General features: G+C 45.7%; 98 protein-coding genes, 2 tRNA genes and 1 pseudogene (2 of these 101 running past the window's edge). 52 read left to right on the top strand and 49 right to left on the bottom strand.

What is annotated here, in order from left to right; all coding sequences use genetic code 11:
• A protein-coding gene (locus IEV16_RS06755) for a Kelch repeat-containing protein (protein ID WP_188364912.1) crosses the window boundary here: on the top strand, positions 1-3,639 show its 3' portion. 777 nt of this gene lie to the left of the window's left edge; the window shows 3,639 of its 4,416 coding nt (coding positions 778-4,416); its start codon lies beyond the left edge, outside the window; its stop codon occupies positions 3,637-3,639.
• Between the two features lie 103 nt (positions 3,640-3,742).
• Positions 3,743-4,582, top strand: a complete 840-nt coding sequence (locus IEV16_RS06750; RefSeq protein WP_188364911.1) for a hypothetical protein — start codon at positions 3,743-3,745, stop codon at positions 4,580-4,582.
• A 208-nt stretch (positions 4,583-4,790) separates the two neighbouring features.
• Here the strand turns inward: IEV16_RS06750 and mtgA are convergent, their stop codons facing one another.
• The 3 genes from mtgA to IEV16_RS06735 form a co-directional block, all read right to left on the bottom strand.
• The gene (gene mtgA, locus IEV16_RS06745; RefSeq protein WP_188364910.1) at positions 4,791-5,501 is read right to left on the bottom strand and encodes a monofunctional biosynthetic peptidoglycan transglycosylase; all 711 of its coding nucleotides are present in this window, start codon (positions 5,499-5,501) and stop codon (positions 4,791-4,793) included.
• Between the two features lie 139 nt (positions 5,502-5,640).
• Positions 5,641-6,153 (bottom strand): type II secretion system protein GspG, encoded by a 513-nt coding sequence (locus tag IEV16_RS06740; protein WP_188364909.1) that lies wholly within the window; start codon positions 6,151-6,153, stop codon positions 5,641-5,643.
• Positions 6,154-6,256: 103 nt separating this feature from the next.
• Positions 6,257-8,110 carry a PLP-dependent aminotransferase family protein gene (locus tag IEV16_RS06735; protein WP_188364908.1) on the bottom strand — a complete coding sequence of 618 codons (1,854 nt, stop codon included), beginning with the start codon at positions 8,108-8,110 and terminating at the stop codon, positions 6,257-6,259.
• A 220-nt stretch (positions 8,111-8,330) separates the two neighbouring features.
• Here IEV16_RS06735 and IEV16_RS06730 point away from each other — a divergent pair, with 220 nt between their 5' ends.
• Complete coding sequence (locus tag IEV16_RS06730) at positions 8,331-8,738, top strand: hypothetical protein (protein WP_188364907.1); 408 nt, start codon at positions 8,331-8,333, stop codon at positions 8,736-8,738.
• A gap of 76 nt (positions 8,739-8,814) precedes the next feature.
• Here the strand turns inward: IEV16_RS06730 and IEV16_RS06725 are convergent, their stop codons facing one another.
• From IEV16_RS06725 to IEV16_RS06715, 3 genes are all read right to left on the bottom strand, one after another.
• Positions 8,815-9,447: an NYN domain-containing protein gene (locus tag IEV16_RS06725; protein ID WP_229728279.1), complete on the bottom strand. Its 633-nt coding sequence runs from the start codon at positions 9,445-9,447 to the stop codon at positions 8,815-8,817.
• A 261-nt stretch (positions 9,448-9,708) separates the two neighbouring features.
• On the bottom strand, positions 9,709-10,923 hold the full coding sequence (locus IEV16_RS06720; RefSeq protein ID WP_188364906.1) for a dihydrolipoamide acetyltransferase family protein: 1,215 nt from the start codon (positions 10,921-10,923) through the stop codon (positions 9,709-9,711).
• On the bottom strand, positions 10,920-13,007 hold the full coding sequence (locus IEV16_RS06715; protein ID WP_188364905.1) for an alpha-ketoacid dehydrogenase subunit alpha/beta: 2,088 nt from the start codon (positions 13,005-13,007) through the stop codon (positions 10,920-10,922). The genes IEV16_RS06720 and IEV16_RS06715 overlap by 4 nt, the downstream gene beginning before the upstream one ends.
• Before the next feature lie 150 nt (positions 13,008-13,157).
• Between IEV16_RS06715 and IEV16_RS06710 the strand changes: the two genes are divergently transcribed.
• Positions 13,158-13,628: an Lrp/AsnC family transcriptional regulator gene (locus IEV16_RS06710; protein ID WP_188364904.1), complete on the top strand. Its 471-nt coding sequence runs from the start codon at positions 13,158-13,160 to the stop codon at positions 13,626-13,628.
• 94 nt (positions 13,629-13,722) lie between these two features.
• Here the strand turns inward: IEV16_RS06710 and IEV16_RS13405 are convergent, their stop codons facing one another.
• A complete protein-coding gene (locus IEV16_RS13405; protein WP_188364903.1) occupies positions 13,723-14,655 on the bottom strand; it encodes a peptidoglycan DD-metalloendopeptidase family protein in 933 nt (310 codons plus the stop codon).
• A 78-nt stretch (positions 14,656-14,733) separates the two neighbouring features.
• Between IEV16_RS13405 and IEV16_RS06700 the strand changes: the two genes are divergently transcribed.
• Genes IEV16_RS06700 through IEV16_RS06690 form a run of 3 tightly spaced genes read left to right on the top strand, consistent with a single transcriptional unit; the run spans position 14,734 to position 17,602 of the window.
• On the top strand, positions 14,734-15,867 hold the full coding sequence (locus IEV16_RS06700) for an NAD(P) transhydrogenase subunit alpha (RefSeq protein WP_188364902.1): 1,134 nt from the start codon (positions 14,734-14,736) through the stop codon (positions 15,865-15,867).
• Positions 15,864-16,181 (top strand): NAD(P) transhydrogenase subunit alpha part 2, encoded by a 318-nt coding sequence (locus tag IEV16_RS06695; RefSeq protein ID WP_188364901.1) that lies wholly within the window; start codon positions 15,864-15,866, stop codon positions 16,179-16,181. The genes IEV16_RS06700 and IEV16_RS06695 overlap by 4 nt, the downstream gene beginning before the upstream one ends.
• Positions 16,178-17,602: an NAD(P)(+) transhydrogenase (Re/Si-specific) subunit beta gene (locus IEV16_RS06690; RefSeq protein WP_229728278.1), complete on the top strand. Its 1,425-nt coding sequence runs from the start codon at positions 16,178-16,180 to the stop codon at positions 17,600-17,602. Before IEV16_RS06695 ends, IEV16_RS06690 begins: the two co-directional genes overlap by 4 nt.
• A gap of 56 nt (positions 17,603-17,658) precedes the next feature.
• Here IEV16_RS06690 and IEV16_RS06685 read toward each other — a convergent pair whose 3' ends face one another.
• Positions 17,659-17,979 carry a hypothetical protein gene (locus IEV16_RS06685; RefSeq protein WP_188364900.1) on the bottom strand — a complete coding sequence of 107 codons (321 nt, stop codon included), beginning with the start codon at positions 17,977-17,979 and terminating at the stop codon, positions 17,659-17,661.
• A 300-nt stretch (positions 17,980-18,279) separates the two neighbouring features.
• On the opposite strand from IEV16_RS06685, the gene IEV16_RS06680 reads away from it, so the two are divergent.
• Positions 18,280-18,714 carry a hypothetical protein gene (locus IEV16_RS06680; protein ID WP_188364899.1) on the top strand — a complete coding sequence of 145 codons (435 nt, stop codon included), beginning with the start codon at positions 18,280-18,282 and terminating at the stop codon, positions 18,712-18,714.
• Between the two features lie 46 nt (positions 18,715-18,760).
• Positions 18,761-21,934, top strand: coding sequence for a CHAT domain-containing protein (locus IEV16_RS06675; protein WP_188364898.1), 3,174 nt, complete (start codon positions 18,761-18,763; stop codon positions 21,932-21,934).
• Positions 21,935-22,089: 155 nt separating this feature from the next.
• Here IEV16_RS06675 and IEV16_RS06670 read toward each other — a convergent pair whose 3' ends face one another.
• Both IEV16_RS06670 and IEV16_RS06665 read right to left on the bottom strand, forming a co-directional pair.
• Positions 22,090-22,701, bottom strand: coding sequence for an anti-sigma factor (locus IEV16_RS06670; RefSeq protein ID WP_188364897.1), 612 nt, complete (start codon positions 22,699-22,701; stop codon positions 22,090-22,092).
• On the bottom strand, positions 22,698-23,453 hold the full coding sequence (locus IEV16_RS06665; RefSeq protein ID WP_188364896.1) for an RNA polymerase sigma factor: 756 nt from the start codon (positions 23,451-23,453) through the stop codon (positions 22,698-22,700). The genes IEV16_RS06670 and IEV16_RS06665 overlap by 4 nt, the downstream gene beginning before the upstream one ends.
• Before the next feature lie 161 nt (positions 23,454-23,614).
• On the opposite strand from IEV16_RS06665, the gene IEV16_RS06660 reads away from it, so the two are divergent.
• The 4 genes from IEV16_RS06660 (at position 23,615) to IEV16_RS06645 (ending at position 34,205) form a co-directional block, all read left to right on the top strand.
• Positions 23,615-25,870 (top strand): carboxypeptidase-like regulatory domain-containing protein, encoded by a 2,256-nt coding sequence (locus IEV16_RS06660; protein WP_188364895.1) that lies wholly within the window; start codon positions 23,615-23,617, stop codon positions 25,868-25,870.
• Between the two features lie 47 nt (positions 25,871-25,917).
• Positions 25,918-31,293 (top strand): Kelch repeat-containing protein, encoded by a 5,376-nt coding sequence (locus tag IEV16_RS06655; protein ID WP_188364894.1) that lies wholly within the window; start codon positions 25,918-25,920, stop codon positions 31,291-31,293.
• Between the two features lie 39 nt (positions 31,294-31,332).
• A complete protein-coding gene (locus tag IEV16_RS06650) occupies positions 31,333-33,789 on the top strand; it encodes a leucine-rich repeat domain-containing protein (RefSeq protein ID WP_188364893.1) in 2,457 nt (818 codons plus the stop codon).
• A 227-nt stretch (positions 33,790-34,016) separates the two neighbouring features.
• Positions 34,017-34,205 carry a hypothetical protein gene (locus IEV16_RS06645; RefSeq protein ID WP_188364892.1) on the top strand — a complete coding sequence of 63 codons (189 nt, stop codon included), beginning with the start codon at positions 34,017-34,019 and terminating at the stop codon, positions 34,203-34,205.
• Between the two features lie 4 nt (positions 34,206-34,209).
• Here IEV16_RS06645 and IEV16_RS06640 read toward each other — a convergent pair whose 3' ends face one another.
• Positions 34,210-35,742, bottom strand: coding sequence for a histidine kinase dimerization/phospho-acceptor domain-containing protein (locus IEV16_RS06640; RefSeq protein WP_188364891.1), 1,533 nt, complete (start codon positions 35,740-35,742; stop codon positions 34,210-34,212).
• Positions 35,743-35,757: 15 nt separating this feature from the next.
• Positions 35,758-37,092 carry an alkaline phosphatase D family protein gene (locus IEV16_RS06635; protein WP_188364890.1) on the bottom strand — a complete coding sequence of 445 codons (1,335 nt, stop codon included), beginning with the start codon at positions 37,090-37,092 and terminating at the stop codon, positions 35,758-35,760.
• 191 nt (positions 37,093-37,283) lie between these two features.
• Here IEV16_RS06635 and IEV16_RS06630 point away from each other — a divergent pair, with 191 nt between their 5' ends.
• From IEV16_RS06630 to IEV16_RS06585, 10 genes are all read left to right on the top strand, one after another.
• A complete protein-coding gene (locus tag IEV16_RS06630; protein WP_188364889.1) occupies positions 37,284-40,379 on the top strand; it encodes a TonB-dependent receptor in 3,096 nt (1,031 codons plus the stop codon).
• A gap of 130 nt (positions 40,380-40,509) precedes the next feature.
• Positions 40,510-40,586, top strand: a tRNA-Met gene (locus tag IEV16_RS06625).
• Between the two features lie 223 nt (positions 40,587-40,809).
• Positions 40,810-41,277, top strand: coding sequence for a ribosome maturation factor RimP (gene rimP, locus IEV16_RS06620; RefSeq protein WP_188364888.1), 468 nt, complete (start codon positions 40,810-40,812; stop codon positions 41,275-41,277).
• Positions 41,270-42,751 carry a transcription termination factor NusA gene (gene nusA, locus IEV16_RS06615; RefSeq protein ID WP_188364887.1) on the top strand — a complete coding sequence of 494 codons (1,482 nt, stop codon included), beginning with the start codon at positions 41,270-41,272 and terminating at the stop codon, positions 42,749-42,751. Before rimP ends, nusA begins: the two co-directional genes overlap by 8 nt.
• Before the next feature lie 82 nt (positions 42,752-42,833).
• Positions 42,834-45,521 carry a translation initiation factor IF-2 gene (gene infB / locus IEV16_RS06610; protein ID WP_188364886.1) on the top strand — a complete coding sequence of 896 codons (2,688 nt, stop codon included), beginning with the start codon at positions 42,834-42,836 and terminating at the stop codon, positions 45,519-45,521.
• Positions 45,522-45,527: 6 nt separating this feature from the next.
• On the top strand, positions 45,528-45,896 hold the full coding sequence (gene rbfA, locus IEV16_RS06605; RefSeq protein WP_188364885.1) for a 30S ribosome-binding factor RbfA: 369 nt from the start codon (positions 45,528-45,530) through the stop codon (positions 45,894-45,896).
• Between the two features lie 13 nt (positions 45,897-45,909).
• Positions 45,910-46,860 carry a tRNA pseudouridine(55) synthase TruB gene (truB, locus tag IEV16_RS06600; protein WP_188364884.1) on the top strand — a complete coding sequence of 317 codons (951 nt, stop codon included), beginning with the start codon at positions 45,910-45,912 and terminating at the stop codon, positions 46,858-46,860.
• A gap of 157 nt (positions 46,861-47,017) precedes the next feature.
• On the top strand, positions 47,018-47,284 hold the full coding sequence (rpsO, locus tag IEV16_RS06595; RefSeq protein ID WP_188364883.1) for a 30S ribosomal protein S15: 267 nt from the start codon (positions 47,018-47,020) through the stop codon (positions 47,282-47,284).
• 113 nt (positions 47,285-47,397) lie between these two features.
• Positions 47,398-49,497 (top strand): polyribonucleotide nucleotidyltransferase, encoded by a 2,100-nt coding sequence (pnp, locus tag IEV16_RS06590; protein ID WP_188364882.1) that lies wholly within the window; start codon positions 47,398-47,400, stop codon positions 49,495-49,497.
• Positions 49,498-50,196: 699 nt separating this feature from the next.
• The gene (locus tag IEV16_RS06585; protein ID WP_188364881.1) at positions 50,197-51,090 is read left to right on the top strand and encodes a hypothetical protein; all 894 of its coding nucleotides are present in this window, start codon (positions 50,197-50,199) and stop codon (positions 51,088-51,090) included.
• Positions 51,091-51,223: 133 nt separating this feature from the next.
• On the opposite strand, the gene IEV16_RS06580 is transcribed toward IEV16_RS06585, so the two are convergent.
• The 4 genes from IEV16_RS06580 to IEV16_RS06565 form a co-directional block, all read right to left on the bottom strand.
• Positions 51,224-52,561, bottom strand: a complete 1,338-nt coding sequence (locus tag IEV16_RS06580; RefSeq protein WP_188364880.1) for a TonB family protein — start codon at positions 52,559-52,561, stop codon at positions 51,224-51,226.
• Positions 52,562-52,648: 87 nt separating this feature from the next.
• Positions 52,649-53,317, bottom strand: coding sequence for a CAP domain-containing protein (locus IEV16_RS06575; protein WP_188364879.1), 669 nt, complete (start codon positions 53,315-53,317; stop codon positions 52,649-52,651).
• Between the two features lie 2 nt (positions 53,318-53,319).
• Entirely contained in the window at positions 53,320-54,075 is a 756-nt protein-coding gene (locus tag IEV16_RS06570; RefSeq protein ID WP_188364878.1) for a slipin family protein, read from the bottom strand.
• The gene (locus IEV16_RS06565) at positions 54,072-55,496 is read right to left on the bottom strand and encodes an NfeD family protein (RefSeq protein ID WP_229728277.1); all 1,425 of its coding nucleotides are present in this window, start codon (positions 55,494-55,496) and stop codon (positions 54,072-54,074) included. The genes IEV16_RS06570 and IEV16_RS06565 overlap by 4 nt, the downstream gene beginning before the upstream one ends.
• A gap of 163 nt (positions 55,497-55,659) precedes the next feature.
• Here IEV16_RS06565 and IEV16_RS06560 point away from each other — a divergent pair, with 163 nt between their 5' ends.
• Positions 55,660-55,968 (top strand): hypothetical protein, encoded by a 309-nt coding sequence (locus IEV16_RS06560; protein WP_188364877.1) that lies wholly within the window; start codon positions 55,660-55,662, stop codon positions 55,966-55,968.
• Positions 55,969-56,001: 33 nt separating this feature from the next.
• Positions 56,002-56,802 (top strand): M48 family metallopeptidase, encoded by an 801-nt coding sequence (locus IEV16_RS06555; protein ID WP_188364876.1) that lies wholly within the window; start codon positions 56,002-56,004, stop codon positions 56,800-56,802.
• Here the strand turns inward: IEV16_RS06555 and IEV16_RS06550 are convergent.
• On the bottom strand, positions 56,789-59,407 hold the full coding sequence (locus IEV16_RS06550; RefSeq protein WP_188364875.1) for a hypothetical protein: 2,619 nt from the start codon (positions 59,405-59,407) through the stop codon (positions 56,789-56,791). The genes IEV16_RS06555 and IEV16_RS06550 overlap by 14 nt on opposite strands.
• 196 nt (positions 59,408-59,603) lie before the next feature.
• Here IEV16_RS06550 and IEV16_RS06545 point away from each other — a divergent pair, with 196 nt between their 5' ends.
• The 5 genes and pseudogenes from IEV16_RS06545 (at position 59,604) to IEV16_RS06525 (ending at position 62,912) form a co-directional block, all read left to right on the top strand.
• A complete protein-coding gene (locus IEV16_RS06545; protein WP_188364874.1) occupies positions 59,604-60,089 on the top strand; it encodes an asparaginase domain-containing protein in 486 nt (161 codons plus the stop codon).
• Between the two features lies 1 nt (position 60,090).
• Positions 60,091-60,708, top strand: coding sequence for an L-threonylcarbamoyladenylate synthase (locus IEV16_RS06540; RefSeq protein ID WP_188364873.1), 618 nt, complete (start codon positions 60,091-60,093; stop codon positions 60,706-60,708).
• Positions 60,701-61,507 (top strand): annotated as a pseudogene (locus IEV16_RS06535) (segregation and condensation protein A); the annotation flags it as partial. The gene IEV16_RS06540 and the pseudogene IEV16_RS06535, both read left to right, overlap by 8 nt.
• 12 nt (positions 61,508-61,519) lie before the next feature.
• Complete coding sequence (scpB, locus tag IEV16_RS06530) at positions 61,520-62,086, top strand: SMC-Scp complex subunit ScpB (RefSeq protein ID WP_188364872.1); 567 nt, start codon at positions 61,520-61,522, stop codon at positions 62,084-62,086.
• A complete protein-coding gene (locus tag IEV16_RS06525; RefSeq protein WP_188364871.1) occupies positions 62,070-62,912 on the top strand; it encodes a pseudouridine synthase in 843 nt (280 codons plus the stop codon). The genes scpB and IEV16_RS06525 overlap by 17 nt, the downstream gene beginning before the upstream one ends.
• Positions 62,913-62,947: 35 nt before the next feature.
• Here the strand turns inward: IEV16_RS06525 and IEV16_RS06520 are convergent, their stop codons facing one another.
• The 5 genes from IEV16_RS06520 to IEV16_RS06500 form a co-directional block, all read right to left on the bottom strand.
• A complete protein-coding gene (locus IEV16_RS06520) occupies positions 62,948-63,574 on the bottom strand; it encodes a rhomboid family intramembrane serine protease (protein WP_229728276.1) in 627 nt (208 codons plus the stop codon).
• Positions 63,540-64,010 (bottom strand): SixA phosphatase family protein, encoded by a 471-nt coding sequence (locus IEV16_RS06515; protein ID WP_188364870.1) that lies wholly within the window; start codon positions 64,008-64,010, stop codon positions 63,540-63,542. The genes IEV16_RS06520 and IEV16_RS06515 overlap by 35 nt, the downstream gene beginning before the upstream one ends.
• Positions 64,007-64,984 carry a hypothetical protein gene (locus tag IEV16_RS06510; protein ID WP_188364869.1) on the bottom strand — a complete coding sequence of 326 codons (978 nt, stop codon included), beginning with the start codon at positions 64,982-64,984 and terminating at the stop codon, positions 64,007-64,009. Before IEV16_RS06510 ends, IEV16_RS06515 begins: the two co-directional genes overlap by 4 nt.
• Positions 64,981-65,532 (bottom strand): gamma carbonic anhydrase family protein, encoded by a 552-nt coding sequence (locus IEV16_RS06505; RefSeq protein ID WP_188364962.1) that lies wholly within the window; start codon positions 65,530-65,532, stop codon positions 64,981-64,983. The genes IEV16_RS06510 and IEV16_RS06505 overlap by 4 nt, the downstream gene beginning before the upstream one ends.
• Positions 65,533-65,596: 64 nt before the next feature.
• Entirely contained in the window at positions 65,597-67,354 is a 1,758-nt protein-coding gene (locus IEV16_RS06500; RefSeq protein ID WP_188364868.1) for a flagellin family protein, read from the bottom strand.
• A gap of 213 nt (positions 67,355-67,567) precedes the next feature.
• On the opposite strand from IEV16_RS06500, the gene IEV16_RS06495 reads away from it, so the two are divergent.
• Positions 67,568-68,164: a hypothetical protein gene (locus IEV16_RS06495; protein WP_188364867.1), complete on the top strand. Its 597-nt coding sequence runs from the start codon at positions 67,568-67,570 to the stop codon at positions 68,162-68,164.
• On the opposite strand, the gene IEV16_RS06490 is transcribed toward IEV16_RS06495, so the two are convergent.
• The 6 genes from IEV16_RS06490 to IEV16_RS06465 are packed head-to-tail and all read right to left on the bottom strand — an operon-like array spanning position 68,161 to position 75,021.
• Positions 68,161-69,525 carry a coniferyl aldehyde dehydrogenase gene (locus IEV16_RS06490; RefSeq protein ID WP_188364866.1) on the bottom strand — a complete coding sequence of 455 codons (1,365 nt, stop codon included), beginning with the start codon at positions 69,523-69,525 and terminating at the stop codon, positions 68,161-68,163. The genes IEV16_RS06495 and IEV16_RS06490 overlap by 4 nt on opposite strands.
• A gap of 5 nt (positions 69,526-69,530) precedes the next feature.
• A complete protein-coding gene (locus IEV16_RS06485; RefSeq protein ID WP_188364865.1) occupies positions 69,531-71,687 on the bottom strand; it encodes an ATP-binding protein in 2,157 nt (718 codons plus the stop codon).
• On the bottom strand, positions 71,684-72,235 hold the full coding sequence (locus tag IEV16_RS06480; RefSeq protein ID WP_188364864.1) for a DUF4390 domain-containing protein: 552 nt from the start codon (positions 72,233-72,235) through the stop codon (positions 71,684-71,686). Before IEV16_RS06480 ends, IEV16_RS06485 begins: the two co-directional genes overlap by 4 nt.
• A complete protein-coding gene (gene rsmB, locus IEV16_RS06475) occupies positions 72,232-73,470 on the bottom strand; it encodes a 16S rRNA (cytosine(967)-C(5))-methyltransferase RsmB (RefSeq protein ID WP_188364863.1) in 1,239 nt (412 codons plus the stop codon). The genes IEV16_RS06480 and rsmB overlap by 4 nt, the downstream gene beginning before the upstream one ends.
• Entirely contained in the window at positions 73,467-74,393 is a 927-nt protein-coding gene (gene fmt, locus IEV16_RS06470) for a methionyl-tRNA formyltransferase (protein WP_188364862.1), read from the bottom strand. Before fmt ends, rsmB begins: the two co-directional genes overlap by 4 nt.
• Position 74,394: 1 nt before the next feature.
• Positions 74,395-75,021, bottom strand: a complete 627-nt coding sequence (locus IEV16_RS06465; protein WP_188364861.1) for a thymidine kinase — start codon at positions 75,019-75,021, stop codon at positions 74,395-74,397.
• Between the two features lie 103 nt (positions 75,022-75,124).
• On the opposite strand from IEV16_RS06465, the gene cutA reads away from it, so the two are divergent.
• The 11 genes from cutA to trhA all read left to right on the top strand — a co-directional run bounded on the left by cutA (position 75,125) and on the right by trhA (position 85,714).
• On the top strand, positions 75,125-75,442 hold the full coding sequence (gene cutA / locus IEV16_RS06460) for a divalent-cation tolerance protein CutA (RefSeq protein WP_188364860.1): 318 nt from the start codon (positions 75,125-75,127) through the stop codon (positions 75,440-75,442).
• Entirely contained in the window at positions 75,432-77,660 is a 2,229-nt protein-coding gene (locus IEV16_RS06455; RefSeq protein ID WP_188364859.1) for a protein-disulfide reductase DsbD, read from the top strand. Before cutA ends, IEV16_RS06455 begins: the two co-directional genes overlap by 11 nt.
• A 72-nt stretch (positions 77,661-77,732) precedes the next feature.
• Positions 77,733-78,167, top strand: a complete 435-nt coding sequence (gene aroQ, locus IEV16_RS06450; RefSeq protein ID WP_188364858.1) for a type II 3-dehydroquinate dehydratase — start codon at positions 77,733-77,735, stop codon at positions 78,165-78,167.
• An 8-nt stretch (positions 78,168-78,175) separates the two neighbouring features.
• The gene (gene accB / locus IEV16_RS06445) at positions 78,176-78,646 is read left to right on the top strand and encodes an acetyl-CoA carboxylase biotin carboxyl carrier protein (protein WP_188364857.1); all 471 of its coding nucleotides are present in this window, start codon (positions 78,176-78,178) and stop codon (positions 78,644-78,646) included.
• A gap of 14 nt (positions 78,647-78,660) precedes the next feature.
• Positions 78,661-80,007, top strand: a complete 1,347-nt coding sequence (accC, locus tag IEV16_RS06440) for an acetyl-CoA carboxylase biotin carboxylase subunit (RefSeq protein ID WP_188364856.1) — start codon at positions 78,661-78,663, stop codon at positions 80,005-80,007.
• A 10-nt stretch (positions 80,008-80,017) separates the two neighbouring features.
• Positions 80,018-80,896, top strand: a complete 879-nt coding sequence (gene prmA, locus IEV16_RS06435; protein WP_188364855.1) for a 50S ribosomal protein L11 methyltransferase — start codon at positions 80,018-80,020, stop codon at positions 80,894-80,896.
• A 67-nt stretch (positions 80,897-80,963) separates the two neighbouring features.
• Positions 80,964-81,848, top strand: a complete 885-nt coding sequence (locus IEV16_RS06430; RefSeq protein WP_188364961.1) for a zinc-ribbon and DUF3426 domain-containing protein — start codon at positions 80,964-80,966, stop codon at positions 81,846-81,848.
• Complete coding sequence (locus IEV16_RS06425) at positions 81,845-82,081, top strand: helix-turn-helix domain-containing protein (RefSeq protein WP_188364854.1); 237 nt, start codon at positions 81,845-81,847, stop codon at positions 82,079-82,081. The genes IEV16_RS06430 and IEV16_RS06425 overlap by 4 nt, the downstream gene beginning before the upstream one ends.
• 92 nt (positions 82,082-82,173) lie before the next feature.
• Positions 82,174-83,766 (top strand): bifunctional phosphoribosylaminoimidazolecarboxamide formyltransferase/IMP cyclohydrolase, encoded by a 1,593-nt coding sequence (gene purH / locus IEV16_RS06420; RefSeq protein ID WP_188364853.1) that lies wholly within the window; start codon positions 82,174-82,176, stop codon positions 83,764-83,766.
• Positions 83,767-83,777: 11 nt separating this feature from the next.
• Positions 83,778-85,055 carry a phosphoribosylamine--glycine ligase gene (gene purD / locus IEV16_RS06415; protein ID WP_188364852.1) on the top strand — a complete coding sequence of 426 codons (1,278 nt, stop codon included), beginning with the start codon at positions 83,778-83,780 and terminating at the stop codon, positions 85,053-85,055.
• Complete coding sequence (gene trhA, locus IEV16_RS06410; RefSeq protein ID WP_188364851.1) at positions 85,055-85,714, top strand: PAQR family membrane homeostasis protein TrhA; 660 nt, start codon at positions 85,055-85,057, stop codon at positions 85,712-85,714. The genes purD and trhA overlap by 1 nt, the downstream gene beginning before the upstream one ends.
• A 46-nt stretch (positions 85,715-85,760) precedes the next feature.
• Here trhA and IEV16_RS06405 read toward each other — a convergent pair whose 3' ends face one another.
• From IEV16_RS06405 to IEV16_RS06385, 5 genes are all read right to left on the bottom strand, one after another.
• The gene (locus IEV16_RS06405; RefSeq protein ID WP_229728274.1) at positions 85,761-87,995 is read right to left on the bottom strand and encodes a TonB-dependent receptor domain-containing protein; all 2,235 of its coding nucleotides are present in this window, start codon (positions 87,993-87,995) and stop codon (positions 85,761-85,763) included.
• A 263-nt stretch (positions 87,996-88,258) separates the two neighbouring features.
• Positions 88,259-89,086 carry a DUF4198 domain-containing protein gene (locus IEV16_RS06400; RefSeq protein ID WP_188364849.1) on the bottom strand — a complete coding sequence of 276 codons (828 nt, stop codon included), beginning with the start codon at positions 89,084-89,086 and terminating at the stop codon, positions 88,259-88,261.
• An 18-nt stretch (positions 89,087-89,104) separates the two neighbouring features.
• On the bottom strand, positions 89,105-89,602 hold the full coding sequence (locus IEV16_RS06395; protein WP_229728273.1) for a DUF2271 domain-containing protein: 498 nt from the start codon (positions 89,600-89,602) through the stop codon (positions 89,105-89,107).
• A gap of 8 nt (positions 89,603-89,610) precedes the next feature.
• Complete coding sequence (locus IEV16_RS06390) at positions 89,611-90,219, bottom strand: PepSY-associated TM helix domain-containing protein (protein WP_229728272.1); 609 nt, start codon at positions 90,217-90,219, stop codon at positions 89,611-89,613.
• Positions 90,220-90,292: 73 nt separating this feature from the next.
• On the bottom strand, positions 90,293-91,321 hold the full coding sequence (locus tag IEV16_RS06385; RefSeq protein ID WP_188364848.1) for an FAD:protein FMN transferase: 1,029 nt from the start codon (positions 91,319-91,321) through the stop codon (positions 90,293-90,295).
• A 137-nt stretch (positions 91,322-91,458) separates the two neighbouring features.
• On the opposite strand from IEV16_RS06385, the gene IEV16_RS06380 reads away from it, so the two are divergent.
• The 6 genes from IEV16_RS06380 to IEV16_RS06355 all read left to right on the top strand — a co-directional run bounded on the left by IEV16_RS06380 (position 91,459) and on the right by IEV16_RS06355 (position 97,645).
• Positions 91,459-92,703 (top strand): DUF819 family protein, encoded by a 1,245-nt coding sequence (locus IEV16_RS06380; protein WP_229728271.1) that lies wholly within the window; start codon positions 91,459-91,461, stop codon positions 92,701-92,703.
• A gap of 5 nt (positions 92,704-92,708) precedes the next feature.
• Complete coding sequence (locus IEV16_RS06375; protein WP_188364847.1) at positions 92,709-93,188, top strand: DUF4442 domain-containing protein; 480 nt, start codon at positions 92,709-92,711, stop codon at positions 93,186-93,188.
• Complete coding sequence (locus tag IEV16_RS06370; protein WP_188364846.1) at positions 93,181-93,597, top strand: hypothetical protein; 417 nt, start codon at positions 93,181-93,183, stop codon at positions 93,595-93,597. Before IEV16_RS06375 ends, IEV16_RS06370 begins: the two co-directional genes overlap by 8 nt.
• A gap of 147 nt (positions 93,598-93,744) precedes the next feature.
• Positions 93,745-96,543, top strand: coding sequence for an aconitate hydratase (locus IEV16_RS06365; protein WP_188364845.1), 2,799 nt, complete (start codon positions 93,745-93,747; stop codon positions 96,541-96,543).
• Positions 96,544-96,546: 3 nt separating this feature from the next.
• Complete coding sequence (locus IEV16_RS06360) at positions 96,547-96,906, top strand: DUF488 domain-containing protein (RefSeq protein ID WP_229728270.1); 360 nt, start codon at positions 96,547-96,549, stop codon at positions 96,904-96,906.
• Positions 96,893-97,645, top strand: a complete 753-nt coding sequence (locus IEV16_RS06355; protein ID WP_229728269.1) for a YggS family pyridoxal phosphate-dependent enzyme — start codon at positions 96,893-96,895, stop codon at positions 97,643-97,645. Before IEV16_RS06360 ends, IEV16_RS06355 begins: the two co-directional genes overlap by 14 nt.
• On the opposite strand, the gene IEV16_RS06350 is transcribed toward IEV16_RS06355, so the two are convergent.
• Genes IEV16_RS06350 through IEV16_RS06330 form a run of 5 tightly spaced genes read right to left on the bottom strand, consistent with a single transcriptional unit; the run spans position 97,642 to position 103,071 of the window.
• The gene (locus IEV16_RS06350; protein ID WP_188364844.1) at positions 97,642-98,229 is read right to left on the bottom strand and encodes an LOG family protein; all 588 of its coding nucleotides are present in this window, start codon (positions 98,227-98,229) and stop codon (positions 97,642-97,644) included. The genes IEV16_RS06355 and IEV16_RS06350 overlap by 4 nt on opposite strands.
• 10 nt (positions 98,230-98,239) lie before the next feature.
• Complete coding sequence (locus IEV16_RS06345) at positions 98,240-99,067, bottom strand: purine-nucleoside phosphorylase (RefSeq protein WP_188364843.1); 828 nt, start codon at positions 99,065-99,067, stop codon at positions 98,240-98,242.
• A gap of 10 nt (positions 99,068-99,077) precedes the next feature.
• Entirely contained in the window at positions 99,078-101,432 is a 2,355-nt protein-coding gene (locus IEV16_RS06340) for an aldehyde dehydrogenase family protein (protein ID WP_188364842.1), read from the bottom strand.
• A gap of 15 nt (positions 101,433-101,447) precedes the next feature.
• Positions 101,448-102,410 carry a deoxyribose-phosphate aldolase gene (deoC, locus tag IEV16_RS06335; RefSeq protein ID WP_188364841.1) on the bottom strand — a complete coding sequence of 321 codons (963 nt, stop codon included), beginning with the start codon at positions 102,408-102,410 and terminating at the stop codon, positions 101,448-101,450.
• On the bottom strand, positions 102,403-103,071 hold the full coding sequence (locus tag IEV16_RS06330; protein WP_188364840.1) for a TetR/AcrR family transcriptional regulator: 669 nt from the start codon (positions 103,069-103,071) through the stop codon (positions 102,403-102,405). The genes deoC and IEV16_RS06330 overlap by 8 nt, the downstream gene beginning before the upstream one ends.
• Positions 103,072-103,224: 153 nt before the next feature.
• On the opposite strand from IEV16_RS06330, the gene IEV16_RS06325 reads away from it, so the two are divergent.
• The 3 genes from IEV16_RS06325 (at position 103,225) to IEV16_RS06315 (ending at position 108,327) form a co-directional block, all read left to right on the top strand.
• The gene (locus IEV16_RS06325; RefSeq protein WP_188364839.1) at positions 103,225-105,465 is read left to right on the top strand and encodes a TonB-dependent receptor; all 2,241 of its coding nucleotides are present in this window, start codon (positions 103,225-103,227) and stop codon (positions 105,463-105,465) included.
• Between the two features lie 140 nt (positions 105,466-105,605).
• Positions 105,606-107,564, top strand: a complete 1,959-nt coding sequence (locus IEV16_RS06320) for a 3-hydroxybutyrate oligomer hydrolase family protein (RefSeq protein WP_188364838.1) — start codon at positions 105,606-105,608, stop codon at positions 107,562-107,564.
• The gene (locus IEV16_RS06315) at positions 107,557-108,327 is read left to right on the top strand and encodes a 3-hydroxybutyrate dehydrogenase (RefSeq protein WP_188364837.1); all 771 of its coding nucleotides are present in this window, start codon (positions 107,557-107,559) and stop codon (positions 108,325-108,327) included. The genes IEV16_RS06320 and IEV16_RS06315 overlap by 8 nt, the downstream gene beginning before the upstream one ends.
• A 198-nt stretch (positions 108,328-108,525) precedes the next feature.
• Here IEV16_RS06315 and IEV16_RS06310 read toward each other — a convergent pair whose 3' ends face one another.
• The gene (locus tag IEV16_RS06310; RefSeq protein WP_188364836.1) at positions 108,526-109,692 is read right to left on the bottom strand and encodes a YncE family protein; all 1,167 of its coding nucleotides are present in this window, start codon (positions 109,690-109,692) and stop codon (positions 108,526-108,528) included.
• 330 nt (positions 109,693-110,022) lie between these two features.
• Between IEV16_RS06310 and IEV16_RS06305 the strand changes: the two genes are divergently transcribed.
• The gene (locus tag IEV16_RS06305; protein WP_188364835.1) at positions 110,023-110,316 is read left to right on the top strand and encodes a HigA family addiction module antitoxin; all 294 of its coding nucleotides are present in this window, start codon (positions 110,023-110,025) and stop codon (positions 110,314-110,316) included.
• A gap of 6 nt (positions 110,317-110,322) precedes the next feature.
• On the opposite strand, the gene tsaD is transcribed toward IEV16_RS06305, so the two are convergent.
• The 10 genes from tsaD to IEV16_RS06255 all read right to left on the bottom strand — a co-directional run.
• On the bottom strand, positions 110,323-111,351 hold the full coding sequence (gene tsaD / locus IEV16_RS06300) for a tRNA (adenosine(37)-N6)-threonylcarbamoyltransferase complex transferase subunit TsaD (RefSeq protein ID WP_188364834.1): 1,029 nt from the start codon (positions 111,349-111,351) through the stop codon (positions 110,323-110,325).
• Complete coding sequence (locus IEV16_RS06295; protein WP_188364833.1) at positions 111,351-111,932, bottom strand: nitroreductase family protein; 582 nt, start codon at positions 111,930-111,932, stop codon at positions 111,351-111,353. Before IEV16_RS06295 ends, tsaD begins: the two co-directional genes overlap by 1 nt.
• Position 111,933: 1 nt before the next feature.
• Positions 111,934-112,401 (bottom strand): nucleoside deaminase, encoded by a 468-nt coding sequence (locus tag IEV16_RS06290; RefSeq protein ID WP_188364832.1) that lies wholly within the window; start codon positions 112,399-112,401, stop codon positions 111,934-111,936.
• Positions 112,402-112,472: 71 nt separating this feature from the next.
• Positions 112,473-112,787 (bottom strand): helix-turn-helix domain-containing protein, encoded by a 315-nt coding sequence (locus IEV16_RS06285; RefSeq protein ID WP_188364831.1) that lies wholly within the window; start codon positions 112,785-112,787, stop codon positions 112,473-112,475.
• Positions 112,780-113,091, bottom strand: coding sequence for a DNA-binding protein (locus tag IEV16_RS06280; protein WP_188364830.1), 312 nt, complete (start codon positions 113,089-113,091; stop codon positions 112,780-112,782). The genes IEV16_RS06285 and IEV16_RS06280 overlap by 8 nt, the downstream gene beginning before the upstream one ends.
• Positions 113,092-113,228: 137 nt before the next feature.
• Positions 113,229-113,315: transfer RNA gene (locus tag IEV16_RS06275), tRNA-Leu, on the bottom strand.
• Between the two features lie 112 nt (positions 113,316-113,427).
• Positions 113,428-114,159, bottom strand: coding sequence for a phosphotransferase (locus tag IEV16_RS06270; RefSeq protein WP_188364829.1), 732 nt, complete (start codon positions 114,157-114,159; stop codon positions 113,428-113,430).
• Complete coding sequence (pnuC, locus tag IEV16_RS06265; protein ID WP_229728268.1) at positions 114,125-114,775, bottom strand: nicotinamide riboside transporter PnuC; 651 nt, start codon at positions 114,773-114,775, stop codon at positions 114,125-114,127. Before pnuC ends, IEV16_RS06270 begins: the two co-directional genes overlap by 35 nt.
• Positions 114,735-115,004 (bottom strand): YkoF family thiamine/hydroxymethylpyrimidine-binding protein, encoded by a 270-nt coding sequence (locus IEV16_RS06260; protein ID WP_188364828.1) that lies wholly within the window; start codon positions 115,002-115,004, stop codon positions 114,735-114,737. The genes pnuC and IEV16_RS06260 overlap by 41 nt, the downstream gene beginning before the upstream one ends.
• Positions 115,005-115,016: 12 nt before the next feature.
• Positions 115,017-115,343 carry the final stretch of a TonB-dependent receptor gene (locus IEV16_RS06255; RefSeq protein WP_188364827.1) on the bottom strand. 1,776 nt of this gene lie beyond the right edge of the window, so only the last 327 of its 2,103 coding nucleotides appear in the window; its start codon lies beyond the right edge, outside the window; its stop codon occupies positions 115,017-115,019.

Genomic DNA, 115,343 nt, shown 5'->3' with positions numbered 1-115,343 from the left:
GTTTATACTGAAATAGTTGAAGAAACTCAACAAAGCATAAAAGTAAAGGTGCTGCAGTGGAAAAAGAAAAGTCAAAATGAATGGCTTTCAACGCATTCAGATATTACATACCTTCCAGCATCAAAAACGCATCAATATTCTTTGCCAAAAATCACTAAAAAAGAACAGGGATTGAATAATAAAGCTGCGGTTATAGACAGGTGGGAAAATTATGAGATTGAGATAAAAAGACGAGGTTCCACCGCAATTTGGACTGGTACTGAAATGATTGTCTGGGGAGGCAGTAATACTTATCAAGATAGAGGTGAAAGATATAACCCTGTTAGTGATAGTTGGTCATTTATGAGTACTATAAATGCGCCATTATCAAGAAAAGATCATTCCGCTGTTTGGACAGGAAGTGAGATGATTATATGGGGAGGGGTTGATAGAGAAGATAATAATCAGTTAAATACAGGCGGTAGGTATAACCCTGATACAGATAGTTGGTCTTCTGTTAATTCTAATAATACGCCTTCAAAACGAGTTGGATACACATCTGTTTGGACCGGGACTGAAATGATAATTTGGGGTGGATATGGAGATAGTGGTTACTTAAATACGGGCGGACGCTATAATCCTGATAGTGATAGCTGGTCTTCAATTAGCTTAGGTTCGAACCTACCAACAGAAAGAGCTGGCCATACTGCTGTGTGGACCGGCAGTGAGATGATTATTTGGGGTGGAAACGGAGATAGTGGCTACTTAAATACGGGAGGCCGTTATGATCCCGATAGCGACAGCTGGTCGTCAATCAGTGTAGGCACAAATGTGCCAACAGGAAGATACGACCACACTGCTGTGTGGACTGGAAGTAAGATGATTATATGGGGAGGATATGGAAATGATGGAGCTTTGAACACGGGAGGTCGTTATGACCCTGAGAGGGATAGCTGGTCTTCAACCACAGTTGCAACAAATGTACCAAATGCTAGAAATGGACATTCAGCGATATGGACTGGCAGTGAGATGATTGTTTGGGGTGGAAGAGGAGATAGTGATTACTTAAATACGGGAGGACGTTATGACCCAAGCACAGATAGCTGGCAAGCAACTCAAGTCTCCGGCGCACCCAGCGGAGGATATGAACATAAAGCGCTATGGACCGGCAGTGAGATGATTGTTTGGGATGAATATGGTAATAATTTAAACGCCAGTGGTCGTTATGACCCAGTAACCGATAACTGGATTTCTATGAACACTCAGGATAGATCTATTTCCAGGACTAGTCATACAGCTATATGGACTGGTAATGATATGATTGTATGGGGTGGAATTAATTATGGTTTTTTAAACTCAGGCTTTCGTTATAATCTTATAACTCACACTTGGTTGTCAACCAATATTAATAATGCACCAACTGGTAGAACAAGACACACCGCGGTATGGACTGGCAGTGATATGATTGTTTGGGGTGGTGACGATGGGGGTGATTTTTTAAATACCGGTGGCTATTATAACCCCGGTACGGACAGTTGGCAAGCAACCCCCACCACTGGTGCACCCAGTGGTAGATATGATCACACCGCGGTATGGACCGGTAATGAGATGATTGTTTGGGGTGGATATGGAGATAGTGGTTACTTAAATACAGGAGGCCGTTATGATCCGGATACAGACAGCTGGCAAGCAACACAAGTTACTGGTGCACCTAGTGGTAGATCAGATCACACCGCGGTATGGACCGGTAGCGAGATGATTGTTTGGGGTGGTTATTTTTATAGTTATAGTGCTAATTTTATTAATACCGGTGGTCGTTATAACCCCAGTACTGACAGCTGGCAAGCAACCGAGGTTACTGGCGCACCCGCAGTTAGAAGTCATCACACCGCGGTATGGACCGGCAGTGAAATGATTATTTGGGGTGGGACGTATTTTGGTAATAGATTAAATACCGGTGGTCGTTATAACCCCGGCACGAATAGCTGGCAAGCAATCCCTACCACTGGCGCACCCAGTGTAAGAATGCGTCACACAGCGGTATGGACCGGCAGTAAGATGATTGTTTGGGGTGGAACTGGTGGCGGTTCATTAAATACCGGTGGTCGTTATAATCCCAACACGAATAGCTGGCAAGCAACCAGAGTCTCTAACGCACCCAGTGCAAGTCAGTATCACACCGCAGTATGGACCGGTAGTGAAATGATTGTTTGGGGTACGGGTGAAGATTCTCCAATATGGCTATATTATTTTGATTATTATTATGATATCAGAGGTAGCTTAAGTGGCTTGCAAGGTGACCAAGTCACCCTACAAAATAACGGAGGTGATGATTTAATTTTAACTTCTGATGGGGGCTTTACATTTAACACGCCTATTTTAAAAGGAACTGGTTATGATGTAACAGTCTTAGCCGACCCTCAAAATCCATCACAAACATGTACTGTCACCAATGGTTCTGGAACCAACATATCAGCAGATATAGAAGATGTGTCAATACAATGCTCTGATACTTTTAAAGTTGGGGTAACAGTCACAGGTTTAGCTGCAGGAAATACAGTTAAACTCAATAATAATGGTAGCGATCTATTAGAAGTGAGTGACAACAATGTACTTACATACTTCACCACTCAAATGGCCAATGGAGCCGATTATCTAATTACTGTCGATACTCAGCCATCGGCGCCCAATCAAATTTGTAGCATTACACCGGGTGAAGAATCAGGCACCATAAATTTGGCTGATGTTCATATCGGGGTTTCATGTACAACACTTCAATACAATATTGCCGTGACTGTTTCCGGTTTAGATCCAGATAATTCAATTGAATTAACAACAAATGGCCAAAGTTTGGTTTTTAATAATAATACTACAGCAAACTTTGCTCAGCCTTTAGATGATGGTACTGCTTATGATGTATCGTTAACAGAGCAGCCGACTAGCCCGAATCAGGTTTGTACAATATCAGGGGGCAATGGCGGGAATGATGATGGATCAGGAATCTTAGCGGGCGAAGACGTAACCATTTTAGTAAATTGTCAGACGGTTGAATATACTTTAGGTGGGTTCGTTTCTGGCTTGGCCACTGGCAATGTATTAACTTTATACAACAATACCGCTGATGAATATCTTCTGATAAGCAATAACGGTTCGTATGCTTTCTTTAATAATTTACCAGATGGATCAGGTTTTGACGTATCTGTTGCATCGCATCCAACATCACCCAACCAAACCTGTTCTATTAATAATGCGAGTGGCTCTATTGCGGGTGGAGATTTCACTGATGTCAATTTAAATTGTATAACCAAGCAATACTTAGTGGGTGGCTATGCTTTTGGACTCATACCCAATAATCATATGGTTCTACAAAATAACGCTTCAGATGATTTAATATTGAGACATGAAGGGGCATTTGTATTACCGACACCTTTGGATGATTTAGAAGGTTATGATGTTACAATTCAAAAACAGCCTGATAACCCAATCCAAACCTGTGAACTAGCCAATAACAGCGGCACAATTAATGGGCAAGATGTAGAAAGCATCTTTATGTATTGCGACTTTGGTGATGATTTAATCTTTAGGCATGGTTTTGATGATGTTGAAGCAATAAGTCGAGGGTTATGGGAATTAAAAGATTGGCTTTATTTTCTAAATTGAATCTATATAAGAATTTGAACCAATTTAAGCTTAACAAATACAAGCTATTTAATTGTGTTGCATTTAATTTCTCCCCAATTCAGTTCGGTTTATTGTTCCTAATATGAAAGTTGGTTTTGAAGAAAAAACATATGAAAGTTATTTTAATAATGAATTAGATTCAAAGTCTTCGGTTTATTTTCCTCCAGGGCAGGTTTTGGAAGGTTTTTTTGGATTCGATTCAGCATCATATTCTAAAAACAGTGATCTTTGGGAAAAACTGAATTATCCATTTCTGCCCTTTTCTGGAGTAAATCTCCTGGATATAGCACGAGATTTGGAAGCTGAAATTGGACATTTAATTGATAAAATTCCCAATATAAAATCAAATTTACTAATTCAATATAAACGGCCAGAATATATGGAAAAGCCTAATAGTAAAGAGTGGCAATACTGGCAAAAAGAGTACTATAGATACCAAATATATTTAAAACAGCAAAGCATTCTTTCAAAAATAGATAAGTCATTTGGTAACAGAGCTCTTGTTATTTATGCCTCACCAGCCATAAATAACATAGAAGAACTTGTAAGTCTCAAAATTAAAGGAGAAATCATAGATAATTCAAACTTCAAAAAAGCCTCTGATCTCAATAACCATTCCTTAAACACTTATACATGCGCTGGAAATTACTCTATTGCTTTTAGCGAGCCTGAGAAACTTGAAAATATAGATTTAATATCGGAGCTTCAAAAAATTGAAGATAGTTATTATTTAGATAATAAAAAGTGGATTCTAAATACAAGTGAGGTAATTGCAAAAAATATGAAGAATGTGAAATCATTTAATGATTTAATGGATGAATACATTAAGTTTAAAGAGTTCAGTTTTATTTATTCATTGTTAACCATGAAAGTTTTTCGTGAGATAACGGGCGTGCAATGGGTTTTAAATATTCACACATAATAAATAATTAGACATATCCATCAATTGTAATAGGTCAAATGTTGGACTTCGCTTCGCTCAGCGCCAACCTACCGAACTAATGCAAAATTGAGACTTCAACGGTTGGATTGTTATAAAAAAGCGGTGCTTTTGTTTGCTGCGCAAACTGGGTATCCGAGTCAAGCTCGAATACGTCGCTTGGGCGTTGTATCGGGTTGAATTGCAACTTTCACAAACCATCCAAGTAACCCTCACCACCCAGTTGCTTAACTTGTTGCTCTATCCAGCGGGCGCGCTGGTTCATATAGTCGGAGGGTGGTTGAATGGCGTATCTTCTCGGTGCGGGTAAGCGCGCAGCTAACAGGGCGGATTGGTGGGCGCTCAGTGATTGAGCCGGGACACCAAAAATGGCTTGAGCGGCGGCTTCGGCGCCGTAGATGCCGTCACCGAATTCGGCCACATTTAAATACAATTCAAGTATCCGTCGCTTGGGAATCATGACTTCGATGGCACCCGTGAAATAGACTTCGAGGCCTTTGCGGACCCAGCTACGACCGGGCCATAGAAACAGGTTTTTGGCAAGTTGTTGGCTGATGGTGCTGGCGCCGCGCATTTTTTCGCCGTTTTGACGGTCTTCCAGGACTTGTTCAATGGCGGCCAGGTCAAAGCCCCAATGATCGGCAAACTTTTGATCCTCGGAGGCGATGACGGACATCGCCAATGCGGGTGCAATGTCTGTTATATCGCGCCATTCATGTTGTATTTCGATGCGATCATGTTCTTGGCTGTACATGCGCTGCAACATAAAAGCGGTGGTGGGTGGATTAAACCAGCGCATGGCCAGCACCAATGACAGGGTGATGAAAAACCAAAGCAACACAAGCCGGACAAGCCAGCGCCTGATGGTTGAGAATAAGCTGTGTTTTTTGGTTTTTGTCATTGTACGTTTAATCCTTTTCAGCTGTTTTTAATGATTCGGCTTTTTGGGTCTATTCTGAAAGAAACTGGATGCCGTCCTGCGACGGCAAGTGGAGTTGCAAAATTCTGTTGAACCAGTGTCTGATGGTTAAAGTATGCTACTATTTTTGGTTTTTATCATCGTTTTTAATTGAGTCTTCATACAACTTATTAGGCTTTATCAGCATGAGTGACTTGGCGCTGATTCTGTCTTTTGCTTGGTCATCTCCACCGACTGCATGGTCAGAGCCTAATGTGTAAAGTTGATAACCTTTTCTTTCAGGGAAATATTGGTAATGGTAAATGTGACCCCATGGATCTATATGTCCCTTTGATTTCAGATAAGGACCCATCCACATGGATTTGGATTCATCGTCTTCAATGAGTTCCGATAGTGATGATGGATAGGTGGTTATATCTAACTTATATTCTTCTAAAGCATTATCAATTTTATTGAGTTGCCATATGGCATCGTTTTGTTTGGAATGGCTACCTAACGAGTCGAAATAAGTGATGTAAATAACCAAAGCTATAAAGAAGATACCGAGAAGTGATAAACTTATTACGATTCCAAAGCCAATTATTTTTGGTATTGATCTTAAGGCTCTTTTTGATTTGCTTTCAGCATCTTTCATTATTTTCCATCGTTACTTTAATGTCTTTTGACAATATTAATTGATTTAGTTCTTTGAGCCTGTTCTTAAAGACGCTGGATGCCGTCCTGCGACGGCAAGTGATTTAAAGCAAATCATGTTCCTCACAAAATGCTTTAAAAGATTTGGTTAATTCAGCCACATCCACATCCGGCGAAATCGAGACCCGGACAACGTAGTCTTTGTCGTCTTCTTTGGTGGTGCCCTGGGTTGAGGTGGCGGGGATGGTCCAGTAGCTGCCTTTGAGCTGGCCGTAGCTGACGCAGTTTTTGCAGCTTTTCGGGTGCCGTTGAATCATAAAGGCAATGAGTTTTTTGTTGAGTTCTTTTTGTCGTTCCTGTTGTTCTTGTCGGGTTTTGGCTTCAACCGGTAAATCGAGTGAGAACACCGAAGGTTTAAAGCCACTTTGTGCCATGTCATCGGTGACGTAAAATATTTTGGCTGACGGTAGCAGTGTACGAATGGCCTGAACAAATTCTCGCGTATTCTCGTAAGCTTGGTCAATGCGTTTGGTCATCGAGGGCATGGTTTCGGCGAGTGTGTTAATTTGATTTTCATTAGCCTGGTTGTCCGACAGCGTTAAATGCGCTTCGATCAGCGGCATTAAATCTTGAGCCACCTGATTGGCGGCACAGTAGCCGGCGATACAGCGACCGCCGCTGGGGAATTTTGAACCGCTGGTAAATGAAATGGTTTTGACATTCGCAAGTTCGCTGTCAGAACCCAATAAAGGGACATTCGGGCAGAAGGTTTGATCCACCATAAAAACGGGCTGAACGGCTGTTTCCTTGTTGGGTGTTTGACGTTGTTTGTTTAAAGTTTTACTTAACGCCGTCATGTCGGGCACTTCAACCCGCGGGTTGGTGGGAATTTCTGCCAGGACAATCGGCACACCATCAGCTTCCGCCACAGACTCTAAAGCCGTTTCTAAGCTGTTCACCAGATCCGCGCCACCATCAACCGGCAAATCAATAATTTCTGCTTGGGGGACTAAATCGGCCACGCGGCGGGATTGGTCATTGGTGCCGCCATAGCAGTTGGGCGGTAAAATAATTTTTATGGGTTTGTCGGGGTGTTCTGTTTGGGCGTATTCGATTAAGCCCATTAAAATGGCGTATTGAATGGACAGACCACTTGAGGCCACCAGCGGTGTTGACCCGCTGCCGGTATTGTTTTGAATGCAATGCGCCACAGTGTTTTCAGCGTTTGGGTTAAGGACTGATGACTCAGTTGGTTTGCCGGCCATTTCATTCAAAACCCGATAGCAATTCAGTGGCGACATGGCGATTGTTTCTCGTCGACGGACATGTTGGATGGCTTTGACCAAGGCCTGCGAGTCGGCTTGTTGAATCAGTACATAAGACCCTGATTGTGGTTGGATATTAACCATCACATCAATGGCAGGATTATTGTTGGGTTTTTTATTAAACGGCTGTTGCGTGACATAAATAACCGAGGCTTCGCTCTGTTGTGGGATGTCATCAGTGTCAGCCACTTGGCTTAGCTGATAGTGATAACCATAGATGTTATTAAGTCGAGACTCGTCAATCAGTGGTGAATGTTCAGTGTCGTAATAAATATGGGTGGCTTGATTATTAATGGCATTGTGCCGTAAAACAGCCAGAATCGGCATTGTTTTTGAGGCAAAAGCAATGACTTGTTCATCGTTGACCTGATTAATCTCGGCCAAAACCCATTCCAATAGACTGGATAACTGATGCCCAAGTCGAATATAGTCATAGGCGGTGGGTAAGTTTTTCAGCTGTTTGGTATCGGTTTCCCCGGATTTAATTAGTTTTTTCAGCTCATTCAAAAACTCAGATTTGGCATTGGCTTCATTGTAAATATCGAGGCGATGGGTGGTCAGCTTAAGCCAGTTTTGTGGCACATTGGGCAGCAATTTTTTGAGTGATTGGCGTATTTCAGTGTTTGTATTCAATGGATTCTCCCAATGCCGAGCTGTGAATGGATTAGTTTAATAAAGTATGGACAATAACGGTGAGTTCAATATTCGATTTGAATGAGCTGATGTCTTTTCACAGCTTGTCACTTTTAAAATAAACGGAATGAGTTCACAAATTAACCGATTAATAATTCCTTTTTACAAAATAATTTCGTAATTCTGCTAAAATAATAAGCATTCATTTTAAGAGGCAGATATGACTTTTTTCTTAATTATTACCTTGCTGGTGTTGGGTTTTTTGGCGGCCGCTGAGCGCATTCAGGCGATGGCGCCGGGCACCAAAGACCTGATTAGTTTCTTAAGACAGTCTGAAGGCTGGATTGGTATTGTGGCCATTGTGCTCGGTATTATATGGTTGTTCCGGGTGTTGCGCTGGATTAAATACTTTAATTTGTATTTGTTTTTAGCTTTGTTGTCGGCACTGGTGATGATGGCTTTGGGTTTTCTCTATGCCCAAAACGTATTACGGGGTTGGACGAAAGACAATGCCTCAATCAATGACAACATCAACAAAGTTGTCGATAAACTGGCGCCGATTAAAGAACCTTTGGGTATTGCAGCCATTGTTTTGGGTGTGGTTGATTTATTGATGTTCGTGTTTTGAGAAATTAATCTTTATTCTTTGAGAAGCCGTTTCAGGCTTCTTAAAGTTAAATCTGCACTTATTGCTTAAATAATATTTACACTTGTAGTGAATAATCACTGTGCTCAAGCATCTCTGTTTTAATTTTGTGATCTAAAGAGCATAAAATAAGTTGAACACCTTCTTTTCTTGCGAATTTCATTGGAGGAATAAAGTCACTATCACCTGATACCAATACAATGCCATTGACTTGTTTCTTAAGAGTCAGGGTGGCAACATCAAGACCAATTCTCATGTCAACGCCTTTTTGCTGTATATTTAAACTCAAATCGGATTCCACAATATTTACATTGCCATGACCATCGTTACTTTTAAGGGCTGAATTATTAACTTTCCATCCTCGAAAAGCGCATTCACCCAACCGAACTGCAAAATTTGGAGTAATTTTAAGTTTTGAAATTATTCTGGCATTTATTTTATATATTTCAGTTTGTTGAAGGTCTATTTTGGAATTACTTATAGGATTCTTAAATCTTCCATCGGCAGGATAAGCATCATAATAATAAATTCTATGCATAAAAGTTTTATCATCGATAACATTTGCCATAGATGATTTAATATCGGCAACAAAATCAATTATTAAATCAGAATTTATTGGCACTCTATTGTTTCGAACAAACAGTTTCTTTTTCAAAAAACCAGCATCAATTAGAATCGCATATTTGTACATAGATATTAACAATAAGAGCGGCCTGGTATGTGCGTGAGTGCTATGCACTTCTTGGATAAGAAACGCACATACAGACCTGATTTTTCGGTTGAGTCAAGAAATTGACTACATATTGCGATTATACCATAATAAAATATTAATTTTCAATTTGTCAATTTGAGAGTACAGCATATCAATACAATACAAGAAAGATCCTTTGAATTAGTTTAAATGATGAAAAGTAGCTAAACAAATTTTTGTAAAATAACTAAAAAACGAGAGTTAAGCTTCCCAGTTTTCTATAAAATCTTTAAAGTGACTGAGAAAGTCATTGGTGTGATAAGCATCCAGGGCGCGGTGGTCGATGGTCAGGCTGACGTAGCACATGGGTTTAATCACCAGTGCATCTTCGCCGTCAATTGTTTTGACCACCGGTCTTTTTTCAATTTTCCCTAAGCCTAAAATCGCCACCTGAGGTTGGTTGATAATGATCGGTGTGGCCACCAGGGAGCCGGACACGCCGTGATTGGAAATGGTAAAAGTACCGCCCTGGACATCAGATTGTTTCAGTTCGCCGGTGCGGGCTTTGTCGGTCATTTCGGTCAGGCCTTGTGCGATTTGTTCTACATTTTTATGCTCGCAGTGCTTTAACACCGGCACGATAAGACCGTCATCACCCAGTGCCGTGCCAATACCAATGTTCATGTGATTAAAAACTTCTAAACCATCTTCGTGGAAACGGGCGTTGATTTTGGGCTGGTGTCGAAGGGCTGAAACGGTGGCGGCAATAAAATAGGCGGTAAAAGTTAGTTTTATGCCACGTTGTTCATAAGATTTTTTATGTTGTGTTCGGTGCGCTATGATACGGCTTAGATCGACATCAAAAACGGCGGTGACATGCGGTGCAGTTTGTAAGCTGTGCTGCATATGCTCGGCAATCTTGCGCCGCATCGGGGTGTGCTTGATAAATTGGCTGTCATCGGACGAGGAGGTGCTGTCTGATTCAACCTGATCAAGATAAGCTTTAATGTCTCGGCTGGTGAGGCGGTTGTTTTTGCCGGTACCAGGTATGGATTCAGGGTTGAGGTCGTGTTGTGATAAAAGACGCCGAACTGCGGGACTCTTGAACTTAGAGGGGGGATGATCTAAGGGCCCCGCAGCCGGCGTGTTTTTTTGCGATAAACTGTGTTGTTTATCTTTTGGAGCAGATTTTTCTTTGGTTTTACGTTCTTCGTTCTCAGGCTTTGACTCTGCTTCGGTGTCAATAGTTCCCAGAATTTTTTGTTCTGTGGCGGTTTCACCCACTTCAACATGAATGGCGGTTAAAACGCCATCAGCAGGTGCGACGACTTCCATCATCACCTTGTCGGTTTCGAGTTCAATGATGGGTTCATCTTTGCAAACCCGGTCTCCGACTTGTTTCAGCCATTCTGCCACGGTGGCTGTGGTGCCTTCAGTTTGCGCTTCTTCTAATGTAATGTCAACTGTTTTGCTCATATTTTATCCAATTCAATGATTTTTTCGGCAATGGTGTCGGTATTGGGTAAGGCTGCGGCCATTAATTGCGGATCATGGGGGTTGCCAATGTCGGCGGTCGCTAACCGTTCAATCGGTGCATCTAAGTAGAAAAAGGCCTCTTTAGCCAGCACCGCGGCTATCTCTGCACCAAAACCGGCGGAGATGTTGTCTTCATGCACAATCAGGCAGCGGCCTGTCTTTTTGACTGAGTCTAACACCGCTTGTTTATCCCAGGGCCGCAAGGTGCGCAAATCAATGAGCTCGGCATTGATGCCGGTTTGCTCTATGGCGCTTTGGCACATATGCACCATGCCGCCCCAACTGACGATGGTTAAACGGTCACCTGATGTGATGGTTTTGGCCTTGCCGAACGGAATCATGTATTGATCGCCCGGATATGGTCGTCGCGCCCAACTGTGATCGAGCATTTTGCGGTGCTCAAAGAAAATCGTCGGGTTATTATCGCGTAAAGCATAACGCAATAAACCCACCGCATCTTCGGCGTTGGATGGCATGGCCACCTGCCAGCCGATGGCGTGGACCCATTTGACCTCAGCGCATTGTGAATGCCAGGGATCGCCACAACCAAAATAGCCACCGGCCATGCGCACCACCATGGGTGCGGCAAAGCGGTTATTGGTGCGCCAGCGCATGGTGCCGGTGTCATTGAGTTGTTCTTCGGCCGGATCGGCGTATTTTCTGAATTGGATTTCCGGAACCGGTAATAAACCGGCCAGGGCCATACCCACAGAACGTCCGATAATACCTTCTTCTGACAATGAGGTATCAAACACCCGTTGTTCGCCATGCTTGTCCTGTAAACCCAGTGTCACGGCGTGAACACCGCCTTTGGCTCCGACATCTTCACCGAACACCAGCATTTTATCGTTATGGGTCAGTTCATAATCTAAGGTGCGACGAATCGCAGTCACCATATTGGCACGGCCGGACTCGGCCACCACCTCTTCACTGCTTGGCGGAAAGGTGGGTTTATTTAAATGAATACCGCCTTGTTGTTGCAGCGCTTCATTGCCGTGCTCATCTTGTTCGCTAAAGGCATGGCGGGTAATGGTTTTGGGGTCTGCATGGGCTTGTTGATCCACTTTTTGGTAGGTTTTATAAACGGCGTCTTTGGTTTCTTGTGCCATTTTATCCCATGCATCTGCGGTTAATATGTTCTGTTTGTGTAAATAAGCTTTGAGCTTGGGCAATGGGTCATGCTGTTGTTCAAATGTAAGGCGCTCCTCACTTTTATAGCCTTGCGTGTCTTGTGCAGAGTGGCCGTTCAAACGGGGTACGGTCAGACGCAATAAGGCTGGTTTACGCTCTGTTCGGATATAGTCGTTGCTCTGTTGGATTAAATCAGCGGCCACTTGTGGCTGGGTGCCGTCACCGGAAAATAATTTAATGCCTTTAAAGCTTTCCAGGTTACTAACAATATTGCCACCGGGTGTTTGAAAGCTGGAAGGTACTGAAATACCATAACCGTTATCCTCAATATAAAAAAACATCGGCAGGGATAAGGTGGTGGCCATGGTTAAGGCCGACCAAAAACCATTGGTGGCCACCGAGCCGTCACCGCCTAAAACCAGCCCGATGGCATCATTCCAATCGCTGTTATTCAAATGATTGCGGTGGTATTCAATCGCCTGCGCCCAGCCGGCAATGGGCGTGTACTGTGCACCGACACCGCCCGACATCGGTAACACGCAGGCGCCCTGGTGATTGGGTTGGTTAAACACCACGCCGATATCCCGCCCATCGGAAAAACCGCCCTGGCGCATCATACTGGCCTGCAGACATTGTTCTACACTAATGCCCATGGACAGTAACAGCGGCCGCGAGCGGTAATAACCCGAGACGGCGTCTTTTTTCGCGGTGAGAATTTGTGCCAGTAAAATTTGTGCCATGTCGTGTCCGCGCGCGGAAAACTGATACAGCACTTTCTTTTGTTTCACCAAATCGTATTCTTCCAGATCATCCAGGGCGCGTGAGGTGAGTAAAGTTCTGGCAGTGTGCAACCAGTCGATGTTCGTTTGTGTTTGTTTTTGTTGTGCTTGCATAAGTTTAAAAAAGGTGAATCCAGGCGGTTATCGAAAGTAATTATTATCTCTTAATCGCCACCAAATATGTTTGCTTATTTTGCGCCAATGGGATTAAATAAGCATATTTCACCCAATAAAATAACTAATAAAGAAATATAATTTCATTTTATGGATAAATACGACAGAGATATTTTAAAAGTCCTGCAGTCTGAAGGGCGCATTTCGAATAAAGACCTGGCACAAAAAGTGGCTTTATCCCAGGCACCGTGTTGGCGGCGGGTTGATGCCTTGCAAAAATCCGGTTTAATCAAAGGTTACACCGCCATTGTGGATCAGGAAAAAGTGGGCTTAAACATCACCGCCTTTGCACAGATTACCCTGGACAATCACCATCCGGAAACGGTACAGCGCTTTGATCGCGGCATTCAGCAATGGCCGGAAATCCTTGAATGCCATGCCACCAGTGGTGAATATGATTATCTGTTAAAAATCGTCACCCGGGATATGAAGTCTTACAACCTCTTGATTTACGATAAAATTTTGATGTTGCCATCAATCCGCTCAGTGAATACCAGTTTTTCCATGCAACAGAAAAAACGCACATCACATGTGCCCATTAGTGATGATGATTTTAAGTAAAGACGCAGTTTTTAAATATTACACAATGAAAACTGGTTTTTTCTTTTTTGAGTCTGTCCTGAAAGACACTGGATGCCGTCCTGCGACGGCACGTTTAATCGAGCCAACCCGGCATCGGTTGCTTAATCTCGCCGTTGGGGTATTGCAGGTTAAACGGCACGGAAATCAGATTGTGGTTTTGATTAATTTGTATGGCGAAATGCAAATGTGGGCCGGTGGAAAATCCGGTATCGCCGGATTCGGCCAGTTTTTGCCCGGCTTTGACCCGCTGGCCGTTACCCACCACCACCGATTCGAGTTTTAAGTGGGCATACAAACCCATGCTGCCGTCATCGTGGGCAATGCGGACAAAGTTATTGCGAAATAGATTTTTTTCATCGGCGCCACCTTTGATAAAGTCTTCCGCGTAATCCATAACCACGCCGCCACGGGCTGCGACCACATCGGTACCCTCGGCCAAGGGGATATCAATGGCGTATTTATTTTGTTCATCGAAGTGACTGAATGTACCGGAAAAGCCCTGGGAGATAAAGGCATCACCCACCGCGCGATAGGGTAAGCGGTAGGCATAATCAGCATCATAAGCGGGGTTGTTTTGACCCGGTCGATAAGAATATTGATAAGCATAGGACCAGCTTTTGTTGTCCCGGATGGCTTCAATCGTACCCAGGTAATAATCGGTAGAAGCCGGTACATCATAGATTTTCGGCCATGGCGGATCGCTTCGGGCATTGACGGCTTTAGTCATTGCCAGTCGTACCGAAATCGGGCCATGGTATGGATTCACGGCATACAGTAAAGGCATGCGATCGGTGCCGCGGTTAACCACAGAGGCTTTTCCTTGGCTGTCTTCGACCTTTACCTGCCAGCTTTCATAATCGTCAGTGGCCACAGGTTTTTTATCACTGTAGTGAACAATGCCGTCTGCATCCACATGCTTGTAGAATTTCTTGGCGATGACCGGTGTAGTGGTAATTAATCCAATCACAAAGGCCAGTATAAATGTTTTGAAAAAAGTCTGTTGCATCTATAAAAAGTTAAAAAGTAGTTAAGGATTTTTTGCTATACTGTTGAACCGTTACAGGCTAAACAGGTGAACACCATTATGACCATAACGGTTGGATTTGTAAAAGAAAATGCCGCCAATGAATCACGGGTGGCGGTGGTGCCGGAAACCGCCGCTAAGATGCTGGCGCTGGGTTGGCAGGTTTTGTTTGAACCGGAAGCCGGCTTAGCGGCAGGTTTCCCGGACAGCCATTATCCAGACACCTGTCAACTGGCGAAAAGGCGAACGGATGTACTTGAGGCAGCGGATATTCTGGTGTCGGTTAATGGACTCAATGAAACCGATTTACCGCACCTTAAGCAAGGTGCGGTGGTGATTGGCATGGTTTCTCCTTATTCAGATCAGCAGCGTTTTGTTCAGGCTGCAGATCATAAACTCACCGTTTTCTCAATGGAGCTTATTCCACGCATCACCCGTGCCCAGGCCATGGATGTGCTGTCATCACAAGCTGCGGTGGCCGGTTATAAAGCGGTCTTGTTGGCGGCCAGTGAAGCGCCACGGTTTTTTCCGATGCTCACCACTGCCGCCGGTACCATTCGTCCGGCTCAGGTGTTGGTCATTGGCGCCGGTGTCGCCGGATTGCAGGCGATTGCCACAGCCAAACGTTTAGGCGCCAATGTCACCGGTTATGATGTCCGCCCCGAAACGGTAGAACAGGTCAAATCCTTAGGTGCTAAATTTTTGGATCTGGGTGTGAATGCTGTCGGCGAGGGCGGATATGCCAGAGAGCTGACCGCAGAAGAAAAACAAACCCAACAGGATAACCTGGCCGAGCATTTAAAGTCGGTAGATGTATTAATTACCACGGCGGCTGTACCCGGGCGACCGGCACCCGAAATTGTCAGTCAGTCTATGGTGGAGAATATGAAGGCCGGCAGCGTGATTGTCGATTTAGGGGCTGAAGGTGGCGGTAATTGTGGACCCACGAAAGCCGGAGAAACGGTGATGGTGGGACAGGTTAAGGTGATTGGTCCGGTTAATTTACCGGCCTCGGTGCCTTTACATGCCAGTGAAATGTACGCCCGAAATATTTGGAATTTATTGAACATCATGCATCAGGAAAGTGACTTTACGCTGGATTGGGACGATGAAATTTTGGCCGGTGCGGTGGTGACCCGTGATGGCCAGGTGGTGCATGCCGCTGTTAAACAAGGTTTGGGAGAGCAATCATGATCGATGGTTTTATTGCTTTATATATTTTTACATTGGCCGCAATTTTAGGTTTTGAAATAATTTCAAAAGTTCCGGTGGTGTTACACACGCCTTTAATGTCCGGATCTAACTTTATTCACGGCATTGTTTTGGTCGGTGCCATGATTGCGTTGGGTCATGCTGATACCACCTTAGAAAAAACCTTTGGTTTTATCGCGGTTTTTTTAGGGGCCGGCAATGCTGCCGGGGGTTATGTGGTCACCGAGCGGATGTTGGAGATGTTTAAACCACGGGTTAAAAAGACCGATGACAATAATGAAGGAGATCAGTCATGATGGATTTCATTAACGAATACCTACCGGTGGTTATTAAGCTGGCTTATTTTGTGGCGGCGATTTTATTTATCACCGGCTTGCGACGCATGAGTAAACCGGGGACCGCACGTGGTGGTATTGTCTGGGCCGGTATTGGCATGTTGCTGGCCACCGTGGTGACCTTTTTGTTGCCGGATATGCACAATATGGTGCTGATTTTAGCCGCTTTGGCATCATCGACAGTGCTGGCTTGGGTCAGCGGCCGTAAAGTGGCGATGACCGATATGCCGCAAATGGTGGCGCTCTATAATGGTATGGGAGGCGGATCGGCAGCTTTTATTGGTATGATTGCCCTGTTTAACGGTATGGATCATGTGACAGCATGTGAGGCCGGTGTTTCTTTAAATGCCCACGATTGTATTTCCGGTGTGACTTTATGGTTTGCTCTGGCCGGTGTTTTGATTGGTGGTGTGTCGTTAACCGGTTCCATGATTGCCTTTGGTAAATTACAGGGTTGGATTGATAAGCGCTATGCCTTCCCCGGACAGCAGGTTTTTAATGCCGTTGTGGCGTTAATCACCATTGGTTTGGCTATGTACCTAACCGTGGATATGAACCCGACGGTGATCTGGCTGTTCTTTGGTTTGTCTTTAGTGTTGGGCTTGCTGATGACTTTACCCATTGGTGGCGCGGATATGCCAGTGGTGATTTCCCTTTATAATGCTTTTACCGGTCTGGCGGTGTCCTTTGAAGGTTTTGTGCTGCAAAACGAAGCCATGATTATCGCCGGTATGCTGGTGGGCGCTGCCGGTACCTTATTAACCAAACTGATGGCCAAAGCCATGAACCGCAAATTAACCGCGGTGTTGTTTAAAACCTTGGGCGCAGGTAGTGGTGATGCCATCGCCGGTGACATGAAAGAAATCGAAGCTCAGGACGCCGCCATCCAAATGGCCTTTGCCGATCGGGTCATTATTGTGCCCGGTTACGGCATGGCCGTGGCCCAGGCGCAGCACAAACTCTGGGAAATGACGGAAATGCTGCTCGATCGCGGTGTCGATGTGAAATTCGCCATTCATCCGGTGGCCGGCCGCATGCCGGGGCATATGAATGTGCTGTTGGCTGAAGCTGGCGTGCCCTATGATTTAATCGAGGACATGGAAGACATTAATTCACAATTCCATCAAACCGATGTGGCCTTGGTGATTGGTGCCAATGACGTGGTCAATCCGGTGGCGAAAACCGATCCGCAAAGCCCGATTTACGGCATGCCCATCCTGCACGTCGATGAAGCCAAAAACTCCATCGTTATTAAACGCGGTAAAGGCACCGGCTTCGCCGGCATTCAAAACGCCCTGTTCTTCGCTGACAATAACCGCATGCTCTACGGTGATGCCCAGGATGCCATTGGCAGGTTGATTCAGGGTTTGAAAGCGCTGTAAAGCTTGGTGGTTTTTATTTATGGCTTCTTTTGTTGGGTGCCTGTTTGTTGTGTACTTTAGGTCTTGAGAAAACGGCTCTTGGGGGGGCTTTGTTTAGAAAGGTCAGGGTTGCTAAAGAGTGGTTGAGAAGGGTATGTCGAAGCCGTTTTGACGTCTTGTTTGTTTTGAGCGGACTGTTTAAAGGCGTGTTGTAAAGCCAACGTATCGAAGAGCTGATTGATTTCCATGATTTTTGAATACGGGTTTTGATGCGATTCAACAGCTACTTTTGGCGGTTGCTTATGTTCAGTGACTGCGACGGTTTTCTGCATCACATACCAATAATGTCCGTAGAGGCTGACAAGCACAGACGTCACCAAAAGGATGATTATTTTCATGCAAAAACCCAAAACTCCCCTTGTCATCATCTCTTAATACCACAAAGGATGCCGCCTTCCCTGGCGATGCAATACCCCATACTTAGATGAAATGACGTAAATGTACAAAATGTCTTTGTACCTCTATAAAGTGGTTTGAGGTAAGGAAATCTCTCACTTAAAAATGATTATTTAAATAATACCTTTGGGTGAGAGAATAGCTTGGGTGAAGTCACTTGCTTAAAGAACCCGAAACTTTATGGTTTATAATTAAACAGTAGAGGCTTCGTGGTTAGTAACAACAAAGAGCAGGAGAAAATTATGTCAAACACACAATCACCCAAAACCATGTCTTATCGAATTTGCAGAACAGACAATATAAAACATTTAAATGGTGTCATTACTTTAGTTGATTTTGAAGATGGTACCGGTATCGCAAGCGTTTATGTGAGTGAGACCAGAGGAAAAAATCCGGTGTGGCATGTCAGTGCGGAATTAATAGAATATTCTCAAGCGGATAAACACTGGTTCACACCAGAACCCCATGAACGTTTCAACCATGAAAAACAAATGTGGTATTTTGCAGAATTAAATAATGGTGAAAGGCCATCCAACAACATTGGAGAAAATGGCGGTGACAACGGGCAAAAATACAATCATTACATCAGGTATGATTTTAGGTCAATTAATTCTATAACTCCTAAAGAGGCTTTTCAGGAGGATGGAACCGGCACAGGCGGTAATTCAGGCGAATAATTAACTTTTTGCCAGACAAGTTGTTTTAATTTAAAATAACTTGTCTATGCCCTACATAATCATTTTCTTATTGTTTGTTTCACTGCCATCTTTTTCGAAAGATATTTTCTTAGGTGAGGGTGAGACTAAGATATATTCTGTTACCCAAGACTCGGTTATTCATATCGGCGAGCAGGATTATGATCGGCTTATTGTTGTCGAAAATCAAGACTTAGACACCTTCGGCAGTATTACTTTAAATGACAAGGACATTCATTCGGCCAGTTGGATGGGGCCCTATGGTAATTATTTAATCCTTATTCCCGGCAATGCAACGGACGCTCATATTCAGGTTAAACCTTTAGAATCGAGCGCAGTCTCAACCACGGTGAAATTGTCCTTGCTGTCTTTACAGGGAAAGTCTGCAAATTTTATGAAAGGCCTTGAAAACTATACGGTTGCCAATGATTTGCGGATTAAAAAATACCTGGGGCATGCAAACCGGACAGCAAAAGCCATCGCCCATTTTTTGGCGGCAGAACAGTACTTTGAACAAGACCGGGCCACGTTTTATTTGGGACTGGCATTGTATGAAAAAGGTATTGCGCTTAAGGAAACGGGCGCCCGGCAAGAGGCCGTTGATGCCCTCAAAAAATCGATTGAGATTTGGTCAGAACATCATCCAATACAAGCATTGCGCGCCTTAAATCCATTGGGTTTGACTTATTGGCATATGGGGCAATTAGAAGAAGCCCTGAGCCAATTTGAAAAAATAATGAATACCTACACCGACGAGTTAAATTCATTGGTATTGGCCCAGGCTGTGAATAATGCCGGGTTGATTAATTGGGAGCTGGGTGAGTTGACCGAAGCGAAAAAGTTGTTCTATCAGTCATTAGAAATTAATGGCGTGAGACTGAATACAGCGTTTTTAACAACCCATAACATTATAACTGCGATAAATCAGGGTGATGACCACAAAAACACGGCGGCCACTTTAAATAACCTGGCCCTGATTTATGATGGTTTGGGCGATCCGGAAACAGCCGAAATCATCTGGCTGGCCTATATTCAATTATCAGAAAATCTTTCCGGTCGTTTAACACCGGCCAAAGCGAAAAATAATTTGGCCATGCATTACCTCAAAAAAGGTGATTATGAGCACGCACAAGAATTATTGGAATCTGCCTGCCCTATATTTGAACAAAATGGAAATAATCGCTGGCTTTCCTTGTGCCGGCATAATTTGGGTATTTTTTATGATAATTTAGGGATGCTGAAATTGGCTGAAATTTATTTTAAAAAAGCCCTTACCTTAAGAGACCCCAAAAATCATCCAGTCGGTCACATGGCGTCGTTGCACAAACTGGCCACCATTTACGGCAAACAAAATAAACACACGATGGCGTTGCGCTTGAGCCAAGAATTACTGGCCCTGGCCGAAACCCATGACCATGCAAGATTTAAGGCCTTAAGTCATTTAAACCAATACAGCCTTTACCGACAACAGGACAACTTACAAAAAGCAGGCAGCCACATCGAACCGGCCGTCCGATATAGTCAAAACTCACCCCATAAGCGCCTGGCAGCCAGTATTCAGATTACCCGGGCTGAGTGGCTCATGGACAATCGGGATTATGTGCAAGCCATAGAGATACTCAACCGGGAAATTAAATCCCTCAAAAAAATATGGCACACCGGCTTACTCAGTCGGGCCAATAATTTGTTGGCACAGGCGTATTATTTAACTCAAGATTTCACCGAAGCTGAGCGAGTCATCAATGAAGAGATCACCAACCTGCGGTTTTATCTTGGCAGCTCAGAAGATGCCAAAATCAACGACAGTGTCCAAAAGATGTTAAAAGAGACCCGGTCACTGAACGCCCTTATCTTGCATAAACTGGGTAAATCACAGCAGGCATTCTTAGAAACCATGCATCAGCGCAGTCAATTTCAGTCAGCCACACGACGCCGGCAAGAGGACACCTCTTCTTTGCACAGCGAGCAAATGACAGCGTGGCTGCAAGCCATCCAGAACAAATCCGAAGCCCTTGAAAATCGACAATTATCATCTGCCGATAAAGAACGCATCGAAAACGACATCATTGAACTCAAGGCCCGCATTGATTTTTCCTATCAGCACATGCCCCCTGCGGATAAACCTCCAATCCAATTGCACGACATTCAAAAACAATTATCCGATGACGTCTTACTGTTGGTGTATGCCGTGGGTGATGTCGGTGGTTTATCCTGGTGGATTTCTCATGATCAATTTGTCACCCATCAATTGCCGCCAAAACAACAACTGAAAGAACGCATTGCCCTGTCGAGACTGGAATTGACCGGACAAAGCCGTGAACATCGACACACGGCACAATTGGCCGCAACGCTGACCGGGCCCTTATCGGGATTCAAAGCCGTTAAAACCATCCAACTGATTACCGATGAACCCTTAAACTTATTGCCGTTGGGTGCGTTGCCTGATGCACGATACAAGCAGACACAACCGATTGTCACCAGCACTGCGGTGCAACGCATAAATACCCCGGACGCGGTAACTCGCAGCCCACACCGAATACCCAAACAGGCTCGGGCACTGGTGGTAACAGATCCGGTGTATACGCCACAGGATAAACGCCTGACACACCCACCCGGTGAAACCGAAGCGATCAATGCCTATCCCAGGTTAATTCATACACAACATGAAACTGAATTCATCGCGCGTCAATTCAATGCCACCACTTTGAGCGGTTTTGCCGCCAATAAAAGACACTTTTTGAGCCTGGATTTACAGCCCTTTCGGGTGTTGCATATGGCTTCCCATGCCTTTTTTCATCCGGATATTCCGGGGCTGTCCTCTTTGGTCTTGTCTGCCTACACCCCGCAGGGTCAAACACAATCATCGGCTTATGTCAGGGTAATGGATATTGCGGCGTTGCCTAATAACCTGGATTTAACGGTGTTAAGTGGTTGTGAAACCGGTCTTGGCCAAGCCGATGACGCCTTGGGATTGAGTGGCTTAACCGAGTCTTTTTTAGAAGCCGGCTCAAAGCATGTGGTGGCCAGTTTATGGCAGGTGGACGATCAAGCCAGCAGTCGATTTATGGCTTATTTTTACCAATTTCTGGGCGACCAACAAGCCGTTGATCAAGCTTTTTGGTCAGCCCAAAAAGCCATGCTTAAAAATCCCCGAACCCGCCACCCCAAATACTGGGCCGGCTGGTTTTTAATCAAACAATAAAATGACACTGTCATTATCGGGCTTGGCAACGAACGCTCCTGCTCTTGTTGCAGGTCATTTCCGCTCCTGCTCACATGACAGACCCACATCCATGTAGGTCACATACGCCCTGTATGCCACCCAATAACCTCATCATTTTGCGGGAAAAACTAAGATCAATGAACCGCTAAACCAAACGTTTCACTTTCTTGCGTGCTCAGATTCATCACTTTCAGTTGATAGCGCCCCGCCGCCAACAAACCCTTGGGAACGAACACCGTTAGTAAATCATCTTGAGATGTAACATCATTAATCTGATAGATGGTCTGGGATTTTTGTAACAATTCAACCGTGTAACGATCATCAGATAAATATCCGGCAGGAATTTGTATCACCGTATTTTCATTGTGATTAAAACTAACATCATCTTCAATGCCGCGATTGGTTGACAGCATAATAATGTCCGGTTGTGACATCGACTGACCGGTGTCTTTGTCCAGAAAATGAACCGTCAAACCACCCAAAACAAAAACCACCGCCATCGCAGCGATTAAACCCACCCGCTGTAAAAACGAAGAACCCGGTAAATGCAACCACTGACTATCATCAGTGGGGTTATCGGCCTGAATCTCTTCAAGACCCTGTGCGAACATCAGATCTAATTGCATATCCTGCAGCGCTTGTGGGTGATCAGCCAGCCACAAATCAACCGCTTCAGTCTGCTCGGCTGAGAGCTTATTCTGGATGTAATCTTGCAGCATTTTTTCATCAGGCGTCATTTTACTCATGCCACACCCCGCTGCCATTTAAACAAGGTCAACACCATACTTTGAAACAGTTTTTTAATATTTTTATCACCGGTTTTACGCGTGTTTGTTTTTGAATCTTTACCATGGTCATTGTTATTGTCTGCTTCATTAATCAGGTCTTTGAGACGTTGTTTGGCCCGATAAATTACCCGATCAAAATGCTCAGACGTTAATTCCATATTCTGACAAATCCGGACTTTACTGACATGATGGAAATAAAATTGCAGCAAAATATCCTGATCCCGCTCTTGCCCCAATTCGTTAATCACCTGTTTCACAAAATGCACCTTATCATCCCACACCAGTTGCGATAACAGCGTGTCCTGTGCATCAGCAATCAAATCGATAAAGTCCTGCTTGACAGCGGAAGAGAACTTCTTGTCTTTCTTCATATACTCATAACCAATATTAATCGCCGTAGAACGCAAATACACCAATATCGACTCAGGGGTTTTGATTTTACTGCGCTGCAATTTACCCAGCACCACCATAAAAGCATCATGCAAAATATCCTCATGATGACAAGAACGCGAAAAATGCCGGCGAATAATAAACAGCAACCAGCTGTGATTCAAACGCACAAACTCATTCTCCGCCAGCGCATCTCCGGACATAATCCGCCGCGCCAACGCCGCCGCCCGTTCTACATTTAACGGTGTTTTATTTTTATCAGAGCCCAAGGCCGAAACCCTCATTTTTTGATTCTGATAAATATAATACAAAACCCGCATCCACTTGTCCTTATTCATATCAATTTAAAAGTGATTTAAGCTCCCAAAACCTCTCACCCCAACAAAAATTAATTTTTTTCAGCCTAAAGTGAGAGAAATTGTCAGTTGGGCATACTTTAATTCTATACGTTTCTTATTTTAGAAAAAGATGGAGAGTTACAGTGAAAAATTTATATATTGCTTTATTGGTATTGGTATCATTTAACGTTTGGGCTGATGCCACGCTTAGCGGTGTGGTGCGTGATGGTAGTAATAACCCGATGGCCGGTGTTCAGGTTTATGTGGTGGGTGGATATAATTTTGAAAATATTTATTACGACTACACAGCGGTTACAGACGCGAATGGTGAATACACCATTCATATACCTTACGGTGCAACGGGTCATAATATTGCTTCCAGGTACGGTAAATATTATGGCTGGTATGACTTTGAAAATCAGCCGATAACCATCGAAGTATTATCAGGTCAGGCCGTACCACATCGCTGGAATGATTCTGGTGGCAAAGCCCTGAGCTGTGCCCTGGGCTGTTATGAAGAGCCTGTCGTCAGTAATGAAACCATTGTATTAGGTGCCGGTACGTTCACCGCCACCCTGGCTGATATTCAAATGACCGGTACGGGTAAAATCTATTCCGGTGAAGTGACTGATACAAATCAGCAAGCCCTTGAAGCTTCTTACGTTCAATTAAAATCAACGCAAAACTCGCCTTTTAAGTCAGGTTATTTAGAAGTAGTTACGGATGTCAATGGTCAATATAGTTTTCCAATGGTGCCCAATAATGCACAAATGCATGTTTCAGCATTCAAGCCGAGTTATATCCGAACTTTTCATGATGGCACCCTATGTAATTTGAATGCTTTTTGTATCCCAGCAGAATATACAACGAATACGCTTAATGATTTTATTTTGCAAAAAGGGGGAAGTTTAGTTATTAATCCACCAACAATGCCACAAAACGTGTCAAGTATTTATCGACGGGTCTATGTACATAATTCAAAAGGAGATCAAATTCATACAAATTGTACTTGGTATGATGCCAACAGTACTTGTCGTATAGATGGTTTGCTGCCGAGTGAACAATACCATCTTATATTCTTAGGTCGTAATTATGACAACAATAATCAGGGCATTGATTTAATGCGTCAATTTCATAATGGTCAAGTAATAGGTTGTGGGTCTCATTTTGAACCATCGAATTTTCCTGTTAGTGGTATGACTGTTACAGCTGGACAAGATACCGTAATTGCCTATCCGGATTTACAACCGGGAACTCAAATCAGAGGTTATGTCATCGATAAAGATACTCAGCTACCCATTACTGTCGGTTCAAGTGGTTATGGGTATCTGGATTTTGAACTTATCGACAGTACAACGCTTAAATCAGCAGGTCTCTTAATCGCTAACTATCCTCAAAACAATGAATGGACTTTCTCAAACTGTGGATTTGCCGCTATTCCTGATGGCAACTACTACCTTTCTGCCGCCAATAAAATTGATTATGCTTCTTTTGTTGACGGAGGACAAGATACCATGGACTACAAACGTTTTGTGCATGATGGTATTGATTGTCAGGGAAAGCTATGTGATTTTACCAACGCAACCGAGATTACCGTTAATGGCAATGATATAAATGGACTGGAGGTGACTTTAGAAAAAGGTTCTCGTATTGAAGGTTGTTATTACGATAATAGCCAAAATCCCATCTTATACCAAAACGGTGATGAATTTTTAAGCAGTAAACTCAGTGTTCATATTTATTCAGACCAAAATGAACATATAGAAATTGCTTCGGATATTTATCTAGATATGGGCAACAACCAATACCATCTTTGTTACAGCAGCAGCGCCCTACCAGCAGGTAATTATTATGTTCGAACTAACAACGGATCTGCAAAGTTATTAGATCGTAAGAATGTACTGATTTCAAGCATCAGCGGGTTTGATCCAAGCTATGGGTATTTTGACACCACACCGGGTATAGGCAGCCTGGATTGTAGTGGTCATTTATGTGTTATGAATACCGCCATAACATTGGATGGCAGCAGCCATGTCACACGAGATTTTTACTTGAATCAAGGCTCGGTTATTTCGGGAAGCCTAAAAGACAACGTCACCGGTTCTTTACTGGCTGATAAAAATATATTAGCTGAACTCTATCAAAATAATGTTCTTATTGGCCAATATCAATTTATCTCAGAATATGCCAAATTCCTAACCCCGGGTTTACATGATGGTGATTATGAAATCCGGCTATCAGGTAATGCTAATTATTTAAACACATCGCTATTAAACCGAGGTGGTCAATCAACGTCTCAACTCACTGATAGAATTCCGGTCACTATTAATGGTGCTTCAGTGGATATTGGCACGATTACCGCGATTACGGATATGATATTTAGAGATGGAATGGAATAGAAATAGCCGTATTCTATTAATTGGTGACTTAAAAAGAGGACATAAAAATGATTAAACATAGCACACAATTAAACTTAATTGCCTTTTTCCTGATCATCAGTTTTTCTGTGAAGGCTGTGGATGATCTTGATCAAATTAAAATCATCAACCACAACTGGTCTGAGTTATCCCAAGATGAGTACATTGATAATTTGGTGGCTTGTGAACTTAAGTTACAAGAACACAAATGGTCGAAAAATATTTGGCCGAAGGAAAATAAAGCGCCTAAACCGGCTTTTTCTGAAATGGTTGACGTCGGTGAGGTTCGAGAAAAAGTGTTGAATCGTTTGTATAAGCAAACCATCTTATCCGAACAATTTCACATCGACATCAATCATGAGATGTTGCAGTATGACATCAACCGCATGGCCCGTAATAGCAAAGACCCACAAAGTCTTAAGGCTGTATTTAGCTTATTGGATAATCAGCCGGCCACAATAGCTGAATGTGTTTCACGCCCTTATTTGATTAACAATAAATTACACAACAGCTTTAATCAGCACAATGAAATTCATGCTGAAACTAAAACACTGGCTGAGTATGAATTGGAAATATATTTTAAAACCGGTGAAACTGATTTAAGCCATGCGCAAGAATCCATGGTGACATTTAAACTAAAGGCAGACAAAGAAGACTTTGAATTTAATACGCGGACACAAGAACTGAACACGGAAACCATCATTGAGTTTGATGAGCAAGCCTTTAAACAAAAACAAAACGAACTCACACACCAATCGCTACAGGAATATCCATATAGTTTTACCTATACAGAAATTATTAAAGAATCTGAAAACAGTGTATCTGTCAAAAACTTAACCTGGCAAAAACAAAGCATCAATCAATGGCTGGTCAATCAAGAAAAAAAATACATACATAAACCTATAGACCAAAAACAAATTAAACTTCCAAAGATCTCTTCATCCTACGCTGATATTGACTGGCAGACAAAGGCATCAACAGGCGGCCAATGGATACAAGAATTTAATATGGATGGCAGGTATTTTCACACGGCTGTATGGACAGGCACTGAGATGATTGTATGGGGTGGCTATAATGGCAGTTACTTACATAGCGGTGGCAAGTATAATCCGGTCAGTGATGTGTGGTCAGCAACCAGCACCAGTGGTGCTCCCAGTGGTAGGAGTAATCACACGGCAGTATGGACAGGCACTGAGATGATTGTTTGGGGTGGCTATGGTGCAAGTTTCTTAAATAGCGGTGGCAAGTATAATCCCGGTAGTGATGTTTGGATGTCAACCAGTACCAGTGGTACTCCCGATGCCAGGCGTTACCACACAGCAGTATGGACAGGCACTGAGATGATTGTTTGGGGTGGCAATCGTGTAGGTGTAGGTAGCTTAAATACCGGTGGTAAGTATAATCCGGTCAGTGATATCTGGTCGTCAACCAGCACCAGTGGTGCACCCAGTGGCAGACATTCTCACACGGCCGTATGGACGGGCACTGAGATGATTGTTTGGGGCGGCTATAATGGAAGTGTATTTAACAGCGGTGGCAAGTATAATCCGGTCAGTAATGTCTGGTCAGTAACCAGCACCAGTGGTGCACCCAGTGGTAGGAGTAAACACACGGCCGTATGGACAGGCACTGAGATGATTGTTTGGGGTGGCTATGGTGCAAGTTACTTAAATAGTGGTGGCAAGTATGACCCTGCCAATGATATTTGGTACGCAATCAGCCCCAGTGGTGCACCCAGTGGTAGGTATGAACACACGGCCGTATGGACAGGCACTGAGATGATTGTTTGGGGTGGCACTGATGGAAGTTACTTTAATAGCGGCGGCAAGTATAATCCGGGCAGTGATGTCTGGTCAGTAACCAGTACCAGTGGTGCACCCGGTGGTAGGCGTGAACACGTGGCTGTATGGACGGGCACGGAGATGATTGTTTGGGGTGGCTCTGGTGATGGAGGTTTCTCAAATAGCGGTGGCAAGTATAATCCTGATAGTGATGTCTGGTCGGCAACCAGCAACAGTGGTGCCCCCATCGGTAGATATCATCACACGGCCGTTTGGACGGGCAGCGAGATGATTATCTGGGGTGGTAACAACTTGAATAGCGGTGGTAAATATAATCCGGTTAGTGATACTTGGGTGGCAACCAGCACCAGTGGTGCACCCAGTGGTAGGCATCTTCACACGGCTGTATGGACAGGCAGCGAAATGATCATCTGGGGTGGTTATAATTACTTAAACACCGGAGGTAAGTATAATCCGGTTAGTGACAGTTGGGTGGCGACCAGCACCAGTGGTGCTCCCAGTGGTAGACGTCTTCACACGGCCGTGTGGACAGGCAGTGAAATGATTATCTGGGGTGGTTTTGGTCATTTGAATACCGGCGGTAAGTATGATCCGGTTAGTGACAATTGGGTGGCGACCACCACTAGTGGCGCCCCCAATGGCAGGGCTTTTCACACAGCCGTGTGGACAGGTAATGAGATGATTATTTGGGGTGGCTCTGGTGATGGAGGTTTCTCAAATAGCGGTGGCAAGTATAATCCGAACGATGATGTTTGGGTGGCAACCAATACCAGTGGTGCACCCAGTGGCAGGTCTGGTCACACAGCCGTATGGACCGGCACGGAGATGATTGTCTGGGGTGGCTATGATGGCAGTTACTCAAATAGCGGTGGCAAGTATAATCCGGCCAGTGATGTGTGGTCGGCCACCAGCACCAGTAGTGCACCCGGTGGCAGGTATTATCACACGGCCATATGGACAGGCACTGAAATGATTGTTTGGGGTGGCTATGGTGCAGATTACTTAAATAGCGGTGGTAAGTATAATCCGGACAGTAATGTCTGGTCAGCAACCAGCACTAGCAATACACCCAGTGGTAGGCGTCATCACACGGCCATATGGACAGGCACGGAGATGATTGTTTGGGGTGGAGAAGGTGGAACTGTACTTGGCATTTATTTACCGTTTAATACGCACACTGTTTCAGTCGATGTTTCCGGTCTTGCATCGGGTAACTCGGTTGAGCTGATGAATAATGGCGGTGATAACCTGATGGTAAGCATGGACGGTGTTGCGACCTTTGCCACTGCATTAAATGAGGGTGATGCTTATCATGTCACGGTTAATACTGAACCAACAGATCCCAACCAAACCTGTGTAGTAACTAATCCAATAGGGAATATTAATGGCGCTGATGTGGTCCTGGATGTAACTTGTACAACCAATCAATACGATGTCAATGTCATCGTTTCAGGTTTGGCAGCCACCAATTCTATCAGTTTTGTCAATGGCGGTGATACAGCCATATTTTCCACAAACACCACGCAAACTATTTCAACTTTGGATGATGGCTCGGCGTTTAATGTGAGCATCAGTTCAGCCCAGCCTGATACCCCTGACCAAGTCTGTAGCTTCACCAGCAATAATTCAGGTAACTTAGCTGGTGGGGATTATGAAGTCACGGTCCAATGTGTCACCACCCAATATAATGTGGCTGTCTCAGTTTCAGGCCTGGCAGCCGGTAATTCGGTGAGCTTCGCTAATGGGGGTGATACCCTGACCTTAAATGATAACATCAGTCAGGTGATTTCAACCCTGGATGACGGCTCAGCCTTTGATGTAAACATCACAGCCCAGCCCACTGCACCCAATCAGGTCTGTGGCTTTGATAATGCCGATAGTGGAGTCCTGAATGGCACACACTATACAGTGAATGTAACCTGTGTGACCAGTCAATACAGTGTTGGTGGCTCAGTATCCGGTCTGGCCTCAGGTAACGATGTGGTTCTGCAAAACAACGCCGGGGATGATTTAACCGTTTCAGTCGATGGCTCTTTTGTCTTTAATTCATTGCTTGATGATGAAACAGTCTATGCAGTCACAGTCCTGACCAACCCAACATCACCCAACCAAAGCTGTGTGGTGACAGGTGGTGATAATAATGATGGGACAGGCACCTTATCAGGTTCAAACGAAACCGGTATTGTCGTCACCTGCACCACCAATCAGTATTCGGTAGGTGGTAGTGTCTCAGGTTTGGCCTCAGGTAACGATGTGATTCTGCAAAACAACGCCGGGGATGATTTAACCGTTTCAGTCGATGGCTCTTTTGTCTTTAATTCATTGCTTGATGATGAAACAGTCTATGCGGTCACAGTCCTGACCAACCCAACCGCACCCAATCAAACCTGCGTGATTACTGGTGGAACAAATGGTGATGGGACAGGCACGCTTGCCGGTGCAAACGAAACCGGTATCATCGTCATTTGTGAAACCAACCAATACTCAGTAGGTGGCACCGTCTCAGGTCTGGCCTCAGGTAACGATGTGGTCCTGCAAAATAACAGCACTGATGATCTCACGTTCTCAGCCGATGGTTCCTTTGTGTTTGACACACAATTAGACGATGAATCAAACTATGCAGTGACTGTCCTGACCAATCCAACCACACCGAACCAAACTTGTTCTGTTTCAGGCGGCACCAATGGTGACGGTACAGGTGTCTTGGCTGGTAACGATGATACCAGCATTGTGGTAACTTGTGAGACCAACCAATATTCAGTGGGTGGAAATGTCTCAGGTCTGGCCTCAGGCAATGATGTGGTTCTTCAAAACAATGCCGGTGATGATTTATCGGTCTTAGCCGATGGCTCATTTACTTTTGCGACCTTGTTAGATGACGAATCAAATTATGCCGTCTCTGTTGCTACACAACCAAGCTCTCCCAATCAGCAATGTACTGTGACACAAGGTACAGGTACTCTGGCCGGTGCAAATATCACTGACATCCAGGTCAACTGTGTCACCGATGTCCACAGCATCGGCGGTACTGTGACGGGTCTGGCCAATAATAATTTTGTGACTTTATCGATGAATGCAGGTGATGAGTACTTAGTGGTTAACAGTAACAGTGCATTTACATTCCTCAATCCGTTGGCCGATGGCTCAGCCTATGATGTCAGCGTGTTGTCGAACCCAACGACACCAAACCAAAGCTGCACCGTTATCAACGGAAGTGGCACCTTGCAAGGCGCTGACATCACGGATATCGAAGTTAATTGCACGATTAATCAGTACGTAATTGGCGGTTACGTTAATGGTTTAATCCCAGATAACTTTATGGTTCTGCAAAATAACTTAACAGATGATTTAATCATCAGAAACCAGGGCGCCTTTGCTTTCCCAACCCCCCTTGACGATCAGCAAAGCTACGATGTCACCATCCAAACCCAGCCCAATGACCCGATTCAAAGCTGTGAGCTGATTAATGAAAGTGGCAGCTTAACCGGCAGTGATGTTGAAAATGTCTTTGTAGCCTGCGAATTCGGTGATGATCTGATTTACAGGCACGGCTTTGATACACCGGAGGCGATTAGTCGGGCGGTTTGGAAGCCGGAAGATTGATGATAACTATGAATGAGAATTTATTTAAAAGAGGAAATTATGAAAAAATATAAATTAATGATAATCTGTATGCTATTTGCCGTTAATGCATGGTCGACAGTACCACAGGCAGAACGCGATGCTTTGGTGGCGCTATACAATTCAACCAATGGAGTCAATTGGACAGATAACACCAATTGGTTGGTTGGCGATCCATGTGATAATAACTGGATTGGAGTTTCTTGTGAGAATAATTCGGTCACGAAATTACTTTTACAGCAAAAGAATTTGGTAGGGTATATACCTAATGAAATTGGTGATTTAACTAATTTAACATGGTTAAATTTAACTGTTAATAGCCTAAATGGAAACATACCAACAGAATTAGGAAACCTTGTTAATTTGGATAGACTAGAGTTGTGGTCAAATACTTTAACAGGAACTATACCTGTATCAATTGGTAATTTAACTGAGTTGACAAATTTGGCCTTAGAGTCAAATCAACTATCCGGTGTAATTCCAACAGAGTTAGGTGATTTGACAAACTTAACTTATTTGCGTTTAGACAACAATCTATTAACAGGAAGTATACCATCCAGTTTGGGGAATTTAAACTCATTAGAGAATTTGTCTTTATATGAGAATCAATTGATAGGAGTTATTCCTGCAAGCCTAGGTAACCTGACTCAATTAAAATATTTATTTTTAAATCAGAACCAGCTGACTGGAAATATACCTCCAGCATTAGGCGGACTTTCTAATTTAAAGACTTTGTATCTTTGGGGTAACCAGTTAACGGGAACCATTCCCAATAGTCTTGGTAATTTAAGTTTAATAGAAAGTTTATCTTTATCAAGAAACCAGTTATCAGGCTCTATCCCTGAGGAAATCGGCAATTTAAGCCAATTAAGATTACTAATCTTAAATGAGAACCAACTGACTGGAAATATACCTCCAGAATTAGGCGGGCTTTCTAATTTAACGAGTTTGTCCCTTTGGGGTAACCAGTTAACGGGAACCATTCCCAGTAGTCTTGGTAACTTAAGTTTAATAGAAAGTTTATCTTTATCAAGAAACCAGCTGTCAGGCTCTATCCCCGAGGAAATCGGCAATTTAAGCCAATTAGAATATCTATACTTAAATGAGAACCAACTTAGTGGGAGTATACCAATATCTTTTGGAAATTTAAGTCAACTAATCCAACTGGACTTAGTAGCAAATCAGCTTTCAGGGACTATACCGGCACAATTAGGCAATTTAAGTCAGTTACAATATTTACTTTTATCTGTAAATCAGTTAAGCGGAACAATCCCGAAAGAAATTGGCAATTTAAGTCAGTTACAATATTTATTTTTATCACTAAATCAGTTTAGTGGAACAATTCCGGAAGAAATTGGCAGTTTAAGCCAACTTACACGTCTCTATTTATCTGCAAATCAACTTACCGGCAGCATCCCTCCCACTATAGGAAACTTAAGCCAATTAACCGATATGTCTTTATCAAGAAATCAGTTGACTGGTGAAATACCGGTTGAGTTGGGTAATTTAAACTTATTAAGCGGTTTGTATTTATACTCAAACAATCTATCCGGTGAAGTTCCTCTTACATTTTCGAACTTAACTAATTTGGCAATATCTGATTTAAGGTTTAATGCGCTTTATAGCAATAATCAAACGCTTAATGACTTTATTAATGCTCGACCATGTAATTCTGATATTGCGTTTTGTACAGAGGACTGGCAATACACCCAAACTCAATCACCAGCTAACATTCAAGTCATAGCCTCGAGCGATGACAGCATCAGTTTACAATGGAATGAAGCAGTGTATCAGGCACATGGGCAGTATCAAATCATGATGGCTGAGAACCCGGCAGGACCTTTTACACAAGTTTATGAAACCAATAGCAAAAATGAAATCGTATACACACAAGGAGGGCTCAATCCAAATCAAACATACCACTTCAAATTAACCACAGATACAGACCCACATGTATACAACGCGAACTTGGTGACCAGTAATGATTCAGCAACTATTTCAGAAGTGACAGACGGTTCAGCCACAACGACCAATCTTGAATTGATACTGAGTAATGTTCAGCAAACGCCGGCACAAATGATTGCTTTAGAGTCTAATGTGTTGCAAGCAAACAATCTCGTCGATATAAGTTACAACTTGCAGATCAGCAACCACAGTTCTGAGTCATTAACTGGTGTTTATTTTATTCATTTGTTACCGGATGATTTGATCAACGCAACATGGATCTGTGGCAATGCAACCAATGGAGCGAATTGTTTAATGGCTAATGGTAGTGGTGACATCAATCATTTACTGGATTTTCCCGCCAACTCAAGCATGACATACACCATCATGGGTCAGTCTGATGTAATCGATGCTGGTGGATTAATCATTGTGGCCAATGTGGTTGCACCTGATGGTTACAGTGACATCAATATAGAAAGTAATCGCGTCAATGCTAATTTGGATGTTATCTTTGCAAACAGTTTTGAGGAATAATATGCGATGACGGTGTTAAGCCGGTCTACCACACCGAATTAAAGCTATATAATCTGCAGTGGTGGCGATGGCAATGATTCAGGTACTTTAGTGAGCTGTGATATTATCGATATCGGCTATATAACCAACCAATATTTTATCGGCGGTTATCTGATTAATTTGATACCTGATATTACATTGATATTTTAAAGTAATGGTGGTGTGACGCCTTTGATTTTGCTACGCCCTTGGCTGATGAAAGCGACTATGAAGACACTTTTCAAAGCTTTGAGCTAATCAATGAAAGTGGCAGCCTAACCGGCAGCGATATTGAAAATGTCTTTGTGGTCTGTGAATTTGGTGATGATCTGATTTACCGTCACGGCTTTGATACACCGGAGGCGATTAGTCGGGCGTTATGGGCGCCGGAGGAATAAATGATTATTCCTGGTCCAGATTAAATTCGAGGCGGAAGACGTGGTTGTTGTTGAGGTGGTGGTAGGTGAGGCTGGCGTGGTTGTCGTGGCTGAGTTGGCGGCAGATGTGGAGGCCGAGGCCGGTGCCGCGGTTGTGGGTGGTGAAGAAGGGTTCGAAGAGGTTTTTCTGGGTTCTTGACTTAAGTGGTTCGCCGGGGTTTTTAAAGTCGATGCGGTTGTTGTGGACACTGATGGTGAGGGTTTTTTCCTGGCCGTGTTTGAGCGCGTTGCTGCCGAGGTTCCAGCAGATTTGATGCAGGTGTTTGGGGTCAAAATGAATGGTTTTGTCGTGCGGACAAACGATATGGATTTTTTGGGCTTCGCCGAGGCCCTGGGCAATCAATTCTTTTTTCAGGTTTTTTAAGACCTCGAATAAATTTAACTGTTCGGGTTTAGCGGTGGTGCGCCGTGACATGGCCAGGATATCTTCGATGATGTGGTTGGCACGTTCAGTTTGATTGGTGATGATGTTGGCAATTTGGCGGTCTTCATCTTGCAGGTGTTCTGATTGCGCCAGTAATTCAGAAGCGGTGCTGATGGCGGCCAGCGGATTGCGGATTTCATGGGCAATGGAACTGGAGAGTTTACCGAGAGAAGCCAGATTCAGCTGCTGCGCGGCTTTTTTGAGGAAACTGGAATCTTCGATAAACAACACCCCAAAGTTCTTAACGGTGTTGAGCTTGGCTTTGCGAATATATAAATCCAGGCCTTGTTCACTGTGGTAAATTTGGCTTTCCTGTTTCTTTTCCATGTGTTCAATAATGGCATCAGGAATAAAGAACAATTCATCACTGTTGAGCAGGTTTTTGGCTGCCTGGTTGGCATGAAGCACCACATAATCGTGTTGGTAAACAATCACGCCCTGGGACATTTTTTCGATAATGACCTGGTTCATGTTTTCCAGGCCACTGATGGTTTTGCGTTGACTTTTGTACAGACGAACGGTGCTGGTGTATGAAACGGATTGACGAATGCCGAGCAGTGCAATTAAAAAATAGGCCAAAGCATGCAGTAATAAACTGGATTGACTGACAGTGGCCTGAGCAGAAAAGTCAATCACTTCAGGCATTAACCACAATAAAGCCGCGGCACTGAATGGCGCCATCAATATATTGACGGGTTTGCGGTAAAGCATGGCGGCGGAACCAATCGGCAACACCGGTAAAATGGCCAAACCCTGGGCAAAGCCGTTGCTGCCGTAAGCCATATAAATTAAAAACAGCAAATCCAGAAACAGCATGGTTTTACTGATCACAATCACGGCTTTTTGAGTCAGGATAAAGGTTGACAACATAACCCAGATGCTTAAACCCAAATAGATATTGACAGTCCATAAAACGCCGGGATGAAAATAATCGACCTGATAGAAATTATCCACCCAGTGATTATTAACCAGCATATAAAAGAACAGGCCGGCAAATAAGCGGAACAAATTTAAATAGCGCAGATTGCGTTGTTCAAGCTGCGCTATTTTTTCCTGGTCTTTTAATTGGGTCATGGTGAGTTAACAAAATCAGTTGACCTGGTCGTAGCTGAGCACACTGCTTTTGATTTGTTTGCGCCAGTATTCCTGGCCGTTGACACCCAGTACTTTAATTTCAAGTCGCCGATCTTTGCGCGGGCCTGAAAAGGCGATTTTGCAGTAGTTGCGCTCACCCACCAGGGTATTTTTTACCAGTCTGGGGTTTTGGCTGATTTGATCCAGTGCACCGATGTGGGTGCCGGCGGTTAACGGTGAACAGGTTAATTCATACAGAGGGTAAGCATTTTCACGTTCAGCTTTAAGTAATTCAGTGTGGTGTTTGTCACCACTGAGCATCATCACGCCGGTGATTTTTTGATCATCCAGCCATTGTAAAAACGGCTCGCGTTCGTGGCGGTACTTATCCCAGCCATCGTATTTGTGAAAGTTATTCAGCATCTGACCGCCACCGACGATAAATTTAAACGGCGCCCGGCTGGTGAGTAATTGGTTTTGTAACCAGTTGAGCTGTTTTTGTCCGTAATAATGTTTATCCGGTCCGTCAATTTTATTTTCGTGGTCACGGTAATAGCGATTATCGAGCAAAAAGAAATCCACATCGTTAAAACTGACCTTGGTATAAACGCCCGGATGATCCGGCATGCCGTAACTTGGGTTGGCCCAGAAATGCTTGAAAATATTTAAAGCCTGTTCCTTAAAGACAAAGCTCTTGGTAGAGTTGTCGGGGCCGTAGTCATGGTCATCCCAGGTGGCGTAATTGGGGAATTTTTGGAAAATAGGCTGCAGGTGCGGGTAGCTTTTGTGTCGTAAAACCCGGTAAAGCAGGCTTTGTTCGGCATCATAATCCACTTCGCGGTAATACCAGTTATCACCCAGCCATAGCATCATATCCGCATCTTCTGTGGCGATTTTATTAAAAATTTCATGCTGGCCGCCGTAAGGGTCGCCGGCGCGATCATAGTCGGCCTCATTTTCAAAATTACAGGAGCCGGTGATAATCTCGAAATCCGGCGGATCGGTGCGCCATTGCCACAGGGTTTGGGTGGTTAGAGAATAAGTTTTGGCGTTATTCAGTGGTTCGCCGTTAAACAGCAACTGATATTGGTAAGTCGTGCCAGGTTCAAGGTTGTTAAGCTTAAAGGTGTGGCTTTGACCATATCCATTGTTAATCTCGGCAGTGATTGTATGTTGCGTGTCTTTATTATTCTGTGTCCAGTATTTAATGGTAAGCTTTCCAGGTTCAGGTGCCTGGACCCAAATATTGGCTGCCCGTAAAGCGACATGTCCCAGCATCGGACCAGCCGGTGCGCTGTCAGCTGACACAGGAGTGATAAAAAATAACAATGGTAAAAAGTATCTAAACATTATTTATCCTCTTTAATTTAACGGAATTTTCACAAAACTCTTTTACCCTACCGCCGCATGTGAGAAAATACCGCGAGATTTTCTATATAAGCGACGAAATTTTTGCGTGAATTACCGATTAATATCTGTTATGTTTATTTCGGGATTGACGCATTAATGAGTCATTATGTTAATTTAAACAGGGTTTTGCAATGAGAAATTTTAAATTGAATAAATGGGTGCTGGCAGCATTGATAATGCTGATGGTTCCCTTTGGTGCGAGCATGGCGCAAGAAACAGCGGCCGCCATCAACGGCATCATCGTTGATTCTGACGGTAATCCGTTGGCAGGTGCCGAGGTGACTGTCAGACATGAGCCGACCGGTCAGGTGAAATCAGTCGCCACTTCTGACAGCGGCCGCTATTCGTTTCGCGGTTTACGGGTCGGTGGTCCGTATCAAATAGAAGTCAGTAAATCGGGCTACTCCACCGCCGAAGAAGGTAACATTTTTATTAAATTGGGTGAAGACCGAGCCATCAATGCAGTTTTAGTGGAAGATGCCATTGCCTTAGACAGTGTTAAAGCCGTCGGCGTGGCTGCGCAATCGGCCACCTTTAACCCGGATAATATGGGTACCGGTACCACAATCACTGGAGAGCAAATCACAAACTTGCCGACGGTTGATCGTAATATTCAGGATTTTGTGCGTTTAGATTCTCGTATAAATATTCGTGGTTTTGAAGACGGTATTTCCGTTTCCGGTGTGAATAATCGTTTTAACCAAATTTCTATTGACGGGGTGTCTATTTCCGATCCGTTTGGTTTGGAAGCTGGTGGTTCACCTGGTTTGTCACAACCATTCTCTTTAGACACAATTGCAGAACTTAATGTTCAGTTGTCTCCTTACGATGTGACTTTGTCAAACTTTACTGGTGCCAACATCAATGCGGTGACAAAATCAGGTACTAATGAGTTTACTGGTCGAGTGGCCGGATATTACTCGAATGAAGATTTGCAACGTAATGATGACGATTATTCCAAAGAAATATATTCTGTGTCTGTCGGTGGTCCCATTGTTAAAGATAAGTTATTCTTTTTTCTGGCATATGAAAATGAAGAAACCACGGAATTAGGGAATACCACTTTTATTGAAGATTCTGTGCTTCAGGAAATTGCAGATATTTCTCAAAATGTATGGGGGTTTGATGCAGGTTTAACCAATGCGCCTCGCAATCAGGTGATTGAAGAAGAGTCTGTGGTTTTGAAATTGGATTGGAACATTAATGATTATCATCGCGCTTCTTTTAAGTACCAAAATAATGAAGATTCAGAGCCAATTTATGCCGACTATGGTGGACGTGAGGCGTCTCTTAGTTCTCACTGGTATGATAATAACTTTGAAAACAAGTCTTATAACTTAAACCTGTACAGCGACTGGACAGCAAATTTCTCTACAGAAATTCGGTTTTCTAATTCTGAGTTTGACAAACAGCCTAATAATTACGCGCGTCTTCCGCAAGTTGAAATTGAAGTAGGCGATGATGAATCTGTTTATTTAGGAACCGAATTATTTCGTCATGCCAATGTGTTGAATGTTAACACCGATGTGTTCTACGCTGAAGGTAATTACTTTATGGGAAATCATAATCTAACGTTTGGTGTGGATTGGCGCGAGCAAGATATTTACAACCAATTTGTATTCGCTTCATTAGGTGAATATGTGTTTAACTCCATTGAAGATTACCGCAATGGTATCCATGATTTTTATCAATATAGAGTTGGTTCAGATCCAAATAATCCATTGCCAGCAGCAGAATGGACATGGTCAAATACAGGCTTATTTATTCAGGATAACTGGGCAGTCACTGATCGTTTGACTTTGCAATATGGTTTGCGTTGGGATAAACCCGATGTGGATCAGCCTCCACGTCTCAACGAAGATTTTTCGGCGGCCTTTGGCTTTCCTAATAATGGTGTGATTGATGAAGGTATTTTACAGCCTCGAATTGGTTTTAACTATGATATGTCCGACGAGCGTTATATGCAATTGCGCGGTGGTGTTGGTTTATTCTCAGGTGGAACACCTAATGTGTGGTTGACCAACTCTTATACTAATACCGGTGGTGATATTAATGTTTATCGCAACTTTGGACCGGATGTTATTTTCACGCCGGATCCTGATAATCAGCCAATTTTCAGTGGTCGTGCCACCCAGGATGTGGATGTCTTAGATCCTAATTTCAAAGCGCCGACCAAGTTAAAATCTAATATTGCCGTGGATGTTGAGTTACCGTGGTATGGTTTGATTGCTTCGGCCGAACTGGAATACATTAAAGACCGTGATGCGGTGCATTTCCAACATTTGAATTTGGGTGACCCAACCGGTACCTTGCCTGATGGTCGATTGTCATACTTACGTGACCCCTATGATTTTTCTAATACACGAAGTGATGCACGTGCCAATGCCAATCCTGATTTCAATGATGTCTTGTATTTAACCAATACAGACAAAGGTGAAACCAAGCGTGCCACCATTAGTTTGGAATTGCCACAAACGGAACACTGGTATGCCAAAGCGGCGTATACTTACACCGATGCCACTGAAGTCAGTGCCGGAACCTCATCGCGGGCGATTTCAAACTGGAATAACACCCCGGCCTTTAATCCAAATGAAGTGTTAGAAGCGACATCGGCTTATGAGATTGAAAATTCATTCCGTTTCTTCTTAAGCTACCGCCGTATGTTTTTCGGTGACACCTACACCAACATCGGTTTGGTATGGGAGTCTCGTGATGGCGAACCATTTTCCTATACATACGGTAATAGAGATTTAGATGGCGATGGCCGAGACGATGTTTATGGGGACATAAATGGAGATGGAATTAGAGATAATGATTTGTTCTACGTTCCTTTGCCAGGTGAATATATATTAGCAGATTCATCAGAGTCAGGATTTGAAGAGTTCTTGCAATCCTCTGGTTTAGCAGCTTATCGTGGTGGAATAGCGCCACGCAATGGTTTTAAAACACCACGTGTAAATTTATGGGATTTAAATGTCTCACAAGAACTGCCTGCCTGGGGCCCGGTTCGTGCTACCTTGTTCTTTAATATTAAAAACTTAGGTAACTTGCTAAATTCTGACTGGGGTAAAGTTTACAATGCCAGTTTTGATGGGGAAAGTATTGCCAGTATTGTGGGAATTGAAGATGGAGTCTATGAGTTAAGTTTTGCTGGTGCACCTCGATTCTTTACTGCACGAAGCCAATCACAATGGCGCGCCCAATTGGGTTTCCGTTTAGACTGGTAAACGGCATTTAATAGTGTCATTAAAAGGGTGGTCTTTGGCCACCCTTTTTTTAAGCCTACTTTAAAATCAGGATATTTGAAATTACGGTTGCAAATGGGATTTTTTATAGTAGAATAAGCCATCTTGATGATGCGGGGTGGAGCAGTCTGGCAGCTCGTCGGGCTCATAACCCGAAGGTCGTAGGTTCGAATCCTACCCCCGCAACCAATCGAATTTACGATAAATCAGGCTCCAGGTGGAGCCTTTTTTGTTGTTAAAATCATGCAACTGCTGATTTATCAGCATCAATCAACATCTCAGCAGCTGCAATGTGGCGCTGGTGATGACCGCCATAAAAGTCAATTTTGACAAAATCACCCATTGATTGAAGGCCATGAGGTCTCAAAAATAAGTGTGCCAGAAAATGTGGCCGTGACTTTTAACAAACGCTATGAAACAGAAACAATTAACAACAATTATTCAACCGGTGGTTGAAGACCTTGGGTTTGACTTATGGGGCATTGAATATCTGCCGCAAAAGTCAGGTGCACTGGTGCGCATTTATATCGACCATCCGCAAGGTATTTCTGTGGATCAATGTGCCGATTGTAGTCGTGAAATATCTGCAATCCTTGATGTTGAAGATCCTATAAAGAGTGCGTATGTGTTAGAGGTGTCATCGCCCGGCTTAGATCGGGTATTGTTTGATGCGAATCAGTTTAATGATTATTTAGGTCATCAGGCTAAAGTCAAATTAGCCCAACCAATCAATGGTTCCCGTAAAATAACTGGCACCATCAAATCAGTGAGTGAAGATGACATCACCCTGGAAAATGAGCTGGGTGAATACAGCTTTAATATAAATAATGTGATGAAAGCACGCTTACAACCGCAGTATGACGGAGTTGAAAATGAGTAAAGAAATTTTATATGTTGTCGACAGTGTGTCCAATGAAAAGGATGTGGATCGAAGTGTTATATTTGGTGCCCTGGAAGCGGCCCTGGCGATGGCAACCCGAAAGGATCATGACGAAGACATTGATGTGCGGGTGGCAATCAACCGTGATACCGGCGAATACGACAGTTTTCGGGTATGGACAGTGGTTGAAGCGGATGAATTAGAAGAGCCGGCACGTGAGATTACCCTGGAAGAAGCGCACAAAACTGATCCCAATTTACAGATTGGCGACACCATTGAAGAAGAATTAGAATCCGTTTCCTTTGGTCGTATTTCAGCCCAAACAGCCAAGCAGGTGATTATTCAAAAAGTCAGAGAAGCTGAACGTGCTAAAGTGGTTGACATGTATGAAGACCGGATTGGAGAGGTGTTGTCCGGTATTGTTAAACGGGTTGAGCGTGGTCATGTTTTTATTGACGTTGGTGCCGGTGTGGAAGCAATCGTACCGCGCGAACATGCCATTCCGCGAGAAAATATTAAAAACGGCGACCGTTTGAAAGGCTTGTTGATTGAAGTCAACACCTTAAATCGAGGTCCGATTTTGACGTTATCACGCCGCGATCCCAAGTTTATGATTGAACTGTTTAAAATTGAAGTGCCTGAAATTTCGCAAGGATTTTTAGAAATTAAAGGGGCCGCAAGGGATCCGGGCCAACGGGCTAAAATTGCGGTTTTTTCACACGACAAGAAACTCGATCCCATTGGCGCTTGTGTCGGTATGCGTGGTTCACGGGTTATGTCCGTGGCGAATGAACTCGGTGGTGAACGCATTGATATTGTTTTATGGGATGAAAATCCGGCCCAGTTTATTATCAATGCGATGGCACCGGCTGAAATTGAATCCATTGTGGTCGATGAAGAAAAAAACACCATTGATGTGGCGGTGGATGAAAGTCAGCTGTCACAGGCCATTGGCCGGGGCGGTCAAAATGTACGCTTGGCCAGTGAATTAACCGGATGGGAGATTAATGTGTTGACCACCGGTGAAGCCGAAGAAAAGAATGAGGCCGAAGCCATGGCTTACGTCAAAGAATTCGAAGAAAAACTGGATGTGGACGAAGATCTGGCCGTGCTGCTGGTGCAAGAAGGTTTTACATCCATTGAAGAAATTGCCTATGTGGATCGAAGCGAATTGCTGGCGATTGATGGATTTGATGAAGATTTGGTGGATGAATTGCGGGGCCGGTCGCGTGATGCTTTGTTGACCCAATTGATTGCCAAAGAAGAACAACTGGAAGACAACAAACCCAGCCAGGATTTATTGGATCTGGCTTTAGTGGATGATAAGTTGGCTTATCGATTGGCAGATAAAGGCATCAGGACGCGCGATGATCTCGCGGATCTGGCCACCGATGAGTTGATGGCGCTTATTGATATGGATGAATCGGCCGCCTCAGAATTAATTATGCAAGCCAGAGAACACTGGTTCGAATAAATAGAGTGTTTTGTGCATGAACAAATCAACTGTTTGATTATTTGAATAACACAAACCCTCACACATTTTTGGAGACACATGTATGTCAGATGTAACTGTAAAACAACTTGCTGAAGTCTTGGGGATTTCTGTCGAAAAGCTGATGGAGCAGCTCAAGTCGGCTGATATTCCGGCAAAGTCTGAAACCGACACCATAGACAACGATTCCAAAGTTAAACTTTTGGAATTTTTGCGGGGTGCCCATGGCAAAGAGAAAAAAAGTCTGTCTCCACGAAAAAAAGTGGTGTTAAAGCGTAAATCCAAAGAAGTGCTGACCGTTTCCAGCGGCTCAGGCATTTCCAAGACTAAAAACGTCAACATTGAAGTTAAAAAGAAAAAACGCTCTGTCGCACCCAGCCAGTCTGAAATGGCTGAAATCGAACAGGAGCGCGAAGCTGCACGGCGGGCATTGGAGGAGCGTCGTCAACAATTAGAAGCAGAAGAAAAAGCCAAAGAACAAGCCGCCCGGGAAAAAATTGAAGAAGAACGGCGTCGGACTGAAGCCGCAGAACAAGCGGCGCAGGCAGCCAAAGAACAGGCTGAAGCTGAAGCGCAAGCAGAAGCTGAAACAACGGATGATGAGACAGGTTATGAAGATGTTGAAGCCGACGTTTCAGAAGACGCTGAATCAGATGACAGCGCTGAAGAAGACACCGAAGAGAGCGAGCATTCTGATAAAGACAGTGCAGAAAGCTTAAGCGAGGAAGAGCTCGAAGAACAACGTCGTGAGCAAATGGTGCGAATGCAGGTGGAAAAGGCGGTACAGGAACGTGCCAACCGTAAGCGCCGTGAATCAGAGAAGCCTTCTCGTGGCCGCAAAGGCAGAAAACATGCCGAAGATGATGATGGTGATACCCGTTACGGTCGTAAACAACTGCATGTCAAAGGCGGCAAAAGCCGCGGCGGTAAGAAAGTAACCACGGCGGCCAGTGAATCTCACGGCTTCCAGAAACCGGCAGCACCGGTGGTTAAAACCGTGGCCATTCCCGAGCACATCACGGTCGCTGATCTGGCCAAGGAATTATCTATTAAGGCCAGCGATGTCATTAAAGTATTGATGAATATGGGCATGATGGTGACCATCAACCAACCGCTGGATCAAGATACAGCCATCCTGGTGGTGGAAGAGTTGGGTCATAAAGCTGAAGAAGCGGTCATTCAAAGTAAGGCCGAAAAACTCAAAGAAGAAACAGAAAAAGAAATCGACTCTTCAGAAGCCGAAACCAGACCACCGGTGGTCACGGTCATGGGCCATGTGGATCATGGTAAAACCTCTTTACTGGATTATATCCGTAAAACCAAAGTGACCGGTGATGAAGCCGGTGGGATTACCCAGCACATCGGTGCTTACCATGTAAAAACACCCAAAGGGGTTATCTCATTTATTGACACACCCGGCCACGCCGCGTTTACTGCGATGCGTGCCCGTGGTGCTCAGGTGACCGATTTGGTTATTTTGGTGGTGGCAGCCAATGACAGTGTGATGCCACAAACTAAAGAAGCCATTGATCACGCCAAAGCGGCAGGGGTACCCATTATTGTGGCCATCAATAAAATTGATTTGCCCGAAGCCAATGTGGACAAAGTCAAACAAGATTTAGCCGCCCATGAAGTGGTTCCTGAAGACTGGGGTGGAGATACTCAATTTATCGAAGTTTCCGCCCACACCGGTCAAGGTATTGAAGATTTGCTGGAAGCAATTTCATTACAGGCCGAGGTCATGGAACTGACTGCGGTTAAAAACACGGCTGCCACCGGCATTGTGGTTGAATCATCACTGGATAAAGGCCGTGGCCCGGTTGCTACGGTGTTGGTAAAAAGTGGTACTTTGAAAAAAGGCGACATGATTTTATGTGGTGAAGAATATGGCCGTATTCGTAGTTTAATTGATGAAAATGGTCAGAACATTAAATCTGCCGGCCCGTCGATACCGGCTGTGGTACTGGGTCTATCAGGCGTGCCCACCGCCGGGGATGAATTTCTGGTGGTGAAAAACAAAAAAGAAGCCCGTGAAGCAGCTCAGGAAAACCGTGAGCAAGAACGTGAAACGCGCTTAAAACGACAACAGGCAGCTAAGCTGGAAAATCTGATGTCTCAAATGGGACAGGAAGAGCGCATCACCGTGAATATTGTTGTTAAAGCGGATGTTCAAGGCTCGGTTGAAGCCCTTAAAGATTCGTTGGAAAAAATTTCCAACGAAGAAGTGGAAGTCAAAGTCATCTCGTCCGGTGTGGGTGGTATCAATAATGCGGATGCCCAATTGGCTGCGGCATCCAATGCGATTATTATCGGATTTAACGTGCGGGCCGATAAGGTGGCGCGTGAAACCATTAAAGAAAGTGATTTGGATCTGCATTACTTCAGTATTATTTATGAAGCCATTGATCAGGTGAAAGCCGCCGTGACCGGTGTACTGGGCACTGAAACCAAAGAAGAAATCATTGGAATCGCAGAAGTGCGTGATGTCTTCAGATCATCAAAATTCGGCACCATTGCAGGTTGTCTGGTGTCTGAAGGTGTGGTGAAAAGAGACAACCCCATCCGCGTTCTGCGAGACAATGTGGTGGTTTTTGAAGGTGAATTAGAATCCTTACGTCGTCACAAGGATGATGTTAAAGAAGTTCAGTCAGGGACTGAATGCGGTATCGGCGTGAAGCAATATAAAGACGTCCAGGTGGGCGATCAAATTGAGTGCTTTGAACGAATTGAAGTACAAAAAACGTTGGATTAAAAGACTATGGGACACAGAGAATTTACCCGCAGTGATCGGGTGGCGGCGCAATTGCGACGCACACTCGCCACCGCGATTCATCAAAACTTACCGGATGAGGACACCTCGTTCATCACCATTTCTGATGTCGAGGTAACCCGGGACTTGTCCGTGGCCACGGTTTATATCAACACATTGGATCCGGCTCAGGAACGATTGGCCCTGGATACGTTGAAAGCCAATGCCGCCGCATTGCGGAAAGTGATGGCATCTGAGTTACATGCGCGAAAGATACCGGAATTGCGCTTTAAATACGACAATTCTTTAGAGTACGGCCGCAAAATGGAGGACTTGATTAAGCAAGCCCGCGCCAGTGATCCGCAACAAGAGGATTAAGTGAGTCATTAATATGGGCCGTCGTGGCAGCCGCAAACAAGATTTCACCGATGTTCACGGTATATTGTTATTAAATAAACCCGGTGGCATCACCTCCAATCAGGCTTTGCAAAAAGTGCGACATTTGCTCAAAGCCAATAAAGCCGGTCATACCGGTAATTTAGACCCGATGGCCACCGGCTTATTGCCCTGTTGTTTCGGTGATGCCACCAAAGTGGCTGATCTCATGATTAACGCCGATAAAACCTATGTGGCGACAGCCGTTTTGGGCGCCAGGACCGACACCGGTGACGCCACTGGGCGCATTGAAATGGAAAAATCCGTGCCCGATTTTAACGTCCGACAAATCCAGCAAGCCTGTGACGAGTTAACCGGAGAAATCTACCAAACGCCGCCGATGTATTCAGCGCTTCATCATCAGGGGCGGCGATTATACGAGTTGGCGCGTGAAGGGAAAAAAGTACATCGCACGGCCCGGAAAGTCCATATACATGCTTTTGATTATATAAGCATTAATACGGACATCCGACCCATGACAGTCACTTTTCAGATACATTGTTCTAAGGGCACCTATATCCGCATACTGATTGAGGATTGGGCCGAAAAAATGGACACCCTGGCGCATCTCAATGCCTTACACCGTACCCAAAGTGGTGTGTTTGACGGCGCTGATATGCAATCGCTGACGCAATTGCAACAAAGTGATTGCCCGCAGCAATTTTTACTGCCGGCTGATGCAGCACTGATTGAATATCCGAAGATAAGCCTTAATCCACAACAAGCGCAAGACCTGATTCATGGTAAACAGGCAGCAGTGGCGTGTGGCAACGGCATGCATCGCTTATATGATGTTGACGGCTTATTTATGGGCATGGGGAAAGTGTTTAATAAATCACTGCGTGTGCATAAATTATTTATGAAATCCTACCAACAATCTCAGAATGCGGATCAAATTGAGCGCTGATATTTTGCCTCTGCAAGGCCATGAAAAATACCACAAAAGCTTGTGTTTAAACTGCTAAGCCTTTAGAATACGCGGCTTACCTGGGTGGTGCGATTCGTCTGACGGCCTCCCGGCAATTTTTTCACGGGACACAACGTCCCCTTCAACGAGACAAGAGATGATTACAGTTGAACAAAGACAAGAGATTATTAACGAATACAAAACAAGTGAGAACGACACCGGTTCACCGGAAGTTCAAGTGGCCTTGTTAACCGCTCGGATTAACAATTTGTCCACCCACTTTAAAACCCATAAAAAAGACATCCACTCACGGCGCGGTTTATTAAAACTGATTAACCAACGCCGTAAATTGCTGGCTTACACTAAACGCAAAGATGCAGAACGCTATCAAAACCTGATTCAGCGTCTTGGCTTGCGTCGATAAGATTGGCAAAAACCCCCGCTTTAGGGGGTTTTTTGTAGGTTCAAGGGAGCCTGCAAGATTGGAGAAGAGAATAGAAAAGTTAACAGGCCAATAAGTAGGTCAGGAAGAGAAAAATGAATAAATACACAAAACAATTTCAGTACGGCCGTCATACCGTCACATTAGAAACCGGTCAAATTGCACGCCAGGCAACCGGTGCCGTTAAAATCACCATGGGAGACACTGTTTTATTGGTGACCGTGGTGGGAAAAAAAGAAGCCGATCCAAACCAGGGCTTTTTCCCGTTAACAGTGAATTATCAGGAAAAATTCTATGCCGCCGGTGCCATTCCGGGAGGATTCTTTAAGCGTGAAGGCCGTCCCACGGAGAAAGAAACCTTAATTTGTCGTTTGATTGATCGCCCCATTCGGCCCTTATTTCCCAATGGATTTAAAAACGAAGTGCAAGTGATTGCTCAGGTGATGTCCTTTGATAAAGACATTGATTCGGATATTCCGGCCCTGTTAGGTGCTTCGGCAGCCCTGGCAATTTCCGGCATTCCGTTTAACGGCCCAATCGGTGCCGCCCGCATCGGTTTCAAAGACGGTGAGTATTTATTAAATCCGTCTTTAGAGCAATTGGAAAGCTCACAATTGGATTTGGTGGTGGCCGGAACCGACAAAGCCGTGTTGATGGTTGAATCAGAAGCGGATTTATTAACCGAACAACAAATGTTGGGAGCAGTTAATTATGGTCATGAACAGATGCAGGTGGCCATTGATGCCATCAAAGAAATGGCTGCTGATGTGGGTAAACCCCGCTGGGAATGGCAGCCGCCTGAGACCAATGAAGATTTACTCAATGCCATATCATCCGAATTTGGTGCCGACATTGAAGCGGCTTTTGCCAACCAGGTCAAAGAAGACCGATACAATGCGCTGGCTTTATTACGCGAGAATGTGGTCAATCATTTTTGTCCTGAAGGCGAAGAAGACGCCAAATATGAAGCCAAGGAAGTGGCTGAAGCCTTGGGTCAACTGGAAAAACAACATGTGCGCCAAAAAATTATTTCCGGTGCCAAACGGATTGACGGTCGTGATAAAGACACAGTGCGTCCAATTCATGTTGAAGTGGGCTTGTTGCCGCGTGCGCATGGTTCAGCCCTGTTCACCCGCGGTGAAACCCAGGCCATTGTCGCCACCACGTTGGGCACCGGTCGGGATGCCCAGTTGATTGATGGTATTGAAGGCGAAACCAAAGACGATTTCATGTTGCATTATAATTTTCCGCCGTTTTGTGTCGGTGAAGCCGGTTTCATGGGAGGTCCAAAACGCCGCGAAATTGGCCACGGTCGCTTAGCAAAACGCGGTTTAATGGCAGTCGTGCCAAAAGAAGAAGATTTTCCGTACGTGAAACGTATCGTTTCGGAAATTACCGAGTCCAACGGCTCCAGTTCCATGGCGTCTGTATGCGGTTCATCCTTATCGATGATGGATGCCGGTATTCCCTTAAAAGCACCGGTGGCCGGCATTGCCATGGGTCTGATTAAAGAAGGCGATGATTTTGCCGTACTGTCAGATATTTTGGGTGATGAAGACCACCTCGGTGATATGGATTTTAAGGTGGCCGGAACCGAAGATGCCATCACGGCTTTACAAATGGACATTAAGATTGAGGGCATTACTTCTGAAATCATGGAAATAGCTTTGCACCAGGCCACCGCCGGTCGGCAGTTTATTTTGGCTGAAATGAACAAAGTTATTTCGTCGCCTCGTGAAGAAATGTCGGCCTATGCGCCACGCTTAGAAACCATTCAGGTTAATCCGGATAAGATTCGCGATATCATTGGTAAAGGCGGCGCCACCATCCGTGCCCTGACCGAAGAAACCAATACCACCATCGATATTGATGATGATGGCACGGTGACCATTGCGGCGATAAATCAGCAGGACTCCGATGCGGCGAAAAAACGCATTGAAGACCTCACCGCTGAAGTGGAAGTGGGTGCTGTTTATGAAGGTAAAGTGGTCAAAATAATGGATTTCGGTGCTTTTGTGAACCTATTGCCCGGTCAGGATGGTATGGTGCACATCTCTGAAATCTGCCACGAACGCGTTGCCAAAGTCACCGATAAAATGTCCGAAGGTGACATGGTTCGGGTGAAAGTTTTGGAAGTGGACAAACAAGGCCGTGTGCGTTTATCGATGAAAGCTCTGCTTGATAAGCCAGAATAAATCCTCCTGAGCGAATCTGAGCGCGGATCTCTGCGTTGCAAGCGCTTACCCGAGACCTTCACGCACGACTTGTGCGCTCAGGCCTTCGGATAAAAGCTTCCGCCTTGATCTCCACACTCAGATTCGCTCAGGACTCTAAATTGAGCGCTAATCTCTGCGTTGCAAGCTCTTAGCCGAGACCTTCACGCACGACTTGTGCGCTCAGGCCTTCGGTTAAAAGCTTCCGCCTTGATCTTCACACTCAGATTCGCTCAGGACTCTAAATTGAGCGCGAATCTCTGCGTTGCAAGCTCTTAGCCGAGACCTTCACGCACGACTTATGCGCTCAGGCCTTCGGATAAAAGCTTCCGCCTTGATCTCCACACTCAGATTCGCTCAGGACTCTAAATTGAGCGCGGATCTCTGCGTTGCAAGCGCTTACCCGAGACCTTCACGCACGACTCGTGCGCTCAGGCCTTCGGATAAAAGCTTCCGCCTTGATCTCCACACTCAGATTCGCTCAGGCTGTTTAGGATTCAACACAACCTAACCTCACTGAAAACCCGTCATTCGGCGGGTTTTTTATACTTGTTGTTTTAAGCAAAAAGAAAAGAAATAAATAAAACATAATAAATATCCTGTGAATTGATTTACATTCTCTTAACATTTCGTTATATTAGCAAAGCGATTTTAATTAACAATGAAAAATTTGGAGAATTTATGAATCAAATATCTAAAGTAACGTTAACTATTATGTTAACCACTTTATCATGGGCTGCGATTAGCGCGAATAAACCAACAACGAAGCCAGAACGTGCCGTCACAATTGAGGCCCTGAGCCCAGATGGACAGTTATCTTCAGTGAACACCCCGTTTTTAGTGGATAGCCATGGCTTTGAAGCCAGTGAAGGTTTTAGTTTGGGGTTTTTAGGTGGTCAGGCCGGTTGGACCGTTTTTGCAAACAGCTCAGTAGAACCAACCATTGATAACAGCAACCCGGCTTCGGGCTCACAGCATTTCAGAATGGCCGAAGATACAAGTATATCCTGGGGTACTGATGTGGGTGGTTTTAGCCCCGATTTAGGACCGCAACCGGCCGGTGTTGAAAACCGAGTCAATGCGGATTTTATGATTTCGAGCTCAGGCGGTTCTGATTATTATTTAATTGGTCAAGCGCCATCATTAACATTTGCAACATGGAATGTTAATTTTGATTGGCAGGGCAATATTTTTGTGGCCGATGATTTGGGTGGTGGTTTTGCCTATGAGGACACTGGCGTGGCGTGGCCCGTGAATAGCTATTTTAATTTTGAAGTGGTCACCAATCCGGGTGGTACAGCGGGTGTTGAGTATTATTTAGACGGTACTTTAATCTGGACACAAACCACGATGTTATCAGCGTCTGACAATGTGGAACAAGTGGTTTTTTATAATGATAATTTCCAATTTGGTTCAGGCGAAACGGCTGATATGGATAACTTGATGATTGATACAGATGCGGCCGGTCAACCGCCAACGCCCGCCATGCCGGTACCGGGATTAGGCACCTTTGGTATAATTTTGTTGTCATTGGGACTGTTATGGACGGTCCGACGTAAATGGGTACTGTCATAACTAAATAATGAACAATACCTTGTAAAAGCGTCTCAGGGCGCTTTTTTTGTGCTTATTGATAATTGGTATTGGTCTTTCCAATAGTTAACCAGTATGCATGACAATATTAATTTTGTTGTTTTTATCTGGTACTTTAATCATCCCAGCCCATGCGTTTGGCAAGACGATTGGCTTTTTTGTGGTGTTTTTTGGCGAGTTTCTCATTACCGGACTTTTCATGCAATTGGGCGGCGGTTCGATACCAGATGACCGTTTCAGGTCGTTCTTCAGCGTAGGCATCTAACAAGTCCAACGCATGGTTTATGTGTGCCAAATCATCGCTGTTATCAGCCAACCACTCAGCATAGTTTAATTGGGCATCCAAATCACCTTGTTCAGCAGCCTGAGCCAGCCAATAATGAGTAGGGTGTTGGGTCGGGTTCATGTCCGGTCTGGTTTTGAAAATCTGTGACAGACGGCGCGCAGCCTGAGCTTGGTTGTTTTCGGCTGCGATTAAAAGCCACCGAACACCTTTTTTACGGTCCTGATAGCCACCTTTGCCGCTATATAAATTATTGCCAAGTTGATACTGCGCATCGATTTGGCCGCTTTGCGCCGCTTTAAATAACCATTGATTAATGCTTGCCTGATCTGATTTTAAATCCAATGATTTATTAACCGGGCTGTTTTTATCAATGGCCATGGCCAGGTGATAAAAAGCATCGGGATGATTTTGCGCGCTGAGATCTTTCAGGGTTTTCAATCGTTCTTTGTAAACATCTTCATAACGTGACTGTCTGTTTGTTAAAGAAAAAACCATGGTTTGGGAGACAGCAATCGGATAGGGTTTGATGCCATCCTGGTAAGTCACCTTAAAACGAAATTTTCGCAGGGCTTCTAAGGTGGCCTCTTCAAAGATGCCCTCGGGATAGCTGGTGGCAATCACCGGCCGCCTGAGTGAACCGTCGGGATGAACTTCAAACACGGTGGTTACCCAACCCTGTTGTCCTTTTTTAAGGGCTTTATACGGGTAGCTGGGCGCCTGAGTTTTGACCAGTTTAAGGTTGTAGTCAGAATGCGCCGATGCGTTAGTTGACACCGGGGTTTCAGGTGGAGCTAAGCGCTCAGAAATTATTGACTTGCCATATTCTTGATGGAGTAATTCCGCTTGTTTGACGGCTTCATTCAATTGTGCTTCAGTCAGGGTGTCTTTAATTTTATTTTGCAGAACATGAAGCTTGGGGTCATCGGCAGTATTGAGCAATGTGGCCCAGGCATAAGCTTGAACCGGATTTTTGTCCGTACCTTGACCCAAATAATGCATCACCGCCAGATTATGTTGGGCTTCATGGTGGCCGAGTTTTGCTAAAGCCTGGTATTCTTTTAAAGCGGTTGGGTAGTTTTTTTGTTCATAGGCTTCACCGGCATCCAAAAAATCGGCAGAAGCAGCGGAAGTGCTTAATAAAAAACACAAAATTGATGCTATTTTCATTGATTTCTTCTTCATAAACGAATGTAATATATTATAGAGAAGTGATTAATTTATGTGTTTACCGAGTTCACAGTTTTAACTAAAAAATCATTGGTCTGTGGTCATTAAAGGGCGGCCGGCTCTTGATTGACGGTGCCGTTCTCGAATTGAAGTCTTGTACTCTGGTAAGTCAAGTTTAAATTCGGAGATGACAGTAAGTTCGGACTCAGGTTTGGGTCGGTGGTCGTGATCGGCGATATAAATCACCCAATAATAGTCATAGGGGCTCTTTGTCTCTCGAACGTAAGCCACGCCAAGTTCATTCTGGTATTGATAAAAAAGCTGCTGGCCCAGAAGTAAATGGCGGTGGTTCTCACTATTCAGCAATTGTTCGAAGGTTTCATGTGCGTACTTGTTTCCTGCAGCAATGGCTTCTACCTGGTTGCCAATTGTCGAATAATCTTTACTGAGTGGATAGCCGTTTTTTTGTAAATTCTGGTTGGGTGATAAACGACCGATGTTGTGCATCAGAATACTGTGTTCGCTCAGAAGTTGGGCCTTTTGTTCTGCAATTTTTGTTAAAAGTGCATTGCATTTGATTGTTGTTCTGGTCTGATGTGGGTGTTGACGGATCAATTGAGCTAATTGCACTGCCTGTGGGTTGTTGCCACAATCTGAATCAGCGAAAAGCGCTGTGTTTAAGCAACATCCAATAACAACAAGCAAACTCATCACGCCATGTAATCGTTTGAATGTTTGCTTGTTGAGCGGGTGCATGTTTATTTCTTAAGTTTTTCCAAAATGGGTCCAATGATTTCCATCGGCATTGGGAACACGATGGTGGAATTTTTCTCGTTGCCGATGTCACTGAGGGTTTGTAGATAGCGCAACTGCATGGCACCGGCCGATTCGGTCATTTCTTTGGCGGCTTCCACCAGTTTGGCAGCAGCTTGTTGCTCACCTTCGGCCAGAATCACTTTGGCGCGGCGCTGACGTTCGGCTTCAGCTTGGCGGGCGATGGCACGAATCATGGATTCATCAAGATCCACATGTTTAATTTCTACGTTGGCCACTTTAATACCCCAGGCGTTGGTTTGCTTGTCGAGAATTTCCTGGATATCGGCGTTCAGTGAGTCGCGCTCAGAGAGCATTTCATCCAGTTCATGTTTCCCAAGAACCGAACGTAACGTGGTTTGAGCCAGCTGGCTGGTGGCGTCATGGACTTTTTCTACCTGAATAATGGCTTTTTCGGGGTCTAAAATGCGGTAATAAATAACGGCGTTGACCTTAACCGAGACGTTGTCCAGGGAAATCACATCCTGCGTGGGAACGTCCATCACCACAGTGCGTAAATCGACCCGCACCAATTGTTGGATAAAAGGAATCACCAGGATAAATCCCGGGCCTTTGACCTTATCAAAGCGACCCAGGGTGAAAATTACCGCACGTTCATACTCGCGCATGATGTGAATCATCGAGGTTAACAAAAAGAAAATAACCGCGATCGGTACTAACCAGAAATATAGTTCATTCATGAAGCATTCTCCAAATGTGTCACATACAAAGTTAAACCATCGATGCGTTCGACGCGCACGGTATCCCCGACATCGTAATGGTGTTTGGTGAGGGCTTTTGCGCGCCAATTTTCACCGTCTAAATGGATCCGAAGTCCATGTTCGTTGTGGTTACTGACCACTTCGCCGGTTTGACCGACGAGACTTTCGCTGCCGGAAACCACCGGTTTTTTAAAAGAGCCGGCCAGGTAATACATGATGCCGGCGAACAACACCCCGGCGGTCAGCGCAATACTGACAATTAAACTGATGGGGATACCAAACCCCGGAACCTCTGTGTCCATTAAAATCACCGAACCAAAAGTTAAAGAAACAATCCCGCCAATGCCTAAAATGCCAAAGGAGGGCACAAAAAATTCGACTGCGATCAAAGCGAAGCCCAAAAAAATAAGCGCCAAACCGGCAAAATTAACCGGCAAAATCTGAAAAGCGTATAAGGCCACCAGTAAACAGATACCGCCAATGACACCGGGCACCAGTGCGCCGGGGTTATAACCTTCTAAAATTAAACCATAAATACCAATGAGCAATAAAATATAAGCCAGTGAGGGATTGGTGATGGTGGCCAGTATTTTGTTTTTTATACCCGGTTCGATGCTTTCCATGCGCGGGTTGTTTAACTCTAAATTCACTTCTGATCGCCCCAGTTGCAGGGTTTGGCCGTTTATTTGTGCGATTAAATCCTGTTCATCAACGGCCAAATAGTCAATCACATTTTTTGCCAAAGCCTGTTCTGCGGTTAAGGTAGCGGCATGGCGCACCGCCTGCTCCGCCCAGTCGGCATTTCGACCCTTTTGATCCGCCAAAGCACGGATATATGCGACTGAATCTTCCAGGGCTTTATCACCGGAGGCCTGTTCTGTGGGTTCTTGTTTATCCTTGTTATCTGTGGCTTCTTCTAACGCTTCATAGGCTTTGTCGGCCGGTGTGGGTGGTTTTTGGCCGCCAATGGGTACCGGTGTGGCGGCACCTAAATGGGTGGCAGGCGCCATCGCGGCAATGTGCGAGGCATACAGTAAATAAGTACCGGCGCTGGCGGCGCGAGAACCTGAGGGGCCGACCCAGGTGGCGACGGGCACTTCACTGTTAAGTATTTTTTTAATCATATCCCGCATGGAGGCCGATAAACCGCCGGGTGTGTCCATTCTAATCATCACCAGTTGCGCCTTACTTTGTTCTGCCTGTTCAATCCCGCTGATCACATAATCACGGGTCGCGGGACCAATGGCGCCATCAATGGTGAGGACCATAACGGTTTGCTTGGCTGGTGGGTTTTTTTGCGTGTTTTGTGCTTTCACCGATGCACCAATAAGTAGCAGTGACAACATCACAGTTAACCACAGAACCGATTGACAACGCAGTCTTGAAACACCATTTTTCATAGCAATTAATATAGCATATTTTGTTGAATTTGACAGTGTAATAAGTCATCCATCGTGTTCAATTGTACCCCCAAAGTATCTGGACTGAATAATCGATGCACTGGACAAGCGCCATGCGGCTGAATACAATTATCTTTTATAGTAAAAAAGGTTCAACATATTCATGTCTGAAACACCGGTGGTTTTTAGCCCGTTACGGGTGGTTTTAATGATTTTGATTACACTGTCAAATTTAGCGGTACTCATTGCTTTTGCGGTGCCCGGTCAGCCGTGGTCACAATGGCTGAGGCTTTTTGGCATCGTGTTTGTCATGATGTTTGTTTTTGTTATATTACTGGAGATAACCTGGCTCCACCACCGAGGCAAACATGTGACGGATGCGGGAATGGTTAAACAATACCGGCTGGCTAAAATTATCTATGTGCTGCTGCTGGTTTCCGGTATTGTTCTGGGTTTGGTTGCATTGCTGTAATATCGTACAGTCTTTTTAGAGGAGAATATCATTATGAAGCATATGACAGGTTTAATTTTGGTGCTGTTAATGGCCGCCTGCGCCACCAGTCCCACCGGCCGAAACCAGCTGATTTTAGTGGGTGATGAACAAATGCAGGAAATGGGGATCAGTGCTTTTCAACAAATAAAATCAGACAAAAAGATCAGTCAAAACAGTCAGAAGCAAGCCTATGTCACCTGTGTGGCTGAGCATATAATCGCAGCCCTGCCCGATCAGTGGGCCAATCGACAATGGGAAATAGTGGTGTTCGACGATGATACAGCCAACGCTTTTGCACTGCCCGGCGGTAAAATTGGCGTGCATACCGGTCTTTTGGATGTGGCTGAGACACCGTCTCAGTTGGCAGCCGTTATCGGTCATGAAATTGCCCATGTGTTGGCGCGGCACGGTGCCGAGCGGGTATCTCTGCAGGTGGCGGCTCAAACCGGTTTACAGGTGGCCGATATCATGGCGCGTCAGCATATGGAGGGCACCACCGAACAGCAAATTTTAATGGCCGGTTTGGGCATTGGCGCGCAAGTGGGTGTTTTATTGCCTTTTTCTCGCGCCCATGAATCAGAAGCCGATCAATACGGTTTAAACCTGATGGCACGAGCCGGTTTTAATCCAGAAGAAAGCATTCAGCTATGGAAAAACATGGATCGGGCTTCTAAAGGCCAACGGCCACCGGAGTTTTTATCCACCCACCCGGAACCGGAAAACCGCATCCTGGCATTAGAAAAATATTTACCTGAAGCTCAGAACTTACAGCGCCAGGCGATTGCAAACGGTCGCCGGCCTAATTGTCGTTAGCAGCAGATGTCGGCACCACTTCGGTTGACGCTTTTGGGGTTTCAGGGCGCACAATTTCAGGTCTTGTAAAGCGTTTTTCAAACTGCACCAGGCTGGGCTGCAAAAAGTCATCATCTGCCCTGCGTTGCTGGTTGAACCAGGCCGGTTTGTGTTGTTCGATAAGTGCGTCTCCACGGGTCATCATGTCCATTAAATTAAGTTGCGTTTCATAGGCGTGTTTAAAAAACGCTAAATTCAATATCGCCTGGTCACCGGTCAGCGCGCTGCGGATGGGCGCATTTTTGTGGTAAGTGCTTGGAAATAAAGTTTCTACCGTGGCCTTTAGACGGCGATTTTCAGTGAGGTATTCAAAAACCGCATTGGACAGCGCGGAATCGTAAATTCTGGCGGGATTGCTGGTGGTGAGTTTTCGGTAGATTTGTTGTTGCACGGTGTTGGCATGCAGGATAAATGTTTCATTCACCAGGGGTTTAACTGAATCCATGGGGTCCACAATATGAACCTGGCTGACGTTGATGCTGTTTTGCCATTGCGGCCAGTGGTGTTTAATAATATTGTTGACATCCACTTTCTGGGCGGCCAGGAAAGTGAGTCGATTGGGCAGTAAACCAAATGTGCCACGGTCTAAGGACGTGGTGATTTGCTGGCCTATGACCGGCAGCGGACAGTCCATATCCAAAACCGTCGGGTTGTTCTCAGCAAACAGATAAATATAGCGTTGGCTGGTTTCCAGCGCTTGCTCAAAAACAATGTGATCTTTGAATTTTCCCACCAATGTGATCTGCAACTGGCCTTCATAGTTGGCTATTTTTTTGTTATTCAGTTGTGTAGGCAGGGATTGTCGCTCTTGCCAGTTGACATTGTCATAACAAATGGACAAATCACCCAACTTTAGCTGTTGCGCAATTTTTAGGTGGTTGGGGAAGAGTTGTAAAATCTTGTTGTCCGGTTTTAATTTAATGTTTGCACCACATGCGGTGTTGACGTCACAGGCTGAAATAACCAGATTATCCGGTACCGCATCCGTTAATTGATCGGTGTTTTGAAAAAAATCTATGTCACTACCGGTGGCCATGTGGGTGTCACGGTATTCCTTGATGTATAAACGTATGGCCTGTTTTAAAGTGGTCCATTTTTGTTCCAGTCGGGTAAACTGGCTTCTTAAAACGCTGTCCGGCTGAAAACAGTCCGGGTATTGGTAAAGGTCTGAGCCGGTCTTTAAAATGGATTCAATATCAGCCTGCGTCGGTGGTTTTTCAGCCATCAGGCCCGGCCAGCGGTCATGCAGCCAGTTCAGAGATTCAACAGCGAGCAACCATTCCAGGGGGTTGGGTTTTAATGAAAACTGATCAAGACAACGTTGGTCTTCAACTGCCTGGGCAGGCAGATAATTGATGATTTGGGGATCCGCCATGTCCAGCACCCTGGCCATGCTGACAGGACTGTCAAGAACCGTTAACTGACCGGCCATACCGGTATCAAAAGCATGTATCTGCGCCCAATCAATAAAATCTTGTAAACAGCTTTCAAACTGATGATCCGCTATGGGCTGTTCGGGATTGGGCGGTATGTGGGTGCTTAAATTAAGACACACTTCCAGATTTTTCTGGATGTGGGTTCGCAACGGCTGGGTAAAATAATTGTCGGGGTCATTCAGGCCAATGGCCAGTGCCAGAATCTGATTGTTTAACTGCGCATCAAAATGATCAGGATTTTTAAACTTGGCCGGCAGTTGCTCAAAAATACGCTGTAATAAAAGAAACAGGTTTTTATCGCGGGCTTCAATGATGGCTTGCTGACTTGACCACAATGATTGTGATGCTAAGATTGCCTTTTGAAGTGCTTGCTGTTCTTCGGCCGTCAGTAAATGCGGACTTAATTCAATGCGTTGGTAAACTTCTATCCAGTCGTACGCCCAGGCCAGCCATATTTTTCGATTCTGGTGGAGACTCATGCGCAAAAAAACCGCACTCAAAGGTGTCCAGCTAGACCATCTGTGACTGAAATCAGTGATTTTATCTACCAGGGTATGGTCTTGATCCGAAGGGGGTATTTTGGCGTTTAAGGGAACAACAAAATCCAAGGTTTTATGAAGTTGTGACTCTGCATTAAGGATTTTGTGTTTGGCTTTTGGCAGTTCAGTGATTCCCAACCAGGCGGTACTACCCTGACTTGCCAGTCGCTTTAGTATGGTCTGCCAATAATGGTTTAAATTAAGCCAGACATAAAATTTCTGACTGTTGGACAGCCGCTCGTTTAAATGTGGTAATGACTTAAAGGTTCCCAAATCAACCTGTCGCCAGCGGTTCAAAGTCATGCCGTTGGAATAACGAATCAATATTTGCGCCATCAGGGCATGGGTATTGATTTGACTCATATTGTGCGGTGACGGAACGGCTTCCTGCAAAGCCTGTTGCCAATGGGTATGCATTTGGTCTTGAGAGGCAAAGGACAGTGAGAGTTGTTCGGCGATGCGGGTTAAATAAACCGCTTTGCCCATGCCGTATTGACTTTTGATGAGTTGCGCCACGGCTTCGGCATCTTCAGCATTCAAATCACTGCGTCCCTGATTGCCGGATTGGGCCGACACAATCACGGAAGACATCAGTAAGAACATAAGCGTTAAAATGTGAGGTCTGAATAAAACCATGGCCTGTCAGAATCATGAGAAGCCATTTATTGTATCAAATGCCACTAAGCCCTCAAAGCGATTAAAATTCAAGGCCTCGGCAAATTCTGTTGGAAGTTAGCCATCGGCACGCTAAAATGGCTGTTTTTAGCAAGTAAGCGACACCATTTTAGTGAAAAACCTGAAGATCATAACCACTGGCGGCACCATTGATAAACTGTACTTTGATGATTTAAGTGATTATCAGATTGGTCAGCCGATCATCGGTGAATTATTGCAAACCTATCATGTGGGCTTTGATTTTGAGGTGGTGCCGTTGATGAAAAAAGATTCTATTCACATGAATGATGAGGACCGGGCTTTAATCAAACAGGTGATAAAAAAATCTGATGAAGCGCACGTTTTAATCACCCATGGTACCGATACCATGGTGGACACGGCCCGTTATTTGTCGGGCATTGACGGTAAAACGATTGTTTTGACCGGCGCCTTAACGCCGGCTCGATTTAATGCCACCGATGCGATTTTTAATATCGGCTGTGCGGTGGCGGCGGTTCAGGCTCAGCCACAGGGTGTATGGGTGGTGATGAATGGTCAAATCTGGGATCCGCACAGGGTGGTCAAAAACCGTGCTGCCAACCGTTTTGAGGCACATTAAAATGGCTGAAGTGTATCAGGTTCATCCCGAAAATCCACAACCACGGACAATTAAAATGGCCATTGATGCGGTCAAAGAAGGCGGGTTGATAGTTTATCCCACCGATTCTGGTTATGCCATAGGGTGGTCACTGGACAACCACCAGGCTCTAAAAAAAGTGGCATTCATCAAAGCCGTGGAAGAACACCAGAACTACACCATGATGTGTGACAGTATCTCTCAAATGACCGATTATGTGCTGGTTGATAATGTGGCTTTTCGTCTGATGAAACAGCACACGCCCGGCCCTTACACCTTTATCTTACCGGCCACCCGCCGGGTACCAAAAAAAATGCAGCACCAAAAGCGCCGCACCATCGGGGTGCGGGTATCTGATCACAATGTGGTACAGGCGCTGCTGACTGAATTGGGCGAGCCGATGATGACCTCATCGCTTGAATTTCCGAATGTGGACATGTATGCATTGGACATCGATGATGTGGTGGACAAAATCGGTAACCAGGTGGATATGATTATTGACGTAGGCTATTGTGCCCAGGAACCGTCCACGGTGGTGGATTTAAGTGACGGCGAAGTGAACATTCTGCGTCAGGGTGCCGGTGAGGTTGATTTTGTCTGAATCTGAATTAAACCGGCAAGCCACCCAATCAGAAATGCCTTTTGCACTGGTGGAGGGGCAGCCTTTTACCGAGATGCCAACGGATTTGTATATTCCGCCTGATGCGCTGGAGGTCATTTTAGAGGCTTTTGAAGGGCCTTTGGATTTGTTGTTGTATTTGATTAAACGCCAAAATCTGGATATTCTGAATATTCCGATTTTTTCCATCACCCGCCAGTATGTGGAATACATCGAATTAATGCATCAGCTTAATTTTGAGTTGGCCGCTGAATACCTGGTAATGGCCGCCATGCTGGCGGAAATAAAGTCGCGCATGTTACTGCCAAGACCGGTAATGGATGAAGACGAAGAGGCTGATCCGAGGGCTGAATTGATTCGCCGATTACAGGAATATGAGCGGTTTAAACAAGCCGCTGAAGACCTCGACACATTACCGCGTCAGACGCGTGATTTTTTGCCGGTTCTCATTCACAGTGAAACGGGGATAGCTCAAGAACAGATTGAAACCGTCGATATCCGTGAACTGGTGCTGGCTTTTCAGGCGGTGATGGCACGGGCTGAACTGAAAACTTCGCATGCGGTATCGCGTGAAGTGTTGAGTGTTAAAGACCGCATGGCGAGTGTTATGCGGCGATTACAATCAGGTCAAACCACCCGTTTCGATGAATTATTCACCCCCGAAGAAGGCAAGCAAGGCGCGTTGGTGAGTTTTTTGGCCATTTTGGAATTGCTCAAGGCTCATGTCCTTGAATTGGTTCAAAATCAGGCCTTTGGTCCTATTTATTTGAATTTGGCTGCGGAGTAAGTAAGCATGGACGATCAACAAATTAAGCACATCATCGAGGCGGCATTAATGGCTTTTGATGAGCCGTTGGCTGTACAGCATTTAAAACAATTATTTGGCGAACAGCCGGTCAGTGGTGCCGACATCAACCGGGCGCTGGAACAATTACAAAAAGATTATGTTGGTCGTGGTATTGAACTGCAACAGCTGAGCAAAGGCTACCGTTTGCAGACACGACCTTCGGTGCAGGAATGGCTGGATAATTTAAGACAAAACAAACCCCGGAAATTGTCCCGTGCACTTTTGGAAACGCTGGCGCTGGTGGCTTATCGTCAGCCCATTACCCGCGGTGAAATTGAAGATGTTCGCGGGGTCGCGGTGTCGAGTAAAATCATTCACTACCTGATGGATAAAGAATGGATTGAAGAGGTGGGTTATCGAGATGCACCGGGTAAACCGGCTTTGCTTGGAACCACCGATGAGTTTTTAAATTATTTTAATTTACAGTCCTTACAGGATTTACCGGCACTGGCCGAAATTAAGGATTTTGAATCCTTTGAACAATCACTGGATTTTAATGAACAAACCGAATAACACCATGTACTTTGAAACCGAAACACAAGAACGCATTCAAAAAACGCTGGCCCGCAACGGTTTGGGTTCCAGACGACAAATCGAGGCGGCCATTAAATTAGGTCAGTTGTCAATTAACAACACGCCGGTTCAGTTGGGGCAAAAACTCAGCGCCGGTGACCGCATCGTCTGGAAAAACCGGGTCTGGTTGGTGGAAGAAACACACAGCAAGCCCCGGGTGCTGATGTACCATAAGCCCGATGGCTTGGTCACCACCCGTCAGGATGAACTGGGTCGGCCTACGGTGTTTGACAGTCTGCCCAAAATCAAAGGCCAGAAATGGCTGAACATTGGTCGTTTGGACATCAACACCACCGGTTTGTTGCTGTTTACCACGGACGGCGATTTTGCCCATCACATGACTCACCCAAGTTCTCAAATTGACCGTGAATATGCTTGTCGGATATTCGGTGAGGTGGATGATGATATGATTCAGCGTTTATTGTCCGGTGTTGAACTGGAAGATGGCCTGGCAAACTTTAGCGATATACAGCGCGCTGATGAGGATCGGGAGGGCAGTGCCAATCATTGGTTTTATGTGGCCATTATGGAAGGCCGCAACAGAGAAGTCAGGCGTTTATGGGAGTCTCAGGGTGTGCAAGTTAATCGCCTCAAAAGGGTGCGTTACGGTGGTGTATTTTTGCCCAAGAATCTGCTGCAGGGAAAATACCGCGAGCTGAATGATAAAGAACTGTCTATTTTATTTGAGGACAGTCACTATCAGCCGCCGGCATCACAATTAACGGTTAAATCCGTGGCCAAAAAACGCGGTCGCTCAAAAGGTTAACATGCCACGCACAACTTCAAACAACCCTTAAAATTTTACCACTTAAACGGTGGTTTGCCGCGCCAGTACTGAATCAACAGGAAACCGGTTAACGCCCCGCCCAGATGGGCAATGTGTGCAATCCCGTCCTGGCTGGGGTTGATACTGCTGATGAGTGCTATACCGGCAAAAATAAGCACAAAGTATTTGGCTTTCATGGGAATCGGCGGAATCACCAAATAAATGGTGTGGTTTGGCCACATCATGCCGTAAGCCACCAGCAAGCCATAGACGGCCCCTGAGATGCCGATGGCCGGCGCATTGGATAACAGTGCATTGGCCAGCGCGGCGCCGATAATACACACAATCAGGTAAAGACCGTATTTTTTTTCACCCCAGTAATGTTCAATCTGTGATCCAAACATCCAAATGGCAAAACCGTTGAAAAACAGGTGCATAAAATTACCGTGCAGCAGACTGTAGGTGACCAGTTGCCAGGGGTAAAAGTAATCACTGTTGATTGGGTACAACGGAAAATAGCGGTAAATAAACTGACCGGCGGCATTTCCAAACAGTTGTTGAAAAACAAACATGACAAGCATGGCAATCAGCACATTGCGGGTAACAGGCGGAATGGCGGCCAAAGGATTATTGTGGTTTTGCATCGGGTTTAAAGTTGGCAATCAGTTGAGCGGGTAACCTGAGGCCATCGCCGCGAATTTCAAGTCTGATGTGGGTCACACAGGCCGGTTTAAAATATATATCCTCATCGCCGGTTAAATAAGCACTGAGCTGGCTGATGGTGGGGTTATGACCCACCAGAACCAAAGCGGGTTGTTTGGCCTGTTCAAGGATTGCGTCACACCAGATACCGACCCCGGCGGTATAAAATTCATTTCTGGCATCACATTCTTCGATGCCAAAAACGGCCGCAATTTGAGCCGCCGTCTGATGGGTGCGAACCGCATCGGAACACAGAATATAAGGCACGGTATCGGTGTTTTGCCGGATAAAACCGGCCGCCTGACGGGCTTGGGCCTGGCCCAAATCCGATAAAGGTCGCTGGTGGTCACTGTCTTGCATCGGGCTGTGACCGTGTCGAACAATAAATACATTCATGATTGTGAGGATAAACGTTTTGCCGTGGAAAAGAAAGTGTGTTTGATGGTATCGGTATCAGCTTGTAGAGGCAAGGCTTTCATCGCAGCCACGGTTTGTTCCAACATAGGTGCGTTGTTATCTTTACGTTGCTGAAAAAGCTGTTTCGCCACCTGTGAGTTAAATTGTTGCTGATTAAAAAAATAATTGATTTGCTCATCACTGAAAAACACCCGGGCGCTGACCTTAATAAGTCGATGCGCCTTGAGTTCGTCATAAATGCGGATTGCTGAACGGGCATAATCATCAAAAGCCATACTGACATTGGCGGTATCCAGATCGCAGGCCAGATAAACCAGTTGCTGATCCGTGTCACTGTCCATTTTTCTGGATTTAAGAAGGTAATGTGCCATGTTACCCTGAAAAAAATAACGTTTATTGTCACCATGGCGTCCAAAGGTGCTGCCTTCAATCATGGTTTTTAATAAGGCCCGGTGGTGGACCGAATTTAAAAGGCTTTCAGAATCGGCATCTACCGACAGGCTGCTGATTTGCATCGCTTCTTCAAAACTGGCCGCTTCATTGGCACCGATTAACTGTTGCTCATTGGCGGTGCCGCGCAGGCCTTGCTGTAAATCGTGGGTCACTGAGAAATACGACAGTAAAGCCCATTGCGATGCGGTGAACTCATCGGCACAGTGGCGATGGCATTCAATCAGCATTTGGCATATATCATTGCAATGGAATTCATTGTGGTAGCTTCTCGGGTGCTGACTTAAACTGCCGTTGCGATGACACATGCGCGCATAGGCGATGTGCATCATGCGGTTTAAGCAAGGCCACCACGGCAGGTCGGACCACAGTGGATCCGCCCAGTTGAGCCATTCATCGAGTTGCGGATGATGTGTGTCCAGCTGGTTTAATATATAACGGGCCCCTTTCAGGGTATTGATTTTTTCACTGCTGACATCATCGACAAAAATTGAAGCAGTCATATGCCGTCTTCCAATGCCTGTGTCAGATAACGGTCTTTTAATGTGACATAATGCTGTGCCGAATAATCCAGAGATTGCCGTTCTTTTACGGACAAATCACGGCGTTTAACTGCCGGATTGCCAACCCATAATTCACCTGAGGGAATCACTTTGCCAGGGGTCAGTACACTGCCGGCGCCAAGCATCGAATAAGGCTGCATCACCGCTTTATCCAAAATACGGGCGCCCATACCCACCAGGCAACTGTCTCCAATACGGCAGGCATGCAAAATGGCACCGTGACCAACGGTGACATGGTTACCAATCATCAGCGCACCGCCATCTGGCGTATAGGGGCCAACATGGGTCACATGCAAAACACAGTTGTCCTGAATATTGGTTTTGGTGCCGATGCTTATGCGGTTGACATCACCGCGAATAACGGTCATGGGCCACACCGATACGTCATCGGCCAGTTCAGTCTGGCCGATGACGAGCGCGGTATCATCTATAAAAACCCGTTCCCCGAGGGACGGATAATGCTCTAAGTAGGCACGCAGTGTCATGATTGAATCATTAAAGTATTTTCCGAACCGGACTTTGTGCCCGGCTCGGAACTGTCATACACGGTGCTTAATAGGTGGTCAGTATTCTGGTGGTCAGACCCTGGTCAGTGAAATTAACCGTGGCTTTTTGTTGCTTCCAGTACAGCATGTTTAAAGTGATCTGTTTCTGGCTCTCAAGTTGCCGTTTCATTTCCTCGGATAATTGTGGCATATCGGCCAGTTTAAACAGTTCTTCAATCATTTGCTTATAACCTGCGGCATCGGCAGTGGTGCTGATAAGTAGGTTTTGACCTTCCTGCTTCACCAGATCACTCAAATTGCCGCCACCGGGATAACCCAGTGACAAGCCGATGGTTTGGTTATTAATGGCGGCATAAGCACTGTTCAAATCGACCGGAAGACTCATTAAGTTAGGCGGTAACTGCTCTTTTAAAGGAATTAAACTACCATCGGTGGGTAACACCATGCCCTGCAGTTGTGGCAACATCATTTGTGCCATACCAATCAGGGATTGTGCTTCATCCACGGACAAAGCCAGTTGCATCTTAAAGGAGTCAATCATTTCCGCCGGCTTGTTCATATTGGCGGCCTGCTCATTCACTTTCAGATCGCTGAAAGCCATGTTAAAGCCTTTGAAATTACCGATAAAAGGCGGTAAAGGCTGAGAAATTTTGGCTCTGAATGCTTCAGCCTGTTGGTTAAACTGGGTAAACAGCTCACACTGATAAGGCTCATTAATGATGTTATCAATGTATTTGGTCAGCACTTTTTGGCTGTTTAAAATATCAACACTCATGCCAAAGCTGAAAGCTGCGGTTTCATCCGCAGCCGGAATACGGCCGGCCAGTTGTGCCATGTCCTGACTTAATTCACGGTCCATTTCCCAAATCATGGCACTGTCAATCCTATCATCAGTCATGGCGGTGGCACCCGCCACCAAACGTGGCGCTTTGGCCAACATGGCATTGATTTCCGATTTACAGGCCGGTGATAATTTATTGTCCTCAATTTGGAAAAAATCCAATAAGGCAGCGTCATAGTTATCGGGGTTGATAAAATAATCCGCCACCGCCTGCACGTCCATCACAAACATATCATCAACCACAAAGCCGTGTCTGGTTTTAACAGCGTTTAAACGGTTACGGTTTTGCGCCATATTATTCGCCGGTTTTTCAATGCCGGTCAGGGTGGTCACCAATTTGTCTTTTATGACGGTGGGTGCCACGGACAAGACCAGATAATCATCGTTGTGTGCAGCCAGTACGGTCATACGATCCATCGTATATTCGCGAATGGCTAAGCCACCTTGTTCCTGAACTTGCGGGCTGAGTGTAAATTGTTGGTCTAAATCAGCAAACATGTCGCTGATTTGGTGGCCTTCTGATAATTGAATGCGTATCACCGGAAATAAATCCACCAGATAACCCACCATCTGAGATTCACCAACCTTAAGTCCGAGTTTGCTGAAATGACCGTCAACCACCCAGCGATCAACAAATTGCTCTATTTTATTTAAATCAGCATCGCCCATAACCTGTTTGTCTTTATCAATCTGGCGCATGGATTCATTCAGATCACTGAAAGCCACTTTGACATAGTTGGCGATATTGACCATATAATCTTGCATCACTTCAATGTAACGGTCGGGGTATAAATCGTTGCTTAAACCTGAAGACATAAACATCGGTGTATCCGCCGGCACAAAGGATAAGATTTCCGCTTCAGCCAGCGCTGATTGCACAATGTCGGTCTTTTCGGCGTCTTTGTCATCGCCACAGCCTGATAGTCCCAAAACCAACAGGCCAAGAATAATGATTTTTTTCATGGTAACCTCTCTGAATAATTTTTGTTGGGCGGTCATCACCACCGCACGTTCTTGGCAGAAAATTGTATCATTATTAAATCCGGCACGCATATGCCATAAGTGTAAAATGTGATTGATTAATCAAAATAAGCCGCTTATCAGGATAAGAAACCCGATTTGGACTTGTTGTAATAAGCCTTTACTTATAAACTGGTGGTTGCAATCGGAGTAGATATGTTAAAAATAATGAGTGTTATGAGTTTATTGCTGACAGCTGTTATTGCGCAGGCACAAAGCGACCTGGAATTAATTTTTGAAGCCGATGATTTTCTCGGCGGCCTGCCGGTAAACCAAAGTGGTGTGATTCGCTTCACCGTGGTCAATCACGGGCCGGATGATTTAATATCATCTCAAGAACTGATTAGAATTGATGGCTTTTATAATTATGTAAATTCAGATATCGGATTTTTGATTGACTTTCAGAGTCATGACCCCGATTGTCGATTGGCCTTTGAGCACATTGATCCACCGCCACCGGTGAATAATTATGTGCTTAAATTACTTGGTGGTATTCATAAAAATATTCCATCGGGATCCGCCGTCTCTTGTGAATTTACCACCTATGTTCCGAGTGTAGGTCAATCAGATATGCTGTGGAGGATAATGCCTATGCATGGCATTTTAGACCCGGATGTAACCAACAATACCCAGCAGTTTACCTTCCGAGGTTTAGCGGAGTCTATTCCTGTGAATAATTATTTGATGTTATTGCTATTTAGTGCTGTGTTGCTGTTAAGTGCTTGGCTTCATAGACCCGCAAAACAGAATTAACTCATCCAGTTAATAATTTTCTTTTTGAGTTGGGTGAAGGGCGCACGGACCAGGTCGTTGCCGTTGAGACGGGATTGGTAATAGACGGATTTCATGTGGCTCATGGTGACAAAGCCCTGGTGGCCGTGGTAGCTGCCCATGCCGCTGGCGCCGATGCCGCCAAAAGGGAGGCGTTGCTGGGCAAAATGCACCAGGGTTTCATTCACAGCCAGCGAACCTGATGAGGTCTGTTGTTTGACCCGGCGGATGGTTGTTCGGTTATTGCTGTATAAATACAAGGTTAAGGGTTTGTCGCCGCGGTTAATGTAATCAATGGCATCGCTTAAATCATTGACTGCCACAATCGGCAGGATGGGGCCGAATATTTCCTCCTGCATCAGCTTGCTTTGCTGATCAGGTTGGTTCACAATCACCGGTGCCATGCGATTGACCTGGTTTTGGTAATCGGGATACAGGTCGATAATTTGATTATTGGGAACTTGTTTTAATAAGCCTTGCAAACGTTCAAAATGCTGGGTATTGACCACACAGCTAAAATCATCATTGTTTATATCAATGCTTGGATAGGCGTCAATGGTGTGTTTTTTCAGCGCTGCGATTAAGGCTTCAATGCGATCGGCTTCAATCAAAACATAATCCGGGGCGATACAGGTTTGGCCGGCGTTAAACCATTTGCCTTTGGCAATGCTTTTGGCGGCTTTATCCAGTGAATAGTTACGGTCAATCAGCACCGGTGATTTACCGCCGAGTTCTAAGGTCACCGGTGTTAAGTTGTCAGCGGCGTTGCGCATAATGATTTTACCGACCCGGGTGGAGCCGGTGAACAATAAATGATCAAACGGCAGGCGGCTGAATTGATCGGCCACATCGACGTCTCCAAGCACCACATGAACTTCATCGTCGGTAAAAACTTCGGCCAGTAACTGTTGAATCAATTCAGCGGTTTTGGGGGTGACTTCAGAAGGTTTAACCATCACCCGATTACCGGCCGCGATGGCGGCGGTTAAGGGGCCGGCCACCAGGTTAAAGGGGTAGTTCCAGGGTGCCATGATGCCAACCACGCCTTTGGCTTCAGGCACAATAGCACAGCGGGATGGCCAGAATTTCCAGTCCGCGGTCCATTGATCGGCTTTGGCCCAGCGAGGCAGGTGTTTAATGGTGTGCTTGATGTCTTCTAAATTAACCAGAACCTCTGCCAGTAAGGTTTCACCTGCAGCGCGGTGGCCGTAGTCGCTGTTTATGGCGTTGATGATATTTTGTTTGTTCTGTTGAATCGTTTGATATAGCGCTTGTAATCGTTCTAAACGTCGGTCTAAGCATATAGGCGGCAGGGCCTGCATTTTATTCAGTTGTGTGTGCATAGGTTTCAGGCAATGGGCAGATAAATGGTGATAAGGGCACCGTGGTCGTGGTTGCCGGCGGTAATGGAGCCGCCGTGTTCTTCGACAATTTTTTTGACAATAGCCAGTCCCAGGCCGGAACCGCCGGGTTTGGTGGTTTTATAGGGTTCAAAAATATGTTCCATAATATCCGCATTAAAGCCATGGCCGTTGTCTTCTATGGTGAGCACCAGGGCATTGTTGGTGCGCCTGGTGCTGATGGTGATAAGCAGTTTATCATTATCGGCACTTTCCTGGGCATTTTTAATCAGGTTGGTCAGCAGTTGCTTAATGCGTCCACGGTCTAACAGCAGTTGCGGTTCGGGCTCAGAAAGCGCCAGCTTAAACTGTATGTCAGGTTGAGACAGGGTATATAAATCGACAATTTCCTGAATAATCCGGTTCAGACCGCCGAGTTCTTTTTTCAGTTCCGGCGGTTTGGCGTAATCGGAAAAGGCATTGACGAGGGTTTTTAAATGGGCCACCTGAGAGACAATGGTCTGGGTGGCGCGGTTTAAAATTTCATCCTCTTCCCGGGATAATTTACCCTTAAATTTAAGCTGCATGCGTTCGGCCGACAGTTGAATCGGGGTTAAGGGATTTTTCACTTCGTGGGCTAGGCGTCTGGCCACTTCCGACCAGGCGGCATCACGTTGTGCTTGGTTAATAATGGTTTGGTCATCAAACACAATCACATGACCACCGCCTTCAATGTCTTTTTCACTGATTTGACTGCCGCGCACCAGTAAAACGCGGCGAAGTGAGTCCTCGGCAATCAGAACTTCCTGTTGCCAGTAACCGGTCTGATCGGCGACTTTTTGTTTAATTAAGGTCACCAGCGGTGTTAAGGTGGCATTTTTCATGGCCAGATAATCAATGTTCTGGTTGTTGATGTTAAGGCTATCAAGGTGCAGAATTTTTAAGGCCGCCTCATTGCTTAAACGTACGCGCAAGTCCCGGTCGATACTAATCACACCGCTGGATAAATGTGACATCACTTTTTCCAGATAGGTGCGCTGATTTTCAGCCTCCGATTGCGCCCGGTGTGCCAGCGCACTGGAGGCGGCAATTTGGGCTGACATGCTGTTAAAAGATTGCACCAGCATGCCCAGTTCATCCTTGGAATCCACCGGAATGATTTTGCTGAAATTACCCTCGGCAATGGCCTCGGTGGCTTCTGACAACAACCGAATCGGTGCCGCCAGTTTACGGGCCGACGAAAAGGCCCGTAAAATGGCCAGTAGCACACTCAACAACAGCACAATGGTGAGGATAATGAGAAAGGTGCTTTTTAACTGCTGGCGCTGAAAGGTTTGCTTGTTGTACTGGTGGTACTGAGTTTCAATGTTGATGGTCAAATCTTCGTATTCTTCTGGAATCGGAAACAGGGCCTGTAATAAACGGTGATTGCCCATGCTGATGGTTTGTCGGGAGGCAATCGGTACTGCCACCCGGATTTGTAAACCTTCATCACCGGCAGATTCAACCCGCGCATAATTGCGGTTGTTGCTGGCTTCATTAAAAGCGGTGGTGGGCATCACTTGTTGCGGTAAATTCAAGGGATCTAACTGGCTGGATGCCAGTAGTCGACCGTTGGCGTTATAAATGCCCAAAGAAGTGGCTTTGGTGGTGTCCAGTAAACGATCCAAATAAATCGATTGGCTCAGCGGGTCAATATCGGCCAATTGTTCGGCGAGGTCTTTGCCGGTGTTTAAGTTGGCCAATGTCTGGGTATCCAGAAAAATCTGCCCGAGGGTGATGGCATCCCGGAAGGCGTCGTCGGTTTTAACGTCAAACCATGAATCAATGTAGCGATTCACCAGCAAATTAGCAAACAGGTAAACCACAATCACCGGCGGTAAAGACAGACCGGTAAACATCAGTACCATGCGGGTGGTGAGTTGGGAGCCGGCGGCATTTTGACGGCGCCTGAGGTAGAGCCAGACAATCCGCTGAATAATAATCAGCACCAGCACAAACACCGCCAGTAAAGCCGCCCCCACCAGCCACAGATACAAGCGGTTGAACTGGGCTGAACTTTGCATCGCCAGTGTCAGTAAATACATGGCCCACAATAAAACCCCCACCAGCACCAGAATGGGCAGGTTTTTATTGAATAATAATTTTTTAAGGTTTTTTTTCATGGCTTTTCGGCCACCGGTAAGCGCCGGCGCACCGGTTGTGACTGCAGTGACCACGCGGGGTCAAATAAAATCGGCAGTTGCATGGTGGAGGGTAAGGCGCGCTGGTCTAAATAAAAACGACCTTCAACCGCACTGGCGCCGGTTTGGTGTTTGAAATTAAACGTTGTTTTTTGGGTTAATTGTTCCAGTAAGCCGTTGAGCGTCATAAAAAAGGTTTTTTCGCCACTGTCGAGCTGTTTAAGCTGGTATTGATTGCTGAGTGAAAAGTAATGAACTTCAAAGTGTTTTAAGGTCCGTTGCAGGGTTTGATCCGGCCACCAGTTTTTTTCTGCAATGAGTCGCATTTCGCTGACAAAAGTGATTTCAATGCCGTTTTGAATGGCGTCCACAATCGCCTCACTGAGTGTTAGCTCATAATGGGGTGTGACCTGCCAATGATCGGCCTGAGGTTCAATCGTGATGTCTTTTAAAGCAACGGACTGAGCTTGAGCGAGGCCTATCAGTAAACTGCCCACAAGAATCATAGCTGTCCGTAGAGATGGTTTCATTTTCTTAACAAACAGTAGTAAAAACCGTCCATATCGGCCTGTCCGGGTAAAATTTGCACGCCATATTTACACTTTTGGCTGTCGGGAATAATTATGGTCTGCTCGCTGAAGTCGGGGTTGTTGGTTAAGAAACGTTTGATTTGGCGTTCGTTTTCGGCCCGAAAAACCGAGCAGGTGACGTACAATAACCGGCCGCCATCAGCCAGCAGCTTTGCGGCGGCCTGCAGTATGCGGGTCTGTAAGCGGGTGAGTAAAGTCATGTCTTCGGGTTGCCTGAGTAATTTGATATCCGGATGGCGCCTGACCACGCCCGATGCGCTGCAGGGTACATCCAGTAATATTTTGTCATATTTTGGTTCCCGATACCATGTATCAGGCTCCGTGGCATCACCCTGTATCAGACGCCGGGCTGTTAAATTAAGGCGTTGCAGGTTGTCATCGATCAGTTGTAATCGCTGTGGGTCTTGTTCAAGGATGTCCAGTTGAATGTTCGGATTGAGTTCCAGTAAATGGCAGCTCTTGCCACCCGGTGCGGCACAGGCGTCTAAAATACGCTCATCATTTTGTGGGTTAAGCAGATGCGCAGCCCATTGAGCAGCGGCATCCTGAACACTGATGTGGCCTTGTGCCAATAAATCGTGCGGCAGTTGTTTGTCATTGATTAAGCGGGCATTGCTAAGTTGCGCATGGGGCCGGCCGGGACAATCTGTCAGTCCGGGACGGCATCGAATCCACAGTGGTGGTGGTTGGTTATTGGCCCGGATTATATCGGTCCAATCATCAGGCCAGTCTTTTTTGACAAGCGCCAGCCACCAATCCGGGTGTTCGTATTGTTGTTGTGCATTGCCGGACCGAAAGTCCCTGTCCGCCAGACTTTGTTTTAGCACAGTATTGATGAGGCCTTTGGCCCAGGACTTTTTCAGCATGCCTGCGGTGTTGACCGCTTCGTGGACAATGGCATGATCAGGTGCCTGGGCATAGAATTTTTGCGCCAGAGACAAAGTCAGCAGTTGCCCCACCAGTTGGTCTTTGAGGGGTTTGTGCAAGAATTTTTGCCAGCGAGCGCTCAGACTAAAGTAATGCCGCAAACTCATGTAACAGATGTGCTGAATCCAGGCTTTGTCCTGGGCTTCGATGGTTTTGGGCAAAACCGCGGTCATGGCGCTTTTCAGGTGTTCGTGTTTAATCAGTACACGGTACAAAATATGGGTGCCGTAATAACGGTTTTTATTCATCGTGAGTACCAGTCGGTTTTGGCACGCATAAAAGGTCCGATGGCCATGCGTTGTTTGCCGGCACGCTGCACTTCACGAAGCGATAAGCGGTTTTCGCCGCATTGAATCACCAGACTTTCTGCATCGGCATGGACAATGTCGCCGGGTGTGATGCGGCTGTGGTTATGTTCAATAACCTGTGCGTGCCAGATTTTAAGGGTTTCACCCTGAATGGTGGTCTGAGTGCCTGGCCAGGGATTAAAGGCACGGATTTGGCGCTCGATTACCGCCGCCGGTTGCTGCCAGTCAATCGCTGATTCGGATTTGTGTAATTTATGGGCGTAGGTGGCCAGACTGTTATCCTGTTTTTTTGCCGTCGGCAATGTTTTTTCTTCGGCCATCTGAAGCGCTTTAACGATTGTCTCAGCACCCAATTCACTCAACCGGTCGTGTAAACGGCCTGTGGTGTCTTGCGGGGTGATGGCGGTTTCCTCACACAAGTAAACCGGGCCGGTATCAAGACCGGCCTCCATCTGCATAATACAGACTCCGGTTTTGTTATCGCCGGCTAAAATGGCGCGGTGAATCGGTGCCGCACCGCGCCAGCGGGGCAATAAAGAAGCGTGGATATTCCAGCACCCCAGGCGCGGCATATCCAAAACAGCTTGTGGAATAATAACCCCGTAGGCCACCACCACCATTAAATCGACCTGATAACCGGCAATCAGCGCCCGGGTGTCGTCATTTTTCATACCAACGTGTTGATGGACGGTGATGCCTAAATCTTCGGCGGCTTGTTTGACCGGGGTTTTTTGTCGTTGCTGGCCGCGTCCGCGGGCCTTATCCGGTTGGGTGAACACCGCGATTATCTCATGGCCGGCCGCATGCAGTTGTTGTAAAGGCGGTACCGAAAATTCCGGGGTACCGCAAAATAGTATACGCATATCAGTTCTGTGGGTTGTCGTCTAAAGGTAAAGAAATTTGTGAAGGTTTAATGTTGCCGTGTCCGTGAAAAATCCGTTTGTATTCAGCCCGCGACACCGACACATAACGTTCATTACCGCCAATTTGAATTTGGGCACCGCCGGTGATGGCCTGGCCTTTTTCATCGATACGAATCACCATGGTGGCTTTTTTGCCGGTGTGGCAAATAGTTTTTAATTCACACAGTTCGTCGGCCCAGGCCAGTAAGTATTGACTGCCTTCAAACAATTCACCCTTAAAATCGGTGCGTAAGCCGTAAGCCAGCACCGGGATTTGTAACTGATCAACCACATCGGTTAACTGATAGACCTGTGCTTTGCTGAGAAACTGCGCTTCATCCAGTAGGACACAATCTGCCGGCAGATGCTGTTTAACCAGTTTCAATAAATCCGTGTCCTGTTGAAATAAAACCGACGGTGATTGCAGACCGATTCGGGATTTAACCACACCCTGACCATATCGGTCATCGATGGAAGATGATAAAATCAGGGTTTGCATGCCACGTTCCTGATAATTGTGACTGGATTGCAGCAGGTGCGTGGTTTTACCGGCATTCATGGCAGAATAGTAAAAATAGAGTTTGGCCATTGGGAGGTGTAGAAAATCGGCTATTTTAGCAAATAAACCCAGGCGGTATGAACCTTAATGATGAAGCCCTGTCTGAAGCCGCACAAACAGCGAAACTAAAACGATGCATTCACAATACATTCAATTGCAGGTGACTGTCAATGATCGGAAATTGGCTGAACAATTGATCAGAGCCCTGTTACAAAAGCGGCTGATTGCCTGTGGCCAGTGTCTGCCAAAAATGGACAGTTATTATCAATGGCAAGGTAAGATTGCCATTGATGAGGAATACCTGCTGCTATTGAAAACCCGCCGACAACACTATCAGGCGGCCGAACAAATGATTATAAAGCACCACCCATATGAAACCCCGGAAATTATCGCGACAGATATTGCGGTCGGTCATAAAGCGTATTTAACCTGGATACAAGATGAGACTTGATAAGATTTTTTACCTGATGTTGTTCTCCTTCACCACCCATATGGCGGTGGCGTCTGATGATGTGTTACACCCGGATGAGGCGATGGTGCCATCGGTTAAAATCACCGATAACCGCATTGAGGTCACCATTGATGTGGCCGAAGATGTCTATCTGTATCGCCATGCGCTGGATTTTTACGGCGAGGACATCACTCTGGAAGGGGTTGAAAATGCCATTCCGGCCGGTGAAAAAAAACAGGACCCTTATTTTGGTGAAGTGGAGACCTATCGCAATGAACTACAGGTCTTAGTGCCTTTTTCCGAAGTTGGCCAGCAACCGCGCATCACCGTTAAATACCAGGGCTGTGTGGATTCGGGTATCTGTTATCCGCCGCAGAAAAAAACCTTTGATTTAAGTGATCAGCTGCAGGCTTCTAAAATTGACCGTATTCCATCAGGCACCGGTTTAGTGAATATCGGCCAAAGTAATCAGGGGTTTTTCCCCGGCGGGCCGTCTTTTGTATCCATGGATGACGCCTTTCGGTTTGAAGCGATTGCCGGAGATGCCAACACCTTGCTGGCGCGCTTTACCATGGCGCCGAATATGTATTTATATCTGGACCAGCTTCAATTCAGCAGTGAAACACCGGGCATTCGTATCGGAAAACCGGTTTACAGCGCCACGGTGGAAAAAGATGACCCCGAATTTGGTCGGGTACAGGTGTTTTATGATTTGGCTGAAATCGAATTGCCCCTGATTCACAGCCAAAAAGACATCAAAAGCATCACTTTGCGCGCCGATTATCAGGGTTGTGAAGACGGTAAAATATGCTATCCCCCTGCTGAGAAAATTATCACCGTTGATTTACCGGCCGGAGCCGTCATCAGTGATACAGGGACACAAACTGCGCAAGTGGATGTGCCGGCTGAAATCGCTTTATCTGAGCAGCAACGTTTAACCCGGGACATCGGGGCCGACGCCAGGTGGTGGACGGTTTTGAAATTTTTCGGTTTTGGGTTGTTGCTGGCCTTAACCCCTTGTGTGTTTCCGATGATTCCGATTTTGTCTTCATTGATTGTGGGTCAAAATATTCGTAGCGTATCCAAAGCGTTCCTGTTGTCGCTGGTGTATGTACTGGCCATGGCCCTGACTTATACCGTGGTGGGTGTGGTGGCCGGAGTTTTGGGTGCCAATTTACAGGCGATATTCCAGAAACCGTGGATTTTAATCAGTTTTTCACTGGTGTTTGTGCTGCTGGCCTTGTCCATGTTTGGGTTTTATGATTTGCAACTGCCAGCCAAATGGCAAAATAAACTGAGCTCAATGTCCAATAAGCAAAAAAGCGGTTCCTGGCTCGGTGTGGCGGTGATGGGCTTGTTATCGGCGTTGATTGTAGGTCCTTGTGTGGCGCCCCCTCTGGCGGCTGCGGTGATTTATATTTCTACCGAACAAAATGGTGCGGTGATGGGCGGTTTAGCTTTGTTCGCCATGTCCATGGGTATGGGTGTGCCGTTGTTGCTTATTGGTGCCACTGCGGGCAAATGGATGCCGCAGGCAGGTGGTTGGATGAATGTGGTGAAATCCTTTTTCGGAATAGCCTTGCTCGGTATGGCGATTTGGTTTATGGGCCGTATTTTACCGGATTCGGCGGTGTTATTACTGTGGGGTCTGTTGTTGGTGTCCAGTGGTATTATGTGGCACCAACATGCCAAAGACAATGGTGTTAGTGGCTGGGTGATGGGTTTGTTTGATGCGCTCAAGGTCATTCTTTTGGTGATTGGTGTGGCCCAGATTATCGGTGCCATGGCCGGTCAAAAAGATCCGCTCAAGCCGTTGCAAGGTTTGTTGGGCGGCGGTGGTACGGCGGTGAGCCAAACGCGGCAGCTTGAATTTGAAACGATTAAATCACTGGAGCAATTACAAGATCGACTGGCCACAACCAATCAACCGGTGTATTTTGATTTTTATGCCGATTGGTGTGTTGAATGTAAACGCATGGAACGCACCACCTTTCAGGATCAAGAGATTGTGAAACTGGGCCAGCAGCTGACCTTGCTTAAAGCCGATGTCACCGCCAATGATGCCGTTGATCAGGCCTTAATGAAGCATTTTGGGGTGTTCGGTCCGCCGGCAAGTTTGTTTTTTGATGCCGATGGTCAGCCCTTAAGTCAGTATAATTTCTTTGGATTTAAAGATGCGGCGGACTTAAAACAAACGTTTGAAAAAATACTTAAATAGGATGCTTTCTGGACATTCGCAACCGATTGGTGCAAAATCGCAGAACTTAGACGCTAATTCACCAGAAAAGCCATGCGCGAAATTGCTGTTATTCACGGGCCCAATCTAAATCTGTTAGGTCGTCGCGAACCGTCGGTTTATGGTCAGCAAAGTTTATCTGACATCAATCGCTCCATTGAACAGTTGGCCGATACCTTGTCGGTAAAAGTGCGCATTTTTCAGTCCAATGCAGAGCATGAGCTGGTGGAATATATTCACGATTGCATGGATTGTGTGGAAGGCATCGTGATTAATCCAGCTGCTTTCACACACACCAGTGTGGCCTTGCGGGACGCTTTATTGGCCACCGGAATACCCTTTATAGAGGTGCATTTATCGAATGTGGCCGCCCGGGAGCCTTTTCGTCAGCACTCTTATTTCGCCGATAAAGCGGTGGCCACCCTGGCCGGTTTAGGTGCCGAAGGTTACTTGGCCGCTGTACGCTTTTGGTCAACATACACATTGTAGGAGCCGTTATGGATATCAGAAAAATTAAAAAATTGATTGAACTGTTAGAACAATCATCCTTAACTGAAATCGAAATCACTGAAGACGACGACAGAATTCGTTTATCTCGTCAACAGAAGGAACAGCCGCAAGCACAGCATTTTGTGATGCCAGCAGCCCCGCAACAGCCGATTCAGCCAAGCCAGTCAGCACCCCAGCCGGCGGCGTCCGGTCCTGAACCGCAATCGGAAAGCGATGAACCCAGCGGTCAAATTGTGCGCAGTCCCATGGTCGGCACTTTTTATGCCAGTCCTTCACCGGATGCTGAGCCTTTTGTTAAAGTGGGGCAGTCGGTGAATGTGGGCGACACCTTGTGTATGGTGGAAGCCATGAAGATGTTTAACCAAATTGAATCTGAGTTTAAAGGCACCATTAAACGGATTTTGGTGGAAAATGCACAGCCGGTTGAATTTGACGAACCCTTATTTGAAATCGAATAAAGCCGGGAGACAGCATGTTCAGTAAAATTGTGATTGCAAATCGCGGTGAAATCGCATTACGTATTTTGCGCGCCTGCCAAACCATGGGCATCAAAACGGTGGCAGTTCATTCCACCGTGGACCGAAACCAGAAACACGTCGGAATGGCCGATGAATCGGTGTGTATTGGTCCTCCGCCGGCAGTGGAATCTTATCTTGATATTCCTAAAATCATTGCCGCAGCGGAAGTCACCGATGCTGAAGCGATTCATCCCGGTTATGGTTTCTTAGCTGAAAATGCCGAGTTCGCTGAATGTATCGCCGAGTCGGGTTTTAAATTTATTGGCCCGCGGGCTGAAACCATCCGGTTAATGGGTGACAAAGTGGCTGCCATTGAGGCCATGAAAAAAGCCGGTGTGCCTTGCGTTCCTGGTTCCGATGGTCCGCTTGGAGAAGACGTTAACACCAACCTTCAAATGGCCAAAAAAATCGGTTATCCGGTGATTATCAAAGCCGCTGCCGGTGGCGGTGGACGCGGGATGCGGGTGGTTTACACCGAAGCGGCCTTAAACAATGCCATTTTAACCACCAAGACTGAAGCCAAAGCCGCTTTTGGAGATGGCACCGTGTATATGGAAAAATTCCTCGAAAACCCCCGCCATGTGGAAATTCAGGTGTTGTCCGACAACCACGGTCATGCCATACACCTTGGTGAACGGGATTGTTCCATGCAGCGTCGCCATCAGAAAGTGGTTGAAGAAGCCCCGGCGCCGGGCATTACAGAAGAGCAACGGGCAAAAATTGGTGCTGTTTGTGTTGAGGCTTGTAAACGCATTCAATACGAAGGTGCCGGTACCTTTGAGTTTTTATATGATGACGGTGAATTCTACTTCATTGAAATGAACACCCGTATTCAGGTGGAACATCCGGTGACTGAGCTCATTACCGGGGTTGATTTAATCAAACAACAAATTTTGATTGCCAGTGGTGAGCCGTTGTCAATTAGGCAAGAAGACATTGAATTTAAAGGCCATGCCATTGAATGCAGGATTAATGCCGAAGACCCCAAAACCTTTATGCCCTCACCGGGTGTGATTGATATATTTCATGCCCCCGGCGGCCCCGGTGTGCGGGTCGATTCTCACATGTATGACGGCTATCGGGTGCCTCCGAATTACGATTCTATGATTGGTAAAATCATGACTTACGGCGAAGACCGCATCACCGCCATCAGACGTATGCGGCTGGCGCTGGCGGAAACAGTTGTGTCAGGGATCAACACCAACATCCCGTTGCAACAGCGCATTATGCAGGACCAGGGTTTTGTTAAAGGCGGTCAGAATATTCATTACCTTGAGAAACAACTGAATAAGGACAAATAGGCCCAAGTCGATGCCGTTTTACGAATTAACCATGCCGGTTACGGCAGAACAGGCGGCAACGGTTGAACCTTTATTGATTGACAGGGGCGCTGTTGGCATCACCCTGAGTAATGATAACCAGCCACCTATTTATGAGCCCTTACCGGGGGAGACCCCTGTATGGCCGCAGGTCAAACTGATTGCTTTGTTTGATGATGAAACAAAACTCAGACAAGCCCGCTGTTTTTTGCAGCAACAGTTGCCGCTGGTAGAAATTATTCAAACCCAACTAAAAGATGCGGTGTGGGAACGGATGTGGATGGACCACTTTAAACCCATGCGATTCGGCCGCAACAGCTGGGTTATTCCTGAAGGCTTTGCGGTGAAAGATCCGCAAGCGGTGAATGTGTATTTGGATCCTGGGTTGGCTTTTGGAACCGGTACACATGCCACCACTGCATTGTGCCTTGAGTGGATTGATCACCATCCGCCGGCCGGACAAGTGTGGGTGGATTTTGGCTGTGGTTCAGGGATTTTAGCCATCATGGCTTTACTGCACGGCGCTGAAAAAGTGATTTGTGTGGACATTGATGAGCAGGCCATTGAAGCCACCCGGCAAAATGCCCAAAAAAATAAGGTGTTTAAAGGTATTGAAATTGTGGCTCCTGAGCAATTAGATAGAATTACGCAGGTGGATGGGGTTTTTGCGAATATACTGGCGGCCCCTTTAAAACAATTGCGGCCGGCATTTGAAAAAATGCTTAAACCCGGCGGTCACATCGTCCTCAGTGGTATTCTCGCAGAGCAACAACAGACCCTGTGCGATGAATATGCGCAAAGTTTTATTGACATTGAATGTCAAAACTTGGATGATTGGGTGCGGATAAGCGCCCGGTTGCCGCAAAAATAAAGCCCTTAGGCTTTTGATCAACCGCAGCAGCTTTCGTTTTTTTCAAAAAAATCACAGGTAACACTTAATGCTTTATACACAATGTCGAGGATGTGGCGAAGTATTTATCATTGACGCAGAACATTTGACACTGGCACGCGGACAAGTGCGTTGCCATGTTTGTGGCACCGTGTTTGATGCGCTGCAAACCCTGACTTCTGAACAGCCACTGGATGGTGAAGATTTATTGTTGCATGATGACGGTCATGCCCCGCCTTTGCTGACCCGCAGTTTCCACAGTGATGCCGCGTTAGTGGATGATGAGTCTGAAACTGAACCTGACGCTGACATGGAAACAGCCGAATCCGGCGGTATTGTTCCCGACCGGCCTGATGAGCCGTCAGATGAAAGCCTTGATGGCGACAGTTTTTCATTTTTAGATGACGATGACCCACCCTTAAAAGCAGACCTTCCCTATCACAATGCCGTCAACCATAGATCATCCGGTCAAAAATGGTGGGTTATAATGAGCGTGGTGTTGCTGGTGGTGTTGATTTGGCAGGCGCAGCAGGCGCTGGCCAATGGCCGTTTACGGTTACCTGAAAGTCAATGGGCGGATAAAATTTGCGAATCACTGACTTGTGCCCGGCAAAACCGTCCTATAGACCTGAATGCCATGTCTTTGGTGTCGCGCAACATCCGCAGCCATCCGGGCCGGGATCATGCCCTGATTATTTCAGCCACCATGATCAACACCGAAGCCGATGATAAGCGCTTCCCGGCTTTGTCGATCCGTTTGTCAGATCTTGAGGGTCAGGTGGTTGCCATGCGTCGGTTTAAGGCTGAAGAGTATTTGTCCAAAAACATTTTAAAAGCGGGTTTTATTCACAACACATTGGTGCCGGTTACGCTGGAAATTCAGAACCCGGGTGAACAGGCGGTGGCTTTTGAAATCGGGTTTAGTCAGCCATGAACGATCACCACAGCCAGAAACACTGTACATACAAAGCAGTATGTGAATACCTTGAATCTTTAAGCGGACATGACACCGATGGTTTGTATGAACTGGTGCTGGCCGAAACTGAGCGTGGCATGATAAAAGCGGTACTTGAATGGCATAAAGGCAACCGTTCTAAAACCGCGGCCACGCTCGGCATCACCCGCACCACACTGCGAACAAAAATGAGAAATTTAAAAATCAAGTAGTGCAGGTTTAAATTTTTCATATCACCCCGCGAATCGAGGGCTTAAAAGCGTTATAATACCGCCCCATTGATTTTTCTGAGTCACATACTTCTATGCATCAAGACAATCGCCGCATTCCCATCAGACGTGCCCTTATCAGTGTTACCGACAAAAACCGTGTTGAGTATTTGGCCAAGGGCCTGGTGCGGGCCGGGGTCGAAATCCTGTCCACCGGCGGAACCGCCCGGGTCTTAAAAGAAGCGGGCATAACAGTGACGGACATCAGTGATTACACCGGATTTCCTGAAATGATGGATGGCCGCATCAAAACCCTGCACCCCAAAGTCCATGGCGGTTTGCTTGGGCGTCTTAATGAGGATGACAATGACAGTGAAGTGATGGAGGCACACGGTATCAAGACCATCGATTTATTGGTGGTGAATTTATATCCCTTTGAGGCCACCACTCAAAAGCCTGATGTGACCCTGGCAGAAGTGATTGAAAACATTGATATCGGCGGTCCGGCGATGATTCGGGCGGCTGCCAAAAACCACAAACGGGTAACAGTGGTGGTTGATCCTGATGATTATGAAATGGTTTTAGAGGAAAATAAAACCTACAAAGGGATTTCAGATGACACCCGATTTAACCTGGCCGGAAAAGCATTTGCCCTGACCGCGCGTTATGACGGCTTAATTGCCAATTACCTGACAGCCAAAAGCGGCACCCCGGAAGAACTGGATTTTCCCGAATATTTGTCGCAGCAGTTTATTCACCGCAGCGAACTGCGTTATGGTGAAAACCCCCACCAACAGGCGGCTTTTTATATTGACAAAAACCCACCGGCCGGCAGTATAGGTGCCACCTGGCAGGTTCAGGGTATTGCCCTGTCTTATAACAATATCAATGACGCCGATGCCGCTTTATCCTGTCTCAAAGAGATCGGACCGGAGCCGGCTTGTGTGATTGTTAAACACGCCAACCCCTGTGGCGTGGCGGTGGAGTCGGACATTGAACTGGCTTATTTAAAAGCTTATGCCACCGATCCGACGTCGGCTTTTGGCGGTGTACTGGCTTTTAATGATACGGTGACCGAGAAAACTGCGGAGCTTATTTTATCCAAGCAGTTTGCCGAAGTGTTGATTGCCCCGAAAATCACACCCGAAGCCTTGGCGGTTTTTGCGCAGAAAAAACGCATGCGGATTTTGTGCAGCGGTGATTTGCCTGAAAAACCCAAACCCTGGCAGAACTTTAAACGGGTAAGCGGTGGTCTGTTGGTACAAGATGCCGATATTGCCATGATCGACATGAAAGCGGTTAAGGTGGTGACCAAACGAACGCCCACAGAAGAAGAGTTGCGAGATCTGGCCTTTGCCTGGAAAGTGGCTAAGTGGGTAAAATCCAATGCCATCGTGTATGCCAAAGACGGGCAGACCATCGGTATCGGTGCCGGTCAGATGAGCCGTGTGGTGTCCGCACGTATTGCCAACATGAAAGCCGAAGATGCGGATTTAAAAGTGGCCGGTTCGGTGATGGCTTCGGATGCTTTTTTCCCGTTTCGTGACGGCATTGATGCCGCCGCTCAGGTGGGTATCACCGCCATTATTCAACCCGGTGGTTCCAAAAAAGATCCCGAAACCATCGCCGCGGCCAATGAGCACAACATGGCCATGGTGTTCACAGATATGCGACATTTTAATCACTAAAGGTTTTTGTAATGACGAAAAAAACAATTCTTGTCATCGGATCAGGCGGGCGCGAACACGCCATTGCCTGGCGCATGGCTCAATCGAGCACAGTTGAAAGTGTACTGGTGGCGCCCGGTAATGCCGGTACCGCTGAAGAAAAAAAGTTGCACAATGTGGTGATTGACACTGCGGACTTTAATGCGGTGATTAATTTTTGTCGTTTGCAGGCCGTGGATCTGGTGGTGGTCGGTCCTGAACAGCCCCTGGTGGCCGGTCTGGTGGATGCGCTCAGTGAAGCCGGTATTGCCTGCTTTGGCCCTAAAGCCGCAGCCGCCCGGTTGGAAGGTTCAAAGGCCTTCAGTAAACGCTTCATGCAGGAACACAATATACCCACCGCCGCTTATGCCACTTTTCATGATTTAGATAAAGCGCTGGCTTATCTGCAAAATTGTGACTACCCACAGGTGATTAAAGCTGATGGGCTGGCGGCCGGAAAAGGTGTTGTGGTTGTTGGTGACCGCACACAGGCCGAAGTGGTGGCCACGGACATGCTCAGCGGTAATACCTTCGGTGAAGCCGGACACTGCATTGTGGTAGAAGATTTTTTACAGGGCGAAGAAGCGTCCTATATGGTCATCAGTGACGGTAAAACCTTTATTCCACTGGTCACCTCTCAGGACCACAAGACCCGTGATGACGGTGATCAAGGGCCCAACACAGGCGGTATGGGCGCTTACACACCGGCACCGGTGGTAAGCCCTGAGATTGAGCAGAAAATCATCGAGCAAGTGATTAAGCCGACCTTAAAAGGCATCGCTGAAACCGAAGCTTTTGTCGGATTTTTATACGCCGGTGTCATGATTCAAGACGGTGAAATTAAAGTGCTGGAGTTCAATGTACGCCTCGGTGATCCCGAAACCCAGCCGATAATGATGCGCCTGAAAAGTGATTTGGATCAATTATGCCTGGCGGCTGTGAACGGTGAATTGTCACAATATCAAATCCAATGGGACAAGCGACCGGCTTTGGGTGTGGTGATGGCGGCCGGCGGTTATCCGCACAGGTATGCCAAAGGTGCAGTTATTAAGGGGTTGCCGATTAATCAACCGGATACCAAAGTATTCCATGCCGGCACCGATGTCAAAGATGGCCAGCTGGTGACTTCAGGTGGACGGGTTTTGTGTGTTTGTGCGTTGGGTGACGATTTGAATCAGGCACAACAAAATGCCTATGCCGCCGTCAAAGCGATTTCCTGGGATGGTGTTTATTACCGCTCAGACATCGGCCATCGGGCGCTGTTAGATTGATGCCACTGAATCCGGCAGCACCCAACGTTAAATTCTACCCCCGCTGCGAAGAACGGCTCAATATTGGCAGCCATGCCCTGGGTCTGTTACTGAGCAGTGTGGGTTTGGTGTTGTTACTGATGCGGGCATTGACTTTGGGAACCCTTTGGCATGTGGTGAGTTTTGCGGTGTTTGGTATCAGTTTGATGCTGCTTTACGCTGCTTCAACCATTTATCACATGACCCAAACACCCGCGCGCCGTATCCGCTGGCGGGTGGTGGACCATGCCGCCATTTATATTCTGATTGCCGGCACCTATACGCCGTTTATGCTCACCACCTTACGCGGCTCATTGGGTTGGACTTTGTTCGGTGTGACCTGGGGGATTGCCTTCGTCGGAATTATTCTCAAGTTGTTTTTTACCGGCCGCTTTACCGTGGTCTCAACGTTAATGTATGTGGCCATGGGATGGTTGATTATGTTCGCCATTAAACCCTTGGCAGCGGCATTACCTGAAGCCGGTATTTACTGGCTGATAGCCGGTGGTATTTCTTACACGGTGGGCGCTATATTATACGCCATCAAAGTCATTCCTTATAACCACGCCATTTTCCATTTCTTCGTCTTGTTCGGTAGTTTTAGTCATTTTATGGTGGTTTATGGGTACATCATTCACTGATTATAAAATGGGGTTACTTATGCAATATAGGCAACCCCAATAGACTTTAAAATTGGTAACTTAATGAGACCCACAAATTGCGAGCTTTTTGCGTGGTGTTGTAATCGCTGGTGCACTCATATTCAAGTTCACTGGCCGCCAGCAAACATGTTCTGCCTGACAAGTCATCATCCAATAAATTATTAATTCGTGCAGTTACACTGAGTGATGAGCTTAGCGCATAGGTGGCCGCTAAGTGGAATAATTGGTAGTCTTTGTAGTATAAAGTTTTGGCTTCGGGGCCTTGTGGTCCTGATATATTGGCGACCCCTCTAAAACGTTTACTTCGTACTTCGCTGACTAAGGCTAAGCTCAACAAATCACTCCAACGCCAGTTTAAGGTGGCATTAAACATATGTTCGGGCGTATTAACAAGTGGTAAACCTTGGTCGCTACCACTTAACACTTCACTGTCTGTATAGGTGTAGTTGGCTTTTAAAGACCAACGATCATTAAACTGGAATCGCGTGTCCAATTCTATGCCTTGGGTTCTTGATTCGTCAACATTGGCACTTTGACTGAAACTAGTTATGCCCAAATCCGACCAACCCGGCCCGACATCAACACAAGCAGTATCGGTGCCGACTGTCTCACAGTTTGGTAGATTATCTTGGCGTATTATTTTATCTTTGAAATCATTATAAAAGACCGTGGCATTACCACTGAAAATACCATCTCCTTTGTAGTAGGCAGCGATTTCATAATTTATGCTTGTTTCAGGTTGTAGGCTTGGGGTGCCGACAAATGGAATAGTTCCTTGCCCGCCAAATCCTACAATGCCAGGATATAATTGATTCGGTTCAGGAGTTTTATAGCCGGTACTGATGCCGCCTTTGAATGTCCAAGCACTTTCCGTGTTTGTATTTAGATAGAGTCTTGGACTGACTTGACTACCAAATATATTATGGTGATCATATCGTGCACCATAAGTTAAGGTATTGGCCGCTGAAAAATCCCAACTGTCTTCTGCAAATAAGGCCCACTGACGATGGTTTTGAATGGTGCCAGGATTAAATCCGGTACCATAAAAACCGAAAGACCCATCTTCCATATCGGCATCAAAATATTGTCCGCCGACAATGAAATAGTGATTATTCCAACTGGACTCATAGCGACTATTTAAGAGGGTATTGTCCAGCTTCAAATTACGTTGAGGTCTTGGTAGAAATTGATTATCTAGTTGGGCATAAATGTCATCTGTCAACTCGGGTGTGGATGTGCCTTGATCGATGACAGCTTGGTCCCAAATGGCTTGGACTTGTAATCGTTCCTCAACGGTTAAAGGCAGAGATCGCCCCAAGTTTTCGCTTCTGCTTTTTGTCAATTGGGTGGTCCATGTACCTGATTCGAAATTTGCGACATGGGCTAATACAGATTGTTCACGCTCGAACCTTAAATAAGGTGCGTAACCAACCCGAGGATTAACAACATCACCCCGAAGCCGCCAAAGACTAAGCGGACTGTCTAAGGTGCCTGATTGACCTTCTGTATTATTGTATTTTTGTTTTGAAATATCGTAGTCGAAGGATAATTCATGGACTTCATTTAATTGATAGTTAAGCGCAAACCCACTGTTCCAGTTGGTGGCAGCAACAATTTTTTTGTCGCCAAAACTACCGTCATCATACCAAGTGCTGCCATCGGGTAATGGCAATGCCTGGCTGTAACCCGGCTCAGAGTTTTCACGGTCATAAATGCCGGCTCTAAGTGAAAAGCTAAGATTTTCAATACCTGTGGGGCCGGTTAAAAACACATCAAATTTACCATCATCGCCATATTGATTGTCCTCTTGAACACCATAACTGGCTGTGATGCCACCCGTAATGGACTCTAAGTTTTTACGGGTGATAATATTGATGACGCCACCGATGGCGTCTGCACCGTATAACGTTGACATAGGGCCACGAACCACTTCAATGCGGTCAACGGCTTCCAATGGTGGCATATACATAAATTGGTTATTGCCAAAGTTGTTGGGGCCAATGTCACCGACATCACTTTGTCGTATACCGTTAATAAGTACTAAAGTATAGTCACTGGGCAGGCCACGCATGGTGATGCTGATATTACCGGTTTTATCTTGTCCGCTGCCGATATCAATGCCTTCAATGTCACGTAAGGCATCAGCTAAGCTGGTGAACGGCTTTTGTTGAAGCTCTTCGCGTGTAACAACCGTAACACTGGCCGGTGCGTCGATTAACTTCTGTTCATAGCCACTGGCCGTAACCACAATGGTATCCATGTGTTCAGCTTGATCATCGTCAGCGTAAATCACTGGGCTCGTTAATGTTGTTGCTACTAAGGTTAGTATAGGCAGGTATCGCATGAAAAATTCTTTGTTTATTGTTAAAGATGCGAATCTTAATGATAATGGTTATCAAATACAATAGTGAATTTCACTTATTTAAGTATGTTTCGATTAAATCAATCGATTTTATTATATGTGGAGAAAAAACAACCACCCCAAGTTTAGGATGGTTGTTAAATAATTTTCTCTAAAAGAATTTACTGAGGTAAAACTTCAAAGCTGCCAAAAAAACTATTTGATTTAGATTGTAATCCTGACATATCATTTTCTGGTAACTTAATGCGGTGTTCAATTTCAATTAAAAAAGGCCCACTTTGGCTTAATTCAACCATGATGTTGCCTTGTTTGTCAGTTGTGTAGGTTTGTGCCTGTTCTTGATTGCGATAGCGGGTTCCGGACCAAACTAAGGAAACTTCAATGTCTGAAGCTGGTTTTCCGTCCAGATAAAACTGAAAAGTGGCTGTTTCACCCGCATATAGGTCGTTCGGGTGGGTAACTGGTTTAAATTCGATGCCATTGCCATCGAGAGAAAAAACCTGGTCAGTGGGGGCGCCCACTGTGACATAGGTTTCTAATCGGCTGTTGTTAAATGAATAGCTTGGTGCAATCGCATCAGCAGGTATTTTACTTTTGAGTTCATCCAACGTTTGGCCTCTTTCACGTTTACGTTGCTTTTCACCGTCCTCTTCTATCTCGTAAAATGCCATATAGTTTTGCGACTTATGATTAATTTTATATGTGCCTTTTTGTTGCAGATGAACATCAAAAACGCTCCGTCTATGGCCTTCTAATTTGTTTTCGATATCGATAACTTGACCTTCCGGATCAAAGGCTTGAACCGCGGCTAAAGGCCAGGGTCGATCGGCAAAAAAAATATTATTGGATACACTGGCATCAAAGCTGACCCATTGTGTTTCAGATAAGGTAAATTGGCCGGGAAAGATCCAGCGTTTATGGGCGTCGGCTGGTAAGTGAAAGCCGAATAGAATAATAAGTGATAAGGTTTTTATTTGAAGTCGTGTCATTGAATAGCTCCGATGATGTTAAGGGTTTGAAATAGTTAAGGTGACTTTGCCCAGCTCATGCTCGCCCTGGGCTGAGACAGTGAGAGTGGTTTTGACCGGCCAGGTAAAAGGCAGTGATAAAACTTCACGTCCACCCACTTCGCGAGACGCCTCAATCATTAGTTTGTAATTTCCGGCTAGTAGCTGTTGTTCAATTTCTGCCGCTTGTAAAACCAGTTTATGCATACCGGGACGTCGGGTGGCGCCGGTAACGCCATCATAAGGGGGGCTTTGATTGCGACCGGTACGGCGCCACCATTGACGAATATCCTTTAACCATTTTTCTTGTTGGTCATACCACAAGCTGGTGGCAATAACAGTTTTACCTTGGTCATTTTCAATCCAAGTGGCAATATAAGGTGCGTGGTATTCAGAAACATTAATTTTAGGAATATCAATGTTAATGGAAAACTCTGATACTTGGCTTGTTGCTAACATGGACCAAGCGATTAAGGTAATGCTGATGAATTTTTTCATAATAAGATTTACAAGAAAAATAAAATGATTAGAACGGGCAGGAGAAGACCTCCGGCCGTGATATACCAGGTTGAAGGCCGATTTTTTGAATGTATTTGTAACAGCAGTAAACCAGTTAGGCAAAATACCAATACTGCCACTGAGAAGATATCTAAAAATAGGATCCATAGCCAGTGAGTATTGCGACCCTTGTGTAGGTCATTTAGCCAGGCTACCCAACCACGGTCAGTGCTGCTATAAGTGACTAAACCATCATCTAAATTAATCGACAGCCAGCGATCACCGCCAGGAATGGGTTGTTGAAAATAGATTTCATAGGTACTCCATTCTGGCGTTATCTTGGTCATTGCCAGTTCATGATTGAGCTGTTGGTCGAGCCATTGTTCTATAACATTTGGTAATGGCCCGGTTTGTTGTCGTGCAAGTGGGGCTAGTAAAGAGCCGGGTAGTTGTGCTTCTAAATACACTTCTTTTGGATCGCTTTCAAACCAATCGGGATGGTTTAAGGTGATACCTGTGATAGCAAATAGCATCATGCATATTAGGGAAATCGCAGAGGAAATCCAGTGCCAAGTGTGCATTTGTTTGCGGAATTGTTTTTTTATGGCGCGGTTCAAATGAGCGTCTGATTATAGGCGAACGCGAATCATAATCATTTGCAGATGATTATTCAAGTCCTATTTTAGGACTTTATAAGCTGATAATTTGACAGGGGCTGGTTAGGTTTTTTAAGCGCTGGTACATATCTTTTGTCGCTAAGCATTGGTTTTGCTTGTTGATTAATAAGATTTTATTAAGCTGCAAAGTGTTGGCTACTTGTTGCCAGTTTTCGTTGCCGGCGACAATTAAGGCTGTGGCTGCGGCATCAGCTGTGACACCATCTTCGGCGATAACGGTGGCTGAAATAATGCCTTGAACCGGCAAGCCGCTGCGGCCATCAATAATATGGGCATAGCGTTTGCCGTCAAAGGCTTTATAACGTTGATAGTTGCCAGAGGTAAATACGGATTCATCTTGGTTGATTTGAATTTCGGCTAACATCGACTGGTTTTTAGGTGATTGAATACCGATGCGCCAAGCGCGGTCACCTTTGCTGCCGATGCTACGTAAATCTCCACCGGCATTAACAATGGCATTATCAATACCATGGCCGCGAATAATGGCAATCGCCTGATCAACAGCTAAGCCTTTAGCTATGCCGCCAAAATCTAGCCAGATGTGGCGGTTGGTGCTGCTTAAGGTTAAATTATTTAATTGCAGATGGTCGACGGTAAGCTGTTGTTCAGCTAACTCTTTGATGCTTTCAGGGGATGGTGGTGGGGTGGTGATGGGGTAATCGTCGGTATGAAACCCCCATAAATTAATCAGCTCACCGATGGCCGGGTTAAAGTGATGATTTGATTGCTTAGCGAGGGACATGACTTGCTGGATAAAAGTCGCTTCATCAGGCGTTAATTGGATGGCATTGCCGGCGCGTAAGGCATTGTTGATGTCGTGTAGTCGCCCTGGTTTCCAAGCGTGCCACTGATGGTGCATGTTTTTAAATAAATCATCAATGTCATTAATGGCTTGTTCTGCTTGATTGGCATTGTGGTGCCAGATATTGATGTTAACTAAGGTGCCAAACACGAAAATTTGGCGCTGATAATTGTTATATTGTGGCTGAAAACAAGCACATAAAAACAGCACAATAAGTGGCAATGTTAGTTTCTTAATCATCGGCAAATTATACCGTATCTGGGTTCTGAGTAAGGCAGTTGTCAGGCATATTAACTCAATAATGGTTTTGAAATTTTTATTCAGTTGTCAGGTTTTTTGTTACACTAAAGCGCTCAATTTAAAATAAAGGGAAAATCGTGGAACAACAGCGCTATTTTATAGAAAGTGATGCCGTCTTATTTGGGGTTCTGTCCCTGATTTTAGGGGCGATTTTTTATACCAAACAGAGCAAACACCCGTTTTGGGAAAAGTTCTACACCTATATTCCGGCTTTGTTGCTGTGCTATTTGCTGCCTTCTTTTCTGACCACTTTTGGTCTTATCAATGCTGCAGATTCTAATCTTTATTACATGGCTTCACGGTATTTGTTGCCTGCGGCGCTGGTGCTATTGACCCTCAGTGTGGATTTAAAAGGCATTATTCGACTGGGACCAAAAGCCGGGATAATGTTTTTAACCGGAACATTGGGTATTGTGATCGGTGGTCCGGTGGCCTTTATTGTTACACGCTGGTTATTCCCGGAAGCCTTTGCAGGATCCGGAGCGGAAGATATCTGGCGCGGTATGACCACGCTGGCCGGTTCCTGGATTGGTGGTGGGGCCAATCAGGCAGCGATGATGGAAGTGTGGGACGTATCGGGGCCTGCTTTTACCCAAATGGTCGCCATTGACGTGGTGTGGGCCAATATATGGATGTCGATTCTGTTACTGATGGCGGCCCGTTCGGCCAAAATTGATGCCCGCACTGGCGCCGATGTGTCTGCCATTGAACGCATTAAATTAAAAATGGAGACCTTCCACGAACAAAACCTCAGGCCGGTCAAAATGGATGATTTGATGTTGATTGCCGCCATTGCCTTTGGTGTCACAGGTCTGGCTCATGCGATTGCCAACTGGCTTGGCCCTGCCATTGGCTCGGCTTTTCCGGTGTTGGCTGAAATGAACCTCGATTCGACTTTTTTCTGGTTGGTGATTATTGCCACCGCAGGCGGGGTCGGGATGTCGTTTACCAAAGCCCGCAATTTTGAAGGCGCCGGCGCTTCGGCGGTGGGATCCGTGTTTATTTATATTCTGGTGGCCACCATCGGTCTGAAAATGGATGTGACTCAGATTAAACCGTTTTTGTTTGTGATTGGCGGGGTGTGGATTTCCATTCATGCCGGTTTGCTCCTGTTGGTGGGTAAACTGATTAAAGCGCCGGTGTTTTTCCTGGCGGTGGGTTCCCAAGCCAATGTGGGCGGGGCGGCTTCAGCCCCGGTGGTGGCGTCAGCCTTTCATGTGGCCCTGGCACCGGTGGGCGTGTTGCTGGCAGTGTTTGGTTATGTGATTGGCACATCCGCAGCCATGTTAACCGGTATTATTCTGCAATACCTGGCGAGCTGAGCGATATGCGGTTATTAAAGCGCCTCAAAAAAGCCGACACTCCTGTAAAAATGAAACGCCTGATGAACTGGTATGGCCCGTATTTCGGTGCCGGCATTCGGGTGGAACATATCGCGGATAACTGGCAAAGTGTCACAGTCAGTATGAAACAGCACTGGTATAACAGCAATGCCGTCGGCACCCATTTTGGCGGCTCACTCTATGCCATGGTGGATCCGCATTATATGCTGATGCTGATGCGGATATTGGGCCCTGATTATGTTGTTTGGGATAAGGCTGCTGCGATTAATTTTGTCAAACCGGGAAAAGGTAAGGTATCAGCCACCATGACAATCAGTGATGATGAAATCGGTCGCATTATACAGGCCACAGCCGGCGGTGATAAGGATTTGCCGGTTTACCATTTAACCATCACCGATGAATCCGGTGAGACAGTGGCTGAAGTGGATAAAACTTTGTATATACGAAAAAAGAAGAATGCCTGAAAAAGAGGACATTTTAGTTCGTATTGGTGATAAGACGTATCGTCTTGATAGCGATGATCCGGCCGCATTAAAAAAAATTCCCTGGCCGCAAAGAAAGCGTCTAATTGAAGTGCTGGAAGCGATGAAAGCCGCTGAGTATGTTGATTCGAGCCGCAGGCAAAAATCTGAAACCCTTCAAGATCAAGCTCGACAATCCAGACAAGCACTGAAACGGGTAAAAGACATCGATTCTACAACCAGTCAAACAGCAACATCATTAAATTCGAACACACAGGACAGTGATATTTTGATGCAGCGTTTTTTGGCCGAACAAAAAAGTTATCAACACAATATCCCGGACAAACGCAGTATTTATAAATGGTTTTTAATTATTTTTTCCCTTATATTGTTGTTGGTTTTAATCTTCTGATAAAAGCTATTGAGACGTTTCAATCGGCCGCAAAACTTGAAAAACAGATGTATTTCAGGTATAACAATTTAAATAAAATTGATAAGAAATCAGGGTTGTTCAGGCAGCTCATGATTTCTTTTTCACCCATTATTTAAGGAGCTCATCATGGCAAATCAAGATCCGTTCGGCGTCAAAAAAACCCTTCAAGTGAATAATAAAAGCTATGACTACTTCAGTCTCAAGGCATTACAGGAACAAGGCCATGCCATCGAAAAATTACCGTTTTCCATCCGCATTCTTTTGGAAAACGCGGTGCGAAATTATGATGGGTTCGGGGTCACCAAAGAACATATTGACATCTTATTGAATTGGCAGCCCACAGGTTCAGATGATGACATTCCGTTTAAGCCGGCGCGGGTATTGATGCAGGATTTTACCGGGGTTCCGGCGGTGGTGGATATTGCTGCCATTCGTTCGGAAGTGGCGCGAAAAGGTCGCAATGTGGATTTAATCAACCCATTGATTCCGGTGGACCTGGTGATAGATCACTCGGTACAAATTGACTACTTTGGTACCGAAGATGCTTACCAGCGTAACATGGAAAAGGAATATGAGCGCAATAAAGAGCGCTATCAATTACTCAAATGGGCGCAAAAAGCCTTTACCAACTTTTCGGTGGTGCCACCGGGCATGGGTATTTGCCATCAGGTGAATTTGGAATACCTTTCACAAGGTGTGATTGCCCGTGACGGTCAGTTATTTCCCGATACCTTGGTCGGTACGGACAGTCATACACCGATGGTGAATGGTATTGGCGTGGTGGCCTGGGGTGTCGGTGGTATTGAAGCCGAAGCCGCCATCTTAGGTCAGCCGATTTATATGATTATGCCGCAAGTGGTGGGCTTAAAACTCACCGGCGAACTGCCGCTTGGTTCCACCGCCACGGATTTGGTGTTATCGGTGGCTGAGTTATTGCGCAAACATGGTGTGGTGGGTAAGTTTGTGGAAGTCTTTGGCGATGGTTTGGACAAGCTATCGGTACCCGATCGTGCCACCCTGGGTAATATGTCGCCGGAATTCGGTTGTACCATCACCTATTTCCCGATTGACGACAAAACCCTTGAGTATATGCGCACCAGTAACCGCTCGGAAGAACAAATTAAACGGGTGGAAGCCTATTGTAAAGAAAATATGTTGTGGCGCCAAAATGAGGATGCCATCAACTATTCAACCGTGCTGGAACTGGATGTCAGTCAAATTAAACCCACGGTGGCGGGTCCGAAATTACCGCAACAGAAAATCCTGCTTGAAAACATTAAGTCAAAATTTGGTGAACTATTGCATGGCGGTTTTGGCCGGTCTTATATTGAACAGGATGATCGTGAAACCATTCAGGACATGAAACAACGTTTTCAGGAAGAAGGTGGTGCGCAACCTGTGGAAATGCATGACACCAGCAATCTGCAAAATAAGCTCCACGGTAAAAAAACCGAAAACGGCTTAAAAAGTGTCTGGATTGAACAAGACCGGGTGAAGTATAAGTTTTCAGACGGTTCCATCGCGATTGCGGCGATTACATCCTGTACCAACACCTCCAATCCGTTTGTGATGATTGGTGCCGGTTTGGTGGCACGTAATGCCAGACGGCGCGGTATCGACGTGAAACCGTGGGTGAAAACCTCCCTGGCACCGGGTTCCAAAGTGGTCACAGATTATCTGATTAAAGCGGATTTGATGCGGGATTTTGAAGCCCTGCAATTTCATCTGGTGGGTTATGGTTGTACTTCCTGTATCGGTAACTCCGGACCGTTATTGCCCAAAGTGGAACAGGCGGTGAAACAATATGATATGGTGGCAACTTCGGTACTCTCGGGTAACCGTAATTTCGAAGCCCGTATTCATCCCTTGGTAAAAATGAACTTTCTGATGTCACCGATGCTGGTGGTGGCTTTTGCGATTGCCGGTCGGATAGACATTGATATGGAGAAAGAACCCATAAGTTTCGATAAAAATGGCGAACCGGTTTATTTAAAAGACATCTGGCCCAGTGATGATGAAATCAATGCCATTATGGCTGAAGTTCTGACCCCGGATGATTTTGCCAAAAACTACGGAGAGATTTTTGAAGGTAATGAAATCTGGCAGCAATTACCGGTGGCCGAAGGCGCCTTATACAAATGGGAAGATGACTCCACCTATGTGCAAGAAATTCCTTTTTTCAAAGACATCTCAGAACATCCGCCGGCATTGCATAACATTGAGGGCGCCCGGGCCCTGTTGAAACTGGGTGATAGCACCTCCACCGACCACATTTCACCGGCCGGTTCATTTTCAGAAGATTCGTCGGCCGGTCAGTACCTGATCAGCAAAGGTGTGGATCCCGCTGACTTTAATTCTTACGGCTCCCGTCGCGGCAATGATGAAGTGATGGTGCGTGGTACCTTTGCCAACGTGCGCATTAAAAACGAATTGGTGGACAGAGAAGGCGGTTACACCCGATATTTGCCCACCGGTGAAGAAATGACGGTGTTTGACGCAGCACAAAAATACCGCGAAGATAATACGCCATTGGTGGTATTGGGTGGTAAAGAGTACGGCAGCGGTTCATCCCGTGACTGGGCGGCCAAAGGCACTGCATTGTTGGGTGTTAAAGCGGTTTTGGTGGACAGCTATGAGCGCATTCATCGCAGTAACCTGGTGGGTATGGGGGTCTTGCCGTTACAATATAAAGCCGGTGAAAATGCCGCCAGTTTAGGCTTAGACGGCCACGAAACATTTACCATCACCGGTATAGCCGAAGGCCTGACGCCGAAAAAAGAAGTGACCGTCAAAGCCGTGAAAGATAATGGAGATGAGGTGAATTTTACCGCTGTGGCGCGTTTGGATTCTGAAATTGAAATCGCCTATTACCAGCACGGCGGAATCTTACAGTACGTGTTGCGAGACTTTCTCAAAGAGGCTTAAATCATGGCGCAAATGGATATTGTTACCAAGCGAATTTATCAAGAGGCGGCAAAAAGAGACGGTCATAGGGTTTTGGTGGATCGTCTCTGGCCGCGCGGCATCAGCAAAGACGACGCGCGATTGGATGACTGGTGCAAAGAACTGGCCCCATCCGATGATTTACGGAAGTGGTTTGATCATGATGCCGATAAATTTGATGCGTTTGCAAAAAAATACAAAAAAGAGCTTAAAGACTGTGAAGACAAACTTGATGAATTGGTGAATATCGCCAAAGAAAAACGGGTCACATTGCTTTACGGTGCGAAAGATGAGGAACATAATCAGGCGGTGGTGTTAAAAGAGGTGTTGTGTGACCGAGGATAGCCGGGTTAACAATGACCTTGCCCAAAACATGCGTGTCATTAATCAACGCATTGAACAGGCTTGTGTTAAAGCCAAGCGCAACCGGGATGAAGTGCGCTTATTATTGGCCACCAAGACCGTGGACGTGACACGCATTGAAAAAGCTTTGGCATTAATGGAAAAGCCGCTGATGGGAGAAAATAAAGTCCAGGAGCTGGAAGAAAAAGGTCCGCAACTGGTCGAACCCCGGCCGGACATTCATTTTATTGGTCATTTGCAAAGCAATAAGATAAAGCATGTGCTGCGTTGGGCCGAATGTATCCAGTCAGTGGATCGTCTGTCACTGGCGAAAAAATTACAAAACCGGTTGGAATTTGAACATAAGCACATCGATATTTTGGTGCAGGTCAACACCTCCTATGAGGACAGCAAATTCGGTATTCAGCCTGAACAAGCCGTTGAACTGGTCAAAAAAATCAGTCAATTCGACCGCATTCACATCAAAGGTCTGATGACCATCGGTTTATTTTCTGATGATAAAGACAAAGTCCGCGCTTGTTTTCAGCGCCTGGTTGCTATTCAACAGCAGGTTATTGCGCAAAAAATCCCCGGTGTCGCCATGGACGAGTTGTCCATGGGTATGAGCGGTGATTTGGAGATTGCCATCGAAGAAGGGGCCACCATCATCCGTGTCGGCACCGCCATTTTCGGCAAACGCCAATATCCCGATTCATATTACTGGAATGAATCAAAGCGTTAAACAAACCAATGCGTATCCAAATCCGGCGGCACATAATGGTTTAAATAATCCACAATGGTCTCGGCATCACTGGCAATGTGGTACAGTTGGCGGTAAGTGGTTTTGGTGAATTTTTGTTTGTACAGTTCCTCAAAGAAATCCAGTAGTTTGTCGTAATAGCCATGAAAGTTGGCAATCACAATCGGTTTTTTGTGAAAGCCCAGTTGTTTCAATGTCATCACCTCAAATAATTCTTCCAGGGTGCCAAAACCACCGGGTAAAGCGATAAAGGCATCGGCTAACTCAATCATTTTGTTCTTTCTCGAAGGCATATCCCGGGTGATGATTTGTTCATCATCATGGGCATTGATCAAGGCATCAATTTTTAAAACCTCGGGGGTGATGCCCAGGGTTTTGCCGCCATTTTTTTGCAAAGAACGGGCCACCTGACCCATCAGACCGGTACCGCCGCCTCCGTAAACTAGGGTCCACTTTTGGTCGGCCATGTGCGCGCCCAGGTCATCGGCGGCAGTCAAATAATGTGGGTCAATATCGCGGCTGGAAGCACAGTAAACCGCGACGTGAGAAATGTTGTATTTAGACATGGCTGTTAACTTAAGTGTAATAATGGTCTAAAAAACCGGCGATGAGTTGCAGCATGTCTTTGGCGGCTTTGGGTGCGTAGCTGAGCGTCTGGTCGTGGCTGATGCCACCGTCGTCCATACCGGCACCGTAGTTGGTAATCACCGACAGTCCCGCGACTTTCATGCCGTGGTAGCGTGCCAGGATGGTTTCGGGAACTGTGGACATACCCACCGCATCAGCACCGAGTTGACGGATGGCTTTGATTTCTGCCGGGGTTTCAAATTGCGGCCCGGCCATCCAGGCATAGACGCCTTGAGATAAGGTGATGTTATGTTGTTTTGCGATTTGCTTAAGGTAATAACGAAAATCCGCGTTGTAGGCATTGGCCATATTCACAAAACGTTGGTCGTGTGGACAGCCAAATAAAGGTGACTGGCCGGTGAAATTCAAATAATCCTTAATCAGCATGATGGATCCGGGTACCTGGTTTAACAAGGAGCCGGCAGCATTGGTGATAATTAAGGTTTCGATGGCAGCGGCTTTTAAGGCACCGATAATCGGTGCCATGGCGGCGGCATCGGCCTGTTCGTAATAATGACATCGACCATTGAGCACAATTAACGGATGACCATCGAGGGTAACAATCGATAAAGTGCCACTGTGCCCACCGACTCCCAACTCCGGGAATCCGGGTAAATCGCTGTAATTCAAACGGGCAATAACGTCCACCGCTTCGCTGACTTTGCCCAGGCCGGAACCGAGAATCAAGGCCACTTTGGGGCGTAAGTCACCGCAGGCATCGTCAATGATGCGCGCGGCGGCGCGGTGTTCTTCTGTTAGTAGATCTTTTTTACTCATATTGATGTCCTTATTCGCCGTATGGCGTCCAGATGTTTTTAACTTCCACACTCATGCGTAAAAAGGTTTTACCCTGGGCTTGTTTTGAACACCAGTCTTTGGGCTCAATATGGGTCCAGGTGCGTTTTAAGTTGAGTGCTGATTCCTGTTCCACCAGGGTGGCACCGGCTTGATCACCAAAATACCACAGGGCATCCAGGTTTAAATGCCCGGCCAGTGTTTTCAGCATATCTTCATGGCGGCCCGATAAAATATTCACGGTGCCCGCGGGCACATCGGATGTGTTTAAAACCTGATACAAATCCAATGCCGGTAATGGGAAGGCTTCATCGGCCAGCATCACCACGCGATTACCCATGGCCAGTGCCGGTGCCATGAGCGACACAAAACTCAATAAAGGGTTTTCAGCCGGGCAGGCGATGCCAATCACGCCAATCGGTTCATGCATGGCCATGGCCACGGCCCGCATCGGTACAGCATGCACCCTGCCGTCGAATTTATCACACCAGGCGGCATAATAATTCAGCCGTTCTATGCTTAGTTCGACTTCTTTTTTGGCAGCGGATGCGCTGTGGCCAAAGTCTTTTAAGCGGTCGATAAATTCATCTATTCGCAGGTTGAGATTTTCTGCCAGGAAATACATCACTTGCTGACGTTGGTAAGCGGTCATTTTTGACCATTGCCCGGAATTAGCCGCGGCTTCCACGGCATTACGCACGTCTTTGCGATTACCTAAACCGGCTTGCGTGAGGGTATTGCCTTTGGCGTCCAGCACCGGATAAGAATAACCGCCATCGGGTCGGACTTGTTTGCCGCCGATGTACATCTTCGTGGTTCTGTCCATGGCATCGGTTGCGGTACGTTTACCGGAGGCTTTGGCAGATTTTTGTGAGGCTTTTTTGGCGATGAAATCGTCACCCGGTTTAAGGTATTCAAATAAACCCTCAAAACCACCTTCACGGCCAAAGCCCGATTCTTTCACACCGCCAAAACCGGCAGCGGCATCGAATTGATTGGCACAGTTAATCCAGACCACACCGGCCTGCATTTGCGGGGCCAGATGAAGTGCCAGATTAATGTTCTCACTCCAGATGGTGGCGGCCAGCCCATAACGGCTGTTGTTGGCCAGTGCCACCGCTTCGGCCGGTGTGCGGAAAGTCATGCCCACCAGCACCGGGCCAAAAATTTCTTCCTGCACCACCAGATCACCGGGGGCCACATCAGCCAGTAAAGTCGGCGGGTAAAAATAACCGGCTTTGGGTAATTCGCAAGGTGACTGTAATATCCGCGCGCCTTGTTTGACCCCGGTATTCACCATGTCAGTTATTTTCTGATGTTGTTCCTTATTGATAATGGCGCCAACATCGGTGGATTTGTCTAAGGGATCGCCGATGCGCAATTTGCTCATGCGTTCTTGTAGTTTTTGTTCAAAACGTTCCGCCACGGATTCCTGAATCAGCAGACGCGAACCGGCACAACAGACTTCGCCCTGGTTAAACCAGATGGCATCCACCACGCCTTCCACCGCAGCATCAAGGTCGGCATCTTCACAGACAATAAAGGCTGATTTACCACCCAGTTCCAGGCTGAGCTTTTTGCCACTGCCGGCGGTGGCCTGGCGAATTTTTCGGCCGACAGCGGTGGAGCCGGTGAAGGCAATTTTCTGAATGTCTTTGTGGTTAACAATGGCTTCGCCGACACGACCGTCACCTGTGACGATATTCACCACACCTTCGGGTAAGTTGGCCTGTTGGCACAATTCGGCAAAATAAAGCGCCGTTAAGGACGTTTGTTCGGCCGGTTTAAGCACAACGGTATTACCGGTGGCGATCGCCGGGGCGATTTTCCAGGCCAGCATTAAAAACGGGAAGTTCCAGGGAATCACCTGGCCGACCACACCCAGGGCTTGATGATCGGGCAATTCACTGTCCAGTAATTGCGCCCAGCCGGCATGGTGATAAAAATGCCGGGCCGCCAAAGGAATATCAATGTCGCGACTTTCCCGAATCGGTTTGCCGTTATCTAAGGTTTCCAGAACCGATAAAATACGGCTGTTTTTCTGAATCAGGCGTGCCAGCGCATATAAGTATTTGGCACGGTCATGACCACTTAAAGCCTGCCATTTGGGTGTGGCTTGTTCAGCGGCTTTGACGGCTTTATTGATCATGGCTTTATCGGCCTGACTGATTTGAGCCAGGGTTTCACCGCTGGCGGGATTAACACTGTTAAAATGATTAGAGCCTTTAAGCCATTGATTATTAATAAAATGACCAAAGGGCGATTGTTGTAACCAGTCTTGGGCAGTGGTTTGACTTTCAGGGGCGGTGCCGTAGTCCATGGTTTTTAGTATCTCTTTAATGTTCATAATATCTATTATTGTTTATCCCATGGCGTGGCGATGGGCGGCTGAGTAGTGGCCGGTGACGTGATGTTCTAACTGACGTTCAATGTCGCCGAGCAAACTGGAGGCGCCAAAACGAAATAATTCCGGTTCGAGCCAGTCGTTACCCAGTTCTTCCTTCATCATGGATAAATACACCAGGGCATCTTTGGCTTTGCTGATGCCACCGGCGGGTTTATAGCCGACTTTAAAACCGGTCAAATGTAAATAATTACGTATTTGACGAATCATGGTCAGTGATACCGGTAAGGTGGCATTGACGGATTCTTTGCCGGTGGAGGTTTTAATAAAATCAGCGCCGGCCATCATGCACACCATCGAGGCTTTGGCGACATTGCGTAAGGTCGCCAATTCGCCGGTGGCCAGAATGGTTTTTAAATGGGCTCCACCACAGGCTTCACGGTATTCTTTGACCTCATCATAGAGGGCCTGCCAATCTTGTTTAAAAACGTGCTTACGGGTAATCACCACATCAATTTCATCGGCACCGGCAGCCACCGAGGCTTTTATTTCAGCGACTTTTAATTCATGCGGCGTTAAACCGGCCGGAAAGCCGGTGGACACCGCGGCCAGATGAATGTCTGTGCCTTCTAATGCTTTATGGGCTGTTGCCAGCATATCATGGTAAACGCACACGGCCGCGGTGGTCAGATTCATATCGCCAATTCCCAGTGCGTCTTTTAAATCCTGGCGTAAAGGGTTTTTGGCTTTGGCGCACAAGCGCCGAACCCGCTGTTCAGTGTCATCACCGGCCAGAGTGGTTAAGTCAATCAGACCGATGGCTTTAATCAGCCAGGCCGCCTGATGGTCTTTTTTGATGGAGCGCCGGGTGCCCAGTGTGGCGGCACGGCGTTCAGTGGCACTGGTGTTGGTCTGAATATTATTTATCCAGGCCAGATTCAGTTCGGTGCCGGGGTTCCTGTTCATGGTTTGTTTAGTCATTATTGTTACAGTCGTTTATTTTAGAGCCATTGGCGAAAACTTTAAAGCCTGCGGTGATAAAGGGCACCAAACGGTCATGCACGGCGTAAAGATCTGACGGCGGGCACAGCCCTTCAGACAGGTTATTAATCCGTTCGGTGCCCGAAAAGGTTAAGGTCAGTGCGCCGGACAAGAAATGATAGCACCAGTATAAATCCTCAGGCTGACTGTCGGGCAGGGTGGCCTGAATGGCGGCAATAAATTTTTTGGCCAACGGATCAAAATACTGGGTCATGATAATACCACCCAGTTCCGGGTGGTTATTGATTTGAGCAATAATCGCAAAATAATTTTTCCAGCCTTGACCGCCCTGTGTGGCTCGGTTTAACAGCGCATGGGTAAAGGCATCAATGATTTCATGCAAAGGTGCCGGGTTGGGTTTGGCGCGACGAATGCAGTCATCCAGCATGGCAATTCGCTCTCGGTTTAACACTTCAGCCCGGCGCAGCATCACTGCATTAAAAATATCTTTTTTCTTGCCGAAATGATAACTCGCCAAAGCCGGATCGACATCGGCTTCGGTGGTGATTTGACGGATTGAAACACCATAAAAGCCACGGGTTGCAAATAATTTTTCGGCGGCATTTAAGATGCGGTCTTTGGTGGATGGTTGCTTAGCCATGGGGTTATTAAAACGTCAGTAAAATTAAAATCAGCATTTTAGCACGCTTGTGGTGTCAATAATTGCATGAATAAATTAAACACTTGTTGAATAAAGTTAAATATTTGTTGTACCATAGCGAATGGACAATCTTTTTTTTATGGGGACACCATTATGAAACAGTCAAAATTAAGCAAAGCCGTGAGCCAAATTTTAATGGCATCGGTTTTGGGTATTGGTATCAGCAGTGTGGCATTGGCTCAATCTGATACTGAATCAAATGAACAAGAACAATCCGACACTTTGGCGTTGGACGATGTCAAGGTAACGGCACGAAGAACGGAAGAATCTGCTCAGGATGTACCGGTGGCGGTCACTAACTTTAGCCGTGAGGACTTAGAAGATGCCCAGGCAGAAAGCCTGGACGGTTTAGCCGGTGCGGTGCCGAATATGAACCTGGTTTTAGGTCGTGGTTCGGCCTCCAGTGCCAATATCTATATTCGTGGTGTTGGCCAACCGGATGCCTTACAAACTTTTGATCCGGGTGTCGGTGTTTATGTTGACGGGGTCTATATGTCACGTATTCAAGGCGCTTTAATGAGTTTGTATGACGTTGATCGTGTTGAAGTGTTGCGGGGGCCTCAGGGTACTCTGTATGGTAAAAACACCATTGGTGGAGCCGTTAACGTCGTCACGCGAAAGCCTTCAGAAGAATTCGGTGGTGAGTTTGAATTCCTTTTTGGTGATTACAGTAAAACCTCAGGCAGTGCCTATTTAACCGGTGCTGTCAGCGAAAACACCAACATGAGTTTTGCCACGGTTTATAGCTTGGATAATGGCTATGTGACTGATCCGCTAACCGGTCAGCATTACAATGACCGTGATAACACCGCGGCGCGTGTGATTATTGACTCCAATCCAACCTCACAGCTTAACTGGACCTTGTCATTTGACTACACAGACCAGGAAAACGCCTTAAGTTTGGGTCGTGCAGAGGCACCATTGGTTGCGGTGGATCTGGCCGACCCGACCAATCCGATTTTGTTGCGATTGCCTGAAACCGGCGAGTATGACTTTACCGGACGTTCGTCTTTCACCAATGATGAAAACCAGGAACTCACCCATTACGGGGCAAGTTTTACAATTGACTACATGATGAACGAGGCCTGGACCTTTAAATCAATCACCGCTTACCGGGATTTACAGTCTGATTCATACATTGATATTGATGCCACTGTACTGGAACTGGGTGATGTTTTTGTGGGTGTTGATCAGAACCAAACCAGTCAGGAATTTCAGTTCTTGTATGACAATAATGCCGGTTTCAACGCGGTCATGGGTTTGTACTACATGAAAGAAGATGTGCCCTCACACCAAAAAGCCTTTGCCGATGACTTTTTACAGTTCGGTGGCGTCCCTTTGGATTTCTTACGTACCATTGATGATGATTTGGAAACCACTTCTTATGCTTTGTTTGCACAAGGAAACTGGACTTTGACAGATCAATGGGGTTTAACGGCCGGTTTGCGTTATTCTAAAGATAAAAAAGATTACGATCGCACCACCTCAACATTCTCAACCGCCGGTCCGTTTTTAGATGGTACCTTTGCCTTCCAGGCGTCTGACAGCTGGGATGATGTGACGCCCCATGTGTCGGTTGATTATAGTTTCAACGATAATCACATGATCTACGGCAGTGTCTCCAAAGGCTTTAAATCCGGTGGCTTTAATGGTCGAGCCAATGCAGCGACCGATGTCAGTTCTTTTGATCCGGAAACAGTTTGGACCTATGAAATCGGTGGTAAATCGATGTTTATGAATAATCGTTTACGCGCCAACTGGGCCGTTTTCAGCAGTGATTACGAAGACTTTCAGGCACGAGTAGCCGAAGATATTTCCAGCTTTCCGGTGATTAATGCCGCTGAACTGGATATTAAAGGTGCTGAGTTAGAAATGACGTACCTGTTGTCTGCCGGAACCACAATTTATACTTCCTTGGGTTATCTGGATGCTGAATACAAAGAATTCTTTGACTTCCGTTATCCGGATCAAGACCGTTCAGAAGATACCCCACCCTTTTCACCTGAGTGGACCTTCCGGTTGGGCTTTAATCACAACATGTATTTAGATGGTGGCGCTACCTTGCGTTTTGGTGCCAATGCCAGCTTTACTGACGACATGTATTTATCGGTGGATAATCGTGATGTGTTGTCACAAGACCAGTACTGGTTAACCAATGCCTATGTCGCTTATGACTTCGCCGATCCGCGCTGGTCAATTCGTGCCGGCGGTAAGAACTTAACCGACGAGGTTTATAAAGTCGATGCGCAGGAATTCGCCAGTGTGGGTAATATCCAGACCGCTTACTACGGCGCACCTCGAACCTGGTATGTGGCGTTAAATTACCGCTTTTAAAATATCCGGCCCGGCATGAAATGTGCTTGCAATTAATTCACGTGACTCATGTCAGGCCTAAATAATTGTTCTTCCTCTCTTGGACGTCGTTACTCAGGTAACGGCGTCCACACTTTTTATTTTTATTCGAGGAAATGGTGATGAAAACCTGCCTTATTATTCTGTTTACTTCTTTACTACTGACAGCTTGTCAGACGTCCGTTCATCAACCGACGAATGAGTCAGTGGATGACGGTTCACCGTTATACCTGAAAAAAGTCTATTACGATGGTCAAAGCGATGATTTGCTGACCGCTGGTTTATCATTGGCGCAATTGCGGGCTGCCACTGGTCCGGAAATCAGCGAAAATCCAACCGCGACTGAGTTAAGACGGTCGGCCTATTACCATCAGTTTAAAGCGTTAAACGATTTAACTGATGCCGGTGGTTTTGGCCGAATCTATGGTTTTAATGAAAACACAAAGGCCATAGCCGGGACAGAGTACTGGCAACAACGCAGCGTTGCAGATAATGCTTATCACACCATCGTGGTACAGATTCCAGAGTCTTTTGATGCGGAAACCCCATGCCTGTTGGTGGCGCCATCCAGTGGCTCGCGCCATGTCCTGGGCTCGGTTGCCACCACCGGAACCTGGGGGTTAATGAACAATTGTGCCGTGGTTTATACCGATAAAGGCACCGGCACGCAGATGGCAATCGACGGTGAACAGGTTTATGCCATTGATGGCACCTTGGTGGATGCGGAGGATCCGTTGGCAGAAGCCACGCGCTTACCTCAGGTGAATGGTCCGCAAGTGATTCAAAAACAGCCTTTTTCCGGCGTTCATCCTGAGCAGTATTGGGGTGAATTTGTCCTGGATGCGACGCGTTATGGTTTAGTGGTTTTAACATCAGAGGTCGATGACGAACTCAATAAAGACAATGTGACCGTCATGGCAGCCAGTATTTCCAATGGCGGTGGGGCCGTGCTTAGCGCCGCAGAAATAGATAAAGATGGTTTGATTGATGCGGTGGTGGCGGCTGAACCGCAATTAAATATGGATTACCGCTATCAGCTTAAGAAAAATGGCCACAGTCAAAGCATTGACACCCTAAGTCTGATTGAATTAGGCACACTGTTAGGCGTATATGAGCCTTGTGCGGCTTTACATCCATCTTTAAACAATGCACCTTTTAAAGCCAATACCGCCTTGATTCAACCCTGGTTGATGCAGCGTTGCCTGGTATTGCAAACATCCGGTTTATTGCCTGCAGGTGACACAGACTTACCGGCAGCCGCCATGGATAAACTCCTACAAGCCGGAATCACAACAGAAGCTTTGGCCATGGCACAAATTAATACCTTAAGTCATATGTGGGCCGGTATTGGGCATACATACGTCAATAGCTATTTACAGACCAAGCCCGAAGATCAGCTCTGCGGCGTGGTCTTTTCCGGTATGACACAAATGGGCCAGGCCCGGGCATTAACCGAAAAAGAAATAAAAACCATGTTCGCCAAAGGCAATGGTATTGCGCCAAGCAATGGCGTTGAAGTGGCCGGTATAAATGCCGATGGTGAGCCGGATAAACGCCTGATGATGCACCCGAATTTTGGTTTTGCAGCACAACAATGTCTTTATAACAAAGCCCGTTCACAAGAGATGGCGTCTGCGATTAAAGCGATTCAGGTGGATGGTGACTTAGATCAAACACCCACGATTATTTTACATGGTACGGCAGATGGCACCGTGGCCATTAATCACGCCTCGCGAGCCTACTTCACAAAAAACCAGAGTGCCCGAAATGCCAACAAAAACCTGCGTTTTTATGAGATTGAAAATGTTCAGCATTTCGATGCCTTCTTAGCCTATCCCGGCTTTAACGCGCAGTTTGTGCCGATGCATCCCTACCTTGAGCAGGCTTTGGATATGATGTGGGCGTATTTGAAAAATCAACAACCCTTGCCGCCCAGTCAATATGTATCCACACAAGTGCGACTAATGAAAGACACAGAATTAGCGCCGTTATCAGCTGAAAATATACCGCCAATAAGTGCACAACCTACCGATTTAATTGAAGCGAATCATGATGTTTTGGAGTACTTGAACCATGAATAAAAAAGCCAAGCAGGTTTTAATTACCGGTGCCAGCGGCGGCATTGGTTTGGCCATAGGACGTCATTTGGCGAAGGAGAATCAAGTTATCCTCAGCGATTACAATCTGGATTCGCTCACCGAAACCCAACAGCAGCTTAAGCAACAAGGGCTTGATGTGGACATTATGCAATTGGATGTCTGCAATGATAACCACTTAACGGCCTTAAAAGCCCGGGCCGAAAACAAGGGCATCGATGTTTTGGTTAATAACGCCGGTATTCAATATGTCTCACCACTTGAAGAATTCCCCCGCGAAAAATGGCAACAACTGATTAATGTCATGTTGATGGGCCCGGCCATGACCACACAGGCGGTGTTACCGAGTATGAAAGCCAATAATTTTGGCCGCATTATTAACATCGGCTCGGTTCATTCATTGGTGGCTTCGGCCTATAAGTCAGCCTATATTTCCGCTAAACACGGCCTGTTAGGCCTGGCGAAAACCCTGGCTTTAGAAGTCGCAGACTTTGATATCACCATTAACACCTTATGCCCCGGCTATGTGGATACCGCCATGGTGCGCGACCAGATCAGCCAACAGGCGAAAGCCCACGGTATCAGCGAAGATGAGGTCGTCGAAAAAATCATGCTCAAACACATGCCAAAAAAACAATTCGTCAGCGTCGAAGAACTGGCCGGCACCGCCGCGTTTTTGATTTCACCTGCAGCACGAAATATAACGGCTCAGGCGATTGCGCTTGATGGGGGCTGGACGGCGCAGTGAGCCAGAGGACAGAAGACGGAAGACAGAGGATGAATGTTCTAACAAGCGATGTACTTGGACTGCTCAAAGGCCCTACTGTTGATGACCCTCACAGGGAAGTGTAGGGTAGAATCGAGACGGGATCAGAGATTGATGCCAGGCATACATTTTTAAAGTCTGAATACACTTAAAGTCTGAAATATTTTTGAATAATAGCCATTATTCATTTTTAGTTTTCAGACCTATATTTCTCAATGAAACCAAGTAAATAAAACCACCTAATAACAAGAACAAACCCAAATGACTTAAAACAGGTACTTGTTGAACAGCTGTGCCGCGATAAAAATTCTCACCGACAAAGCGACCTATAGGGTTGCTGCCTAAATAATTTTGCGACTGGTAAATGACTTCATTGGAATTATTGATAAGATTAACTTTTGAAATGTTTAGTTTTGAGGTTAAGTGGCACATTCCAGTAATACAAAATATTTCTGGATAGTTGATCAAAATAAGAGAATCCAATTTTAAATGCTCAAAATGACCAAAAAGATTAATTTGTGCGCCATCGCTGGTTAAGGCGGTACCAGAGCCCGTTTGTTTGTTAATCATATAATTATTTATAGTGCCATTAACAATTAAGGTAGAGCTGTCTTTCTCATAAGGTGAAAAATAAGCAGTTTCGCCCGAATAGGAATAAGACCAGTTTATTGAGATATCACTTAGTTTTCTTGAGATAAATTGAGACTGATTATTATCTCCATAATAAAAATTCTCACCCTCGTTGTCTATCATGTCTATGGGCAAATAATTTGTCAGATTACTTGAGTATTTTAAGGATAAATCATTACTTGAATAAGTGTGTATGCTGAATTCATCATTGATATGGTTTTCAACCAAAAGAGTCAAATATTTTAAATTGTTGCTATATATAACTTTAATGATAGCAGAATTGGAGAAATTTATAACTGAGCTAATTTGATTGTTATTTAGGTCAATTTGGTACAGATCATTAATACCAGTTCCCACATTCAGCTGAATAAAATACAGTTTTTTATTATCTTCACTGAGTATGATTTTATCGGGGTATGAGGGCAGGTTATTCCATTGTTCCACAATTTTGAGCGTGGACGTATCTAAACGGACAATTCTTTTTTCATATTTAATAGCCACATAAAGCTGTTTTCCGGTGTCATCAACAAAGACAGATTTTGTGCCATCACCTATTTCAACACGATCTAAAATTTGGCCTGAATCTAAATCCATTGCCATTAATGCTGTTTCCTTTGGATAAAACACATCAGGTTCTATCAACGGCAAATAAGCAACTTTAGCCGTCACCCATTGGCTAAAGAGTAGGAGCAAGATTATATAGATTGTTTTTATCATTTGTTCTAAGGCACTGAATTTAAACCAGTGTATTAAGCGGTGGTTATAAAGTCAATTCATACTTAGTAAGACTTAATTTGATTCAGCCGATTAAAAAATACTGATTAACAATAGACTCGTTTTGCGCAATACACTAAAGTAGACGATTGCGCATGCAGTTAGCGGCTTTGGATTCAGCCCATAGTATTGATGACTTAAATATCCCTGGCTATCGTTTACATCCCTTAATAGGTCAACTATCAGGTCTGTGGTTGTTAGTGGGAATTGGCGGTTAACCTTTGCGTTTAATGATGGGCACGTCTATAAAGTCAATTATGAGGATTGCCACTGATGTCTATGCATAACCCACCACACCCCGGAGAATTTATTAAAGCCACCTATATGGATCCATATGGATTAAGTTGTCGTTATTTAGCGAAGCAATTGGATGTGGCGGCTTCAACATTAAATCGGATATTAAAAGGACAAAGTGGAATCAGTCCTGAAATGGCATTGCGATTATCAAAAGCTTTGGGGCGCAGTCCTGAAAGCTGGCTGGCCATGCAACAAGCTTATGATCTTTGGATAATTCGAAAGGAAATACGATTGGATGATGTTCACAAAGTTGAACTGAGCGCGCTGTAATAATAATTATGGCGGGCTTAATTGCTCTAAACTCCAGCGCGGCTGGGCGCGTATCGCGGTTTCTTTTTCGGGGATATTTTGTTCTAAACGCATGGCGCCGGCGATGGCAATCATGGCGCCGTTGTCGGTGCAGTATTTAAGATCCGGGAAGTAGGATTTGAAGTGATGTTTTTGGCCCATTTTTTTCAGGGTTTCCCGGAGTTGCAGGTTGGCGCTGACGCCGCCGGAAATCACCAGCGACGTGTGGCCGGTTTGTTTAATTGCACGCAGGCATTTTTTGGTCAGGGTATCGACCACGGCGTCCTGGAAACAAGCGGCAATATCGGCTTTTAATTGTTCAATATCGTCATCATCCTGGTTGTCTTCCCAGGTCAACCGGGTAAAGGTTTTGAGTCCTGAGAAACTAAAATCCAGACCCGGCCGGTTCATCATCGGGCGCGGGAATTTAAAGCGCGTAACATCACCGTGTTCGGCCAATTCAGCAATATAGCGGCCACCGGGGTAGGGCAAGCCGAGCATTTTGGCGGTTTTATCAAAGGCTTCTCCCGCGGCATCATCCAAAGTGTCACCGAGAATTGTATAATCACCCAGGCCTTGTACATCCACTAACAAAGTATGGCCGCCTGAGACCAGTAAACATAAGAATGGGAATTCAGGTTTATCATCGGCCAGTAAAGGTGCTAATAGATGGCCTTCCATGTGATGGATTTCGACACTGGGTATATCCAGAGCCCAGGCCATTGAGCGACCGACACAGGCACCCACCAATAGGGCACCGATCAATCCGGGCCCGGCGGTGTAGGCCACCGCATCGATGTCTTGTAAGGTCATAACCGCTTCTGCACAGACCTGTTCAATTAACGGCACAATTTTACGCACATGATCGCGTGACGCCAATTCCGGCACCACACCGCCGTATTGGGCATGCAATTCAATTTGACTGTACAATTGATCCGCCAGCAATGCACCGGTTTCACTGTTATATAAAGCGATTCCGGTTTCGTCGCAAGAGGATTCAATACCGAGGACAATCATTAGCTGTCTATGTAAGTCACTTTATCGTTTAAATCAGGCCGGGCGCGATCAGCCGGTTCATCGTCTGTCGAGCCGATGTAAACATAACCAATAATCCATTCATGATCAGCAAGTCCCATAGTCTTCTGCGCGTCTTTATCCAAACAAGACCAGCCGGTGACCCATTGGCTGGCATAGCCCAATGCAGCAGCGGCCAAGTTGATATGCTGGGCGACCACAGCACCGGAACAGGTTTGTTCTTCAACCGGCGTATTGCCATCTTGCGGTGAAGACACCACCGCAATCACCAGCGGTGCGCGTTTAAAATTATTGGCTTCGATTTCCAGTTGTTGCGGAATCAGGTCATGCTTTTTAGCCCGGATAGCGGCCAGTTTCTGACCCAGTTGAGCACGGCCTTCACCGCGAATCACCAGTAAGCGCCAGGGTTCGAGTTTTCGGTGATCCGGGACCCGCGTGGCGATGGTTAGTATGGTGTTTAATTCGTCCTCATTAGGACCCGGTTCGGTTAAGTGTTTAATCAGCACTGAACGGCGGTTTTGTAAAAATTCAATCACCTGTGGATGGGCTGTGCGTTGTGACATATTAATACTCAATTTTATCGGTTTTCTTCTGCCAGGCGTCAAAAACACCTAAAGCTTCTTCACGCTGAATCTGTTTAAAGGGTATCTGGCGATTCTCAATGCCGGCGTCAATTTCGTCATAAATCAACTGATCATCAAAATCGATGGCCGCGGCATCTTCACGGCTGCAGGCATAGTAAACCGCTTTCGGACGGGCCCAGTAAATGGCGCCTAAACACATCGGGCAGGGTTCACAAGAGGTGTATATTTCACAATCTTCGAGCTGAAATGTGCCGAGTTTTTGACAGGCTTCACGAATCGCAGTGACTTCCGCATGGGCGGTCGGATCATTATTCGAGGTCACGCCATTGTAACCCTCAGCGATTATCTCACCATCCCTGACCACCACCGAACCAAACGGCCCACCGGCCCCGGCATCCATACCTTCACGCGCCAATTCAATGGCTCGCTGCATAAATTTTTTTTGCATATAAACCTAATTTGTTAAAAGCTTATCATAATCTTACCGACAGATATGTCAATGGTGGCAATATCAAATTGCTAAGCGATTTCTTTAGCTAAATCAGGATGCATGAGCAGAATTTCAGCTAATGTAATTGCAGCCCCACTCGGAGGTATACGACCCTGTTCCCAGTCTCTTAAAGTGCCTACCGGCGTATTAATAAGTTCTGCAAAATCGATCTGATTCATGCCAAGTTTACGACGAACTTTTTTTAATAAGATTTGTTCCGGAGTGTGGACAACACCTTCGCCTGCTAACGCTTCGTTAAGCGATTGGGTGAGACCCGGTAGAGCTTGATCAGCATCATTTTCAGCAGCAGTGACCATGTCAAAAATATCTTTTTTATTAATCATCGTTTAACTCATTCAATAATGTTTTTAAATCATCTGGTGTGGTTGTCTTTTTCTTGCCTTTTTTATAAGCCAAAAGTAAAACAACCTTATCTTCTAAGATGTTCATGTAAATAACTCGTCCAGCACCTCGTTTACCCAAAAAATGACCACCCCAGCGTATTTTCCGTAAACCCTTGCCGTGGGTTATCACTTTACCCACATGGCTATTCATTGAAATATATTCAATAAAATCCTCAATTTCTTCCTCGCTCCAAATCTTACGAGAGGTTTTAATGAAAGTCGGCGTTTCAATAACGGTTTTCATAGACTTAATATACGGATATTCCGTATTAAGTAAAGAAAAGAATGCAACTAAATTAAAAAAATGTGCGGGAAAATATAAACTAATGACGTTTAAATTACGTACAACGAGATCTAAACGTCTTAATATAAAAGAATTAATGGTGCCCGGGAGAGGACTTGAACCTCCACGGGGTTGCCCCCACCAGCACCTGAAGCTGGCGCGTCTACCAATTCCGCCACCCGGGCTCTTGTCAGGACGCTCGTCCTAGATTGAGACCGGCTATTCTACTTGAGGCGGGTAATTCTCACAAGCCCCAATTTCTGATTTAAAAGAATTTTAAACCTGTTATTTAGGTGTTTATTTGGCCCAGATTTGCATCATGATTTGAATCAAGGCACGTAAAGGCGGTAGCCAGTCATTATCATCATAGCAGTGGTAAAAGTTTTCCAGGTATTGGCCGCTTTCATATTCAATAATCAGCCAGTCAATCAGGGGATGACCCAATCCGGCAAACTCCCAGTCCAGCAGCAGCGGTGGTTGTCGACCAATAATATTGCGGGGATTTAAATCAAAGTGGGTGAGGTATTGATTGACCTCCCAAAAGCCCAGTTCAGTGAGTTTATCGAGGTGGCGATGGATGTGGTTTTTAATGCGGTGCTTTTGGTTTTTGGCATAATTCAGTAGGCGTTTGTCGAGACGGCTGTCTGTAAACAGAGGTTGTTCAGTGAGTTCGATTTGATGGAACCGTTTTAATTGATCTGCCAGGGTATTAATAAAGCCTTTATTATTAAAATCGTCAGCTTGCCAGAGTTTGCCGCGACACCAGTCCGTGATTAAGACATTATTCTGCAGGTCGTTGACATGCACCTTTGGACTAATATTTAAAGGCGCAATCAACGCCAGTATCTGTGATTCCCGTTGCCGGTCAACACCTGCAATAACGGCATTGAAGCGCACAAAATAATGCCCTTGTTCGGTGATAACCTGAAAGCTGTGGTTATTTAAACCATGCTTAATCGGCCGGGCTTCAATCAGTCCGGCCTGAGCAATAAATTTAATGTCTTGTAATCTGCGCAGATTGTCGGTCATAGCTTTTAGACCACTGGATGATGCCAATAATCACCATAATAAGGTAAATGGCGAAGAGTCCGGTGAAAAAGTACAGTTCTTTTTGCCAGAACAACCACATGGACACGCTGTCAATCACCAGCCAGTAATACCAGTTCTCATACACTTTGTAGGCGACCAGAATGGTGGTCAACACCGCAAAACACGAAGTGAAGGCATCTAAAAAGGGGTAAGCGGCGCCGTATTGTTGGGTGTATAAGCCGAGCAGCGGTACAAACAAAGCCGTTATCGCAATCCACAACAAGTGTTTTTTGAGCGGCCATTTCTGAATCTGACGCGGGTTATGGCTCTGGCCGCCGCGCCATTGGTACCAGCCGTAAACTGCCATCACCAGATAAAAGACATTGAGCAAAGATTCGCTCAGTAAACTTGCCTGATGGAAAATATATATCGACAGTGCGGTGCTGATAAAGGCAAAAAACCAGCACCAGATATTTTCACGTATGGCCAGCCACAAATACAACACCGCAGTGATAACAGCAATGAGCTCAAGCAAAGACTGGGCCTGAAGACCCTGCCACCAATGGACAAAAAATTCAGGCATACTGGCCGCTGTGTTGATCCAGTAAATCGCCATTCAAAATCTTCATGATAAACGCCGCTTTCGGGGTTTTTTCATGGGTTGCCTGCATGGCGGCATTGACTTTGCTTAACACAGTGGCGTAGTCGCCAAACACCTGGGTGCTTAAATCATTGACCTTAATGGTTAAATCCGGTTCTTTTTTCAATCGCTGGATAAAATCATCGACCACGGTTAAAAAATCTTCGGTTAGCGGGTATAAACTGATATCAACTGATACTTTCATGGGACACATCTCCTAATAATCAAATTCAAAAGTGATACCAAAATGCTGCGGATCACCGAGGTGGGTGTATAGGGTGTCTTCATAATTCGGTGGTTCAAGACCAAAATAAAAACCCCGAACCCCATAGCGTTCATCCAGTACATTTCGGCCCCAGGCATACAGTGCCCACTGAGGTGCCTGATAGCCCACCTTAACATGCAGCAGTTGTTTGCCGTCGGCACGCTGGTCATGGGAGTCGGAAAAATAAAAAGCATCCACCGCCTGATAATCCATACGGGCAAAGAAGCCGCCATCGCCCATATAAGTCAAACCCATATTGGCGGTGTAATTGGGGGCATG

The sequence above is a fragment of the Marinicella pacifica genome, from assembly GCF_014636635.1.
GTDB lineage: Bacteria > Pseudomonadota > Gammaproteobacteria > Xanthomonadales > Marinicellaceae > Marinicella > Marinicella pacifica.
This window is presented reverse-complemented; position numbering and strand designations above follow the sequence as displayed.

What these genes read in the sequence shown, in the direction of transcription:
- IEV16_RS06750 (WP_188364911.1), top strand. Translation starts at nt 3,743, where the DNA reads ATGAAAGTTGGTTTTGAAGAAAAAACATATGAAAGTTATTTTAATAAT.
- mtgA (WP_188364910.1), bottom strand. Translation starts at nt 5,501, where the DNA reads ATGACAAAAACCAAAAAACACAGCTTATTCTCAACCATCAGGCGCTGG.
- IEV16_RS06740 (WP_188364909.1), bottom strand. Translation starts at nt 6,153, where the DNA reads ATGAAAGATGCTGAAAGCAAATCAAAAAGAGCCTTAAGATCAATACCA.
- IEV16_RS06730 (WP_188364907.1), top strand. Translation starts at nt 8,331, where the DNA reads ATGACTTTTTTCTTAATTATTACCTTGCTGGTGTTGGGTTTTTTGGCG.
- IEV16_RS06725 (WP_229728279.1), bottom strand. Translation starts at nt 9,447, where the DNA reads ATGTACAAATATGCGATTCTAATTGATGCTGGTTTTTTGAAAAAGAAA.
- IEV16_RS06720 (WP_188364906.1), bottom strand. Translation starts at nt 10,923, where the DNA reads ATGAGCAAAACAGTTGACATTACATTAGAAGAAGCGCAAACTGAAGGC.
- IEV16_RS06715 (WP_188364905.1), bottom strand. Translation starts at nt 13,007, where the DNA reads ATGCAAGCACAACAAAAACAAACACAAACGAACATCGACTGGTTGCAC.
- IEV16_RS06710 (WP_188364904.1), top strand. Translation starts at nt 13,158, where the DNA reads ATGGATAAATACGACAGAGATATTTTAAAAGTCCTGCAGTCTGAAGGG.
- IEV16_RS13405 (WP_188364903.1), bottom strand. Translation starts at nt 14,655, where the DNA reads ATGCAACAGACTTTTTTCAAAACATTTATACTGGCCTTTGTGATTGGA.
- IEV16_RS06700 (WP_188364902.1), top strand. Translation starts at nt 14,734, where the DNA reads ATGACCATAACGGTTGGATTTGTAAAAGAAAATGCCGCCAATGAATCA.
- IEV16_RS06695 (WP_188364901.1), top strand. Translation starts at nt 15,864, where the DNA reads ATGATCGATGGTTTTATTGCTTTATATATTTTTACATTGGCCGCAATT.
- IEV16_RS06690 (WP_229728278.1), top strand. Translation starts at nt 16,178, where the DNA reads ATGATGGATTTCATTAACGAATACCTACCGGTGGTTATTAAGCTGGCT.
- IEV16_RS06685 (WP_188364900.1), bottom strand. Translation starts at nt 17,979, where the DNA reads ATGAAAATAATCATCCTTTTGGTGACGTCTGTGCTTGTCAGCCTCTAC.
- IEV16_RS06680 (WP_188364899.1), top strand. Translation starts at nt 18,280, where the DNA reads ATGTCAAACACACAATCACCCAAAACCATGTCTTATCGAATTTGCAGA.
- IEV16_RS06675 (WP_188364898.1), top strand. Translation starts at nt 18,761, where the DNA reads ATGCCCTACATAATCATTTTCTTATTGTTTGTTTCACTGCCATCTTTT.
- IEV16_RS06670 (WP_188364897.1), bottom strand. Translation starts at nt 22,701, where the DNA reads ATGAGTAAAATGACGCCTGATGAAAAAATGCTGCAAGATTACATCCAG.
- IEV16_RS06665 (WP_188364896.1), bottom strand. Translation starts at nt 23,453, where the DNA reads ATGCGGGTTTTGTATTATATTTATCAGAATCAAAAAATGAGGGTTTCG.
- IEV16_RS06655 (WP_188364894.1), top strand. Translation starts at nt 25,918, where the DNA reads ATGATTAAACATAGCACACAATTAAACTTAATTGCCTTTTTCCTGATC.
- IEV16_RS06650 (WP_188364893.1), top strand. Translation starts at nt 31,333, where the DNA reads ATGAAAAAATATAAATTAATGATAATCTGTATGCTATTTGCCGTTAAT.
- IEV16_RS06640 (WP_188364891.1), bottom strand. Translation starts at nt 35,742, where the DNA reads ATGACCCAATTAAAAGACCAGGAAAAAATAGCGCAGCTTGAACAACGC.
- IEV16_RS06635 (WP_188364890.1), bottom strand. Translation starts at nt 37,092, where the DNA reads ATGTTTAGATACTTTTTACCATTGTTATTTTTTATCACTCCTGTGTCA.
- IEV16_RS06630 (WP_188364889.1), top strand. Translation starts at nt 37,284, where the DNA reads ATGAGAAATTTTAAATTGAATAAATGGGTGCTGGCAGCATTGATAATG.
- rimP (WP_188364888.1), top strand. Translation starts at nt 40,810, where the DNA reads ATGAAACAGAAACAATTAACAACAATTATTCAACCGGTGGTTGAAGAC.
- nusA (WP_188364887.1), top strand. Translation starts at nt 41,270, where the DNA reads ATGAGTAAAGAAATTTTATATGTTGTCGACAGTGTGTCCAATGAAAAG.
- infB (WP_188364886.1), top strand. Translation starts at nt 42,834, where the DNA reads ATGTCAGATGTAACTGTAAAACAACTTGCTGAAGTCTTGGGGATTTCT.
- rbfA (WP_188364885.1), top strand. Translation starts at nt 45,528, where the DNA reads ATGGGACACAGAGAATTTACCCGCAGTGATCGGGTGGCGGCGCAATTG.
- truB (WP_188364884.1), top strand. Translation starts at nt 45,910, where the DNA reads ATGGGCCGTCGTGGCAGCCGCAAACAAGATTTCACCGATGTTCACGGT.
- rpsO (WP_188364883.1), top strand. Translation starts at nt 47,018, where the DNA reads ATGATTACAGTTGAACAAAGACAAGAGATTATTAACGAATACAAAACA.
- pnp (WP_188364882.1), top strand. Translation starts at nt 47,398, where the DNA reads ATGAATAAATACACAAAACAATTTCAGTACGGCCGTCATACCGTCACA.
- IEV16_RS06585 (WP_188364881.1), top strand. Translation starts at nt 50,197, where the DNA reads ATGAATCAAATATCTAAAGTAACGTTAACTATTATGTTAACCACTTTA.
- IEV16_RS06580 (WP_188364880.1), bottom strand. Translation starts at nt 52,561, where the DNA reads ATGAAAATAGCATCAATTTTGTGTTTTTTATTAAGCACTTCCGCTGCT.
- IEV16_RS06575 (WP_188364879.1), bottom strand. Translation starts at nt 53,317, where the DNA reads ATGCACCCGCTCAACAAGCAAACATTCAAACGATTACATGGCGTGATG.
- IEV16_RS06570 (WP_188364878.1), bottom strand. Translation starts at nt 54,075, where the DNA reads ATGAATGAACTATATTTCTGGTTAGTACCGATCGCGGTTATTTTCTTT.
- IEV16_RS06565 (WP_229728277.1), bottom strand. Translation starts at nt 55,496, where the DNA reads ATGAAAAATGGTGTTTCAAGACTGCGTTGTCAATCGGTTCTGTGGTTA.
- IEV16_RS06560 (WP_188364877.1), top strand. Translation starts at nt 55,660, where the DNA reads ATGTCTGAAACACCGGTGGTTTTTAGCCCGTTACGGGTGGTTTTAATG.
- IEV16_RS06555 (WP_188364876.1), top strand. Translation starts at nt 56,002, where the DNA reads ATGAAGCATATGACAGGTTTAATTTTGGTGCTGTTAATGGCCGCCTGC.
- IEV16_RS06550 (WP_188364875.1), bottom strand. Translation starts at nt 59,407, where the DNA reads ATGTCTTCCGTGATTGTGTCGGCCCAATCCGGCAATCAGGGACGCAGT.
- IEV16_RS06540 (WP_188364873.1), top strand. Translation starts at nt 60,091, where the DNA reads ATGGCTGAAGTGTATCAGGTTCATCCCGAAAATCCACAACCACGGACA.
- scpB (WP_188364872.1), top strand. Translation starts at nt 61,520, where the DNA reads ATGGACGATCAACAAATTAAGCACATCATCGAGGCGGCATTAATGGCT.
- IEV16_RS06525 (WP_188364871.1), top strand. Translation starts at nt 62,070, where the DNA reads ATGAACAAACCGAATAACACCATGTACTTTGAAACCGAAACACAAGAA.
- IEV16_RS06515 (WP_188364870.1), bottom strand. Translation starts at nt 64,010, where the DNA reads ATGAATGTATTTATTGTTCGACACGGTCACAGCCCGATGCAAGACAGT.
- IEV16_RS06510 (WP_188364869.1), bottom strand. Translation starts at nt 64,984, where the DNA reads ATGACTGCTTCAATTTTTGTCGATGATGTCAGCAGTGAAAAAATCAAT.
- IEV16_RS06500 (WP_188364868.1), bottom strand. Translation starts at nt 67,354, where the DNA reads ATGAAAAAAATCATTATTCTTGGCCTGTTGGTTTTGGGACTATCAGGC.
- IEV16_RS06495 (WP_188364867.1), top strand. Translation starts at nt 67,568, where the DNA reads ATGTTAAAAATAATGAGTGTTATGAGTTTATTGCTGACAGCTGTTATT.
- IEV16_RS06490 (WP_188364866.1), bottom strand. Translation starts at nt 69,525, where the DNA reads ATGCACACACAACTGAATAAAATGCAGGCCCTGCCGCCTATATGCTTA.
- IEV16_RS06485 (WP_188364865.1), bottom strand. Translation starts at nt 71,687, where the DNA reads ATGAAAAAAAACCTTAAAAAATTATTATTCAATAAAAACCTGCCCATT.
- IEV16_RS06480 (WP_188364864.1), bottom strand. Translation starts at nt 72,235, where the DNA reads ATGAAACCATCTCTACGGACAGCTATGATTCTTGTGGGCAGTTTACTG.
- rsmB (WP_188364863.1), bottom strand. Translation starts at nt 73,470, where the DNA reads ATGAATAAAAACCGTTATTACGGCACCCATATTTTGTACCGTGTACTG.
- fmt (WP_188364862.1), bottom strand. Translation starts at nt 74,393, where the DNA reads ATGCGTATACTATTTTGCGGTACCCCGGAATTTTCGGTACCGCCTTTA.
- IEV16_RS06465 (WP_188364861.1), bottom strand. Translation starts at nt 75,021, where the DNA reads ATGGCCAAACTCTATTTTTACTATTCTGCCATGAATGCCGGTAAAACC.
- cutA (WP_188364860.1), top strand. Translation starts at nt 75,125, where the DNA reads ATGCATTCACAATACATTCAATTGCAGGTGACTGTCAATGATCGGAAA.
- IEV16_RS06455 (WP_188364859.1), top strand. Translation starts at nt 75,432, where the DNA reads ATGAGACTTGATAAGATTTTTTACCTGATGTTGTTCTCCTTCACCACC.
- aroQ (WP_188364858.1), top strand. Translation starts at nt 77,733, where the DNA reads ATGCGCGAAATTGCTGTTATTCACGGGCCCAATCTAAATCTGTTAGGT.
- accB (WP_188364857.1), top strand. Translation starts at nt 78,176, where the DNA reads ATGGATATCAGAAAAATTAAAAAATTGATTGAACTGTTAGAACAATCA.
- accC (WP_188364856.1), top strand. Translation starts at nt 78,661, where the DNA reads ATGTTCAGTAAAATTGTGATTGCAAATCGCGGTGAAATCGCATTACGT.
- prmA (WP_188364855.1), top strand. Translation starts at nt 80,018, where the DNA reads ATGCCGTTTTACGAATTAACCATGCCGGTTACGGCAGAACAGGCGGCA.
- IEV16_RS06430 (WP_188364961.1), top strand. Translation starts at nt 80,964, where the DNA reads ATGCTTTATACACAATGTCGAGGATGTGGCGAAGTATTTATCATTGAC.
- IEV16_RS06425 (WP_188364854.1), top strand. Translation starts at nt 81,845, where the DNA reads ATGAACGATCACCACAGCCAGAAACACTGTACATACAAAGCAGTATGT.
- purH (WP_188364853.1), top strand. Translation starts at nt 82,174, where the DNA reads ATGCATCAAGACAATCGCCGCATTCCCATCAGACGTGCCCTTATCAGT.
- purD (WP_188364852.1), top strand. Translation starts at nt 83,778, where the DNA reads ATGACGAAAAAAACAATTCTTGTCATCGGATCAGGCGGGCGCGAACAC.
- trhA (WP_188364851.1), top strand. Translation starts at nt 85,055, where the DNA reads ATGCCACTGAATCCGGCAGCACCCAACGTTAAATTCTACCCCCGCTGC.
- IEV16_RS06405 (WP_229728274.1), bottom strand. Translation starts at nt 87,995, where the DNA reads ATGGATACCATTGTGGTTACGGCCAGTGGCTATGAACAGAAGTTAATC.
- IEV16_RS06400 (WP_188364849.1), bottom strand. Translation starts at nt 89,086, where the DNA reads ATGACACGACTTCAAATAAAAACCTTATCACTTATTATTCTATTCGGC.
- IEV16_RS06395 (WP_229728273.1), bottom strand. Translation starts at nt 89,602, where the DNA reads ATGAAAAAATTCATCAGCATTACCTTAATCGCTTGGTCCATGTTAGCA.
- IEV16_RS06385 (WP_188364848.1), bottom strand. Translation starts at nt 91,321, where the DNA reads ATGATTAAGAAACTAACATTGCCACTTATTGTGCTGTTTTTATGTGCT.
- IEV16_RS06375 (WP_188364847.1), top strand. Translation starts at nt 92,709, where the DNA reads ATGCGGTTATTAAAGCGCCTCAAAAAAGCCGACACTCCTGTAAAAATG.
- IEV16_RS06370 (WP_188364846.1), top strand. Translation starts at nt 93,181, where the DNA reads ATGCCTGAAAAAGAGGACATTTTAGTTCGTATTGGTGATAAGACGTAT.
- IEV16_RS06365 (WP_188364845.1), top strand. Translation starts at nt 93,745, where the DNA reads ATGGCAAATCAAGATCCGTTCGGCGTCAAAAAAACCCTTCAAGTGAAT.
- IEV16_RS06360 (WP_229728270.1), top strand. Translation starts at nt 96,547, where the DNA reads ATGGCGCAAATGGATATTGTTACCAAGCGAATTTATCAAGAGGCGGCA.
- IEV16_RS06350 (WP_188364844.1), bottom strand. Translation starts at nt 98,229, where the DNA reads ATGTCTAAATACAACATTTCTCACGTCGCGGTTTACTGTGCTTCCAGC.
- IEV16_RS06345 (WP_188364843.1), bottom strand. Translation starts at nt 99,067, where the DNA reads ATGAGTAAAAAAGATCTACTAACAGAAGAACACCGCGCCGCCGCGCGC.
- IEV16_RS06340 (WP_188364842.1), bottom strand. Translation starts at nt 101,432, where the DNA reads ATGAACATTAAAGAGATACTAAAAACCATGGACTACGGCACCGCCCCT.
- deoC (WP_188364841.1), bottom strand. Translation starts at nt 102,410, where the DNA reads ATGACTAAACAAACCATGAACAGGAACCCCGGCACCGAACTGAATCTG.
- IEV16_RS06330 (WP_188364840.1), bottom strand. Translation starts at nt 103,071, where the DNA reads ATGGCTAAGCAACCATCCACCAAAGACCGCATCTTAAATGCCGCCGAA.
- IEV16_RS06325 (WP_188364839.1), top strand. Translation starts at nt 103,225, where the DNA reads ATGAAACAGTCAAAATTAAGCAAAGCCGTGAGCCAAATTTTAATGGCA.
- IEV16_RS06320 (WP_188364838.1), top strand. Translation starts at nt 105,606, where the DNA reads ATGAAAACCTGCCTTATTATTCTGTTTACTTCTTTACTACTGACAGCT.
- IEV16_RS06315 (WP_188364837.1), top strand. Translation starts at nt 107,557, where the DNA reads ATGAATAAAAAAGCCAAGCAGGTTTTAATTACCGGTGCCAGCGGCGGC.
- IEV16_RS06310 (WP_188364836.1), bottom strand. Translation starts at nt 109,692, where the DNA reads ATGATAAAAACAATCTATATAATCTTGCTCCTACTCTTTAGCCAATGG.
- IEV16_RS06305 (WP_188364835.1), top strand. Translation starts at nt 110,023, where the DNA reads ATGTCTATGCATAACCCACCACACCCCGGAGAATTTATTAAAGCCACC.
- tsaD (WP_188364834.1), bottom strand. Translation starts at nt 111,351, where the DNA reads ATGATTGTCCTCGGTATTGAATCCTCTTGCGACGAAACCGGAATCGCT.
- IEV16_RS06295 (WP_188364833.1), bottom strand. Translation starts at nt 111,932, where the DNA reads ATGTCACAACGCACAGCCCATCCACAGGTGATTGAATTTTTACAAAAC.
- IEV16_RS06290 (WP_188364832.1), bottom strand. Translation starts at nt 112,401, where the DNA reads ATGCAAAAAAAATTTATGCAGCGAGCCATTGAATTGGCGCGTGAAGGT.
- IEV16_RS06285 (WP_188364831.1), bottom strand. Translation starts at nt 112,787, where the DNA reads ATGATTAATAAAAAAGATATTTTTGACATGGTCACTGCTGCTGAAAAT.
- IEV16_RS06280 (WP_188364830.1), bottom strand. Translation starts at nt 113,091, where the DNA reads ATGAAAACCGTTATTGAAACGCCGACTTTCATTAAAACCTCTCGTAAG.
- IEV16_RS06270 (WP_188364829.1), bottom strand. Translation starts at nt 114,159, where the DNA reads ATGACCGACAATCTGCGCAGATTACAAGACATTAAATTTATTGCTCAG.
- pnuC (WP_229728268.1), bottom strand. Translation starts at nt 114,775, where the DNA reads ATGGCGATTTACTGGATCAACACAGCGGCCAGTATGCCTGAATTTTTT.
- IEV16_RS06260 (WP_188364828.1), bottom strand. Translation starts at nt 115,004, where the DNA reads ATGAAAGTATCAGTTGATATCAGTTTATACCCGCTAACCGAAGATTTT.